The organism is Pseudomonas sp. PSB18 (genome assembly GCF_014596565.1).
In the GTDB taxonomy this organism is placed as follows: Bacteria; Pseudomonadota; Gammaproteobacteria; order Pseudomonadales; family Pseudomonadaceae; genus Aquipseudomonas.
On record NZ_NOIN01000017.1, the window covers coordinates 1 to 95,758 of the forward strand.

General features: G+C 62.9%; 71 protein-coding genes and 2 pseudogenes. 44 read left to right on the plus strand and 29 right to left on the minus strand.

What is annotated here, in order from left to right; all coding sequences use genetic code 11:
- A partial coding sequence (locus CGA22_RS25975; RefSeq protein WP_188258749.1) for a hypothetical protein occupies positions 1-205 on the minus strand: 205 nt, incomplete at its 3' end.
- 531 nt (positions 206-736) lie between these two features.
- On the opposite strand from CGA22_RS25975, the gene CGA22_RS25980 reads away from it, so the two are divergent.
- Positions 737-2,347: an inorganic phosphate transporter gene (locus CGA22_RS25980; protein ID WP_041020018.1), complete on the plus strand. Its 1,611-nt coding sequence runs from the start codon at positions 737-739 to the stop codon at positions 2,345-2,347.
- A gap of 130 nt (positions 2,348-2,477) precedes the next feature.
- Here CGA22_RS25980 and CGA22_RS25985 read toward each other — a convergent pair whose 3' ends face one another.
- Positions 2,478-3,416 carry a LysR family transcriptional regulator gene (locus CGA22_RS25985; protein ID WP_041020015.1) on the minus strand — a complete coding sequence of 313 codons (939 nt, stop codon included), beginning with the start codon at positions 3,414-3,416 and terminating at the stop codon, positions 2,478-2,480.
- Between the two features lie 112 nt (positions 3,417-3,528).
- On the opposite strand from CGA22_RS25985, the gene CGA22_RS25990 reads away from it, so the two are divergent.
- Complete coding sequence (locus CGA22_RS25990; RefSeq protein ID WP_041020014.1) at positions 3,529-5,046, plus strand: CoA-acylating methylmalonate-semialdehyde dehydrogenase; 1,518 nt, start codon at positions 3,529-3,531, stop codon at positions 5,044-5,046.
- Between the two features lie 76 nt (positions 5,047-5,122).
- Here CGA22_RS25990 and CGA22_RS25995 read toward each other — a convergent pair whose 3' ends face one another.
- The gene (locus CGA22_RS25995) at positions 5,123-6,046 is read right to left on the minus strand and encodes a LysR family transcriptional regulator (protein ID WP_041020013.1); all 924 of its coding nucleotides are present in this window, start codon (positions 6,044-6,046) and stop codon (positions 5,123-5,125) included.
- Positions 6,047-6,158: 112 nt separating this feature from the next.
- Between CGA22_RS25995 and CGA22_RS26000 the strand changes: the two genes are divergently transcribed.
- From CGA22_RS26000 to CGA22_RS26080, 17 genes are all read left to right on the plus strand, one after another.
- Complete coding sequence (locus tag CGA22_RS26000) at positions 6,159-7,154, plus strand: aldo/keto reductase (RefSeq protein ID WP_041020012.1); 996 nt, start codon at positions 6,159-6,161, stop codon at positions 7,152-7,154.
- Between the two features lie 80 nt (positions 7,155-7,234).
- Entirely contained in the window at positions 7,235-7,402 is a 168-nt protein-coding gene (locus CGA22_RS26005) for a hypothetical protein (RefSeq protein ID WP_156996812.1), read from the plus strand.
- A 97-nt stretch (positions 7,403-7,499) separates the two neighbouring features.
- Positions 7,500-9,374, plus strand: coding sequence for a 3-dehydroquinate synthase (locus CGA22_RS26010; protein ID WP_188258750.1), 1,875 nt, complete (start codon positions 7,500-7,502; stop codon positions 9,372-9,374).
- Positions 9,371-10,261: a UbiA family prenyltransferase gene (locus CGA22_RS26015; RefSeq protein ID WP_041020010.1), complete on the plus strand. Its 891-nt coding sequence runs from the start codon at positions 9,371-9,373 to the stop codon at positions 10,259-10,261. The genes CGA22_RS26010 and CGA22_RS26015 overlap by 4 nt, the downstream gene beginning before the upstream one ends.
- Positions 10,258-11,031: an EboA domain-containing protein gene (locus tag CGA22_RS26020; RefSeq protein WP_041020009.1), complete on the plus strand. Its 774-nt coding sequence runs from the start codon at positions 10,258-10,260 to the stop codon at positions 11,029-11,031. The genes CGA22_RS26015 and CGA22_RS26020 overlap by 4 nt, the downstream gene beginning before the upstream one ends.
- Before the next feature lie 37 nt (positions 11,032-11,068).
- Positions 11,069-11,953, plus strand: a complete 885-nt coding sequence (locus CGA22_RS26025; RefSeq protein ID WP_041020008.1) for a TatD family hydrolase — start codon at positions 11,069-11,071, stop codon at positions 11,951-11,953.
- Positions 11,950-13,179, plus strand: a complete 1,230-nt coding sequence (gene eboE / locus CGA22_RS26030) for a metabolite traffic protein EboE (RefSeq protein ID WP_041020007.1) — start codon at positions 11,950-11,952, stop codon at positions 13,177-13,179. Before CGA22_RS26025 ends, eboE begins: the two co-directional genes overlap by 4 nt.
- A complete protein-coding gene (locus CGA22_RS26035; protein ID WP_041020006.1) occupies positions 13,169-14,623 on the plus strand; it encodes an alkaline phosphatase family protein in 1,455 nt (484 codons plus the stop codon). The genes eboE and CGA22_RS26035 overlap by 11 nt, the downstream gene beginning before the upstream one ends.
- The gene (locus CGA22_RS26040; RefSeq protein WP_041020005.1) at positions 14,593-15,732 is read left to right on the plus strand and encodes a hypothetical protein; all 1,140 of its coding nucleotides are present in this window, start codon (positions 14,593-14,595) and stop codon (positions 15,730-15,732) included. The genes CGA22_RS26035 and CGA22_RS26040 overlap by 31 nt, the downstream gene beginning before the upstream one ends.
- Before the next feature lie 12 nt (positions 15,733-15,744).
- The gene (locus CGA22_RS26045) at positions 15,745-18,126 is read left to right on the plus strand and encodes a hypothetical protein (RefSeq protein ID WP_041020004.1); all 2,382 of its coding nucleotides are present in this window, start codon (positions 15,745-15,747) and stop codon (positions 18,124-18,126) included.
- A gap of 62 nt (positions 18,127-18,188) precedes the next feature.
- Positions 18,189-19,109 carry a hypothetical protein gene (locus tag CGA22_RS26050; protein WP_041020003.1) on the plus strand — a complete coding sequence of 307 codons (921 nt, stop codon included), beginning with the start codon at positions 18,189-18,191 and terminating at the stop codon, positions 19,107-19,109.
- A gap of 173 nt (positions 19,110-19,282) precedes the next feature.
- Positions 19,283-20,575 carry a hypothetical protein gene (locus CGA22_RS26055; RefSeq protein ID WP_041020002.1) on the plus strand — a complete coding sequence of 431 codons (1,293 nt, stop codon included), beginning with the start codon at positions 19,283-19,285 and terminating at the stop codon, positions 20,573-20,575.
- A gap of 3 nt (positions 20,576-20,578) precedes the next feature.
- Complete coding sequence (locus CGA22_RS26060; protein ID WP_041020001.1) at positions 20,579-22,390, plus strand: hypothetical protein; 1,812 nt, start codon at positions 20,579-20,581, stop codon at positions 22,388-22,390.
- Between the two features lie 32 nt (positions 22,391-22,422).
- On the plus strand, positions 22,423-23,472 hold the full coding sequence (locus tag CGA22_RS26065; RefSeq protein ID WP_041020000.1) for a hypothetical protein: 1,050 nt from the start codon (positions 22,423-22,425) through the stop codon (positions 23,470-23,472).
- Positions 23,473-23,828: 356 nt separating this feature from the next.
- On the plus strand, positions 23,829-24,206 hold the full coding sequence (locus CGA22_RS26070; protein ID WP_041020017.1) for a sigma factor: 378 nt from the start codon (positions 23,829-23,831) through the stop codon (positions 24,204-24,206).
- 39 nt (positions 24,207-24,245) lie between these two features.
- The gene (locus tag CGA22_RS26075; protein ID WP_041019999.1) at positions 24,246-24,662 is read left to right on the plus strand and encodes an organic hydroperoxide resistance protein; all 417 of its coding nucleotides are present in this window, start codon (positions 24,246-24,248) and stop codon (positions 24,660-24,662) included.
- Between the two features lie 145 nt (positions 24,663-24,807).
- The gene (locus tag CGA22_RS26080; RefSeq protein WP_188258751.1) at positions 24,808-27,717 is read left to right on the plus strand and encodes an ATP-binding protein; all 2,910 of its coding nucleotides are present in this window, start codon (positions 24,808-24,810) and stop codon (positions 27,715-27,717) included.
- On the opposite strand, the gene CGA22_RS26085 is transcribed toward CGA22_RS26080, so the two are convergent.
- From CGA22_RS26085 to CGA22_RS26095, 3 genes are all read right to left on the minus strand, one after another.
- Positions 27,710-28,327: a response regulator transcription factor gene (locus CGA22_RS26085; protein ID WP_041019997.1), complete on the minus strand. Its 618-nt coding sequence runs from the start codon at positions 28,325-28,327 to the stop codon at positions 27,710-27,712. The genes CGA22_RS26080 and CGA22_RS26085 overlap by 8 nt on opposite strands.
- A 78-nt stretch (positions 28,328-28,405) precedes the next feature.
- Positions 28,406-28,777, minus strand: coding sequence for a response regulator transcription factor (locus tag CGA22_RS26090; protein WP_041019996.1), 372 nt, complete (start codon positions 28,775-28,777; stop codon positions 28,406-28,408).
- Positions 28,770-31,595, minus strand: coding sequence for a PAS domain-containing protein (locus tag CGA22_RS26095; RefSeq protein ID WP_084213675.1), 2,826 nt, complete (start codon positions 31,593-31,595; stop codon positions 28,770-28,772). Before CGA22_RS26095 ends, CGA22_RS26090 begins: the two co-directional genes overlap by 8 nt.
- Before the next feature lie 198 nt (positions 31,596-31,793).
- Here CGA22_RS26095 and CGA22_RS26100 point away from each other — a divergent pair, with 198 nt between their 5' ends.
- Positions 31,794-33,062, plus strand: coding sequence for an MFS transporter (locus CGA22_RS26100; RefSeq protein ID WP_041019995.1), 1,269 nt, complete (start codon positions 31,794-31,796; stop codon positions 33,060-33,062).
- A 78-nt stretch (positions 33,063-33,140) separates the two neighbouring features.
- Entirely contained in the window at positions 33,141-33,566 is a 426-nt protein-coding gene (locus tag CGA22_RS26105) for an organic hydroperoxide resistance protein (protein ID WP_041019994.1), read from the plus strand.
- Positions 33,567-33,879: 313 nt separating this feature from the next.
- Here CGA22_RS26105 and CGA22_RS26110 read toward each other — a convergent pair whose 3' ends face one another.
- The 5 genes from CGA22_RS26110 to CGA22_RS26130 all read right to left on the minus strand — a co-directional run bounded on the left by CGA22_RS26110 (position 33,880) and on the right by CGA22_RS26130 (position 41,310).
- Complete coding sequence (locus tag CGA22_RS26110; protein ID WP_041019993.1) at positions 33,880-34,656, minus strand: alpha/beta fold hydrolase; 777 nt, start codon at positions 34,654-34,656, stop codon at positions 33,880-33,882.
- Between the two features lie 23 nt (positions 34,657-34,679).
- Positions 34,680-35,186 carry a cytochrome P460 family protein gene (locus CGA22_RS26115; protein ID WP_041019992.1) on the minus strand — a complete coding sequence of 169 codons (507 nt, stop codon included), beginning with the start codon at positions 35,184-35,186 and terminating at the stop codon, positions 34,680-34,682.
- A 22-nt stretch (positions 35,187-35,208) separates the two neighbouring features.
- Complete coding sequence (locus tag CGA22_RS26120) at positions 35,209-36,282, minus strand: alpha/beta fold hydrolase (RefSeq protein WP_041019991.1); 1,074 nt, start codon at positions 36,280-36,282, stop codon at positions 35,209-35,211.
- An 83-nt stretch (positions 36,283-36,365) separates the two neighbouring features.
- The gene (locus CGA22_RS26125; RefSeq protein ID WP_041019990.1) at positions 36,366-37,703 is read right to left on the minus strand and encodes an epoxide hydrolase family protein; all 1,338 of its coding nucleotides are present in this window, start codon (positions 37,701-37,703) and stop codon (positions 36,366-36,368) included.
- Between the two features lie 574 nt (positions 37,704-38,277).
- Positions 38,278-41,310: an FAD-binding and (Fe-S)-binding domain-containing protein gene (locus CGA22_RS26130; RefSeq protein WP_041020139.1), complete on the minus strand. Its 3,033-nt coding sequence runs from the start codon at positions 41,308-41,310 to the stop codon at positions 38,278-38,280.
- 144 nt (positions 41,311-41,454) lie between these two features.
- Between CGA22_RS26130 and CGA22_RS26135 the strand changes: the two genes are divergently transcribed.
- Positions 41,455-42,339, plus strand: a complete 885-nt coding sequence (locus tag CGA22_RS26135) for a LysR substrate-binding domain-containing protein (protein WP_041020138.1) — start codon at positions 41,455-41,457, stop codon at positions 42,337-42,339.
- Positions 42,340-42,458: 119 nt separating this feature from the next.
- Here CGA22_RS26135 and CGA22_RS26140 read toward each other — a convergent pair whose 3' ends face one another.
- From CGA22_RS26140 to CGA22_RS26150, 3 genes are all read right to left on the minus strand, one after another.
- A complete protein-coding gene (locus CGA22_RS26140) occupies positions 42,459-42,800 on the minus strand; it encodes a hypothetical protein (RefSeq protein ID WP_041020142.1) in 342 nt (113 codons plus the stop codon).
- Positions 42,801-43,051: 251 nt separating this feature from the next.
- Complete coding sequence (locus CGA22_RS26145) at positions 43,052-43,351, minus strand: chorismate mutase (RefSeq protein ID WP_041020137.1); 300 nt, start codon at positions 43,349-43,351, stop codon at positions 43,052-43,054.
- Positions 43,352-43,482: 131 nt separating this feature from the next.
- Entirely contained in the window at positions 43,483-43,728 is a 246-nt protein-coding gene (locus CGA22_RS26150) for a hypothetical protein (protein WP_317451665.1), read from the minus strand.
- A gap of 207 nt (positions 43,729-43,935) precedes the next feature.
- Between CGA22_RS26150 and CGA22_RS26155 the strand changes: the two genes are divergently transcribed.
- Positions 43,936-45,702: a S8/S53 family peptidase gene (locus CGA22_RS26155; protein ID WP_041020136.1), complete on the plus strand. Its 1,767-nt coding sequence runs from the start codon at positions 43,936-43,938 to the stop codon at positions 45,700-45,702.
- A 27-nt stretch (positions 45,703-45,729) separates the two neighbouring features.
- Here CGA22_RS26155 and CGA22_RS26160 read toward each other — a convergent pair.
- The 3 genes and pseudogenes from CGA22_RS26160 to hpaA all read right to left on the minus strand — a co-directional run bounded on the left by CGA22_RS26160 (position 45,730) and on the right by hpaA (position 49,102).
- Positions 45,730-47,471, minus strand: a pseudogene (locus tag CGA22_RS26160) (OPT family oligopeptide transporter).
- A gap of 152 nt (positions 47,472-47,623) precedes the next feature.
- Positions 47,624-48,046, minus strand: coding sequence for a homoprotocatechuate degradation operon regulator HpaR (hpaR, locus tag CGA22_RS26165; RefSeq protein ID WP_041020135.1), 423 nt, complete (start codon positions 48,044-48,046; stop codon positions 47,624-47,626).
- A gap of 150 nt (positions 48,047-48,196) precedes the next feature.
- Positions 48,197-49,102 carry a 4-hydroxyphenylacetate catabolism regulatory protein HpaA gene (gene hpaA / locus CGA22_RS26170; protein ID WP_041020140.1) on the minus strand — a complete coding sequence of 302 codons (906 nt, stop codon included), beginning with the start codon at positions 49,100-49,102 and terminating at the stop codon, positions 48,197-48,199.
- A gap of 184 nt (positions 49,103-49,286) precedes the next feature.
- Between hpaA and CGA22_RS26175 the strand changes: the two genes are divergently transcribed.
- The 8 genes from CGA22_RS26175 to hpaI all read left to right on the plus strand — a co-directional run bounded on the left by CGA22_RS26175 (position 49,287) and on the right by hpaI (position 56,704).
- A complete protein-coding gene (locus CGA22_RS26175; protein WP_041020134.1) occupies positions 49,287-49,964 on the plus strand; it encodes a fumarylacetoacetate hydrolase family protein in 678 nt (225 codons plus the stop codon).
- Positions 49,961-50,731 carry a fumarylacetoacetate hydrolase family protein gene (locus CGA22_RS26180; protein ID WP_041020133.1) on the plus strand — a complete coding sequence of 257 codons (771 nt, stop codon included), beginning with the start codon at positions 49,961-49,963 and terminating at the stop codon, positions 50,729-50,731. Before CGA22_RS26175 ends, CGA22_RS26180 begins: the two co-directional genes overlap by 4 nt.
- A 5-nt stretch (positions 50,732-50,736) precedes the next feature.
- Complete coding sequence (hpaE, locus tag CGA22_RS26185; protein ID WP_041020132.1) at positions 50,737-52,197, plus strand: 5-carboxymethyl-2-hydroxymuconate semialdehyde dehydrogenase; 1,461 nt, start codon at positions 50,737-50,739, stop codon at positions 52,195-52,197.
- 249 nt (positions 52,198-52,446) lie between these two features.
- Positions 52,447-53,304: a 3,4-dihydroxyphenylacetate 2,3-dioxygenase gene (gene hpaD / locus CGA22_RS26190; RefSeq protein WP_041020131.1), complete on the plus strand. Its 858-nt coding sequence runs from the start codon at positions 52,447-52,449 to the stop codon at positions 53,302-53,304.
- A gap of 24 nt (positions 53,305-53,328) precedes the next feature.
- Positions 53,329-53,721, plus strand: coding sequence for a 5-carboxymethyl-2-hydroxymuconate Delta-isomerase (locus CGA22_RS26195; RefSeq protein ID WP_041020130.1), 393 nt, complete (start codon positions 53,329-53,331; stop codon positions 53,719-53,721).
- Positions 53,722-53,769: 48 nt separating this feature from the next.
- Positions 53,770-55,074: an MFS transporter gene (locus tag CGA22_RS26200; protein ID WP_041020129.1), complete on the plus strand. Its 1,305-nt coding sequence runs from the start codon at positions 53,770-53,772 to the stop codon at positions 55,072-55,074.
- A gap of 10 nt (positions 55,075-55,084) precedes the next feature.
- On the plus strand, positions 55,085-55,888 hold the full coding sequence (hpaH, locus tag CGA22_RS26205) for a 2-oxo-hept-4-ene-1,7-dioate hydratase (RefSeq protein ID WP_041020128.1): 804 nt from the start codon (positions 55,085-55,087) through the stop codon (positions 55,886-55,888).
- Between the two features lie 18 nt (positions 55,889-55,906).
- A complete protein-coding gene (hpaI, locus tag CGA22_RS26210) occupies positions 55,907-56,704 on the plus strand; it encodes a 4-hydroxy-2-oxoheptanedioate aldolase (protein ID WP_041020127.1) in 798 nt (265 codons plus the stop codon).
- Between the two features lie 141 nt (positions 56,705-56,845).
- Here hpaI and hpaR (CGA22_RS26215) read toward each other — a convergent pair whose 3' ends face one another.
- The 3 genes from hpaR (CGA22_RS26215) to CGA22_RS26225 all read right to left on the minus strand — a co-directional run bounded on the left by hpaR (CGA22_RS26215) (position 56,846) and on the right by CGA22_RS26225 (position 59,666).
- Positions 56,846-57,268 carry a homoprotocatechuate degradation operon regulator HpaR gene (gene hpaR, locus CGA22_RS26215; protein ID WP_041020126.1) on the minus strand — a complete coding sequence of 141 codons (423 nt, stop codon included), beginning with the start codon at positions 57,266-57,268 and terminating at the stop codon, positions 56,846-56,848.
- Between the two features lie 214 nt (positions 57,269-57,482).
- Complete coding sequence (locus CGA22_RS26220) at positions 57,483-58,424, minus strand: p-hydroxyphenylacetate 3-hydroxylase reductase component (RefSeq protein WP_041020125.1); 942 nt, start codon at positions 58,422-58,424, stop codon at positions 57,483-57,485.
- 72 nt (positions 58,425-58,496) lie between these two features.
- Positions 58,497-59,666 carry a p-hydroxyphenylacetate 3-hydroxylase oxygenase component gene (locus tag CGA22_RS26225; RefSeq protein ID WP_041020124.1) on the minus strand — a complete coding sequence of 390 codons (1,170 nt, stop codon included), beginning with the start codon at positions 59,664-59,666 and terminating at the stop codon, positions 58,497-58,499.
- 299 nt (positions 59,667-59,965) lie between these two features.
- On the opposite strand from CGA22_RS26225, the gene CGA22_RS26230 reads away from it, so the two are divergent.
- The 6 genes from CGA22_RS26230 to CGA22_RS26255 all read left to right on the plus strand — a co-directional run bounded on the left by CGA22_RS26230 (position 59,966) and on the right by CGA22_RS26255 (position 64,847).
- Positions 59,966-61,264, plus strand: coding sequence for an NAD(P)/FAD-dependent oxidoreductase (locus CGA22_RS26230; protein WP_024779817.1), 1,299 nt, complete (start codon positions 59,966-59,968; stop codon positions 61,262-61,264).
- Positions 61,265-61,308: 44 nt separating this feature from the next.
- Positions 61,309-61,674, plus strand: a complete 366-nt coding sequence (locus CGA22_RS26235) for a cupin domain-containing protein (RefSeq protein WP_041020123.1) — start codon at positions 61,309-61,311, stop codon at positions 61,672-61,674.
- A 53-nt stretch (positions 61,675-61,727) separates the two neighbouring features.
- On the plus strand, positions 61,728-62,387 hold the full coding sequence (locus tag CGA22_RS26240; RefSeq protein WP_041020122.1) for a helix-turn-helix transcriptional regulator: 660 nt from the start codon (positions 61,728-61,730) through the stop codon (positions 62,385-62,387).
- An 85-nt stretch (positions 62,388-62,472) separates the two neighbouring features.
- Positions 62,473-63,294 (plus strand): molybdenum cofactor biosynthesis F family protein, encoded by an 822-nt coding sequence (locus CGA22_RS26245; protein ID WP_041020121.1) that lies wholly within the window; start codon positions 62,473-62,475, stop codon positions 63,292-63,294.
- Entirely contained in the window at positions 63,287-64,090 is an 804-nt protein-coding gene (locus CGA22_RS26250) for an SDR family NAD(P)-dependent oxidoreductase (protein ID WP_188258752.1), read from the plus strand. The genes CGA22_RS26245 and CGA22_RS26250 overlap by 8 nt, the downstream gene beginning before the upstream one ends.
- Complete coding sequence (locus tag CGA22_RS26255) at positions 64,080-64,847, plus strand: SDR family oxidoreductase (RefSeq protein WP_041023518.1); 768 nt, start codon at positions 64,080-64,082, stop codon at positions 64,845-64,847. The genes CGA22_RS26250 and CGA22_RS26255 overlap by 11 nt, the downstream gene beginning before the upstream one ends.
- A 163-nt stretch (positions 64,848-65,010) precedes the next feature.
- On the opposite strand, the gene feaR is transcribed toward CGA22_RS26255, so the two are convergent.
- The 3 genes from feaR to CGA22_RS26270 form a co-directional block, all read right to left on the minus strand.
- Positions 65,011-65,973, minus strand: coding sequence for a transcriptional regulator FeaR (gene feaR / locus CGA22_RS26260; RefSeq protein ID WP_041022854.1), 963 nt, complete (start codon positions 65,971-65,973; stop codon positions 65,011-65,013).
- A 123-nt stretch (positions 65,974-66,096) separates the two neighbouring features.
- On the minus strand, positions 66,097-66,717 hold the full coding sequence (locus CGA22_RS26265; protein WP_052435141.1) for a DUF3156 family protein: 621 nt from the start codon (positions 66,715-66,717) through the stop codon (positions 66,097-66,099).
- Positions 66,662-68,161 carry an APC family permease gene (locus CGA22_RS26270; protein WP_041022853.1) on the minus strand — a complete coding sequence of 500 codons (1,500 nt, stop codon included), beginning with the start codon at positions 68,159-68,161 and terminating at the stop codon, positions 66,662-66,664. The genes CGA22_RS26265 and CGA22_RS26270 overlap by 56 nt, the downstream gene beginning before the upstream one ends.
- A 289-nt stretch (positions 68,162-68,450) precedes the next feature.
- Here CGA22_RS26270 and CGA22_RS26275 point away from each other — a divergent pair, with 289 nt between their 5' ends.
- On the plus strand, positions 68,451-69,779 hold the full coding sequence (locus tag CGA22_RS26275; protein ID WP_041022852.1) for a hypothetical protein: 1,329 nt from the start codon (positions 68,451-68,453) through the stop codon (positions 69,777-69,779).
- Positions 69,780-69,818: 39 nt separating this feature from the next.
- Here CGA22_RS26275 and CGA22_RS27340 read toward each other — a convergent pair whose 3' ends face one another.
- Entirely contained in the window at positions 69,819-70,790 is a 972-nt protein-coding gene (locus tag CGA22_RS27340; protein WP_041022851.1) for a methyl-accepting chemotaxis protein, read from the minus strand.
- 207 nt (positions 70,791-70,997) lie between these two features.
- On the opposite strand from CGA22_RS27340, the gene CGA22_RS26285 reads away from it, so the two are divergent.
- Complete coding sequence (locus CGA22_RS26285; RefSeq protein WP_041022850.1) at positions 70,998-72,485, plus strand: aldehyde dehydrogenase family protein; 1,488 nt, start codon at positions 70,998-71,000, stop codon at positions 72,483-72,485.
- A gap of 37 nt (positions 72,486-72,522) precedes the next feature.
- Here CGA22_RS26285 and CGA22_RS27620 read toward each other — a convergent pair whose 3' ends face one another.
- The 5 genes and pseudogenes from CGA22_RS27620 to CGA22_RS26305 all read right to left on the minus strand — a co-directional run bounded on the left by CGA22_RS27620 (position 72,523) and on the right by CGA22_RS26305 (position 78,080).
- Positions 72,523-73,107: a methyl-accepting chemotaxis protein gene (locus CGA22_RS27620; RefSeq protein WP_411157124.1), complete on the minus strand. Its 585-nt coding sequence runs from the start codon at positions 73,105-73,107 to the stop codon at positions 72,523-72,525.
- 3 nt (positions 73,108-73,110) lie between these two features.
- Positions 73,111-73,878, minus strand: a pseudogene (locus CGA22_RS27625) (PAS domain-containing protein); the annotation flags it as partial.
- A 140-nt stretch (positions 73,879-74,018) separates the two neighbouring features.
- The gene (locus tag CGA22_RS26295; protein ID WP_041022848.1) at positions 74,019-74,387 is read right to left on the minus strand and encodes a hypothetical protein; all 369 of its coding nucleotides are present in this window, start codon (positions 74,385-74,387) and stop codon (positions 74,019-74,021) included.
- Between the two features lie 101 nt (positions 74,388-74,488).
- The gene (locus tag CGA22_RS26300; protein ID WP_084213771.1) at positions 74,489-75,910 is read right to left on the minus strand and encodes a diaminobutyrate--2-oxoglutarate transaminase; all 1,422 of its coding nucleotides are present in this window, start codon (positions 75,908-75,910) and stop codon (positions 74,489-74,491) included.
- Positions 75,911-76,016: 106 nt separating this feature from the next.
- Positions 76,017-78,080, minus strand: a complete 2,064-nt coding sequence (locus tag CGA22_RS26305) for a TonB-dependent receptor (protein WP_041022847.1) — start codon at positions 78,078-78,080, stop codon at positions 76,017-76,019.
- A 247-nt stretch (positions 78,081-78,327) separates the two neighbouring features.
- On the opposite strand from CGA22_RS26305, the gene CGA22_RS26310 reads away from it, so the two are divergent.
- The 5 genes from CGA22_RS26310 to CGA22_RS26330 form a co-directional block, all read left to right on the plus strand.
- The gene (locus CGA22_RS26310) at positions 78,328-79,305 is read left to right on the plus strand and encodes a TauD/TfdA family dioxygenase (RefSeq protein ID WP_052435140.1); all 978 of its coding nucleotides are present in this window, start codon (positions 78,328-78,330) and stop codon (positions 79,303-79,305) included.
- 8 nt (positions 79,306-79,313) lie between these two features.
- Positions 79,314-82,724 carry a condensation domain-containing protein gene (locus CGA22_RS26315; protein WP_188258753.1) on the plus strand — a complete coding sequence of 1,137 codons (3,411 nt, stop codon included), beginning with the start codon at positions 79,314-79,316 and terminating at the stop codon, positions 82,722-82,724.
- 17 nt (positions 82,725-82,741) lie between these two features.
- On the plus strand, positions 82,742-83,788 hold the full coding sequence (locus tag CGA22_RS26320) for a TauD/TfdA family dioxygenase (protein WP_041022845.1): 1,047 nt from the start codon (positions 82,742-82,744) through the stop codon (positions 83,786-83,788).
- 111 nt (positions 83,789-83,899) lie between these two features.
- Positions 83,900-86,962, plus strand: a complete 3,063-nt coding sequence (locus CGA22_RS26325; protein ID WP_041022844.1) for a non-ribosomal peptide synthetase — start codon at positions 83,900-83,902, stop codon at positions 86,960-86,962.
- Positions 86,963-87,020: 58 nt separating this feature from the next.
- The coding region (locus CGA22_RS26330) for an amino acid adenylation domain-containing protein (protein ID WP_188258754.1) at positions 87,021-95,758 on the plus strand (8,738 nt) is incomplete at its 3' end.

Consider the following 95,758-nt stretch of genomic DNA (forward strand, 5'->3'; position numbering starts at 1 on the left):
TCGGCACACCGTTGCCTGCCTGACCGAGGCTGGTGCCCGGCGCACTGACGACGATGCCGTCGGCCTGAGCCCACATCGGTTGCCAGAACATGACGTTGGCCAACAGGAACGCCAGGCCGCGCTTGGGTATGCCGCAGAACAGGTCGCGGGTTTTCAGGGCCGCAGAAGGTTGGCGGGCCAGCAAGGCGTATTGGCGGTCGTCCATGATCAGGTCTCGTTGCAGCAATTTTAAAAGGAGTACGCCCGGCACTTCGCGCTCGGTCAGGGCGTCCGAGCCTTCCAGATTTGGGGGGGCGAAGGGGGGGGTGGCCATCAAAATAGTGGCGCAATGGTAAAGAGCCATCATTTTGGCGTCAACTTTGTTTAGTCAGAAGAGAGGGACTTCGTCGAAAAGCCTGCTTTCGCAAGCCAGCCAGTCCCCCCTGTGGGAGCGAGCCTGCTCGCGATGACGACGGCTGCACATTCGACATCAATGCAAGCTGATCCAGCGCTATCGCGAGCGGGCTCGCTCCCACAAGGGATAGGGGTGTACTCGGGCTTTTTGAATACCCTCGCCTGAATCAGTTACCTCGCTAACGCCGGTCACCATCCCGTAACAAATTGTGAATAGCATTTTCATTGGTACTCACAACCCGACCCTTCCGCCATGCCGGCAGCAGTACATCCACCACGAGCAGCTTGATTGCAGTGGCAAAGAGAGCCGGAACTGCGTTTCTTCCATGAACCGGATGTCATCATGACCACCCCGACCCTCGTCTCAGATTCGATAAGCTCCATCTCAAGGCCGCAGCTCAACCGCAAACCGAGCATGCTGACCCTGATCGTATTTTTCGCGGTGTTGGCCACCGGACTGTTGTTCACCGCCTACAGCCTGGTGCGTGACATGGGCGAATTCGGCACCGTGGTCACCACCTGGACGCCGTTCCTGCTGCTGGGCGTGGCGCTGTTGATTGCGCTGGGTTTCGAGTTCGTCAACGGTTTCCACGACACCGCCAACGCCGTGGCGACGGTGATCTACACCAACTCCATGGCGCCGAACGTCGCGGTGGCGTGGTCGGGGTTCTTCAATTTTCTCGGGGTGCTGTTGTCCAGCGGTGCGGTGGCCTTCGGCATCATCGCCTTGCTGCCGGTGGAGTTGATTCTGCAAGTCGGTTCATCGGCCGGTTTCGCGATGATCTTCGCCCTGCTGATCGCCGCGATCCTGTGGAACCTCGGCACCTGGTGGCTGGGCCTGCCGGCGTCGTCCTCGCACACCTTGATCGGCTCGATCATCGGCGTCGGCGTGGCCAATGCCCTGATGCACGGCCGTGACGGCACCAGCGGGGTGGACTGGGCCCAGGCGGCCAAAGTCGGCTACGCCTTGCTGCTCTCGCCCCTGGTGGGTTTCGGCTGTGCCGCGCTGCTGTTGCTGGCGCTGCGAGCCTTCGTCAAGAACCGCGCCCTGTACAAGGCACCGGAAGGCAACACCCCGCCACCGTGGTGGATTCGCGGCATGCTGATCGCCACCTGCACCGGCGTGTCGTTTGCCCATGGCTCCAACGACGGCCAGAAAGGCATGGGGCTGATCATGTTGATCCTGGTGGGAACATTGCCGATGGCCTATGCGTTGAACCGCACCATGCCTGCCGATCAAGCCTTGCAGTTCGCCGCCGTGGCCGAAGTCACTCAGCAAGCCCTGGTCAAAAGCGCACCGCAACCGGCACCGGCAGATCCCCGGGCGATCCTCTCCGATTTCGTTCGCAGCAAGGAAGCCACGCCGCAACTGGTGCCAGCCCTCGCCGCCCTCACCGGCGCCATCGGGGCCGAGGTCAAGGGCTACGGCTCATTGGCCAAAGTGCCCGCCGAAGCCGTGGGGAACGTGCGTAACGACATGTACCTGACCAGCGAAACCATCCGCCTGATGGACAAGAACAAAGTCGGCCACTTCGACGCCGATACCAGCGGCAAGCTGCAATTGTTCAAGCAGCAGATCGACAACTCCACGCGGTTCATTCCGCTGTGGGTGAAGATCGCGGTAGCCATCGCCCTTGGCCTCGGCACCATGGTCGGCTGGAAGCGGATCGTGGTGACGGTGGGCGAAAAGATCGGCAAGACCCACCTCACCTACGCCCAGGGCGCCTCGGCGGAAACCGTCGCGATGCTGACCATCGGCGCTGCCGACATGTTCGGCTTGCCGGTGTCCACCACCCATGTTCTGTCTTCGGGGGTGGCCGGGACTATGGTCGCCAATGGCTCGGGCTTGCAGATGCGCACGATCCGCAACCTGCTGATGGCCTGGGTATTGACGTTGCCGGCGGCGATTCTGTTGTCGGGCAGTCTTTATTGGTTGTTGACCCAATTGTTCTGACGTACCCGACCTGATCTGTGGGAGCCGAGCTTGCTCGCGATAGCGGTGTGTCAGTCAACGACCTTGGCGGCTGATCCACCGCTATCGCGAGCAAGCTCGGCTCCCACAAGTGTTTTGCATCGACACATAATCAATCCGCCACAAATCCCTGCGCAAACGTCTCCCGCAGCCAGGCCGTAAACACACTCACCGCTCGTGGCACATGGGCGGAGTAAGGGCGAATGGCAAACAAGTGGGAAGCGAAAGCTCCGGTCGACTCCCATTCGGGCATCACCTCGACGAGCTTGCCGTCACGCAGCGCGGCTTGCGCGCTGAAGTCCGGCAGCAAGGCGATCCCCAATCCGCAGAGTGCCGCCTCGCGCAACGCTTCGCTGTTGTTGGCGGAAAATACGCCGGTCACCGGCACCGTTATACGAGGATGATCGGACGCCGCATGCCTTGGCACGAAGTGCCAGGCCGGCTGATCCTGGCGGGGATAGTAGAGACAATCCTGATCCACCAGCATGTGGGGCTCCGTTGGAGTCCCGCGACGTTCCAAGTACTCACGAGTCGCCACCAGAACGGTGCGGGTGCGGCAAAGCGGCCAGGCAACATGGGTATCCGGTGGGGTCTGTGTGTGGCGAATGGCGAGGTCGAACCCTTCCATCGCCAGGGCGCTGATGTTGTCCGACATGGACAGTTCCACGCGGATCTCCGGGTAGGCCTGAAAGAACGTCGCCAACCGGGGGACCAATTGCTGCCGGGCCAATGCGACAGGCGCCGTGATCCGAAGCAATCCCCGCGGCGTTTGTGCAAGGTCCTGGACGCCGGCAAAGCTATGGGCGATTGCACCGAACGCGGCGCGGGTTTCCTCGACCAGGCCACGACCGGCATCCGTGAGGCGCACGCTGCGCGTGGTTCGCTGTACCAGGGCAATCCCTGCCTGCCGTTCCAGCTCGGCAATGTGCTGACTCATCGCCGCCTTACTGACCCCCAGGCGGCGTGCCGCCGCGGTAAAACTGCCCTGCTCCGACAATACGGTGAGCCAATGGAGCTGGTTCCAGGGAATGTCGAGGAGTGACTTTTTCATAAGGTGATTGTTTGCCGATGTGAACAATGAGTTCAATCTTAGACGGCTAGGCGCGCTAACGCACCCTTCCTACACTCCCGAGGGTTCCCACCCCCCTCATCGGAGAAACTGCATGACGGATCCAATTGCCCCAATCGATCACTACATCCACGGTCGTCACGTCCCGAATACCTCCGGGCGCTCTCAAGACGTCTTCAACCCAGCCACCGGCAAGGCCACCGGCCGTGCGGGCCTGGCCGGTGTCGATCAGGTCAATGCCGCCGTGCAGTCCGCCGCCGAGGCATTTCCCAAGTGGGCCGACACGCCGCCGATACGCCGCGCCCGCGTCATGTTCAAGTTTCTCGAGCTGCTGAACCAACACCGCGACGAACTCGCCCGGTTGATCACGGCGGAGCACGGCAAAGTGTTCACCGATGCCCAGGGCGAAGTATCCCGGGGAATCGATATCGTGGAGTTCGCCTGCGGCATGCCCCAGCTGCTGAAAGGCGATTTCACCGAGCAGGTGTCGACCGGAATGGACAACTGGACCGTTCGCCAACCGCTGGGTGTGGTGGCCGGCATCACGCCGTTCAACTTCCCGGTGATGGTGCCCATGTGGATGTTCCCGGTGGCTATCGCGGCGGGCAACACCTTCGTGCTCAAGCCCAGCCCGACCGATCCGTCACCGTCGCTGTTCATTGCCGACCTGTTCAAGGAAGCCGGCTTGCCGGACGGCGTGTTCAACGTCGTGCAAGGCGACAAGGAAGCGGTCGATGCACTGCTCGATCACCCTGAAGTCAAGGCCGTGAGTTTTGTCGGCTCGACACCGATTGCCAACTACATCTACGAAACCGGTGCCCGCCAGGGCAAGCGCGTACAAGCGCTGGGCGGCGCGAAGAACCACATGGTGGTGATGCCTGACGCCGACATCGACCAGGTGGTCGATGCGCTGATCGGCGCGGCCTTCGGTTCTGCCGGCGAGCGTTGCATGGCGATCTCGGTGGCGGTGTTCGTCGGGGATGTCGCCGACAAAGTCATGCCGAAACTGGTGGAACGCACCCAGGCGCTGAAGATCCTCAACGGCATGAACCTGACGGCCGAAATGGGCCCGATCGTGTCGAAAGCGGCTCATCAACGCATCACCGGTTATATCGAACAGGGCATCGCCGAAGGTGCGCAAATGCTGGTGGACGGTCGCGACTTCCGAGGAAACGAGGCCGGCGAAGGTTGCGAAGAGGGCTTCTGGTTGGGCGGCACGCTCTTCGACCACGTCACGCCGCAGATGAGCATCTACAAGAACGAGATCTTCGGTCCCGTATTGGGATGCCTGCGGGTCAACGACTTGAAGGAAGCCGTCGACCTGATCAACGCCCACGAATTCGGCAACGGCGTTGCCTGCTTCACCCGCGACGGCAACGTAGCCCGGGAGTTCAGCCGGCGCATCCAGGTCGGAATGGTGGGTATCAACGTCCCGATCCCGGTGCCCATGGCATGGCACGGCTTCGGCGGCTGGAAACGCAGCCTGTTCGGCGACATGCATGCCTATGGCGAAGAAGGCGTGCGTTTCTACACCAAGCAGAAGTCGATCATGCAGCGCTGGCCCGAAAGCATCGGCAAGGGTGCCGAGTTCGTGATGCCGACGGCGAAATAACAAATCCGCCGTGACCGTGAGCCCTGGCGCGACTACTCCGGTAGTCGGCGCCGGGAGCCGCCTGCGGTCACGACCATTAGATCCTTACCATCCACTCCCCGTGCAACTCCGCTTCCCCGTGCAACACCTCGATCACCCAGTCGATGAATACCCGCACCCGTGGCGACAGCTGTCGGTGAGGTGGGTACACGGCCGAAATCGGCCACAACGGCACCGCGTATTCACTCAGGACCTGCACCAGGCGTCCCTCGGCCAACTGCCGCTGGACGTGGTAACGCGGCACCTGGATCAGGCCGAATCCCGCCTCGCAGGCGCTGACGTAGGCATCGGCATTGTTGACGGTCAGCTCGCCCGGCATCTGCAACTCACGCACCTGCCCTGCCACCTCGAATTCGAAGGGGAAGTATCGCCCATTGCCGGACGCGAAGCTGATGGCGCGGTGCGCCGCCAGGTCCTCCAGTAGCCGAGGCGTGCCCGAACGAGCCAGGTAGTCAGGGCTGGCGCAGGTCAACTGATGCAATCGCACGATGGGCCGTGCCACCAACGCCTGGTCGGTGATATTGCCGGCGCGGATCGCGCAATCCACGCCTTCGCGCTGCAGATGCACTTGCCGGTCGTGAAAGCCGATGTCCAGTTGCAACGCCGGGTAGCGCCGATAGAAGTCCGGCAGGCGCGGCAGGATCCAGTTGCAACCGAAAGCGATGGGCATGTCCACCCGCAAGGTGCCGCGAGGCTGGCTCCGTTGTGTCGACAGTGAACCTTCGAGGTCATCCAGATCATCGAGCAGTTGGCCGCAGCGCTGGTAATAGGCTTCACCATCGAGCGTGGCGCGCACCTGTCGCGTGGTGCGCTGCAACAGTTGCACGCCCAGGTGCGCTTCGAGCTGTTGAATCAGCAGGCTGACGGTGGCCCGGGGCAGTTCAAGGTCATCGGCGGCCTTGCCGAAACCGCCCAGCTCGACAATGCGCCGAAACACTTGCATGGCCTGTAAACGGTCCATTGGTCGCTCTCACTATTCAGAAATCACGAATAGTTAAACCAATATTCGTGGATTTATCCATGCAATCGTTTACCGGAAACTGAGCGTGTCATTCATCTGCAGGAGCAACATCATGAAAACCCGCCAACTGGGCCACCAAGGTCCCCACGTTTCCGCCATCGGCCTGGGCTGCATGGGCATGTCGGATTTCTACACCACCGGCGTTGACGAACGGGAGTCGATTGCCACGCTGCATCGTGCGCTGGAGCTGGGGGTGACGATGTTTGACACCGCCGATATGTACGGCCCCCACACCAATGAAGAGCTCCTCGGCCGGGCCTTGAAAGGCAAGCGCGACAGCCTCTATCTGGCGACGAAGTTCGGACTGGTGCGCAGCAGCGATCCTCATGCCCGTGGCGTCAATGGTCGTCCCGAATACGTCAGGCAATCCGTCGACGGCAGCCTCAAGCGTCTGGGTACCGATTACATCGACCTCTACTACCAACACCGCATCGACCCCCAGGTGCCCATTGAAGAAACCGTCGGGACCATGGCCGAGCTGGTCAAGGCCGGCAAGGTCCGTCAGATTGGTATTTCCGAGGCCAGCGCCGAAACCATCCAACGGGCGCACGCGGTGCATCCATTGGCGGCGGTGCAAAGCGAATATTCGTTGTGGTCCCGCGAGCCCGAACACAATGACGTGCTCGATACCTGCCGTCGCCTGGGCATCGCGTTTGTCGCCTACAGTCCGTTGGGCCGGGGCTTTCTGACCGGCGAGCTGAAGACACCGGAAGACTTCGCCGCCGACGACTATCGCCGCTTCAACCCGCGCTTCCAGGCAGACAACTTCAATCGCAACCTGCTGCTGGTAGAACGGGTCAAGGCGCTGGCCGCGGACAAACACATCAGTGCTTCACAACTGGCCCTGGCGTGGGTGTTGGCCCAGGGCGACCATGTCATCCCGATCCCGGGGACCAAACAGCGCAAATACCTGGAAAGTAATGTGGCGGCTGCCGATGTGGTCTTGAGTGCCGATGAACTTGGCCTGCTGGATGAGATTTTCGGCGCCAACGAGGCGGTGGCAGGCGAACGATACGATGCCCAGACGATGACGTTGCTGAATGGTTGAATGGCGAGGCACGGCTGACATCACCGTTGGCTGATCCACCGCTATCGCGAGCAGGCTCGCTCCCACAGGGTCCTTGGCGTATGCAAATGCTGCATTCACCAGCAACCACTGTGGGAGCGAGCCTGCTCGCGATGGCGGCGGCACATGTGGCGAAAAAATCACTTTGCCATCAAATCGCCTTGCAAAAAGACGATGCCCGACTAGATTCAAAACTGTCTTCACCAGCGCAGCCCAACGCCCCTGGGTGAGCCCCTCAAGCGAGAGCCTCTATCGACCTGAAAACCACCAGACGCTTTTAGATTACTGACACGGAATGAGTCAAAAATATAAAAGAGGGATGCTTTGATGAAGCGTAGCCGGTGGTTTCGTGCACTCTCGCAAAAAGGTCCAGCCACGCCTTTCTGGCTGTCGCTGATCTGCTTCGCAGGCCTGGTGATCGCCAGCTTCGTGCTGTTCGAACAGCAAATCCAGGACGTCCTGACCCATCTCAACCTGTACCTGCCTACGACGCCGTCCCAGAAACTCAACCTGGCGTTGTTGCTGATCGCCCTGCTGACGCTGGACGTAGTGTTGCCGGTGCCGTCGAGCATGGTTGCGCTGCTGGCCGTGGCGATGCTTGGCAGCGTCGGTGGTTACCTGGTGATTTTCCTCGGGCTGTGCCTGGGGGCCGGGCTGGGTTATGCCTTGGGGGCCGGTTATTTCCGACTGCTGTCCGGCCGATTGGGTCTGCATCAGCGTCAACCGGGGCAACTGGGATATCGGTTGGGCACGCTGTCATTGATCTGCCTGCGGGGTGTGCCGGTGCTGGCGGAAACCTCGGTGGTGGCGGCCGGGATGCAACGCTACCCGTTGCGTGCGTTCGTGCCGGTGATTGTCCTGGCCAATGCCGGCCTGGCGCTGGCCTACAGTGCAATCGGCACCTTCCTCGTCGAGCAGAATGCGTTGCTGGTGACCCTGCTCGCCAGCATGGTCTTGCCCGGGTTGTTCATCGCCGGGTACAGCCTGTTCAAAAACCTGCGCAAGCACGACACCGAGCAACCCCTGCGCGGACGTTTCGAGGTCAGTTACGACTACCCGGTGATATTCACCGATCATCTGTTCGACCCGCTCAATCCGTGCCTTCACCGCCAGCTTACCGCTCGACAACGAGGCCCGGTGACGGCCCTGGTGTTCGCCGACGAACAATTGCTGCACAGCGTCCCCTCGTTGCGGCAGCAGATCGACGCCTACTTCGCCGCCCACCCCGCAGACCTGAATCTGCAGGCACCGCCGATTGCGGTACCGGCCGGCGAACTGAGCAAGGATTCACAAGTGCTGCAGCAACTCTACAGCGACATGCTGCAGCATGGCCTGGACCGGCATTGTTATGTGCTGGCCCTGGGCGGTGGTGCGGTGCTGGATGCGGTGGGCTATGCCTGCGCCACTTTTCACCGCGGCATGCGCCTGATCCGTATCCCGAGCACGGTGCTGGCCCAGAACGACGCGGGCATCGGCGTGAAAAACGGCATCAATGCCTTCGGCCAGAAGAACCTGCTCGGTGCGTTCTACCCCGCCACGGCGGTGATCAACGATTTCCAACTGCTGATCAGCCTCAGCCATCGCGATCAGATCGCCGGGTTGGCCGAAGCGGTGAAAGTCGCGCTGATCAAGGACCAGGCTTTCTTCCAATGGATGGAGCAACAGGCCGACGCCCTCGCCCGCTTCGATCACGCCGCCAGCCGCTATGCCATTCGCCGCTGCGCCGAGCTGCATCTGGCGCACATCACCGGGGCCGGCGACCCGTTCGAACGCGGTAACGGTCGCCCGTTGGACTACGGCCACTGGGCGGCGCACAAGCTGGAAAATCTCAGTCATCACCGGCTGCGCCATGGCGAAGCGGTGGCAGTGGGCATCGCCTTGGACAGCCTTTACGCCAACGCCCTGGGCTTGTTGGGCGATGCCGACAGCGAGCGCATTCTGCGCCTGCTGCTCAAACTCGGCTTCAGCCTCAACCCAGCGGAATTGAACCTCAAGGATGCACAGGGTCGCTCGCAGGTGTTGCTCGGGCTGGAAGAGTTCCGCCAGCATCTGGGCGGGGAGCTCTCCATCCCCATGCTCAACCGGATCGGCGAATCGCTGGACCTGCATGAGATCGATGCCGCTCGAATGGAACAGGCATTGCAGCGGCTGTCCGCCCTCGGCGATCCGGCGCTCACCCTGAACGAAGGCTGCGCGCAATGAGCCAGGCACCGCTGAATATCAAGACCTGGATGACCCTGGGCCGGGTCTCCAACCTGCCCACGGTGTGGACCAACACCCTGGCCGCCGCCCTGCTCGCCAGCAGCGCCGGAGCGTTGGCGCCGCCGTCGTCCCTGGTGTGGCTCCTGCTGCTGGCCGCCCTGTCGCTGCTGTACCTGGCCGGCATGTTGTTGAATGACCTGCTGGACGCCGACTGGGACCAACAACACCACAATCCCCGCCCCATCACCCTCGGCCTGGTCAGCCGCCAGCAGGTACGGTTGGCCACGGCGTTGTTGCTGATGCTCGCTGCTGCGGCACTGCTGGGCCTGAGCCGGCTGATCGATCAACCACACTGGATGCTGGGCAGCGCGACCCTGCTGGTGGGCTGCATCCTCGGCTACAACGTGCTGCACAAGAAATACGCCCACAGCGTCTGGCTGATGGGCGCCTGTCGCTCGGCACTCTACCTCACGGCGGCGGCCAGCCTGGCGATTCCGCCGGGGCCGATCTGGCTGTGCGCGATGCTGCTCGGCGTCTACATCAGCGGCCTGACCTATCTGGCCCGCCAGGAACACCGCAATCAGTTGCTCAGCCGCTTGCCCCTGCTGCTGATGCTGAGCCCGTTGGTGCTGGCGTTCTACTCCAATAGCCTCTGGTTCTGGCCGGTCATGCTGCTCTGGCTGGGATGGCTGGGCCGCAATTACTGGCGTCATCTGGCGCAACCACGGCAACGGCAGGTTCGGGCGTTCATCGGCGCCGGCCTGGCGGCCTTGCCGCTGTTCGATGCCCTGGTGCTGGCTGTGGCTGACCAGCCACTGGGCAGCCTGGCCTGTGTCCTGGTGTTTTTCCTGCTCCCACACTTCCAACGCTGGATCAAACCGACATGAACACGGACGTTACCGCGCCGTCATCGACGGCCTTTGAAATGCGTCACGATTGCCTCGCTGAACATCGCCAGTTGCTCACGCAGCAGCTCGACGACGCCGAACGGCAGTGGTGGATTCAGGCCCAGGAACAGCTTGCCCAACGCCCGGACGCGACGACCACGGCGCTGCTGAGCAGCCAGTGCAAGCGTCATCTCAAGAAACATGCGCTGCCCGGCAAGACCGACTGGAGCACTGTGCAGCTCACACGGGCATTGTTGCTGGCCCAGGTGCTGGGGCAACAGCCCGCCGCCGAGCAGTTACCCTTGCTCCGCCAGCTGTTCCTGTGGGGCGACGACCAGGAAAAGATCGCGCTCTTGAAGGCCCTCGACTGGCTCGACAGCCAGGGAGCGTGCGTGGAGTTGGCGCTGCAAGCCGGACGCACCAGCAACAGCCAGGTGTTTGCCGCTGTCGCCCTGGACACCCTTTATCCGTCACGTCACTACGACGACCGGGCCTTCCATCAATTGGTGTTGAAGGCCCTGGGCATGGGACTCGATGTGCGGCGCCTGCTCGGTCTGACACAACGGCGCAGCGTCAGTCTCAACCAATTGGCCCTCGACCTGCTGGCCGAACAGCTCGCCGCCGAACGGACGGTGTCCGCCGGGTTGCCGCGGGTCATCGACTTCGACCTGCTCAGCCCGGCGCAACGCCAGCGCCTGGTCGGCCTGGGCCGGCAGCAACGCCTGCCACCGGAGTGGCACGACGACCTGGCCCACATCTCACTGAACTGATGCTCAACGGTTCCCTGCTTCTTGATGAGGACTCACCATGCCCAAGTACTTCGATCCGCATATTCATATGGTCAGCCGCACCACCGATGACTACCAGAACATGGCGGCCGCCGGCATCACCGGGGTCATCGAGCCGGCCTTCTGGCAGGGCCAGGCCAGGACCAGTGTCGGCAGTTTCATCGACTACTTCGATACTCTGCTGGGCTGGGAGCGCTTTCGCGCCAGCATGTTCGGCATCCATCATTTCTGCACCATCGGCCTCAATCCCAAGGAAGCCAACGACCTGTCGATCGCCAACGAGGTACTGGAGATCCTGCCGCGCTACCTGGTGAAAGACGGCGTGGTCGCGGTCGGCGAAATCGGCTACGACGACATTACCCCGGAGGAGGATCGCTTCCTCGCCGCGCAACTGGAACTGGCCCGGCAGTTCAATCTGCCGGTACTGGTGCACACCCCACACCGCGACAAGATCGGCGGCACCAAGCGGACCCTGGCGGTCATTCGCGAAGTCGGGATTGACGAACACCTGGTGATCATCGACCACCTCAACGAATTGACCCTGCCCCTGGTGTTGGAAACCGACTGCTGGCGCGGCCATTCCATCTACCCCAATACCAAGATGTCGGAACAGCGCATGGTCGCCCTGTTGCAGGAATACGGCACCGAGAAAATGGTGGTCAATAGCGCCGCCGACTGGGGCATCAGCGACCCGCTCAAGGTGCCGAAAACCGGCCAGGCCATGCTGGCGGCCGGCTTCAGTGAAGCACAGGTCGAGCAGGTGCTGTTCCACAACCCGGTGGACTTCTTTGCTCAGAGTGGCCAATTGGACAAGACCCTGGTCAGTACCCCGTTGCCCATCGACCAGCGTCGGCAGTGGCAGGAAAACTCCGCCCTGCGTGGTCAGGAACCGGTGATCAAATGAACGTCGGCATGGGCTGGCAGGCCGCGCAGGTCGGCTATTGCAGCAACGTGCACCCGACCCGTGACCTGGCCGGGCTGCGGTCTTCCATCGAGCAGCATTTCAAGGGCGTGCGCATGCTGCGCAGGCTCGACGAACAGGACAGCGGCCTGTGGATCAGCGCCCTCGCCGCCGCCGAACTACAACAAACCTCGGCGCGCACGGCCTTCCTCGACCTGCTGCGATGCAGCGGGTTGCGCCTGACCTCGCTCAACGGCTTTCCCTACGGCCAGTTTCATCAGGGCGCGGTGAAGGCCGAGGTCTACCTGCCCAGTTGGGCCGATCCGAAGCGGCTGGTGTACAGCCTGAACCTGGCGAGGATCCTTGCCGAAGCCTTACCGGTGGACTGCCACCAAGGGGTCATTTCCACCGTGCCGCTGGGGTACGCCGCCCACTGGAATGCAATCTTGCACCGGCGCGCCGAACATCAGTTGCGCCAACTCACCGCCTCGCTGCACAGGCTGCATCAGGAGACTGGCAAGAAGATCGTGTTCTGCCTGGAGATGGAGCCGGACTGCGTGCTGGAGCACACCGAGCAGGCCATCGCCTTCTTCCACCGCCTGCAAGCCAGCGATCCGCACCATGACCATCTGGCGCTGTGTTTTGACGTGTGCCATCAGGCCGTGGTCTTCGAGGACTGTTATCAGTCGCTGGACAAGCTGCGCCAGGCCCGGGTACCGGTGGGCAAGATTCAACTGTCCAACGCCTTGATCTGCCAGCTGCCCCAGGATCTCGAGCGCCGCGAACAGGTCCTCAAGACCCTGGGCGATTTTGCCGAAGCCACCTACCTGCATCAGGTGAAAGCTCGTGACGGGCAGGATCGCCTGGCGGCCTGGGCGGACCTCCCCGCCGCCCTCGAAGAATGCGCAAAAAACCCGGAGCAACACCCCGAGTTGCGGATTCATTTCCACATTCCGCTGTTCAGCGAACACTTGCTGTTGCCCGAACTCAGCGGCAGCCAGATCGCCCTGGCACAGACCTTCAATTTCCTCGCCGGCCACGAAGACTTTCGCCCGGTATTGGAAGTGGAAACCTATAGCTGGGGCGTCCTACCCGAGCAACTGCGCCCCGCCACCGCACATGCCCAGCTCCAGGGCATCGCCAGGGAGCTGCGCTGGGTCGAAGAGCAACTGCGCCAACGGCAACTGCTGCTGCCTCAAGCGCGGGAGGCGTATGCCAATGCCCTCTGAGCGCCCGCGCCAGCCGCTGCTGCTGATCAACGTGGTGGGGCTGACCCCGGCGTTGCTGGGCGCGTCGACGCCACACATCAATGCGCTGCTGAAGACGGCCAGGATGGCCACCCTGCAACCGGTGTTCCCGGCCGTCACCTCGTCGGTACAAGCCTCGATCCTCACCGGGCTGACACCCTCGGAACACGGCATCGTCGGCAACGGCTGGTATTTTCGCGACCAGGCCGAAGTACGTTTCTGGCTGCAACCCAACGCACTGATCCAGGGTGAGAAGGTCTGGCATGCGCTCAAGCGCCAGCTTCCCGGATTTCGCTGCAGCCAGTTGTTCTGGTGGTACAACATGTACGCGGACGTGGATGCCGCCATCACCCCTCGCCCGCACTACCCCGCCGATGGCCGCAAGCAGTTCGGCCTGTATTCGGCACCGCCCACGTTGCACGAACGTATCGAACAGCAGAACGGCGAGTTCCCCTTCCCTGCCTTCTGGGGGCCGGCCGCCGGCATCGCGTCGAGCCGCTGGATCGTCGACTGCGCCATCGCCGAATTCGCCATCAACCGTCCCGACCTGCAACTGATCTACCTGCCTCACCTGGACTACAGCCTGCAACGCCTGGGCCCTGATCATCCGTCGATTGCCGGTGAAGTGCGTGCCATCGACAGTGAGGTGGGCCGTCTGCTGGATCTTGCCCAGGCGCAAGGCGCAGCGGTGATGTTGCTCTCCGAGTACGGCATCGAGGCCGTCCGCCAATCGGTGTCCATCAACCGGTTGTTGCGTTCGGAAGGTTTGTTGCAAGTGCGTCAATCGCTGAGCTGGGAATTGCTCGACCCCGGCGCCAGTGCCGCGTTCGCCGTCGCCGATCATCAGATCGCCCATGTCTATGTGAAACAGGCGCAGGACATTCCTCGGGTCAAGGCGCTGTTGCTGCGCCAACCCGGCATCGAGCAAGTGCTGGATAAAGCCGAACAACGGGCCTGGCACCTGGACCATCCGCGCAGCGGCGAGCTGGTGGCCGTGGCCGAGCCGGGGCACTGGTTCGATTATTACTACTGGTTCGACGACCGCAAGGCCCCCGACTTTGCCCGCACCGTGGACATCCACCGCAAGCCGGGCTACGACCCGCTGGAGCTGTTCATCGACCCGGCCATTCGTTTCCCAAAACTGAAAGTGGCGCGGCGCCTGCTGCAGAAGAAGCTCGGTTTTCGCTACTACATGGACCTGATTCCCCTGGACACCGGACTGGTTCGCGGCAGCCATGGACGCCTGCCCGAGAGCGAGCTGACCGGCCCGCTGCTCATCACCAATTGTGATCTGCCATTGCCCCAGCAGCTTGCGGCCACGGCGGTGAAACAACTGCTCCTGGAACACTTCCTGGGGCGCTCTCACACCGACACGGCCAATGCCAAGGAGCTTCCATGCGGCGAGCCATTACCATCACAGTTCTGAGTGCCCTGGCCGGATTGGCCCAGGCCGAGAACACCGGCCCCTTCAACTGCGACAAATTCCTGCAGTTCGGAACGAACGTCGACCAGACCCGATCCGCGTTCAACACCAGTCCCGAAACCATGGCCTGGAACTGGTTCGTCTGTTTGAACCGGGCCGACGTCAACGGCTACAACCGACAGTGGGAGTTGTTCAAACCTTCTGATCAGGTCTATCTGGCCAATGGCGCCAACCCCGGTTCTTATGACAGCCGCATAACCCCTCCGGCTGAGGTGACCAGGCAAGCCCGAGCCCTGGGGCTGAATTCGAATCGTCTGCTGCATAACCTCAACGCCGTGCAGCAGGTCGACGGTCTGAGCCTGGAAATGGGCGGCAAAGCCGTGCCTGAGGCACAAAAAGGTCACGTCGTGCGCTTTCAACTGCTGATGGGCCAGGACACCTACGACTACATCGTCAAAAACAACGTCTACAACGTGAATGGTCAAGCGGCCCTGACGAGCAACCTGAACTTTCCGGCCACGGCCTGGGAGTTGAAAGCCTCCTGGCTGTGGATCGGCACGGACACGAACTACAAGACGCAACTGGAAAAAGACGGCTACTACGTGGCCCAGGCCTACTACGCCGTGGGCTCCAGTTATCAGGTCGGTTATGCGGCGTTGAGTGGTTTGCATGTCGTCAACAAGCTGGACGCCAGCTGGGTCTGGACCACCTTCGAAAACATCAATAACCACAAGTACACCGTGACCAAGGGCCATCCACCCAAGCCGATGACAAACCTCACCGGGCCGACACCGGATGCCATACCGGTCAATACGCGGTTCCAGGCCAGTAACCCGGCGCTGTCGAAGTACGAGCTGATCGGCGTGGAGTTCCAGCCCATTACCCAGGTCCTGGCGAACTCGCAGCTGGAATCGGCATTCCAGGACTCGTCGTCCTGCCTGGCCTGTCACAGTACCGCCGCCTACTCGAAGAAAGACGGCTACTTCAATTTCGCCATCCCGAGTTCAGGGGGTCTCACCTACCCCACTGCACCGCTGCCGGACAAAGCCTTCAACGGCTACAACAAACTGGACTTTGTCTGGTCGCTGAAACGCGCCCAGTGGAAACGCTAAGGAGAGCACGACATGAGCGTATTGAATTTCCCCCGCATCTACCTCAACGGCGAGATGTTCTGGAATCCGCCGACGGCCAATAACAATGATGTGTACCCACTGTATGACGCGGTGAAGATGGACATCAACTGGCCGTTCGTGAAGCACTTCGGCATCGACCCCCTCAACGCCCCCGACACACTGATGCCATGGACCCTCTCGACGCAGTACATGGCTAACATGCCGACCTATGTGCAGCAGGTGCCCGGCAATATCAATCCAAACCATGACCCCTACATGCCCGCCGAATGGGACCTGTTCGGCGACAACGGTTGCGGCCTGGTGAACTACGGGAAAACCACCTCGACCGTCATCGGCGGCGAATTGCAGGCCAATACCTACATCGACCAGGATCCGCTGGTCGGCAAGCCATACCAACTGCTCGGCAGCCCCCTGGGCAGCTCTGCCCCGACGCCGGCGCGCTTCGTGGACATCAGCCCATGGCAGAACACGTTCACCGCGTTGTATTTCGACAAACTGGTGCTGGGGGACGGGTCCTGCGGCCTGACGCTGAAGCGCAAGTACCGGATGATGGACCGTTTCCTGAACTTCAGTTGGGGCGCCCTGGGTGGGCTGGTGAATGTCAGTACCACCTGGCAGACCTGCTTCCCCAAAGAGAATCTGGAATGGCTGATCGGCAACTCCTCCCTGCTGAGCAACCTCCAGCAGCAGATGGAGCAGCAAGGGGCGCAGGGCCTGATGTTCCGGTTTTCCGCCTACCTGACCTGCTACGACAAGAACGGGATATTCAACGATTACCCCCAGCGCCTCAACACCCGTTCCAACGAACCGGCCGTCATGGAGCATGTGCGCGAGCTGTACAAGAAGGGCTTGAACAACGTCAACCAGATTTTCTTCAACCCCGCCTACAGCCGCACCTCGGCGGTGCTGGGCCTGTGGTTCGCCAACGAATACCCCACCGCCCCCGCCGGGCTGCGCCTGGTGCCCAACCAGCCAGTGACGATGATTCAACCGGGGCAGGATGATCGAAGTGCGAGCGTGGGGGTGATCTCGGCGCAGTTCACCGGCAACGTCCTGTCACTGGACCTGAGCAACACGTTTCCATGCTATCCGGTGAATCCCGACGCCGACATCCTCGTTCCGGAGAAATTCAACTCCGGAGACTACCTGTTGGGCGTCCGTCAGAAGGGACGATTCACCGCAGCGGCCGGCTTCGGTTTCGAGCAATACCAGCAATCGGCCTTCGACAAACGTTCGGGCATCCTCGACCTCGTCCTCAGCTCCAATGCCAAGGGAGTACTGCAATCCGGCCCCCTGCTCCTGCAACAGCGCAACGCGGCCCCAACCCCTTCGATAATGGCCGCCCAGCAGCAACTGTGGACCGCCGAAGTGATCGAGAGCGGCAGCTTCATCGACGTCGGTGAGCGCAAGATAATGAGCATCATGGTGCAGAAAAATGGTCAGCCAGCCGCCAACACCACATTGTATGTGGCGGAGTATGGCAATCCCTTCATGGTCACCAGCAGTAACTACTACCTGGCATTCAGCAACGCAGCCGACTTCACCCTGTTCTACGACAACCCGTCGGACCGTAGCAAGAACACGGCCAATCTGCCGCAGTTCACCGATGCGGCTACGGTCGACCTCTATCGCAGCACCGGCAGCGGTCGTCGACTGACCGACCTGCAGGACGTGTCCCAACCGGTGAGCGGCCCGGTCGGTTATCAAGACTTCCTCCATCATTCCGGCACACCGGTCGCCGTCAACCTGCGCCCCTGCCTGGTTTTCGAGAAGGGCATCAATGCCACCGGCACACTGCAGGAAAAAAAGGCCAGCAGCATCAGTTACTCCTACGCCGTCATCACCACCAACGCCCAAGGCATCGCCCAGGTAGCCTACCGAGCGGTGGCGCCGGGCTTCCCCACCTTGCGCTTCTTCGTGCAGGAGAACGACAAGAAACCGGCCATTCCCTTCAGCTTCCCGATCACCCAGACTTTCGTCGACTTCCTTGCGCCAATACGGGTCCTGCCCGTGGACATGAAGTTGCAAGAGGACTTCATCAGCACCTGGAATGGCATGTGCACTGCCACGGACGCCCCGGAAAAGATATGGAACACGTTCATCTTCCCAAAAGTCCTGCAGACCTTCTATTACCTGTACCCCATCATGAACAAGTACATGCCGCTCGACTCCCGCACACGCGTAGAGGGCGCCGTCGATCAGTTGATCATATTGATCAGCAAGCAGAACCAGGAGGAAAGCACCCTGGCGATGCCCATCACCCGCGACCTGTCGCAAAGCCGCCGCGCCGTACTGGAGCTGTGGGCCAAGCGCCTGGTGAAGCTCAACTTTCCGCCCAGCACGCTCAGCATGAGTGACTACAACGGTCTTTGACGATTTCACCCAGGATCACCGGGTGGCGAGCCCGCCGCCCGGCACTTCACAGGAGTGTCGATATGAAAGCCAGCATCTTGAGCCGACTGTTGCTACTGATCCTGTTGTTCAGTCCGGGGCTTTTCGCCCAGGACAGCGGCGCGGTGTACTTCACCATGGGGGTACACAACACCGAAGGCTGTAACGAACAGAACGGCAACTGCATCGCCAAACGCGCACCGGGCGACCCTTCCGATCCGTTCTTCCCGGCGTTCTGGATCAGCGACTGGACCATGTACCGGGTGATGCACAACTACGAGAAGAACCCGCCGCCCTACAGCAACCCGCCCACCACCCTCGCCCCGGCGGACTACACCGTGTCCCGGGGCACCAGCTACTACGACACCACCTACATCCCGCCGGATGGCGACGGCTTCGGCGCGATGATGGAGCACTACGAGAAATACTGCCTGCCGATCTTCCCGATCAAGAACAACAACTACACCTGCTCCTTCGTGTCCCTGGGTAACAAGGCGTACTTCCTGACCTATCCGCAGGATCGCCCCAAGGACATGCCGGCCTGCTGCATGTTCTCGCCGATGAACCATCCGCCGCGGCAGGATTTCATCCAGCACCTGCCCTACAGTGCGGCGCGCAGCCAGAACCTCAATGGCAGCGTGCAGGCCTATGCCCTGGACCTCGACTCACCGCAGGGGCCGATCCTGTTCGGCTACGCCTTCTACAAACAGATGTCGGGGCAACCGCCCTACCGGCATCCGCAGTCGTTCTATTTTTCCGGTGACGCCAGCGTCGCCAATGCGCCCATCGTCAGCCAGAACTACACCAACTTCCGCATCGCCAAGCCCGACCCGGCCCAGACCTGGGCACAGGTGGCTGCCATGTGCCCGTCGAATCCGCCGCCCTGCCAGTTGTTCGAGCCTCCGGCTTCGCAGAGCAACGGCCAGAAGGCCCAGTGGAACAAGCTGATGCAGCGCAAGCCCTGAAAACTCACAGGGATTTATGTGACAAGGAGATTGTGGCGAGGGAGCTTGCTCCCGCTGGGCTACGAAGTAGACCCATGAATGTTGAGAGTGCTGCGCACTCTAGCGGGAGCAAGCTCCCTCGCCACAACAAGCTTCCTCGCCGCAAGTGAATCGACTCAAGACGAAGGATTGCCATGAAAACGTTCATCCTGATATTGCTGGGGCTCGCCAGTCTGTCGGCCCTGGCCTTGAATCAAACCCGCGACCAAAACAAACCGACACAGGCCAGCACCCTGAACTGTCAGCCCCCCACCACCGCGCCTGCCGCCAACGCCAGCCAGGACCTGTTCGATCAGTACAGCTGGCAGATGTTCATCGCCATGAACTGGCCCGCCCAGAACGGGCAGCGCGGTGATCCCGACTGCAGCAAACAACCAGGGGACGCCGGCTACACCGTCTGGCAAACCTACAAGACCGTGGAGGAAATCTTCCTGCCGCAGGGGGCAAATCCGGGCCCCTGGAACACCCCGCAAAAAGCCAAGAGCCTGGGCATCATCAACATCGCCGCGCTGAAAAACAGCACCCAGGTGAACGCCGTCGACCAGGCCGTCGGTGGTTGGCTGATCGACCAGGCCGGCAACCCGACCTACTACGATATCTCGGCCAACGAAGACTCCTACGACTACATCGTCAACAACCAGTACTACAACGCCGATATCGTGTCCAAGGCCAACAACATCAGCTTTCCCAACGGCGTCATCGAGATCAAGTCGAGCTGGCGCATCCTGAGCACCAGCGACAATGCCAGCCGCTACCTGACCCAGCTCGCCCGTGTCGCCACGTTCGATGACCAGGGCAAGCGCACTGGCGTCACCGAGGCCTACCTGGGCCTGGTGGGCCTGCACATCATCACCAAGGTGAACGGCTATCCGCAGTGGATCTGGTCGACCTTCGAGCAGATCGACAACGTACCGCCCAAGGCACTGGTGCATGGTCAGTGGGTCGACCAGCCGGCATCGGGCATGGCCTACTCCTACTTCAACGCCAACGCACCCGCCGCCAGCCTCAACCAGTCGCCCTGTGACTGGCAGACCCAAGGCGCGCACCTGGTCTGCGTGCCCAAGTCCGGCACCACGTTCCAGACCCCGAACCCATTGAACCGGGTCACGCCGATTGCCGAGGTCACCAACAAGGTGAACGCCGACTACCGCAGCAACCCGGACCTGCAGAAAAGCGTGTTGAAGTACTACCAGCTCATCACTACCCAACGCCCATTGATGCCGGACAACCCCAGTAATCCCCTGGGCCAACCGACCCCGTCGCTCTCGGCCAACGTGACCATGGAGAGCTACATCCAGCCCAACAGCAGTTGCATGAACTGCCACTCCATGGCGACGCCGGTCAAGAGCCCCTACAAGTCCGATTTCTCCTACCTGTTCAAATTCGCCAATTCGCCGGTCATCAAATCCATCAAGGACGAGGAATAAATCATGAGCATCCTGAACGGACCTCGACTGAATTTCTGGGGCGGCATCCGCACCGACGTCAGCCTGCCGAACAACTCTCCCACCATTCCTTACAACGGCAACGCCAACTGGCCGCTCTTCGACCTGACCACCTCGACCCTGGCACCGGGCGCGCAGTCCTACACCGACGACCAGTTGAATGACATGATCAACGCCCCCAACGGCGACTACTACACCGCCGGCGGCTGGAATCACTACGGGCAGCACGTCGTCGACATGCAGAACGCCTTGATCAGTTCCCAGGGCATACCGGGCAGTGTCAGCACCACCGGCGACCTGGTGGGCCAGCCGGTCTACCTGCTTGGCTCAGTGGATCCGGTAACGGGCCAGGCGCCCGTCTCCGGCCCGATGATGGTGGACCTGGACCCCACCGGCACCACGACCACACAGATCTTCGTCGGTGGTCTGCAAATCGGCGGCAACAGCGACATCCAACTGTTGATTCACAGCAATACCGTGTGCAGCAGTTTTGACGTGGCCGGGCGTGTATTACTGCCGAAAACGATGGACTCACCGGGCTCGTTTCACGCCAGCGGCACGTTCCAACTGACCTTTCCCCTGAGCAGCATCGTCAGCTGGAACACGAACAGCGCCGGCCTGCGCGCGATCATCCAGGCGCCGGGGGCAACGGGGATTGTCCTGCGTTTCGTCATGTTCGAAATGTGCCCGACGATGACCACCGAGCAACTGGACGCCGACTACGCGGCCGGCCGATACACTCCCAACCCGAGCATCGGCCGGGTCATCGGCACGCTGGCCCCAGCCTTCGCCGACGAACCGCTGAGCTGCCAGCCGGGCCGGCAACTGGTCAACCAGAGCACGGGGAATGCCGGCTATGCCGACCTGGGCAGCGGCAACGGTTACCTGAGCATCGACATGGTGAACGTCATTCCGAAGGAAACCTTCCGCGCCGTCAGGGACGACATCACCAGCCCCATCGGCCCCAACGCCAATTACGGCCCCGTCACCATCAGTGCCGGCACCACCACCCTGGCCACCCTGGACCCGACCAGCAGCCCGTTATTGAACTACTACGTGTACGGCGGCATCGTCGACCTACCCATGACCGCCAGCCAGATACAAGCGGTGCAGACCAGCGCCCTGGCGATCAACGCCCCCGGCACAGTCGCCGACACCACCTTGCAGGCCACTGAATCGACCTATCGTCTGTATGCCGACCAGCGCAACGTCTACCTGGAGGACTACCCCAATGGCCTGTCGATTACCCTGCAGGTCCGGTACCTGGGCGGGCCGGTGCCCAGCGCCACGGAAATCGGCGTGAAGGCGTCGGCGACCGCGGCCTATGTTCTGCCAGAATACTGGGATTTCCTCGACTTCCCCGACTCGCTGACCGTCAACGCCGGCCAGCTTGCCGTCAGCTTCCCCGTCACCGTCAAGCAGGCCAGTGCCGCCCAGGCGGGTTTCGTCACGCTGACCTGCACCGTCAATGGCGTGGACAGCAGCGCCTACTTCAGCAACTTCCGCAAATACGCCCAGACCGATTTCGGCATCCCCAAGGGCACCACCATCACCTGGCCGCTGATGTATCCCAACGTCCTGCGTTTTCACTACCTGGCCTTCCCCGCCATGTCGCGCTACATCCCGTTGAACCAGCCCGACGCGATCATGGGCGCCAAGAATCCCATCCTGGCGCGGACATCGGACGCTTACAAAGGCACCACCTTGTTCATGCCCGTGGTGCGCTCGATGTCGCCCTGCCAACGGGCACTGCTGCGGGCCTATCTCACCGGTGAGCCGTGGCAACGGCCGCAGTGATCGCGTCCCCCTTCATGACGGAGAGCCGCTTCATGTCTATCCATATTCCTGAGCAACCCAGCCAAAGCCTGCGCCCGGGCACCCTCATCGCCGAGGGCCTGCTGAACCCTCGTGGCGTCTGCGTGCGGGCCGATGGCAGCCTGTTGCTCGTCGAGGCCGGCTCCGGCCTGCCGGAACAGACCTTCAGCGGGCGCATCAGTCGCCTGCGACCCGATCCTAATCGACCCGGCGCCTACCTGCCCCGTGAAACGCTGGCGGACGGGTTTCGCGCCATGAACATGCAGGCTCGCATGCTGCGTGATGAAATCATGGGGCTGTCGGACGTGGCCTGCGGAGATGGGCGTTATCTGGTGAGTCAGACCGATTACGTCGAGGGCTCCAAACTGCTGGACCTGCAATTCACACCACCCGAGCCGGTGTTTCGCAGCCGCGGCAATCTCAATGCCCTGTGCTACCACCCTTCTCGCCGCAGTTGGCTGGCGGTCAAGCCTGATACCAATCAGTTGGTGGAGTTCGTCGCCGGCCAGGACGAACGGGTGCTGGTCCAGTTACCCGAGCTGGACCAGGGCCAGGAAGCCGTCCCCGTGACGTTGGTGTACGAACCGGCGACGGACGCTGTGCTGATCAGCCTGTTCTCCGGCGAACGACAAGGCGACCCCGGACGCAAGGGCATCGACTTCATCGACAAGGCGGGTCAGGTGATCCGGATCCATCCCGGCAGCGGGCAGATCGAACGGCTGATCGATGGCCTGCAATTGCCCACTGGCCTGGCCCTGTGCCCGGCCGGAAACGTGCTGGTGCTGGAACTCTGCGACCGCCTGCAACAACCCCTGCTGCCGGACTGGAACGGCGAGCCGTTGCATGGTGGCTTCACCCGGTTCACTGGTCGATTGCTGAGCTGCAACCTGCAGACCGCCCAGGTCACCGTGCTCGCCCAAGGCCTGGATACCCCATCCAACCTGTGTGTGGTGGAGGGTGCGGTGCTGGTGAGCGAAGGCATGGGCCTGACCGGACGGCGACTGCCCACACCCGACGGCCATGTCGTCCCACTCAGCGGCAGGCTTCGGCGGGTACCGCTTTAACGGCTCGGGAACGTTGTGGGAGCGAGCCTGTTCGCGATGACGGCGACACAGCCGACATTCCCGCAAGCTGACCCACCGCTATCGCGAGCAGGCTCGCTCCCACATTGGATTCGCGGTATACGCAGCATCTGCATACACCGCCCAACCCGGTGGGAGCCGGGCTTGGCCGCTCTCACAGAGGGATTTGTGGTGAGTAGAGGCCTCTGTTAGCGCTTCAGCTAACAAGCGCTAACACCGAATAACTGGTGATCGCCCCCGCAAGGCATCACGCTTGGGTCTCAGCACTGAACAGAGGCAGCAGGTCCATTCAACTGTTGCTCATGAGCAGTGAGCCAATGACTCAAGAGGGTTCGATCATGACCGAAGGCTGCCGCGATAGCTGGCTGTGCAGAACCGACCGTCTGGGGAACGATGAACTGTGCGCCTTGATGGCCAAGGTCGACAGACACGGCCCTCAAGCTTTACAACAGCTCCTGGCGAAAGTGAAGCCGCTGCTCAAGGCGTTCTACGAAGGCCAGGTACAAGCCGGGCGTGCCAGGCGCGAAGAAGTCGAAGGTCTGATCCAGGAGGCCTTCATGGTGCTCCAGCAACGACGGGCTGATTATGACCCCAGCGTTCCGTTTCGCGCGTGGCTGATCGCGATTGCACGGGACACCTTGCTCTATCACTGGCACAACCAAGGCAACGACGCCAGCGTTGCAGCCCCCCTCAACGCAGTCCTGAGAGCGGTCTGACCCGCGCCTCAACGCCGTCCTCCTGATCGGGAAATGCCGATGATCAATATCGAAAAAGTGCTTTACACCAGCCATACGTACACAACAGGCGGTCGAGAGGGCGTTGGGCGCAGTGACGATGGCCGACTGGATCTGCTGTTGTCTCCCCCAGGCGCGCCTGGGACCGGCACCAACCCCGAACAACTGTTTGCAGTCTGCTGGTCAGCCTGCTTCCTGGGCTCCTTGCGTCACGCCTGCAACGCTCGCAAGATCCACTTTCCGGCCCGCGCGGCCGTTAACGCGCAAGTTGATCTGGTCCATGGCGAACAAGGGTTTTTCCTGCAAGCCCGGCTGGCCGTTTCGCTGCCAGACATCGAGCCGGATACCGCCCAGGAGCTTGTCGAGGCCGCCCACCAGAACTGCCCGTACTCCAAAGCCACCCGCAAGAACATCGACGTCTGCCTCACCATCGTCTGATTCCTTTCAGCGGACGCCCAGCCCTGTCACGCCCGGTTGACGGGACGCCCGTACTTGAACGTTTAATCAAAACACCTATCATGCAGACTCGCCTGTAGGGACAGTCGTACAGCGAAACACCATCTTATTTCTAGAGAGCCTTCTTGTGGAGTCAGCCCCGGACGACCTGCACGAATCGTTGACCCTGCAACTCGCCTTCGGTCCTTTTTGCGTGACGCCGGGCAAGCGATTGCTCACGAAAAGCGGCTCCCCTGTGGAAATCGGCGGGCGAGCGCTGGACCTGCTTATCGCGTTGCTCGAACGTCCCGGACGGGTACTGTCCAAGCGCGAATTGATCAAACGGGTCTGGCCCGACATCGTCGTCGCGGAAGGCAGCCTTCGTTTTCACATGACAGGACTACGTCGAATCCTCGGGGATGGAGAAGACGGGGCGCGCTATATCTCCACCCAGGTGGGTGTCGGCTACGCCTTTGTTGCGCCCATCGAACGGCTCCAGTCCGGCGACTCGACCAGCTCCCCTGTCCCATCCGCCCAGGCCGCCGGCAAACGATTCATCAGCACAGTAGGCAACTTACCGGCCCGCGCCAGGCTGATTGGCCGGGACAACGATGTGCAAAGGGTCATCGACCGCCTGCAAGAACCCAAGCTGCTCACCATCGTGGGGCCCGGCGGAGTCGGCAAGACCAGCCTAGCCGTAGAGGTGGGACACAGGCTCGCTGCCGACAGCGATGAGCCGGTACGTTTTGTCGATCTCGCTCAAGTCGAGGACGCCGCGCTGGTGCCCTCTTCGCTCGCCGGTTCCCTGGGCATTCCGGTGCAGGCTGACGATCCGCTGTTTGTGCTGCTCGCGCACCTTCGAACCCGCAGGCTGGTGCTGATCATCGACAACTGCGAACACCTCATCGATGCCGTTTCGGCCGTTGTCGAACAGATCAGGGCAACGGCGCCCGGCGTAAGCCTGTTGGCCACCAGCCGCGAACCGCTGCGCACCCTGGGCGAACACGTGCATTGGCTCAACCCCTTGGACTTTCCGGGCGAGACACAGGCGCTGAGCGTCGATGAGCTGTTGGGATTCGCGGCAGTGAAGTTGTTTGTCGAACGCGCCTCTTCAGGCAATCCTTCGCTGTTCCTGGAAGCCGGCAACGCACAGATGATTGTCGACATGTGCAGACGCCTCGAAGGCATGGCCTTGCCCATCGAGCTGGCCGCCGTGCGTGTAGCCAGGCACGGGGTGCACGCCACACATGCCTTGCTGGGCGAGCGCTTTTCCCTGGGCTGGTCTGGACGGAGAACGGCGCTGCCGCGTCATCAGACGCTGCGCGCCATGCTCGATTGGAGCTACGCCCTCCTCTCCGAGCAAGAACAACAGGTGTTCGATCGCCTCGCGATTTTCGTCGGACCGTTTTCCCTGGAGGCGGCCTCGCAGATTCTCGCCGACACGCAGATCGATTCCCTCACTGCGGTCACGACGCTGGATGAACTGGCCTCCAAGGGCCTGGTCAGCGTTGATCACAGTGACGCGATGGCAACCTATCGCCTGCTGGAAATGACCCGCGCCTATGCACGCGAAAAGCTCGTGTCCCGAGGTGATACTGAAGTGCATGCGCTGTCGTTCAGGCACGCGGCCTATTTCATGGATCTGCTCGGCCGTCTCGGCAGCACACCCGATGAAGTCTTCGAGCAGTCCTCTCGACTCGCCAGCCAGCTGGGCAATATCAGGAATGCGCTGGAATGGAGCTTTGGCCCACAGGGCGACCCGGGGCTGGCATTGCCGCTGGCCGCCGCGAGTGCACCGTTGTTCTTGCATTTTTCGTTGATGGTCGAGTGTCGGACCTGGTGCTCCCGGGCCACCGAACTGCTTGAGTTGGGTTACTTCGGAACACCGACCGAAATGGAGTTGCAGGCCGCCCTGGGCCTGGTGTTGATGTTCACCCGGGGTAACAGCGAGGCCGCACGGAAAGCCCTGCTCAGGGCCTTGGACATTGCCGAGGGGCTGGGCGATCACGAATCCAGGCTGAGGCTGCTCGGGCGCCTGCAAATCTTCTCGGAGCGCATTGGCGACTTCCCGTCGTCGCTGGCCTGGGCCGAACAAGCCGTCGAAGTGGGCAACCTCATCGGCACACCCGAGGCCATCGCCGTGGCTGCCTCGCTGGCCGGTATTTCCCATCACCTGCTCGGCAACCAGACGCTGGCGCGGCGGGAGCTGGAAAAGTCCTTGCGCAACAGCCTGCCGTCAGAACGCAGCAGTACGGTTCATTATGGCTTTGATCATCGCAACCGCACCGGGCTGGCCCTGGCGCGGACACTGTGGTTGATGGGCTTTCCCGATCAGGCCAGGCGCTGGGCCGAGCAGGTCGAAGCGGAGGCCGCCGCATTGGACCACCCGGTGACCTATTGCATCGCATGGGTCTGGACGCTTTGCATCCATATCTGGACAGGCGATCTGGAGAAGGCCGCCACAGGTCTTGAGACTTTCAGGAAGACCGCCGAGGCCAATGCACTGGCCCCCTATGTAGCGGCGGCAATGGGCGTGCAAGGGGCTATCGCGATACGTGCCGGGCAACCCGGCAACGCGGTTGCCTTGCTGGAGGAAAGCCTGGCGCGGCTGCGTGGCATGCGTTACGAATTGCTGACCACTTCGTTCGAAACGTCCCTGGTCGAAGGTCTGATCCTGAACGGTCAGTACGAGAAGGCCTCGATGCAGGTCGAAGCCACCATCCGCCACTGCCGCCATAGCGGCGACGCCTATGCCCTGCCGGAACTGCTTCGGATCAAGGCCGCTATCCTCAAGACACTGGCCCCAAGCAATCCCGTTGCGGTCGAAGACACGCTCAATGAATCGATTGCCCTGAGCCAGCAGCAAGGCGCCTTGTCGTGGGAACTGCGGTCCTCGATGGATCTGGCCACCCTGTGGCTGGAGCAGGCTCGGGTCAATGAGGCCAGGGAGTTGCTGAGGTCGTGCAGCGAGCAGATGTCCGAAGGACATGACACCCTGGACCTACGCCAGCTGCAAACCTTGTGGCAAAGGACGCTGGCGCCACCGGGGCTCAGCTGAGCGCCAGGGACAACTGGGCGTCCATCTTTACCAGGTCAGCCAGGGAGCGCGCTTTCATCTTGCGCATGACCTTGCCTCGATGGGCCTTGACGGTGATCTCGCTGATTCCCAACTCCGCCGCGATGACCTTGTTCATGCGCCCCGCAACGACCATGGTCAGGACCTCCTGCTCACGGGGGGTCAACGTTGCGTAGGCTTCTCGCAACGCACGCAGGTCTCCCTCGCGGCTCAAGGCGCTACGGCTGCATTCCAGCGCATCGGCGATGGCGCTGAGCAGCACTTCGTCATCGAACGGCTTGGTCAGGAACTCCACGGCGCCGGCCTTCATGGCCCGCACCGAACGCGGCACATCGCCGTAGCCGGTAATGAAGATGATCGGGATCATGGGCCGGTCAGCGGCAATCGCATTCTGCAAGTCCAGCCCGCTCAGGTCCGGCAGGTTGATGTCGAGCACCAGGCAACTGGGAACCGCAGGCCGGGGCTGGGCGAGAAAGGCCTGGGCGGACTCGAACAGTTGCGGTCGCCACTGTGCGTGGCCAATCAGCAATTCCAGCGACTCGCGCACGGAAATATCATCGTCGACCACAAATACGATGGGCGTATTGTTCATCGCCGAGCCACGACGTTCGGTACCAGCTCTATTGTTCGCGCTCAACACGCTACCTCCTCCCGTAGTCGTCATTACCCGTCAACTGACCGGCAGCGCAGCGCTGAGCGCCTTGAGCAGCGCCGCCTCGCTGAAGGGTTTCATCAGGCAGTCCACGGCGCCCTGGCTCATCAGGTGTGAACATTGGGCCGCATCGCCCAGCGCCGTGATGAAGATGATCGGGATGTTGAAATGGCGCAAGGCGAGTTCCTTTTGCAGCTCCGGACCCGACATGCCCGGCATGGCGACGTCCAGTATCAGGCAGTGGGTCTGGCTGGGGTATCCGGACGAAAGAAACGCTTGGGCCGACGAAAAGGCCTGGACCGCAAAACCGAACTCCTTGAGCAGATCCGGCAACGCTTCCCGCACGGACTCGTCGTCGTCAACCACCGATACGAGCAAAGGCTTATCCATTGAAAACCTCTCTGGTGGGCTCGCGGATACCCTCTATGACGTCGGCTGGATCGCGCAGGCCTTTGCAGGGAATCGCAAAGCGAAACGTTGCGCCAGGTCCGATATCGTTCACGCAGGCCCAGATCCGTCCGTCATGCTTTTCGATGATCGAATGGCTGACCGACAAACCGATCCCCATGCCCGAACTCTTGGTCGTGTAGAAAGCACTGAACAGGCGCTCCGCGTCCTGGGGATCGAAGCCGACGCCGTTGTCCCTGACGTCGAGATAGACATGACCGTCCTGTAGTCCGGTACTGACCTGCATGCGCCGGGGCCGATCGTTCATCTTGCTCATCGCCTCCTTCGCATTCAGGATCAGGTTGAGGATCACCTGCTGCAACTGTACGCGATCACCCCTGACCGGCGGCAGGCCGTCAGCGAATTCGGGATGCAGTATCACCGCGCCCCGCTGCAGCTCTCCCAGCAACAGGGCGATCACCTCCCGGGCCGCTTCGTTGATGTCGACGTCTTCAATCGTGATGCTTTTCTTCGAGAACAGCACCCGCAACCGATTGATCACGTCGGAGGCGCGGTTGCCATCTCGGATGGTGCGCCGCGCGGTTTCCAGGGCGCCCTCGACATTCGGTGGATTGGCGCCGAGCATGCGCAAGCAGGTGCTGGCATTGGTGATGATACCGGCCAGCGGCTGGTTGACCTCATGGGCAATCGACGCGGTCAGCGCGCCCAGGCTGGCAACCCGGGCCAGATGAGCCAGCTCCGAGCGGACCTTGCCGAGCGCGGCTTCGGAAAGACGCCGCTGGGTCACGTCCTGCAACGCAGCGATGTACTCTAGCTGGCCTTCCCCGTCTTTCATCGCGTGTGCAACCAAGTGGACATGCTTGATGGTGCCGTCAGGCAATTGCAGCCGATGTTCATGCTCGAAGTCCTGACCTTTCTTGCGCTGGTGCCTGATCATCTCCTTGTAGGCCGAGATATCGTCCGGGTGGACGCGGGTGTAAATGAAATCCAGGGTGGGCGTCACACCTGGTTCCAGGTCGAGTATCCGATAGATCTCTTCGGACCAGGTGAGCTCGTCCGAGCCGACGCTCCACAAGAAGGTGCCTGTGGAGCTGAGCCGTTGCGCCTTAGCCAGGAACGCCTCGCTCTGGCGCAGTGCCGCCTCGCCCCGTGCTCTATCAATGGCGATGCTCGCCAGGTGAGTGATCTGGGCGATCAGGGTCTGCTGCAGGGGTCCAGGGGCGGTTGATTCGGGATGCAGGATCGACAGAACCCCTGTCACCTCACCGTTGACGGAGGTGATCGGTGTCGACCAGTTCGCCCGCAAACCGTGGGCCAGGGCAGTCGTGCACCAATCTTTCCAGCGCGTCTCACTGGCCAGGTCGCAGCAAATCACCTGTTCGTTACGGATCGCAACCAAGGCGGCTGGACATGCGTCCGCATCCGCCACGCGCCCCTCCAGGCCTGCCACCAGGCTCGCCGGCACGTTCGGGGCAGCCCCTGGCAATATCCGTGGGATGGCTTCCTGCGTCGGATACGGGTGCTTGCGGTCGACTTGCACGATGCTGCACACGCAGCCATCGAAACTCGCCTCGGCCAAGGTGCAAAGCGCCTCGAGAACCCGTTTGAGGGCGGAACCTCCGGCGATCATGCCCAGCAGACGCTTCTCCCCGGCCAGCAGCATTTCGGCGCGTTTGCGATCTTCAATATCGGTGTTTTCCCCGTACCAGCGCACCACCTGGCCCGACTCATCGCGCTCCGGTACCGCCCGGATCAGAAACCAGCGGAACGTGCCGTCGAAGCGACGCAACCTGGCCTCGAATTCACCCGGTTCGCCCGTCGCCAACGCTTTCCAGTAAGCAGCCAGTGCACCGCCGTCATCCGGATGAATCGCGGCCATCCAGCCGGTACCGCAGGCGTCCTCCAGCGCGATACCGGTGTAATCGCACCAACGCTGGTTGAGAAAACTGACATTGCCATCGGGCGTGGCGCTCCAGACAAAACCGGGCACCGCGTTGATGATGCTGCGCAACCGGGCTTCAGACGCGCTGATCTCGGCCAGCGCCTTGGCGATCAAGGCCTTGTCGCGCTTCTGTTCGTCGATGTCGATGGTGATGACCCACCAGCGGGTGATGCGACCGGTCTCATCCCGCATCGGCATACCGTTGGCAATGAACCAGTGGTAGGCGCCATCCGCGCGGCGAATGCGCAACTCGGCGCGAAAAGGCTCACCGGTGGACATCGCCTGCGCCCAGCTGTCGATGATCCTGGGACGATCCTCGACGTGGACGATCTCACTCACGGCCCACTCCTTGAGCTCCTCAAGGGTGGTCCCCATGTATTCAAGGTTGTGGATGTTCACGCACTCCAGGTCTCCGCTGGGGCTCATCAGCGAAACCAGGGCCGGAATGCTGTCGATCATCGTGCGCAGACCGGGCTCGGTCATGTTGACGGGCTGGGCAACCGCACAGTAATCCTCGATGTCGGTGCAGACTCCGCACCATTTGCGGACGGCTCCGGCCGTGTCGGTCAGCGGGCTCACGCGCACGACGAATCGGCGATAGACCCCGTCGGCCCGCCGCAAGCGGGCCTGTATGCCTCGTGGCTCGTCGCCCTTCAGCACGGCGCGCCAGCACTCGAACACCTGCGCACGGTCGTCAGGATGGATGGAAGCATGCCAGCCCTCTCCCATTGCCTCCTCACGACTGCGACCGGTGTACCGGCTCCAGTACTGATTGACATAGTCGACGCCGCCATCGACACGGGCCGTCCAGGCCATGCCTGGCAGTCCGTCGATGATGCTGTCGGGTTCGTTATCCATGCCGGTCCCGCTCTGTAATGGCCCTTCAGAGAGCATGCCCCCGGTGATGGGGCGCGCCTATCATACCTTGGTGTCACACGCGCCGATCAGTGTAGCGCCGGGGATGGAAAACCGACCAATACCAACGTGTAATCGCCCTTTCGGCAACACCCTGTTCTGATTCATCCTGGCAACAGACACCGTCAAAAGGAACGGCATTTGCGAGACAGAACGCTGGAAACAGGCACTACCTCAAGGCAACAACATTCGGCCGCCAGCTCGAAGGCGACGGGGCAATGGACGGTCGTCGGCCTGTGCATGCTGTTCAATGTGATCAACGGCCTGGCGACCCTGGCCACGGCCTTCGTGCTCCCCAGCCTCTCGGTAGAATGGAGGTTGAGCGGTTTCCAGCAGGGCTTGTTGCTCAGTGCAAGCCTCATAGGGATGGCCAGCGGATCGACATTCGCCGCCCCCATGGCGGACCGTCATGGCCGTCGTCCCTTGCTGCTGGCGAGCCTGTTGCTCAGCGGCACGACCATGCTGCTGTCATTCTGGTCCCAGGACTTCTGGTTTCTTTGGCTGTTGCGCACCCTGACGGGGATGGGTGTAGGGGCGACGCTCGTCGGTGCCAATGTGCTGACCCATGAGTGCACCCACCTGCACCGGCGAGACCTGGCCATCGCGCTTCAGTCCGTGGCCTTCGCTTTGGGCGTGTCCCTGGGCGGCCTGCTGGCGCATGCATTGAACGACGCCGTCGGATGGCGCTACGTGTTCCTCGCCGGAGGTGCCTTCACCCTCGCGGCTGGCTTGAGCGGTGCACTGTGGCTGCGTGAGTCCTTCGAATTCCTCGCCGTGAAAGCTTCCCCCGCCCAACCGCCCGGCCATCGGCCTGCCTCGAATGCCGGGCGCGGGCTTCGACGAGACTTCTGGTCGAGGCAGTGGCGCGCAACCGTTTCGCTGGCAACTGCATGCTTCCTCGTCATGTTCTGCTTCTACTTCGTGGTGAGCTGGACACCGGCACTGCTGGTTCAGACAGGGGCATCCGCAACCCATGGCATCAAGGGCGGCATGCTGCTCAATCTGGGCGGCATGCTGGGCGCCCTGCTCCTGGGACTTGCCGCGAATCGTTTTGGCAGCCGCCGCTTGCTACTGGGTTGCCTGCTGCTGAACGCCTTGCTGATGACCTTGATGATGCCCGCCACCCAGGTGTTGAGCCTGTCCATCGGCATGGGATTTTCCATCGGCCTGCTGCTCAACGCGGCCATCGCCGGCCTGTATATCCTCGCGCCGCAGACCTATGGCACCGAGGAAAGGGCCAGAGGCGTCGGCCTGGTGCTGGGATTGGGTCGCCTGGGTGCGATCCTGTCACCGATTGTCGCCGGCACGCTGCTGGATGCGCACTGGAGTGCACAGGCCTTGTTCATGTTTTATGCCGGCAGCCTGCTGTTGGCGATGCTGGCCCTCGCTTGGGGACGCGGTCGAAGTTGAGGCCGACACCTTGGTGCAATGGCCCGTCCGGAAGGCTTTTGGTGAGATGGTTTTTCCGATTTCAACCAGGAGAATCCCATGCTTGCTTCGACCCGTTCCGACAATGTGCTCTATACCGCCAATGTCCACACTACAGGTGGCCGCGACGGTCATTCGCACAGCGACGACGGACGCCTGGACGTCCAGCTTTCAAGCCCGGGCTCGTCACGGGCCGGCACCAACCCGGAACAATTGTTCGCGGCTGGTTGGTCCGCTTGCTTTGAAGGCGCGATGCAGTTGGCCGCTCGGCGCCTGAAAATCAAGCTACCGGAAAATCCGGCGATCGACGCACAAGTGGATCTGTGCCTGGCGGACGGCAGCTACTTTCTTCAAGCGCGCCTTAAGGTCAGTGTCCCTGGAGTCGACCGGGAGTCTGCCCAGGCCTTGCTCGACGCCGCGCACGAGACCTGCCCCTACTCGAAGTTGTCACGCAACAACATCCACGTCGAAATCACCCTGGCCTGAGTGATCCTGGACAGAGCGACTGAAACACCGCCATCGCGAGCAGGCTCGCTCCCACCCTGATTGCGGGTTGATCACAACATCCGGTATGACGCCAATCCCTGTGGGAGCGAGCCTGCTCGCGATGACGGCAGCACAGTCAACATCAATGCAAGCTGATCCGCCGCCATCGCGAGCAAGCTCGCTCCCACATTGGATTAGGGCGTGCGCAGCATTTGCATACGCCATCGGCCCTATGGGCAATGGATGGCTTGATCGAAAGCCCCCCACGCATCGGGAGTCGATGCGTGAGCGGAACCCTCTCAAGGCGCAGGAATCACTTCGCCGCAGCTGCTTCCTCGATCAACCGGGCCACCGGCTCCGGATGGGACACCATCACCACGTGGGAAGCCCCCTTGACCACCTTCACATCCCTGGCATCGGCACGCTTGGCCATGAACGCCATGGCTTGCGGTGGAATGTTCTTGTCCTTGTCGCCGTAGATGTACCAGGACGGAATGTGTTTCCAGGCCGGCGTACCCGCCTGCTCGTTCAGCGCCGCTTCGGTCACCGGACGCTGGTTTGCCGCCATCAAGGCCGCCTGCGCGGCGGGGACGTCGGCGGCGAACTGGTCATGGAACTTGCCCTGCTGGATATACAGATCCTTGCCGCCATCGGCCAATACGACAGGCGGCGCCAGGGTCGGGCCGAGGGTGCTGCCGGGGAACTTCCCAGCCAGCCCGGCGACGGTTTCCCCCGCCTCGGGGGCGAAGGCGCTGACGTAGACCAGAGCCTTTACGTTGGCGTGGTCATTGGCCGCTTCACTGATGACGTTGCCGCCGTAGGAGTGGCCCACCAGCACCACCGGCGACTCGATGCTGCCCAGCAGCGCCGAAACCGCAGCACCATCACCTTTCACGCTGCGCAAGGGGTTGGCGGCGGACACCACCGTGTAGCCATCTTTCTCGAGGATTTTCACCACGCCATTCCAGCTCGACGCATCGGCAAAGGCGCCGTGCACGAGAACGACGGTGGGTTTCACAGTCTGCGCCGAGGCGTTGGCGCCGATGATCAGGCCGGCCGTGCAGGCCAATGCGGCAATGACTTTTTTCATGGAAAACTCCTTGGATACCTGGGTTATGGAGCGAGACGTGTAAAGACAAAATCATGGTTCTGCACCCGCGCCTGGTGGCAGGCGAAACAGGTTTGGTGTTGGGCCTCGTCGGCGGGCTTGCCGTTGATAAAACGACCGAACCCCCAACCGCCGGTTGACGCATATTTCTTCGAGTCCTTGACCATGACCTGGACGGTGGTGGCCGCTCCAGGAATCGAGGCCGGCTCGAACTCCGGTGACTGCACGTGCTTCCAGGCCAGCTTCACCAGGACCGTGCCGTCGGGAAACGGCAGCGTCGCGTCCTGGTAAGCCTTGATGGCGCGGTCATTGCCCAGTACCGCGCGAAGCTCGTTCAGCGGCTCGGCTTCTTGCGCCGGTGCGATCAGCGCCCACTGGCGATAGCCATCGGGCAACTTCACACCGTAGATCGGTGATGCTTCACCGCTGCCGGCATCGCCCAAGGCAACGCCGGCAGTGATCAACGCCGCCGATGCAACCGCGGCGGAGGCCGCCAGATGCTTGAGTTTCATCGTTGCTATCCCTCGTGCCGGATCAAAGATGATCGGCATCGATCACGGCCTGGGCGAAGGCTTGCGGGGCCTCCTGCGGCAGGTTGTGACCGACACCGCCGCTGATCAGCCGATACTCGTACTTGCCGGTGAAGCGCTTGGCATAGGCCTCGGCCGGTGGGTGCGGCGCACCGTTGGCATCGCCTTCAAGGGTGATGGTCGGCACCCCGATGGAAGGGAACGCCGCGAGTTTCTTCTCCAGCGCGTCGTACTTGGCCTCGCCCTTGATCAGGCCCAGGCGCCATCGGTAGTTGAAGATCGATACCGGGACGTGATCGGGGTTCTGCAACGCCGCGGCGCTGCGATCATAGGTCGCGTCGTCGAAGTTCCACTTCGGCGAGGCCAGTTTCCAGATCAGCTTGGCGAAGTCGTGGGTGTTCTTTTCATACCCCAGGCGACCACGCTCGGTCGCAAAGTAGAACTGGTACCACCACTGCAACTCGGCGGCCGGCGGCAACGGCGCCTTGCCGGCTTCCTGGCTGCCGATCAGGTAGCCACTCACCGCCACCAATGCCTTCACCCGCTCCGGCCACAGCGCCGCGACGATGTCGGCGGTGCGCGCGCCCCAGTCATAACCACCGAGCACGGCCTGCTTGATGTGCAGTGCGTCCATGAAATCGATCAGATCACTGGCAAGCGCCGCAGGCTGGCCGTTACGCACGGTCTTGGCCGACAGGAAACGTGTATCGCCATACCCCCGGGCATAGGGAATCAATACGCGATAGCCCTTCTGGGCCAGCGCCGGCGCCACATCAGTGTAGCTGTGGATGTCGTACGGCCAGCCGTGCAGCAGGATGACCACCGGCCCATCGGCGGGGCCGACCTCGGCATAGGAAACGTCCAGCAGACCCGCCTTGACGTGCTTCAACGGGCCGAACGAAGTATTGGTTCCCGGCGTGATGGCGCCGATGGTACCGGCCGGCACCTCGGCAGCGTTCGCCTCTGACGAGGTCGCAGCCAGGGCGCCCAACTGCATCATGGCGACCGCCAGGACAGCCGGCGCGAGCAGACGCCGGCGCCGCGGTGTGGAGGTGTGGTTCAACAGGTTCGTAGTCATGGTGAGTCTCCCTTGCGAACCGCCGCCCGGCGGTCGCGAGTTGTGAAATCGAAGGTGTCTGCCGGACGCGCCGCGGTGCCGGATTATTTCGCCGCGGCACGCAATGGCCGGAATGCTTCACGCAGTTCTTCGCTGAACAGTTGCGGCTGCTCCCAGGCCGCGAAGTGACCGCCCTTGCTGACTTCGTTGAAGTAGGACAGCGACGGATAGGCGCGCTGTGCCCAGGTCTTCGGCGCCTGATAGATTTCGTGGGGGAATACCGTGATCGCCACCGGCACCTTGATGTCCGTGGTCTTCTGCGCGGCCGCGCTGAAGTTATTGTTGTTGTTCTCCCAGTAGAAACGGGAGGACGACGCCCCGGTGTCGGTCAGCCAATAGAGGCTGATGTCATCGAGCATTTCATCGCGGCTGAGCACGCGCTCAGGCTTGCCGTCGCTATCGGTCCAGGCCGCGAATTTCTCGTACATCCACGCCGCCGTCCCGGTGGGCGAGTCGGCCAGCAGGTAACCGATGGTCTGCGGTCGGGTCACCATCATCGCGCCGTAGGCCGCGTTACGACCGAAGAACGTACTCAGGGAGGTGTAGGCCCGGCGTTCCGGATCGGTCAGCCCCGACGGTGCCGGATCGCCGCTGTTGATCGGCTTTACCAGCTCCGGCGGCACGGTGGCCGGCATGTTCAGGTGGATGCCCAGCAATCCGGGCGGCGCCAGGCGGCCCAGCGCATCGGAAATCACCGAACCATGATCGCCGCCCTGAGACACGTAATGGCTGTAGCCCAGGCGCTTCATCAGCACGTCCCAGGCCTTCGCCACCCGGTCGGGGCCCCAACCCAATTCGGTCGGTTTGCCGGAAAAACCATGGCCGGGAATCGACGGGATGATCACATCGAAGGCATCTTCCGCGCGGCCACCGTAAGCGGTCGGATCGGTCAGCGGGCCGATGGTCTTGAGGAACTCGAACTGCGATCCCGGCCAACCATGGGTGAGGATCAGCGGCATGGCGTTGGGGTGGCGCGAACGCACGTGGATGAACTGAATGTCGACGCCATCGATGGTGGTGATGAACTCCGGCAAGGCATTGAGCTTGGCCTCAGCCTTGCGCCAGTCATAACCGTCGCCCCAGTATTTCACCAGCGCCTGGACCTGGGCCAATTGCACGCCCTGGGAAACGTCATTGACGGTTTCCTTGTCGGGCCAACGGGTGGCCGCAATGCGTTTGCGCAGTTCGGTCAACTGCGCTTCATCAACGTGAATACGGTACGGGCGAATGGCCTCCGACCCGGCCGGAGCGGCGCTGGCGGACGGGTTGTCAGCGGCCAGGGTGACGCCACTGCCGGCAAACAGGGCAAGACCGAACACGCTGACGAGAGCGGATGACGCCAGACAACGTTGCCAGGTAAAAGCGGAAGAAGCTGCTTGCATGGTGGTTCTCCTTTTGACTAATCGGCTCAAGCAGCTCGATCAAACCATCGCGATGTCCCATGGAGGATTGCACCATGGTGTCGGTCGATACCTAGGTATGACGCGCGCGGTTTCGTGTGCTGTCTCGATGCGGGTCATTTAAGGACGGACAGGTATCGCAGATGTGTCAGCAACAGCCCGTAAAGAAACAGTCCGTATCGACAAAGGGGCTGGATACATAGAGATACATTGGAGGCAGGGAGCTGATGTCAGCTCAGCCACGGAACTGTGGGAGCGAGCCTGCTCGCGATGACGGCAGCACATTCAACATGGATGCAAGCTGACCCACTGCTATCGCGAGCAGGCTCGCTCCCACAGAGGATTTGGGGGTGGGCATGAGTTCTGTGGGCAACTCGGACAACCCATGTGGGAGCGAGCCTGCTCGCGAAGGCGGCAGCACATTCAACATGGATGCAAGCTGACCCACTGCTATCGCGAGCAGGCTCGCTCCCACAGAGGATTTGGGGGGGGCATGGGTTCTGTGGGCAACCCTGAAAACTTCAGGGACCGGCATCAGTCGGTCCCTTTCTTTTCGTCAGCCGCGCCGCCCAGCCAACACCTGCTCCAACACCACCTCCAACGGATGCCGTAGCTGCTTGTCCGCCAACCGTTTCACCTGGCTGCGGCACGAGTACCCCGTTGCCAGCGCCTCCCCTTCCTTGTCCAGCTTGCCGGCCCAGGACTGTTCGAAAATAGTCCGCGAGGTGTCCTGGTTGCGCAGTTCATGGCCGTAGGTGCCGGACATGCCGCAGCAGCCCGTCGCCTCGGTCATCAGCTTGAGCCCCAACTTGGCGAACACGCTTTGCCATTGCGAGGTACTGGCGGGCACATTGGTCTTTTCGGTGCAGTGCGCCAGCAGGCGGAACGTCCGGGCAACAGGATTCGCTGTCTGCGGAACCGCATCGACCAGCCATTCCTGAGGCAGCAGGACTTTCGGGCAGGCATCGAGCCCTGGCACCTTCTGATATTCCTGGCGGTAGACCAGGGTCATGGCCGGATCCAGGCCCACCAGGGGCACCGAGCAGTCGGCGAGCGCCTGGAGCTGGGTAGCGTTGCGGATCGCCGCCTTGTTGAAGGCACCGAGAAAGCCCTGCACATGCAAGGGCTTGCCGTTGGCGCTGTAGGGCGCCAGGAACACCCGATAGCCCAGTTGATGCGCCAGTTCGATAAAGGAAGCCAGCAACGGCGTTTCGAAGTAGCGGGTGAAGGCGTCCTGCACCAGCACCACACTGCGCTCCCTTTGCGCCGGCGTGAGTTCACGCAGGGCCGGTACGCTGGCGACCGCGACTTTGCAACGGCTCAAGGTGGCCTGGAAGTTGAAGCGACTGATCAGCGGGCTGTCGACCATGCCCACTTGGTTCGCCAACAGCCGGCTCAGCCAGGTCGAACCCATGACCGCGTTGTAGAGGCCCGGCGCGTAAGCCATGTAGGGAATGGTGAATTCCAGCGAGCCGATCAGGTAGTCACGCAGCGGCCGTTGATAGCGGCCATGGTAGAGCTGCAGGAAACGCGAACGGAACTCCGGCACGTTGACCTTGATCGGGCATTGTCCCGCGCAGGATTTGCAGGCCAGACAGCCGGCCATGGCGTCATAGACTTCGTGGGAGAAATCCGCCTCGCCCCGTGAGCGCGCCAGGTTGTTGCACAGCCGCGCCGGCAAGTCCTTCAACCACGACGCACCGCCCCGCGCCGCTTCCAGCACATCGACATTGGCCGCGCCCTGCAGGCGCAACCATTCACGCATCAGCGATGCCCGCCCCTTGGGGGAGTGCTGGCGTTCGCGGGTGGCTTTCCACGACGGGCACATGGCGTCGTCGGGGTCGAAGTTGTAGCAGGCGCCATTGCCGTTGCAGTGCACGGCTGTGCCGTAGCTCTGCCAGACGCGCTCGTCGATCTGCCGATCCAAGTCACCGCGTAGCGTGACCTCGTTGACCTTGAGCAAGCCTTCGGCGGCATCCGGCGGTGTACAGATCTTGCCGGGGTTGAGCTGGTTATAGGGGTCGAACGCGCCCTTGAGGGATTGCAGTGCCGGGTACAAATCGCCAAAGAACGCCGGCACGTATTCCGAGCGCAAACCCTTGCCGTGCTCGCCCCAGAGCAGGCCGCCATAACGCTGGGTGAGTTCAGCCACCGCATCGGAAATCGGCTTGACCAGTGCAGCCTGGGCCGGGTCTTTCATGTCCAGCGCCGGACGTACATGCAACACGCCGGCATCGACATGACCGAACATGCCATAGCTCAAGCCGTGGCCGTCCAGCAATGCGCGAAACTCGGCGATGTAGTCGGCCAGCCGTTCCGGCGGCACGGCGGTGTCTTCCACGAACGGCTGCGGCCGCACCTCGCCTTCGACGTTGCCCAACAGCCCGACCGAACGCTTGCGCATGGCATAGACACGGTTCACCGCCTCGGCCCCTTCCGCCAGCGTATGGCCCAGGCGCTCGATGGTGGTGTCGCGCTGCAGATGCGTCACGAAGGCCGCCACCTCGGCGTTCACCTGCGCAGCGTCGTCACCGCTGAATTCCACCAGATTGATGCCCAGGGTCGGGCGTTCGGCGTCGGCCGGGAAATACTCGGCGACGCTGTGCCAGACGATGTCTTTCATCGCCAGCAGCAACACCCTGGAGTCCACCGTTTCGATGGACAGCGGCTTGTGGGCCAGCAATGCGTTCGCATCGCGCAGGGCGTCCATGAAGCTGCCGTAGCGCACGTTCACCAGCACCGAATACTTGGGAATTGGCAGCACGTTGAGCTTGGCCTCGACCACGAACCCCAGCGAACCCTCGGCGCCGCAGAGCACGCTGTTCAGGTTGAAGCGACCGTGGTCATCGCGCAGGTGCGCCAGGTCGTAACCGGTCAGGCAACGGTTGAGCTTGGGGAACACCGACTCGATCAGCTCGGCCTGGGTCTCCTGGATCTGCCGGGCGGTGCGGTACACCTCGCCAATCCGACCCGGTTCAGCACACGCTGTTTCCAGCTCGGCGTCGGACAGCGGCTGGGTGTGCAGGCGCTCACCGCCGAGCAACACGCTGTGCAGCTCCAGTACATGGTCGCGAGTCTTGCCGTAGGTGCAACTGCCCTGGCCGCTGGCATCGGTGTTGATCATGCCGCCCACGGTGGCGCGGTTGGAGGTCGACAGTTCCGGCGCGAAGAACAACCCGTGAGGCTTGAGCGCGGCATTGAGCTGGTCCTTGACCACACCGGCCTGCACCCGGACCCAACGCTCGGCCACGTTGATTTCAAGGATGGTGTTCATGTGCCGCGACAAATCGACCACGATGCCGTCGGTCAGCGACTGGCCGTTGGTCCCGGTACCCCCGCCCCGTGGCGTCAGCTTGATCTGGCGAAACCGTGGTTCGGCCATCAGCGTGGCGATGCGAGCGACGTCCTCGGCGTCCCGGGGAAAGACCGCGGCTTGCGGCAGGCGCTGGTAAATCGAGTTGTCGGTCGCCAACACGGTACGGGTGCCGTAGTCGGCGCTCAGGTGACCACGAAAGCCGCTGGCGCGCAGGGCCTCGATGAATTCCGGGTAGTGGGCCGCGGGGGCAACCACGGGCAGTTGGGCAATCATTAACGGCCTCTTGGTGGGCTAATCACGTAAATACTTGTCGCCGGCGCATGAATAGGTCAGGCTCGGAACGACCTGCGTCAATGTTCCTTCAGGTTCCCGGCGCAGACAACCGGATAATCCTGCCGCTATCGATGACTTTTCCGAATGAATTACCGCCACCTCACGCCATCCATGTCACTGCTGCTGGCATTTGAAGCCGCCGCCCGGCATGAAAGCTACACCCGGGCCGCGATTGAACTCTCGCTGACGCAAAGCGCCGTCAGCCGGCAGGTCCAGGCGCTGGAAGAGCAATTGGGGCTGACGCTGTTTCGTCGCGAAGGCCGGCAGGTCCGGCTGACCGATGTCGGTCGCCTCTACCAACGGGAGATGAGCGAGGCCCTCGGACGCATCCGCAGCGCGACGCTGCAGGCCATGGCTTATCAGTCCGGCAGCGGCACCCTGCGCCTGGCGACGTTGCCGACCTTTGGTTCGAAGTGGCTGCTGCCGCGCCTGCATGAGTTCTACAAAACCCACCCCGGCATACTGGTGCACATCAGTTCCCGGATCGACGCCATCGACTTCGACACCAGCGGCATCGACGCCGCCATCGTTGTCGGCACGGCCGACCTGCCGGGTCTGATCAGCCACCGCCTGCACGCCGAAGAACTGATCGTAATCATCTCGGCGCAGGCGGCCAAGGCCCATGAGACGTGGACGCCGGAGCGCATCAGCGAACAGATGCTGCTCAATGTGGCGAACAACCCCAACGTCTGGGGCGACTGGTTCAGTCACTACACCCTGCCCCACGCCAGGATGCGCCTGGGCCCCAGCTTCGAACTCACCTCGCACTTGATCCAGGCGGTGCGTGCGGATATCGGCATTGGCCTGGTGCCACGCATCCTGGTGGCCGACGAATTGGCCAATGGCGAACTGATCGGCCTTGACCTGCCGTTCGCCAGCCGGCGCAGTTACTACCTCACCTATCCACCGCGCAACGAAATGCTGCCGTCGTTACGGGCGTTTCGTGGCTGGTTGTTGGAGCAGATCTAACTGTCCCGCAGTTATCGCAGACATAAAAAAGCCCCGCAAACCAAATGGGTCGGCGGGGCAAGGAATTGGTTGGTTGCGGCCAACCAAAGGAGCTCTGTGAAAAGTGTCTATCCGTCGAATCAGATGCAGTCTTCTGCGGCGCGCTCGAAACTCGACGGCAGCAGGTTCGAGGCCAGCAGGTGCCGCTCATAGATGAACACCTTGCCGCCGTTCCCGGCCTTGTAGGCCTCCAGCACGTTGTCCGCGGAGACTTTGCTCGGCACGACGATCCGGTAGCTGCGCTGGGTCTGTGAGACCATCGGGTTCAACTGACTGTCCTGCAATTTCGGTATGACGCACTCGGCATACTCGGCCGGGGTCTTCTGGGTCTGCAGGGTCAGCGTCGGATCGTTTGGCGCGGAGGCACAACCGGCGAGCAGCAAAGAGGCAAACGCCATGACAGGCACGAATAAAAAGCGCATCAGTTTCATCCCGAAAATAAAAAGGGTCAGACTCGTATGACGACGGAAGGCTGTTGCGTCATGTCTGGAGCCACCTGTTCGATGGGTGCAATTGTCCAATGACTGGCGACAAAGCAGAACATGCGTTTAGTGATGGTCACTATTACTTCTAACGATAGTTGCGTGCCTTACGGGGTCAGGCACGCGTGCCTCGGTGTCGCGAAGCCGGGATTCCAGCCTCGCTGAACATGGTCATGATGAAGCGGATGGCGTCAGGACTGGGCTGTCAGGGCCGAGTGGGTCTTCAATTCTTCGTCAATGAACGCAGCGATCATGGCCCGATAGACCCGCTCCACGACATCAGGCGAGGCACCGGCTTCGTTCGCAAGCCCGCGCACTTTGGTGATGACCTGCTCGACCCGCGCCGGTGCGCGCACATCGTCGGTGGTTTTCTTGAAGGCTGCCGCCTGCGTGACGAAGTTGCCGCGCCGGGCCAGGAGCGCAACGACCTGGCGGTCGATCTGGTCGATCTGCTGGCGGACTTCTTCGATTGATGTACAGCGTAATTCCATTTTGAGTATCTCCTTTCAAGTAACGGCAATGTGTATGGGCGGTTGCGATATGGCGGCATATTCGAGATAGATGCAAGCAGAGCCGCCGCCATCGCGAGCAGGCTCGCTCCCACAGGGTGTTCCGGGGAACATCAGAGCTTTGGGATAATACCGGTGGCCTCGGCAATCGTTGCCAGCACCTCTTCCATCCCCGCGATGTGATTCTGAAGGTCGACAAAAGACTGATGGACCGCTTCGTCGACGTCTACGGTTTGCTGTCCACGAAGCGCTATCACCCTGCGCAGTTCCTTTTCCTGAAGTTCGTTCACGCTTTCGCGCAACGTCAGGAGCTGGTCGAATATCTGTGCGACTTTGGCTTTGCTATCGACGTCCATCATCTCCAACCCAATCTCTCGATGAATGCGCCCCAGGGACACGCGACCAGGATGCCGGGGCACTGAGATGTTGGCGCACAGGCTGTGGGGTGATCAATGGACACCTGAACACGCCGAGGAGTTTCGGTCCGGCCAGGGCCGGTCTTCCTTGGAACGTAACGATGGCAAAGACAGTCGGAGCAATCAGGCCCTTGGCAAAGAAATCGTCCCATGCCCTTACGATCAGCCGTCCTCGCTGCGCTATTCACCCTGGCGACTGGCACAACCGCCGATGCACAGGAACCGCTACGCCTGGAAAACCTGAAGCGCTGCGGCAATCTTCTGGAAAACCAGCGCCAGGACTGGTGCCTGACGGTGCGCGGGTTGGACGATGGCGTGCCGCAATTGAAGCTGGGTAACCGAGCGATCCCCCCGGACGCTGTCCAGCGCGAGGGACAGCACCTGCGCTTGCAACTGGACAGCGCCGACTACCAGAGCGGCCCTCTCTGGCTGGAGGATGGCCCACGCACCAGCAACGCCGCCTGGCTGACCTTGCGCAACAGCCACGTACTGGCCGCCGGACCGGACGAAGTGGCGAAGAACATGGACGGGCTGACCACTTACGTCAATCTGGTCAGCCTGCTGATCGAGGAAGATCGCGACGGCCCTCAGGAAGCCGAGCGCCTTGCCGGCAAGTACGGCGCGACTGTGGTCGGCAGCATTGCCCCTTTGAACCTTTATCAGCTTCGCCTGCCGGCCACGGACCTGATGCAGCGTGACGCACTGGTGCTGCGGCTGGGCAGTGAAACCAGTGTGGATGCGGTGGTGATCGAGGAGTCCGCGGCGGAAGAAACCGAGCAATCCGCCGCTCGGCCTGAAGAACCGAAGAAACCGGCGCAGGACTCCGACGAATGGGCCGCGAACCGCTTTCTCGATGCGGTGCACTACTACCAGCGGCGCATCCCCGGACAGCAGGCGCCCATCCGGCCGCAACCCGTGCGTATCGGCCTGATCGAGCGCGACGTGGATTTCGACACCGCGGATTTTGCCGACTACCTCGGTGCCTGCTCGGTACCGCGCACCTGTGTCTACGCCCGCGATGCCGGCGCCCCGGACGATCATGGCACCACCGTCGCGGGCATCCTCGCCGCGCGCTGGAACGACGGTGGCAACACGGGTTTTCTGCGCGGCCTGGATAAGGCCAGCGGTGGCTTCGAGGTCATCGTCGAACGTAATTCCGATGCCGGGATTACCGCCAATATCGCCGCCTCGGTCAACCTCGTGGAGGATGGCGTACGCGTACTCAACTGGAGCTGGGGTATCCACCGGGTGGGCGCCAAGGACGTCAAGGGGGACGATGTGGATTCCCTGCTGCGCTCGGGCATCGCCATGAGCGGCTACGAGGAACTGCTGGAGGAATTCTTTCTCTGGCTGCGCAAGGAGCACCCCGACGTGATCGTGGTGAACTCCGCCGGCAACGGCTCCTCGTTCTCGGGCAGCGATGAATACCGCCTGCCCTCCTCCTTCATCACCGAGCAGTTGCTGGTGGTCGGTGGTCACCAACGCAGCGAGCGTGCCGGAGTCGCGGTCGACGATCCGGCCTATGCGGTCAAGCGCAGCTCTTCGAACATCGACATGCGCGTCGACATCACCGCCGCCGCTTGCACTCACGCCTCGACGCCCGGTGCAGGCCAGGACGGTGCGGTGCATTGCGGCACCTCCTACGCCACGCCCATGGTCGCAGGCCTGCTGGCGGCAATGCTGTCCATCAACCCGCAACTTCAGCCCGAGCAATTGCGCACGCTGCTGCGCCGCAGCGCCCTGACCATCGGCGACAACCACGACTTCGAACGGATGGACGCGGAAGACCTCACCGCCCCCATCCTGCCGTCGGAGCGCCGCTACCAGCTCAATGACAAGGACGTGGGGCGCTCGGCGCGGTTGGACATGCAGAAGGCATTGGACCTGGCGGTGGAAAGTCGCGAGCGGGTACGTTGACTATCCGCGTATGCCATGCTCGGTGAATCACCCACTCCCTAGCATCTGCCACAACGACGCGCCCACCCCGGTCATGCTCTCCCCGGCAATCAACCCCGCCGCCGCGGTGATTGCGAAGCGCTCCGTGAGGCTCGACCAGCGACAGCTCACCGCCCAGGTGAGTACCGCGCCGAGGGCCATCATCCATGACACCGAGGCCGGCAGCACGAACGCCAGGCCCAGGGCTGCGGTGCTCGGCAGGTACCGGGCCCGATGCTCGGGCAGCAAGCTGTCGAGCACGCCCAACAGCACGCCGGCCAGGCCACCGATGAAGATCGCCCAGCGGATGCTCGGCGATAATGACTCCAGCCCTTGGGTCAGGGTTTGCGCCACGGCTTTCCAGGTGGCCACCGCCGGGGCCGGCCATTCTTCGGAGAGCAGCATGGCTTGAGGGTCCGGGATCAGGGCCAGATAGGCCAATACGCCGACGATGCTGCCGACGAAAATACCCAGGGTCTGGGCGACCAACTGCTTGCGCGGCGTCACACCAATGGCCCGGCCGACCTTGAAATCGTTCATCAAGTCCGTGCACTGCCCGCCGAGCCACCGGCGGTGTTGGCACTCATCAGGTTGATCGGCACCTGCCCCGGCGCAACGATGCCGAAGCTCAACTGGGACAACTGTCCGATAGCGCCGATGGGCGGAATACCCGTGGCGCCGACGACCCGGGCGGCCACCGCCGCCAGGCAGATCGCCAGGGGTATGGTCAACAGCGCCATCCACGGGTTGATGCCGAACAACAGCGCCTGCAAGCTCACCACCAGTACGATGGACACCAAGAAGCCAACGGCAGGTCCGGCCTTGGGAACCACCCAGATCGCCCCACCGCCAGCCCGGGTAGTCTTGTGCAGAGCCCACAAGCGAATCCCCAGGGAAGCCAACGTCGAACAGACCATCAGGCTCACGCCTGGCCACAGCAACCACTCCACCAGCGCCGCGAACTGCGGACCCGTGCTGCCTTGCGACAATTGCACCAGACCCTGCTCCAGCAACCACGGCGCCAGCCCGCCCCACGCCAGCAAGGCGCCGAGCAGCAGGGTCAAACCAACGCGAATACCGATGATTCCGCCAAACCCCACCAGCAGCAGCGAAGGATCCGCGGTGAATGTCAGGCGCTCCAGTTGCGCGGTTGGCGACCAGCGCGGAAAAGCCCACATGAAGGTGTCCACCCACTTGACCACGCCGGACAACAACGCGGCGCCAAGCAATACCCTCAAGCGCGTCGCCGCTTCATGGCCTTGGTTGTAGATGTGCAACAGGGTTTCCAGGGTTGCCATGCCTTCGGGAAACTTCAGCGCCTTGTCGTTGAGCAGCGACGGTCGCAGATACCAGGCGATCCAGATGCCCAGGAAGCTTACCGAAAAGACCCAGGCGACCATGGGAATGGCATCCAGTTGTTGGCCGGTCAACAAGGTGTAGGCCGGAATCGGCGCGACCAGCCCGCCGGAAATGATCGAGGCCGCCGCGGAGGCCACCGTCTGGTTGATGTTGCTTTCGTGCAACGTCCAGGGCAGTCGCGCGGCTGAACGCCTGGCCAGGCCTTGCCAGATGCCATAGCCGATCAGTAAGGCAATGATCGACATGTTGAACGACCAGCCGATCTTCAACCCGGCGTAGACATTGGAGGGCGTCAACAGGATACCGATCACGATGCCGGTAACGACCGCGCGCACGCTGAGTTCCCGTTCGACCGGGGCATGGAGGGGCAGCGATGACGAGGTTTGAAGCATGCGAAATCCTTATCGGCAAGGAGACAGCGCGATCACTCGCCTAACAAGTGAGCGCTGCATTGGCGGAAGGTTCACAGTGTCGAGGGGCAGCTGTTCGCTGTTACCAGGAATGCGGGACGTCGCTCAGGGGCCGATAACGGCACCTCGCGGCGTCAAGGCTTGATGTTCTTCAGCTCATTGAGCAATGCCAGCAGTTGCTGCATCTTTTCCTCACCGAACTGCTCTTCGATCCGTCGATAGTTGCCTTCCATCCCCTCGCTCATGGACACGAAGCATTGCTGGCCGCGTTCGGTCAGGCCGACGAATACCCGACGCTGGTCCTGGCTGGACTTCTGCCGGCGCACCAGGCCGTCGCGCTCCAGGCGGCTGAGCACGCCGGTCATGCTCGGTTTGAGGATGCAGGCCTGCTGGGCGAGCTGGTGGCTTTCCAGTTCACCTTGCTGATGCAGGATGCGGATCACCCGCCATTGCTGCTCGGTGAGGTCGTGCTGGTTCAACGCCGGGCGGAAAAATGCCATGGCCGCTTCGCGGGCCTGCAGCAGGGTCAGCGTCAATGAAGGTCTGGGGTTGGCCATGTTCGGACTGCTTGGAATGGACGAGTGGGCAGCTTAGTGGCGCAGATAATTAGCTGCAAGAGCAAGCCGCTTGCTCAAATTTGCCACGGGTTTGTGGCGAGGGGATTTATCCCCTCGCCACAAAAGCTAGTGTTCCATCGAGGATAAATTTCAGCGCAACCCCGACTGCCGCTGGCGATACTCCCCAGGGGTGAGCTGAGCATAGCGCTGGAAAAACCGGCTGAAATAGGCCGGGTCCTTGAACCCGAGCTGGTAGCAGATTTCATTGGCCGAGCTACCAGTGAACAGCAACAGACGCTTGGCCTCTTGCATCAACCGCTCCATGATCAGCCGCTTGGAAGGCAGGTCCGCAATGCGCCGGCACACGTCGTTGAGGCGCGCCTCGGTCACCCCGATGCCCTCGGCATAGCGCGACAACGGCCAGTGTTGCAGGTAGTGCGCTTCGATCAGCTCGTTGAAGCGGTGAAAGATCTTCAAGTCCTCATGTCGCGCCGGCCGCGCTTCCAGAGAGTTGGAGCACAACCGCAACAGGCTGATCATGATCAGCCGCGTCAAGCCGTCCAGCGCCACGCTGCGCCCCGGCCGAGCGGCCGCCACCTCCGCGCTCAGTTCCTCGAACAAGTATTCCAACCGGCACACTTCCCCGGCCTGCTCCGGCCCCAACTGCGTCAGCGCCACACAGGCTGCCGGTAGCTGCACACCGGCCGGGGCGAGCCCGGGGTCGGCGTCGATCAACTGCCAGACCAACTGCTGGCGCACCGTCAGCACATGCCCGTCACTGTCGGCCTCGGTCACGAAGGAATGGGGAATGGTCGGCGGCGTGAGAAAGAACATCGGCCCGGATTCGACGTACTGCTGATCGTCCAGATACACCCGCACAGTACCGCTCTTGACGTAGTGCACCTGAAAGAACCGGTCATGGCGATGCACCGGCATGTTCCGGCCGAAAAAGCCGGCCAGGTTGGCGAGCCGGTCGTAGTGCACTTCGGCGTCGCTGTAGCGCTGGTCGTACACCTGGCCAATGTTGATGTTCGGGATCGGCTGACGATCGGTCATCACGCAGTACTCGTTTTTATGCTGATTCAGGCAGCGCCCGAGGCTCATCCTGCACCGAATCCGGGAAGGCAACCAGTGCCGGTCATTCTGTCACGCTTGACGATAGTTAACATCTTAATTATAACTGTTAACACATTAACAATATCGCAGAGCCCTCCTCCCTCTGCACCGCCAGGAGACAAGCATGAGCCGTGCCCTGCATGACGTCGCAACCGGCACCCTGTTCGGGGTCGCGCTGAACTACCAGGGGCTGCTGAAGCAGCGCCTCGCCGAGTTCGAGCAACCGCCCTACCAGAAGCCGCCGGTCAAGCCGGTGCTGTTCATCAAGACCCCCAACACCCGCAACCGGCACGACGCCGATGTGGTTCATCCCGGCCACGGCGAACGCCTGCAACCGGGCCCGGCCCTGGGTGTGGTGATGGGCAAATCGGCCAGCCGCGTCAGCGCCGCCGAAGCCTTGGACTATGTGGCCGGTTACACCGTCGTCAATGAATTCAGCCTGCCGGAAGACAGCTACTACCGCCCTGCCGTCAAGGCCAAGTGCCGGGACGGCTTCTGCGCCATCGGGCCGGAACTGGTGCCGAGCGCCAACGTGGCCGATCCCCACAGCCTGGCAATCACGCTGTACGTCAACGGCGAAGTACGGCAGCAGAACAGCACGGCCAATTTCGTTCGCGACATCCCCCAACTGATCGCCGAAATCAGCGAGTTCATGACCCTGCACGCCGGCGACGTGTTGATCACCGGCACCCCTGAAGGCCGGGTCGATGTGGTGCCCGGCGATCGCGTCGAAGTGGACATCGACGGCCTGGGTCGTCTCATCAACACCGTCGTGGCCGAGCAACCAGGAGCACGTTCATGAAGCATGCGCGCATTCGTTTCGAAGACCAGGTCCACGCCGTCATTGTCGAGGCCGGCAACGCCGTGCGCCTGGCCGACGGTCGCCTGCTGGCCGAAGATCAGGTCGAGTGGCTGCCCCCGGCCACCGGCAGCATGTTCGCCCTGGGCCTGAACTACGCCGACCACGCCGCCGAGCTGGCCTTCAAGCCGCCGACCGAGCCCCTGGCGTTCATCAAGTCCCCCGGCACCTACACCGGCCACAACCAGCAGACCTGGCGCCCCGACAATGTCGCCTACATGCACTACGAGTGCGAACTCGTGGCCGTCATCGGCAAAGCCGCCCGCAACGTCAAGCGCGAGGACGCCCTCGACTACCTGGCCGGCTACACGGTGTGCAACGACTACGCGGTCCGCGACTACCTGGAAAACTACTACCGCCCCAACCTGCGGGTGAAGAACCGCGATGCCACGACCCCCGTCGGGCCGTGGATCGTCGATGTCGCCGATGTGCCGGATCCGGCCAACCTGAAGCTGCGTACCTGGATCAACGGTGAACTGCGCCAGGAAGGCAGCACGAAGGACATGATTTTCGACATCCCCTACCTGATCGAATACCTGTCCAGCTTCATGACCCTGCAACCCGGCGACATGATCGCCACTGGCACGCCGGAAGGCCTGGCGGACGTGGTGCCCGGTGATGAAGTGGTGGTGGAAGTGGAAGGCGTCGGCCGCCTGGTCAATCGAATTGTCAGCGAAGCCGCGTTCTTCGCATCCCGTAAAGAGGCTTGAGCAACATGATCAAACACTGGATCAACGGCCGTGAGGTCGAAAGCAAAGACGTCTTCGTCAACTACAACCCGGCCACCGGCGAAGCCATTGGCGAAGTCGCCAGCGGCGGTGCCGAGGAAGTGGCCCAGGCCGTGGCCGCGGCCAAGGAGGCCTTTCCGAAGTGGGCCAGTACCCCCGCCAAGGAACGCGCCCGGCTGATGCGCAAACTGGGTGAACTGATCGATCGGGACGTGCCGAAACTGGCCGAACTGGAAACCCTCGACACCGGTCTGCCGATCCACCAGACCCGGAATGTGCTGATCCCGCGGGCCTCCCACAACTTCGATTTCTTTGCCGAAGTCTGCACCCGCATGGACGGTCACACCTACCCGGTCGACGACCAGATGCTCAACTACACCCTGTACCAGCCGGTGGGCGTCTGCGGCCTGGTGTCGCCGTGGAACGTGCCGTTCATGACCGCGACCTGGAAGACCGCCCCGTGCCTGGCCCTGGGCAACACCGCCGTGCTGAAGATGTCGGAGCTGTCGCCCCTCACCGCCAACGAACTGGGACGCCTGGCCGTGGAAGCGGGAATTCCCGACGGCGTGTTGAACGTGATCCAGGGCTACGGCGCGACGGCAGGCGATGCGTTGGTGCGGCACCCGGATGTGCGGGCGATTTCCTTTACCGGCGGCACCGCCACCGGCAAGAAAATCATGCAGACCGCCGGGTTGAAGAAGTATTCCATGGAGCTCGGCGGCAAGTCGCCGGTGCTGATTTTCGAAGACGCGGACCTGGAACGGGCCCTCGACGCGGCGCTGTTCACGATCTTCTCGCTGAACGGTGAACGTTGCACCGCCGGTAGCCGGATCTTCATCCAGGAAAGCGTCTACCCGCAGTTCGTCGCCGAATTCGCCGCCCGCGCCAAGCGCCTGATCGTGGGCGACCCACAGGATCCGAAGACCCAGGTCGGCTCGATGATCACCCAGGCCCACTACGACAAAGTCACCGGCTACATCAGGATCGGCCTCGAAGAAGGCGCCACCCTGCTGGCCGGCGGCCTGGAACGCCCGGCCAACCTGCCGGCGCACCTGAGTCGCGGCCAATTCATCCAGCCGACGGTGTTCGCCGACGTGAACAACCAGATGCGCATCGCCCAGGAGGAAATCTTCGGCCCGGTGGTCTGCCTGATCCCGTTCAAGGACGAAGCCGAAGCCTTGCAACTGGCCAACGACACCGAATACGGCCTGGCGTCGTACATCTGGACCCAGGACATCGGCAAGGCCCATCGCCTGGCCCACGGCATCGAGGCCGGCATGGTATTCATCAACAGCCAGAACGTCCGCGACCTGCGCCAGCCTTTCGGCGGCGTAAAGGGTTCCGGAACCGGGCGCGAAGGTGGACAGTACAGCTTCGAGGTGTTTGCCGAGATCAAGAACGTTTGCATCTCCATGGGTGGTCATCACATTCCAAGGTGGGGCATCTAAAACCAGCGATGCCCCCTGTGATGACCACACCCCCTGTGGCGAGGGGATTTATCGAAACGTCGCACCGCCCCGCTGGGCTGCGAAGCAGACCTCAAACCAGACACCTCGGTGTGTCAGGTTGATCGGGGTTGACTGATTCAGGGCCGCTTCGCGCCCCAGCGGGGATAAATCCCCTCGCCACAAAGGCTGTAGTTCATCAACCTAATGTGACCCTAGCCTCAACAAGAACAATTTTTCAGGAGAATCATCATGGGCGAAGTCGTCCTGGCTGCGAAGATCTGCCACGTTCCCTCGATGTACCTGTCGGAGCTGCCCGGCAAGCACCACGGTTGCCGCGCGGCGGCGATTGCCGGGCACAAGGAAATCGGCCGCCGCGCCCGTGAGCTGGGTGCCGACACCGCCGTGGTGTTCGATGTGCACTGGCTGGTCAACAGCGCCTATCACATCAACAGTGGCGAACATTTCAAGGGCATCTACACCAGCAACGAGCTGCCGCATTTCATCAAGAACATGGAGTACGAGTACTCGGGCGCGCCGGAACTGGGCGAGTTGATTGCCGCCGAAGCCAACGCCGTCGATGTCCGTACCCTGGCCCACAACATCCCCAGCCTGGAACTGGAATACGGCACGCTGGTGCCTATGCGCTACATGCACATGGATGTCCCGCCGGAGCAAAAACTCAACGTCGTCTCGATTGCCGCCTGGTGTGCCTGGCATCGCCTGCAAGACAGCTTCACTTTCGGCGCCGCCGTGCGCCGGGCCATCGAAAAAAGCGACCGCAAGGTGCTGGTGCTGGCGTCCGGTTCGCTGTCCCACCGCTTCTCCGATGATCGCAACGCCGAAGCCAACATCCATAACTGGACTCGGGAATTCGACAAACAGGTCGACCTGCATGTCGTCCAGATGTGGCGCGAGGGTCGCTGGAAGGAATTCTGCGCCATGCTCCCGGACTACGCCGAACACTGCTTCGGCGAAGGCAAGATGCACGACACCGCCATGCTCCTGGGGCTGCTGGGTGGGCCGGATTACGACAAGCCGGCGGAAATCATCACCGAGCCGTTCGGCAGTTCCGGCACCGGCCAGATCAACGCCATTTTTCCGGTTTGAACAGCCTGCGCAGGAGATCCGACGATGCCGCACTTCATTGCTGAGTACACCGACAACATCGAACAACAGGCCGACTTGCCCGGCCTGTTTGAAAAGGTCCACGCCTTGCTCGGCGACAGCGGCGTGTTTCCCCTCGGCGGCATCCGCAGCCGGGGGATGCGCCTGGACACCTGGCGCATGGCCGACGGCAAGCACGACTACGCCTTCGTGCACATGACGCTGAAAGTCGGCCACGGCCGCGACCTCGCAACCCGCCAGAAAGTCGCGCAGAACCTCTTCGAAGCGATCACCGCGCACTTCGCCGAACTCCAGGCCCAGCGCCTGCTGGCGTTGTCGTTCGAGATGATCGAACTGCACGAGCACCTCAACTTCAAGGCCAACAACGTCCACGCCTTCCTCAAGGCCCAGACGAGCTAAGCGCGCCTGACGGTTACCCATCGGCCCTCTGACAAAAAGTACAAGATCATGAGCACAGCCAATCCCGCTGGCACTGCCGGCGCCATCGCGCACGACCGCACCCACGCCACGATCACCTGGCGGCTGATGCCGTTGCTGCTGGTCTGCTATCTGTTTGCCCATCTGGACCGTATCAACATCGGCTTCGCCAAGATGCAGATGAGCGCCGACCTGCAGTTCAGCGACACGATCTACGGCTTCGGCGCCGGCCTGTTCTTCATCGCTTATGCGCTGTTTGGCGTGCCGAGCAACATGGCCCTGGACCGGGTCGGGCCACGCCGCTGGATCGCCACGCTGATGGTGGTCTGGGGCGCCTTGTCCACGGGCATGTTCCTGATTGACAGCGCCGCCGGTTTCTACGTGCTGCGCTTTCTGTTGGGGGTGGCCGAAGCCGGGTTCTTCCCGGGCATCCTGGTCTTCCTCAATCGCTGGTACCCGGCGCGCCGTCGGGCCCAAGTGACCGCTCTGTTCGCCATCGCCGTGCCGATGGCCGGGGTAATCGGCGGGCCGTTGTCCGGTGGAATCCTCGAACACTTCCACGATGTCGGCGGCCTGCGCGGCTGGCAGTGGATGTTCGTCCTCGAAGGGTTGCCAGTGATCCTGCTGGGCCTGGTAGTGCTCAAGTGCCTGCCGGACAATTTCGAGACGGTCGGCTGGCTCACGCCCGACGCCAAGCAGCAACTGCGCGAACAACTGAGTGTCGAGGAGCAGCGAAAATCCATCACCTCGTTCTCGGCGATCCTCAATAACCCGCAGGTCTGGTTGCTGGTGGCGGTGTACTTCGCTGTGATGCTGGCGGTAAACACCCTGGCGTTCTGGATGCCCACCCTGATCCACGGCGCCGGTATCGGCAGCGATGGCAAGGTCGGCTTGCTCAGTGCGGTGCCGTACCTGGCGGGTTGTTTCTTCATGATCGGCTGTGGCCGGTCTTCCGACCGTCACCGTGAACGCCGCTGGCACCTCTGCGTGCCGCTGCTGATGGCGGCGGCCGGCATCGCCATCGCCGGGCTCTCCCCCGGCAACCCGACGCTGGTGCTCGGTGGCCTGATCGTCGCCGGCATGGGCGCCAGCGCCGCGTTGCCGATGTTCTGGCAATTGCCGCCCGCCTTTCTCTCCAACAGTACCCAGGCCGCCGGGATTGCCCTGATCAGTTCCTTCGGCAGCATCGCCTCATTCTTCGCGCCCTACCTCATCGGCTGGATGCGGGACACCACCCAGAGCGCCAGCCTGGCTCTTTATGTCCTGGCGCTGTTCATCACCCTGGGTGGCCTGCTGGTGCTGCGCACCCGGGCCGCCATCGTCAATCCTCAGTAGGGACCTTGTCATGCTCGACCAAAGCCTCATCCAGCAAGCCGCCGCCCGCCTCGACCACGCCGAGCGCTCACGGGAACAGGTGCGGCAGTTTTCCCTCGATCACCCAGGCATTACCCTCGACGACGCCTACGCCATCCAGCGCGCCTGGGTGGCGCAAAAGATCAAGGACGGCCGCAAGCTGGTGGGCCACAAGATCGGCCTGACCTCCCGGGCCATGCAGGTCTCTTCGAACATCACCGAGCCGGATTACGGTGCGCTGCTGGACGACATGTTCTTCGACGAAGGCACCGACATTCCCTTCGAACGCTTCATCGTCCCGCGGGTAGAAGTGGAGCTGGCGTTCATCCTCGGCAAACCGTTGAAAGGCCCGAACGTGACGGTGTTCGACGTGCTGGACGCGACCGAATGGGTGATCCCGGCGCTGGAAATCATTGATGCACGGATCCAGCAAGTCGACCCGCAGACCCAGACCACCCGCAAGGTCTTCGACACCATCTCGGACAACGCGGCCAACGCCGGCGTGGTCATGGGCGGTCGTGCAGTGCGACCCACCGAGATCGACCTGCGCAAAGTGCCGGCGGTGCTCTACCGCAACGGCGTGATCGAGGAGTCCGGCGTTTCGGCGGCGGTGCTCAATCACCCGGCAAAAGGCGTGGCCTGGCTGGCGAACAAGCTGGCGACCTACGACGTCACCCTGCAACCGGGGCAGATCATCCTCGGCGGCTCCTTCACCCGCCCGGTGGCGGCCAACCCGGGCGATACCTTCCATGTCGACTACGACATGCTCGGTTCCATCGCCTGCCGTTTCGTCTGACTGCCTGAGGACTGCCCAATGGACATGCCGATCAACACCTTTAAACAACGGCTGAAAAGTGGCGAGGCGCAGATTGGCCTGTGGCTCGGACTGGCCGACCCCTACTGCGCCGAACTGGCGGCCAATGCCGGTTTCGACTGGCTGCTGATCGACGGCGAGCACGCCCCCAACGACGTGCGCAGCCTTCTGGGTCAGCTCCAGGCCGTGGCGCCCTACCCCGGGCAGCCGGTGATTCGCCCGGTGATCGGCGACACCGCGCTGATCAAGCAGGTACTCGACCTCGGCGCACAAACCCTGCTGGTGCCGATGGTGGAAAGCGCCGGCCAGGCGCGGGAACTGGTGCGCGCCATGCATTATCCGCCCAGCGGCATCCGTGGCGTGGGCAGCGCGCTGGCCCGGGCGTCGCGCTGGAACAGCATCCCCGGCTACCTCGACAAGGCCGATGAACAGATGTGCCTGCTGGTGCAGATCGAAAGCCTCGAGGGAGTGGCCAACCTCGACGCCATTGCCGCCGTGGAAGGTGTCGACGGTGTGTTCATCGGGCCGGCGGACCTGAGCGCGTCCATGGGTTTTCGCGGCAATCCGGGCCATCCGGACGTGCAAGCGGCCATCGAGGACGCCATCGCCCGCATTCGCCAGGCCGGCAAGGCCGCTGGGATCCTCAGCGCCGATGAGAAACTGGCCCGGCGCTACATCGCGCTGGGCGCGGCGTTCGTGGCGGTGGGGGTGGATACGACCGTGCTGATGCGCGGCCTTCAGACTCTGGCGGCGACGTTCAAGGATGCGCCAAAGCCCGCGACGGGCGGGGTTTACTGACCCAAGTCGAGTACCCTGTGGGAGCAAGGCTTGCCCGCGATGAAGCTGATGCGGTTCACCATGAGACCGAGATGGCTTCATCGCGGGCAAGCCTTGCTCCCACAGCTATTCTTTCTCTCCTTAGAAGTCGCAACAGGAAGCTCAGCGCCTGACCGCCTTCAACTCATTCAGCAACCCCAACAACGTCTGCAGCTTCTCCTCCCCCAACTTCTCCTGCAATCGCTGGTAATTGGCCTCCATGCTCTGGCTCATCGAGTCGAAGCACGCCTGTCCCTGGGGCGCCAGGCGCACCAGGACCCGTCGCTGGTCCTGCTCGGCCTTGCGCCGCACCACCATGCCCGCCGCTTCCATGCGCACCAGCACGCCGGTCATGCTGGGCTTGAGAATGCAGGCCAGTTCGGCCAGGCGATTGATCTCCAGTTCGTCGTGCTGGCTGAGGATACGGATGACCCGCCATTGCTGCTCGGTCAGGCCATGTTGATTGAGGGAAGGACGGAAAAACCCCATGGCCGCTTCACGGGCCTGTAGCAGGGTCAGGGTCAAGGATTGGCGCGGTTTGGGCATGGAGAGTGTTCGCCAAGGGATTAGTTAATGAGTTAACTAATCTTAGCATCATCGGAGTGCAGATGGACTGTGGCGAGGGATTTACCCGTGGAGCGTTAAACCTGTGGGACCAGCCTGTGGGAGCAAAGCTTGCTCGCGACAGCGGCGGCCCAGTCAACATCGTTGTCGACCGAATCCCCCATTCGCGAGCAAGCTTTGCTCCCACAGATCTGCTCTATGCGCCCTTGATCACCCCTTTGAGCACCGTCTTGAAATGCTCCACCTGAGCCTCGCCAAACTGGCCGAACACCTTGTCCTGCTGCTCCTTGGCAATGGCCCAGAGCCCTTCGGTTTTATCGATGCCCTTGATGGTAAGGCGCACCCGGTCGCCCTCATCGCTGACCAGGCCCTTGCGCTTGAGGTTGGCCACGGCCTCTTCGATCTCACGCACCGGCATCGCCACTTCCCGTTGCAGGTCAGTCAGGTTCAGCCCGGCGTCGTTCTCCAGCACCATCAACATCCGCGCTTCGCTGGTCCGCAATCCGGTGGACAGTTGCCGTGGTTGGTAGCTGGCCTGGTACGCCCGTAATGCCTGGGTCATCAGGTAGTAGAGGTTGTGACTCAAGCGCCCCTGGAAGTGACTGCTGGGCGCTTGCCCTTCTTCACGTCGCGTCATGCGTGTGTGGGGCAGGACCATCGAGTAGGCACCCTGGTGATAGAGCAGCGGCGAGCGTCCGAAGTCGTCGAAGGCCACGACCTTGCCGATCATGATCCAGTGATCGCCGCCGTCGACCTGCTGGAATTTTTCACAGTGAAAACGCGCCGCGCAGTCGGCAAACACCGGCGCGCCACCGACGCCGCTGTCGAATTCGATGTCAGCGAAGCGATCTTCCTTGGGCCGGGCGAAGTTGTTCGACAGGTCGATCTGGTCGGCAGCCAATACGTTCACGGCAAAATGACTGGCGGCTTCGAACACGCCGTGGCTGCTGGAGCGCTTGTCGATGCTCCAGAGAATCAGCGGCGGATCCAGGGACACCGAGTTGAAACTGTTGGCCGTCACGCCGACCTTGCGGCCATCTTCAGCCGCAGCGGTGACCACGGTCACACCGGTGGCAAAGTTACCCAGGGCGCGGCGGAATGCGCGGGTATCGAAGGGGCTATCGGAAATACTGGACATGCAAGACTCCCGGCCGCCTCAGACGACGGCCTCGATTTATTGTTTTATGGGCGGGACTCGGCGAGCCGACGGTCACACCATGGTGGGATCGGGCTCCAGGCCCATCAGTTCGCGCCCGAGGATCTGCGCGCAGACGTCGTAGTCGGTGTAGGCATGGGCGCCCGTGAGGTGCGCATCGCGGAACAGCCGTTGCAGTTCGTTGGTTTCGAACCACGCACCGCCGCCGGCCGCCTCCATCAGCCGGTCCACCGCCTGGATGCACATCTTGGTGGCATAGCCCTGGTTGGTTCGCCAGAACGCCAGGGTTTCCCGGCTCGGGTATTCGTGACGCTCGCTGTGCTCGGCGTGCTCCTGCCAGGTTTTCTCCAGGAAGGCCCGCGCCGCCGCCACCTGGTGGGTGGACTCGGCCAGGCGCATCAGGGCCGGGGTCGCCGCCCCCACTGCCGCACCGGTGTAGGCGCGCACGCGGTTGCGGGTTTTCTCGCGAAACACTTCGAGCATGCGTTCGGCCACGCCCAGGCTGACGGTTGAGAAGCCGCTGGCAAAATACGGCCGATACGGCGAGTAGAAGATCTTGCTGTCGGGGTACAGGCCGAAGCCGCCAGACTTGCCTTCCATCATGTCCTTGGCTTTCTGGATCCGGTGTTCCGGCACGAACGCGTTGTCGATGATCAACGTCTTGCTGCCGCTGCCGCGCATACCCACCGCGAACCAGTCATCGCGAATGGCATAGTCGCTTCGAGGCAGTACCGCGAAGCAATAGTCCTGGGTGCCTTCGGCGTTCTTGCGGCGAAACCCGACAATCGCCCACTCGGCGTGGTCGCAACCGCTGCTCCAGCCCATTTCGCCGCTGAACATCACGCCGCCCTCGACCTCTTCGGTTCGACCGAACGGTGCGATGCTGCTGCTGGCGGTGGCATCGGGATCGTCGCCCCAGACTTCTTCCTGGGTCTTGGCCGGGAACATCGCCAACTGATGGCTGTGGGTGCATAGCAGGCTCATGGCCCAGGCCGTACTGGCACAGGCACCGGCCAGCAGCGCAATGCAATCGGCGAACTGCGGCAGGGAAATCTCCATGCCGCCGTACTTCTTCGGCAGGAACGCCCGGTGCATACCGATGCCCTTGAGCAAGGCGATATTCTCGGCCGGAACGCTACGGTCCTGTTCCGCCTGGAAAGCATTGGCGGCAATCACCGGGAGGATGGGCTTGAGGTCTTCGAGCAGCGGATTTGGCTTTTTCATGGACGGGCTCTTTTATTATTGGCGTCTGCCGATCCCACCTGGACTTGCAGGTTCGTGCCGCAGAAACGGTAGGATCAAATGATTAAGGCCGGTCCAGTATGGGCATTCAAGGGCAGCCGAAAAATGCACCTTCCAGATCCAAGATTGTACTTTTCATGGTGGCAGAACCGAGCGATGGCGCGCTCGATCAAGTCCCGCGGCACGGATGATCAAGACAAGCGCCCCGTTCCGGGCCCTTAATAGAGCCATCGCGTGCAGCGCTCTGCACGGAGTTTCCTTTCACTTTGTCAGGTTGCGTCATGATCAATATCGAAACGCCCACCTATTACACCGCTACCAAGAAGTACAACCTCAGCTTCCCCACCCTGGAGCAAGACGTGGAAGCCGATGTCGTGGTGATTGGCGGTGGCTTCTCCGGCATCAACACCGCGCTGGAGCTCGCAGAAAAAGGCATCACCAATATCGTGGTGCTCGAAGCGCGTTACCTGGGCTTCGGCGGTACCGGGCGCAACGGCGGGCAGATCATGGCCGGGATCGGGCATGACCTGGAAAAGATCAAGAAGGACGTGGGCGAAGACGGCCTGCGCCAGGTCTTCGAGATCAGCGACCTGGGCGCGGATATCATCAAGGACCGCATCGCCAAATACGCCATCGATGCCGACTTCTGCCATGGCTATGGCTACATGGGCTTCAACGCTCGCCAGGAGAAAACCCTGCGGGCCTGGGAAAAAGACTTCAAGTCGATCAACAGCAAGCATGAGATCCGCTTCCTCGGCGGTTCCGACGTTCAGCAGATCATCGGCTCCAAAGCCTACGGCAGCGCCTTGCTGCACATGGGTGGCGGCCACGTGCATTCGCTGAACCTGCTGCTGGGCGAAGCCAAGGCCCTGGCCGGCCATGGCGTGCGGATCTTCGAAAACAGCCCGGCCCTGGAAGTCAGCTATGGCGAGCGCATCACCGTGCGCACCGGACGCGGCTCGGTCAAGGCCAGCAAGCTGCTGTGGGCCTGCGACAGTTTCCTCAACAAGCTGGAGCCGGAGCTGCATCGTTCGACCATCAACACCTACGCCTTCCAGATGATGACCGAGCCGTTGTCGGACGAACTGATCCAGCGCATCAGCCCGATCCGCGGTGCCTACAGCGACATTCGCCCGGTGATCGACTACTACCGCGTCACCAATGAAAACCGCTTGCTGTTCGGTGCCGCCACGCCGCTGGTGGAACACATTCCCCAGGACCTCAAGGCCTGGAACCGGCACCTGATGCTGAAGATCTTCCCGTACCTCAAGGACGTGAAAATCGACCTGGCCTGGGGCGGTCCGATGGCGTGCAGCCCGAACCTGTTCCCGCAGATCGGCACCCTGCCCGGCCGCCGCAACGCTTTTTTCGTCCAGGGTTATTCCGGCTTTGGTGTCACGCCGAGCCACATCATCTGCAAGGTGCTGGCCGAAGGCATGAGCGAAGGCTCGGCGCGCTACGACCTGGTCAGCTCCATCAAGCGCCCGACCATCATCGGCAAAGACGCCATCCGCCCGCTGCTGCTGACCGCCGGCAAGTCCTGGCATCAGTTGTCGGGTTACTGGAATGGGCGTCGCTGACAGCCACACCGCTTTTTTTTCCTCAATCATCAGGAGTCACTGCCATGTCCCTTACCACCGTTAAAAAAGACATCCAGCTGTCCGAACTCGACGCCTGGGGCACCGTTGCCGACCTGGGTTCGCAAATTCTCGAAGGCGAAGTCAAAGCCTTCGGCAAGATGACCTTCGGTGCCCCGACCGACGCCATCAGCAGCGCTTACTTCGGCACCACCCAGGGCAAGTTCCGGATGGTGTATCCCTTCGCCGAACAAGCCACCGTGGTCACCGGCGAAGTGGTGCTCACCGACGAAGCCACCGGCCAGAGCACCCGCTACAAGGCCGGCGACAGCTGGTTCGTGACCAAGGGCACGCCGGTGCTGTGGGAAGTGGTCAGCGAGAGTTTCGTCAAGCACTACTTCGCGGTAGCCTGACCGGAACAGGGCCGCCGGAATCACCGGCGGCCCGTATGACGAAGGTTACGCCCATGAACCTGATCGCCACCCAGGACATCGCCGGTCACTGTCTGCAAGCGTTCACCCAGCTGATTCCCGCCAGCCGGGCGGCCTTCTACTGCGTCGACCGGCACTTGCAGGCCCATGATTTCAGCCTGCAGGGCATGAGCGGCGAAATGCACCGCGATTACCTGGACAATTACCGCCAGTTCGATCCGCTGCAACCGCGCAACTGCGTGTCCAGCGAGCAGACGGTGGTGCCACTGGGCCTGGCGATGACTCGCCAACCGGTACGGGACAACCAACGCTACCGCAGCTTCCTGCAGCGCCACGGCATCGTCGATGTGGTGGAAGTCTTCGCCCGTCGGGAAGGTCAGCCGCACGCCGCCATCTCGCTGCTGCGCACCGCCGAACAAGGCGTCTTCACCCGCCAGCAGTTGACCCAACTCAACGCTTTGCAGGCCCTGCTGCAACTGGCCGTCGCCCACCTGCCCGCCCACGGGGATGCCTTGAGCAACCTGACGCCCAAGGAGCGCCAGATCGCCTTGCTGCTGCGCCAAGGTGTCAGCAACAAACACCTGGCCCGGGAGCTGGATGTGGGCTTGCCGACCATCAAGACTCACCTGATCAACCTGTTCCGCAAGGTCGGCGTGAGCAGCCGCACCGAGTTGGTCAGTACGTTGTTTCTCTGACGCGGCTCAACCATTCGGTTGATAGTCCGCGGTTGCGCAGGCGCCCATGATCCGGGTGGACACTTCATCCAACCGGAGCCTTGCAATGAGCACATCTACAGACTGGATCACCGTCGGCGCCCTGGCCGATGGCTTTGCCCCAGAAGCCTTCATCCTGCCAAACCTGGCGGACCTGAGCGGCAAGACCTTCACCCTGAATTTCGCCAATGGTTGGCAGATTGAGCATCGATTCGAGCAGGACAGGTTGTCCTGGCACGCGGCCGACGGACACTCCAGCGGCACGGCGGCGTATCGGGCCACGTCGGTGCGCCCCGGGTTGTACCTGGTGGACTTCCTCAAGGGCGAAGGCGCGCAGACCCTGTCGGTCAGCCTGGTGCTCGACACCGCCAACGCGGCGTTCACCGCCGTGATCGGCCGCATGCCCGAGCAGGCGCAAACCCGCGAAGGGCTCTACGGGCGTGCGTTGGCGGGTCAGCCGCTGACTTCGGTAGGCGTCGAGTTCTTCCACGGCAGCCTTGATCGCCCTTGGCAGCCAGGCCTCTGCCCGCATGCCCCGAGCACTGAACTGGTGGGCCTGCGCAACCTGTATCGCTATAGCCCGAGTGAAGTCTACGAACACATCTACCTCAACGACCGGTTCTATGCTTGGCAATGCCTCAAAGGCGTGGAGCAAGGCCTGTGCGACACCGATCGTTGCGACACCTACAAGGTCGCCGATGAGTTGTACCTGTTCGTCTGGCGGGAAAAGATCATCCCGACCCTCGGCCTAGTGCTGATCGACCTGCAACAGCATCGCAGCGACGGCAAGATCTTCGGCTACGCCGGCGCGTCCTTCGATGAGTTCTCCAACTTCCCGGTCAGTTCCTATTGCCAGGTCCTCAACCGCACGGAGTATCCCGATGCCTGAATCACGCACCGTGGTGATTACCGGCGCAGGCACCGGCATCGGCGCTGCCTGTGCCCGGTTGCAGGCCGCCGAAGGCGCCAATCTGGTGTTGATTGGCCGACGCCGCGAGCCCCTGGAGCAACTGGCCGCGGAGATCGGCGGTCTGGTGCTGGTGGGCGATGCGGCTTGCCCGGCGACCTGGGACGGTTTCGTCGCACAGATTCGCCAGCGCTTCGGCCGCCTCGATGTGTTGCTGGCCTGTGCCGGTGGCATGGGTCAGGGCAGCGCCACCGAGACCAGCCCGCAGGCCTGGGACGCGGCCATGCGCAGCAACCTCGACAGCGCGTTCTACAGCGCACGGGCTTGCTTGCCGCTGCTTCAGGAAAGCGCCGGCAGCATTGTGCTGGTGGCCTCCATTGCGTCATTGGCGGCGGGACCGGAGGTTTGCGGCTACACCACCGCCAAGCACGCGCTGCTGGGCCTGAACCGCTCCCTGGCGCGGGATTACGGCCCCAAGGGCGTGCGGGTCAACGCCGTCTGCCCAGGCTGGGTCCGCACACCGATGGCCGATGAGGAAATGCAGATGCTGATGCAGTTCCATGGCGAAACGCTGCAACAGGCCTATGACCGGGTCTGCGCCGACGTGCCATTGCGTCGGCCAGCCAGCGCCGAGGAAATCGCCCATGTCTGTCGCTTCCTGGCTTCCCTGGACGCGTCGATCATCACCGGCGCGGCGCTGGTGGCCGATGGTGGTTCCAGCATCGTCGACGTGCCGACACTGGCCTTCAGCCGAATGGAGACACCCCATGCCGGATGATCTGGATTTCAGCGGTAAAACGGTGTTGGTGACGGGCGGCGCCCAAGGCATTGGCCGGGCCATTGTCGAAGCCTTCGCCTGGCGCGGGGCCCGCGTGGTGATCGCCGACCTGGGCCTGGCGCGGGCCGAAGCGCTCGCCGATGAACTGACCGCCGAGGGCTGCGAAGTGGAAGCCGTCGGCGTTGATCTGGCCGACGCCACGGCGATTGCTGCCATGATGGCCGGGCTGGAGCAGCGCCTGGGCCGCCTGGATGTGTTGGTGCACAACGCCGGGTACTTTCCGCTGACGGCTTTCGAGCAGATTACGCCGGCAGTACTGGAACGGACGCTGGCGGTGAACCTGTCGGCGCTGTTCTGGCTGACCCAGGCGGCGCTGCCGCTGTTCCGGCGCCAGGGCCAGGGCTGCGTGCTGGTGACTTCATCGGTCACCGGCCCACGGGTGGCGTATCCGGGGCTCAGCCATTACGCCGCGTCCAAGGCCGGGGTCAATGGTTTCATTCGCAACGCGGCACTGGAGCTGGCGGCTGAGAATGTCCGGGTCAACGGCGTTGAACCCGGCATGATTGCGACACCGGCCATGGCCAACCTCGGTGACGATGACCTCAACCAGGACATCGCCCGACGGGTTCCCCTGGGGCGTCTGGGCAAACCGGCCGACATTGCCGGAGCCATGCTGTTCCTGGCGTCGGACCTGGCCAGCTATGTGACTGGCCAGACCCTGGTGGTCGACGGCGGCTCGACCTTGCCAGAGGTTTGAAGCGGGGTCGGCTTGCGGTGGTGGTGACAGATCCGCCGCCATCGCGAGCAGGCTCGCTCCCACATTTGCTCGAGGCATTCATAGCAATCGCGTACACCACAACTCCCCCTGTGGGAGCGAGCCTGCTCGCGATGGCGGTAGTTCGGTCAACAACCATCCCGGCTCAAACCATCCCCAACGCCTGCTGCAGGTGGCTGGAGCGAAAATCCTTGGGCGACTGCTCGAACTGCTTCTTGAACGAACGGCTGAAGTGGGCCGAGTCGGTGAAGCCCCATTTGTAGGCGATCGAGGTAATGGATTCGTCCCGCAGGAACGGGTTGCTCAGGTCATCGGCACTGCGCTTGAGCCGTGCCCGCTGGATGTAGCGGCAGACGCTGTCATCCTGCTCTTCGAACAAACGGTACAGATGCCGCACCGAGATGTTCAGGCGATTGGCCAACCCGACCGGGCTCAGGCCGGGCTGGGTCAAGGATTCGTCGATGACCTTCTGCACATAGCTGCGCAGATGGCTGCCCTGCAGCGACGCAGCGTCATCGCGGGCATCGGTGGTGTGTTCCAGCGCCGACCCCAGCAGCGAGACAAAGGCATTCTGCAGGGCTTCCCCCTCGCCCGCCACGCCCTCGCCGTCCGGGGTGTCCTTGCACAACTGGTCCATCAGCACATGCAACATCCGTCCACAGGCTTTGCTCGAAGAGACCTTGCCGAAGGTCTTGGTCTCTGCGCCCAGTTGCCTCGACACATCCTGGCGAGACAAGGACAGCACGGCGTGCTCGATCAAGCCGAACGGGCTGATCTCAAGCGAGCCGGCCGAGTCCATCAACAGCAGCTCACCGGGGGCCAACTGGATGCTCAGGCCGTTCTGGGTGATACGGCAATGGCCACTGCGCTGGCTGACCAGCAAGCAATCCTGATCATCGTCGTGATCCGGATTGGGTGAATGCCGCTTGATGGAGCCGGCGTTGGTGCGCAGGTTGGAAAGGGATAGGCCGCCACGGCAGAAATTCGATACCTGGCCGATAAACAACGCACGATTAAACGCCAGCTCCGTCTCGAAGTGACCGCAAGTGGCGCGCAGATCCCGGTTCCAGGATTCCAGCCCGTCTTGCCCAACCTGTTGCATGCTCATGGCGCTCTCCGCAGTGGCTTATTGTTTTTGTACGGCAATAGTTAACATGTTATCTATATGCACGCAACAAGTACCTGATCGCCAGAGCAGTAGCAGGATTGATGCCAGGGCATCACAACAGAATCAAAGGTTCCTCAAGACCCGTTGCAAGCCGCTCAAGACCGTCAGCAACGCCATGCGCTGCTCGCGTCCGATAGGAATGTAACGACGAAAGGCCGGCATGCGGTTGACCACCTCGCTGCCGCCCATGTGCTCCAGGCATACGCACCACTGACGCCCTTGCAGCTCGATGCGCAAGCGCTTGAAGTCCAGCGGCATGAGCGCCTGATACAGCGCAGGATCCTGCTCCAGGGCCGCCTGTAGCCGGGCCGCCAACGCCGTGTCCCCGCCCCGCTGCCGGCAGCGAATGCCATTGCGGCGAATGGCCCCGCCATGGTGCAGTTCCAGGCGGGCCGTGCCCTCTATCGACGCCGGCACGCGCAGCACGAACTCGGTCATCACCAGGTGCATCAGCAGCTGCGATTCGGTGCGTTCGACAACCTCCAGATGGAGGCTACCATCGTCGCTGACCAGCGTCGCCGTCACCGGCCCCGACAGCTCGAATCGCGCCAGCCCGAGGTTGCGCCGCAGATGCTCCAGGGTCACCCCAGGCCGATAACCGGCCGGGGCACGCCTGGTGCTGAACAGCTCAGACAGTTTTTGCAGCACGCTCGTCAAACGCGTCGACAGGTTGCCCTGGCTCATGGGAAAACTCCTTGGCCAGCACGTCTTCCACCGACGCCGGCGTGAATGGATTGACCTTCTGCACCACCAGGGTCCAGAACAACGCATAGGCTGCGGTGCCGCCGAGCATCACCGCGAACGGGATGTAGATGTCCGCCGGGTTCATGCCCGGTGGCGTGATGAACCACATGCCCAACACGATGCCGACGCTGGACAGGATCTGTGGCAACGGGAACCACGGCGAGCGATAGGCCCGTGGCAGGTCGGGACGACGGATCCGCAGGCTGATCACCGACACGGTCACCAGCAGGTAGGCGAAACTCCAGGCACACACCGCCGCCAGCACCAGGTGCATGATGTTGTCGGTGTTGCCGCCGAGCCACAGCGCGTGCAGGCAAGGAATCAGCGCCGCCACCAGGATGCACAGCAGCGGCGTCTTGAAGCGCGGGTGCAGGTAGGTAAAGACCTTCGGCAGGGCGCCATCCACCGCCATTCCGTAAAGGATCCGAGGCACGCCGGCCATCAGGGTGTTGATGGTCGCCGCACCGGCAAACAGAAAGCCGATCCCCAGCCACAGCGGGCCAATATCGCCCATGACCTGTTCGGCGAAGCGCGGAATCGCCATGGGCGTGTCCAGCAGATGCACACCGCTGGCGGCATCCAGCAGCACATTTTCCACCTGGCGCTTCATCGCCGCGCCGTAGATGAACATGCACGAGGCGACACTCAACAAGCCCAGGATCATCGCCCTGGGCATGACCTTGGCCGAGTTGCGCAAGTCCGGCGCCAACGGCGTCACGAACTCGCAACCGACAAACATGAACATCGCCATGCCCACCAGCGACAAGATGGTGATCAGGTCAGTGCCCACCAGCGACACGCCGAACCAGCCCTCCAGTTGCACCGCAGGCGCGGCGATCAGGCCCAGCACGCCGAACACCATCAACGTGGTCCACATGCCGAAGGTCAGGATGATTTCGGCCCTGCCGAACGCGCTGACACCGAAGGCGTTGAGGATCCCGAAGACGATGACGAAGCCGACCCCAAGCAGCCAGGAGCCCCCCGCGGACTCGGCCAGGGTGTTCAGGTGTTCGAAGTTCACCAGAGCCATGACTCCGGAAAGAATGGTCTCGGCGGTGCCGGCGAATACATGCACGATCAGGTAGGCCGACAGCGTGCCGGTGATCGCAAAGAAGCGCCCCATGCCACAGTTGATGTAGTCATAGACCGAACCGGTGGTGGGCAGGATCGACGCGGCCTCGGCGAACGTGGTCGCCTGGGCCAGCATCATCACCACGGCGATCAGCATAGCCACGGCAAACGCGCTGCCGCCAATACCGAAACCCATGGTCGCGGTGAGAATCACCGGGCTGGCCATGATCAGGCCGATGGTGCTGGCCAGGGCGGTGGGAAAGCCCACCGTGCCCCGGTTCAGATGGGCGGTGAGCCGGTCATTGATCGACATGGTGCAGATCCTCGAAAAGCGGATTTTTAGTAGGAATGCCACAGCCGTCCAGGAGCCGGCATTCAAGCCCCCCAGCCAGTCCCTGATCGAAACGGCGTTGCGTGCAGCCTCACTTTGCGCCGCCCCGTCCCGGGCGTCTTGCCCATGTCTGCCGCCGGTTTTGTTGCTGCCTGCCAGCGTCCGCCACCTGGCGGGCTGGGTCAATTCCCTGGCAGCCAGGTGAAAGACTTCCCTGCCCCCTGCTCTCCTTAATGCGTGCTCTGCCATCCAACCACACGGGGGAAACACCATGGAGCACACACGCCACACACCACCGCTGCGCCACGCCATCGGCCTGGGCATCGCCTTGCTGGTCGCCGAACCTTCGGCCCAGGCCTATGAGCTTTATACCGACGAAGACACCACTGTCACCGGCAACTTCCTGGCGGTCTACGGGATGTTCAATAGCCGCAAGAACTACGATGGCACCGCCGGCGGTTCGAGTTGGCGGGAAGGTTTCATCAAGTATGGCCTGAGTATCGAGCAGACACTCGCAGGTAGCGGCAGTGTCTACGGCACGGCCAATCTGGTCAGCTCCGGCACTTGGGGCGATGGCGATCCGGCCGGCCTGAGCGACGGTTCCGAACGCACTACCAAATTCGATGAAGCCTTCGCCGGCTGGCGTTCGGGGGAACTGTTTCCGGTGCTGGGCAAGGACGGCGTCGACCTGTCCTATGGTCGCCAGGTGATCACCCTGGGTGACGGCTTCATCATCAACGACGACGGTTTGAACCTGGGCAAAGGTCCGGCGGATGGCGAGTTCAATCGCGGCGGCGCCTATTACCTGGCGGCCCGTCACGCCTTCGACAAGACCGCCGTACTGCGCCTGGGCGGCAAGGAAGGCGTGCATGGCAGCCTGATGTGGATCAAGTCCGATAACCGCGCCCAGGCCAACACCGAAATGGCCGCCGGCACCCTGGAATACACCCGCGCCCCCGGTACCCTGGGCTTGACTTACATCCATGGCATCGACGTCGACGACCACTACGCCAGCGACTTCCAGAAGCAGCGCGAAGGCATGGACATCTACAGCCTGCGCGGCAGCGGCAACGCCGGCCTCGAAAACGCTCACTTCGCCTTCGAATACGCCTGGCAGGACAAGGACGCCGGCCCGGAAAAAGCCTGGTACACCGAGGCCGGTTACACCTTCGCCGACCTGCCCTGGACGCCGGACCTGACCTATCGCTACAGCCGCTACTCGCAGAACTGGGACTCGATGTTCAACGGCCTGAGCCGTGGCTACGGGACCTGGTTCCAGGGTGAGGTGACCGGCAACTATTCCGGCCCGTTCAACAGCAATACCGCCATCCAGCACGTCGGCCTCAAGCTCAAGCCGGCGGAAACCGTGACCCTCGGCGCGCTGCTCTTCGACTACAAGACCCTGCATACCCGCCAGGCATTGAACCTCGACGGCCGTGAGCTGGACTTGTATGTGGAATGGGCGCTGAACGAGCACCTGATCGTCACGCCGCTGGTGGGCCTGTACAAGCCGGAAAAGGATGAGAGCAACGGTGGTAATCAGGTGGGCGGCAACGGCACCAACGTCTACAGCCAACTGGTGGTGGCAGTGCCGTTCTGAACGTATCGGGAGCGGCCAGGACGGCAGCTCCCGACCCGCTCATTGTTTGTGCTGATGCAGCATCGTCTGGATCTGGTGCGTCGCCTGGCGGGTACTCTCCGCCAGCTTGCGCACCTCATCGGCCACCACAGAGAAACCGCGTCCCACCTCACCCGCCCTGGCGGCTTCGATCGCCGCGTTCAACGCCAGCAGGTTGGTCTGGTCGGCAATCCCCTTGATCACCCCCACCACCGTGGCGATCTGGGCGTAGGTCACCTGGTTCTGCTCCAGCATGCGCTGGTGGGTGGACTGGGCCGAGCGCTCATCGCTGATGTCTCGCACCGCGCCAATGACCCGGACCAGCCGCCCATGGGCATCCCGTACCGCGCGCCCGCGCTCACGGCACCAGATGTAGTCGCGGCTGTTGTGGCGCATGCGGTACTCGAAAACGTATTCGCCGCTGCCGTGGGAGTCGAGGATCTCCCGGTCGAAAATCGCCATGATCTTCGGCAGGTCGTCCGGGTGGGTGATCCCCACCTGGGCATCCCAGCCATCGGGCAGCTCGTCTGGCCCGTAGCCCAGCAGCGAGCGGAACTGGCTGGAAAAACGCATGCCGCTGGCCGGGTGCTGAAGATCGCCATTGACCACCGTGATGTCCCAGCAACCTTCGGTCAGGGTCGATTGCAGCAACTCCCAGATCTGCGCCTCCTGGCGTTGCTGCTGCAACAGCTGACGGTATTCATCCAACTGCATCTGCAGTTCGCGTTCGCGCAACTCCGCCCGGGTCAGTTGTTGGTGCACCGTTTCCAGCTCACGCTCACCTTGCTGACATCGCGCCACTTGCTCGTCCAACTGTTCTTCGACCTTACGACAGCGCTCGGTGGTTTCCGCCATCTGTCGAACGTGCCGGGCCAGGCAGGACCGTAGTTGTGGATAGACGTCGAGCACAGCTGTGTCGTCGGTTTCACCGGCCAGCGCCCGTTGCACTTGGGCGCTCAACGCCAGCTTCTGTCTGTTGGTCTGGAGAAACATCGCCCGCCCCTTTGCCCATCAAGTCGAAACGCTGATCTGACCGCAAACCGGCGAAGCTGGCTTGTTCCTGGCTGCAATGGGTTTTGCTCCTGGCTGCCAACTCACCCCTGGCAGGCACAGACATACGCCACGGCAGGCACAGTCAAGCCGGGCCGTCCGCCAGCGATTAACCTCGGGCTTTCCCTTGTTCGCGATCAGGAAACTCCCATGAGCGATATTGCCCTGCTGCCTCAGGTCGAGGCCTTTCTCGGTCGGCGTCACGCGCTGTTCATCGACGGCCGCTACGTCGAAAGCCAAGGCGGTCAGACCCTGGACGTCCTCAACCCCGCCACCGGCCAAGTCATCACCCAGGTCAGCGACGCCATTGCCGCCGACATCGAAGCGGCAGTGGAATCGTCCCGGCGCGGCTTCAAGGAATGGTCCCGGACGGCACCGGCGGTGCGGGGCCATGTATTGCTCAAGCTGGCTGACCTGATGGAGCAGAACCGCGAGGAACTGGCGCAGATCGAAACCTGCCAGTCGGGCAAGATCATTCACATTTCCCGCGCGTTCGAAGTCGACCAGGCCGCTCACTTCCTGCGCTATTACGCCGGCTGGGCCACCAAGATCGGCGGCCAAACCATCACCCCGTCGCTGCCCTCCTTCGCCGGTGAACGCTACACCGCGTTCACCCTGCGCGAACCGGTAGGCGTGGTGGTGGGCATCGTGCCGTGGAATTTCTCCACCATGATCGCCATCTGGAAACTCGCCTCGGCGCTGGTGACGGGTTGCAGCATCATTATCAAACCCAGCGAATTCACCCCGCTGACCATCCTGCGCATCGCCGAACTGGCCATGCAGGCCGGCCTGCCGGCGGGCGCCCTGAACGTGCTCACCGGTGGAGGTCAGGTGGGGAAAGGCTTGATCGAGCACCCCGGCACCGACAAGGTTTCGTTCACCGGCTCCGTGCCGACCGGTATCGCGGTGGGCCAGGCGGCCATGGGCGCCGGACTGACCCGTGCCACCCTGGAGCTGGGCGGCAAGAACGCGGCGGGGTTCCTGGCGGATGTGGATCCGGACGTGGCGGTCAACGGGATTATCGAAGCCGGTTTCCTGCACTCGGGACAAATCTGCGCCGCCGCGGAACGCTTCTTCGTCCACCGCTCGCAGATCGAGCCGATCATGGACAAGCTGGCACAGCGCCTGGGCCAGCTCAGCATCGGCTCACCCCTGGACGAAGGCACCCAGTTCGGCCCGGTCAGCAACCGCCCGCACCAACGCAAACTCGGCGAATTCTTCGCCAAGGCACGGGCGCAGAACAACACCATCGTCCACGGCGGCAAACTGATCGAGGGGCCGGGCTGCTATGTCGAACCGACCATCATCCTCGCCAACCGTCGTGACGACACGTTGCTCCATGAAGAGACCTTCGGCCCCATCGCGACGTTCTTCCCCTACGACAGCGAAGAAGAACTGCTGGACCTGATGAACGACAGCCCCTACGGCCTGAGCGCCAGCCTCTGGACCCAGGATTTGAGCAAGGCCCTGCGCATGGTGCCGGCCATCGAAGCCGGCACCGTCTGGGTGAACATGCACACCCTGCTCGACCCGGCCGTGCCGTTCGGTGGCAGCAAGGCTTCGGGGATCGGCCGGGAGTTCGGCGGCGCCTTCATCGACGACTACACCGAACTCAAATCGGTGATGATTCGCTACTGAGGACCGCGGCGCGTTCGCCCTGGAGATCCGGCCCGTTTCAACCCACCCAGCCGACAGCCGTCTTGGGAATGACCTCGGATTCATCGAGTTTGGAGGCAAACATGCTCACCGCTTCGAGGGCATCCGTGGTGCCGGCCCTGATCTGCACGATGACCGATCCGGCCTGGTCGGCCAGGGTGACCCCGCGCAACGCGCCCTCATGGGTCACGCTCATGCTGGCGACCGCTTCGCGGGTTTCAGACAGGATCATATTGATCATTTCCGCGATCTCCGACGTCGAGCGACTGGTACGCCCGGCCAGCTGCCTGACCTCGTCGGCCACCACCGCGAATCCCCTTCCCTGGTCACCGGCCCGCGCCGCCTCGATGGCGGCGTTCAGGGCCAACAGGTTGGTCTGTTCGGCAATGCCGCGAATGGTATTGACGATTGCCGTGATCTCTTCCGAACGAGCCCCCAACTGCCCGACCAGACGCGAGGAGGCACCAATGTTGTCGGCAATCTCGCGCATTTCCTTGGCCGTCTGGTGGATCACCTGGGCCCCCTGCTCGGCGACTCTCTCGGTCTCGGCGGAGATGTGGTAGGCACGGGACGCCCCTCGGGAATCTTCCTCGAACTTCTCCACCCGTTCGGTGATGTCGGTGGCGAACTTGACGATCTTGCTCAACTTGCCTTCAGCGTCGTAGACCGGGTTGTAGCTCGCCTCCAGCCAGACCACCTTGCCGTGCTTGCCGATACGCTTGAACTGGCCGCTGAAAAACTCGCCGGCGTTGAGACGGCGCCAGAAATCGCTGTACTCGGAACGGCTGACCAGCTCCGGCTCGCAAAACATCCGGTGATGCTTGCCTTTGAGCTCAGCCAGCGAATAGTTCATGACGTGCAGGAAATTATCGTTTGCGGTCAGGATGTTGCCGCCCAGGTCAAACTCGATCACCGCCATGGCCCGGTCGAGCGCCGCCAGCTTGCCGCGGGTTTCGGCCTCGCTCGCGACTTTGGCCGTGACATCCAGTGCGTACTTGACCACCTTCACTACACGGCCATTTTCATCCTTCACAGGGTTATAGCTGGCTTCCAGCCAGATATGCTGGCCTTGTCCGCCAACGCGTTGAAAAGTGCCAGAGACGAACTGACCGGCACGCAGCTGGTTCCAGAATTCGCGATACTCGGGGCTGCCTGACAGCTTGGGGGTACAGAAATCACGATGGGACAGACCGGCCAACTGGTCCGCACGGTACCCCATCGTACTGAGAAAATTCTCATTGGCTCGAAGCACCTTGCCATCGGGGCTGAACTCGACAACGGCCATCGACCGTTCCAGGGCGCCGACCAATCCCTTGTAGGTTGCCAATTCGGCTGTCCTGGTCACCAGTTCACTTTTCAACGCTGTATTAAACATGACGCACCCCTCGACGAAACGACACGATCAGTCGGACCTTATAGGGCTATCGACTCATAAGTCGGGGGCTTGATACCGGCTAACAAAATTATGTATTGACGTCAAGAAAGAATCGCAAGGACCCTAACGACCTGGTCCGGTCAGCGGTTCGAGCACTGTTCCAGTATTGCGCTGGCCTCTTGGGTAAAACGGTAGCTCTTGTCAGGCTGAAAAAGAATGACGCCCTCGTCACACAAGCGCCTGAGCACCTCACGGACACTGACAAGCGACAGCTCGGCCGCAAACAGCCCCAGGTAGCGGTGCACCCCGCGCACGTTGATGGAACGCCCATTCCTGGCGGCAACAAGCAGGGCATCGATGACCTTGAGGCGGATCAGGCTGGTGCGCAGGCCGTAATGTCGCAGCAGCTCACGGATGTTGTGACGGTCGTCTTCGGGCGGTTGTCGAGTGGCCGCTGTCTCGCCTTGTTTTTGCGCCGCGGGAGAAGTGGATGCGGAATGTCTGTACATGCGAATAGTCCTTTTCAGAATGTACGGGTATCAAAAGTCTGGTGACCTCTTCCCACCCGACAGGCTTGCCGTCCCTGTCGGCAAGCCTGAAGGGGGATCCATTAGCGAACGGGACGCTCGTTGATCGTGCTGGCCGCTTGGAACAGGATTTGTGCGACGAAATCGATTTCCTGTTCGGTGATGATCAGCGGTGGCAAGAAGCGCACGGTTGCGCCATGGCGCCCGCCCAGTTCGACGATCAAGCCATGCTTCAGGCAGGCCTGCTGGAAAGCCTTGGCCCGGGTGGTATCCGCCGGCGCATGTCCCTGCACGTCGAGGGTGCCCTGTGGGTCGACGATTTCCATGCCCAGCATCAGGCCGCGACCGCGTACATCGCCAATCCAGGCGAACTCGCTTTGCAGCGCCTGGAGTTGTTTGCGCAGGTGAGCACCCACCGTTTCGGCATGCTTGACCAGGCCTTCATCGCGAATGAAGCGCAAGGTCGCGGTGCCGGCCGCCATGGCCAACTGATTGCCGCGGAACGTGCCGGCGTGGGCGCCCGGTTGCCAGGTGTCCAGCGAATCGTTGTAAACCATCACCGCCAGCGGCAGACCACCGCCGATGGCCTTGGACAAGGTGATGACATCCGGGGTGATACCCGACTCCTCGAAGCCGAACATCCGGCCGCTGCGGCCGATGCCGCACTGGATCTCGTCGACGATCAGCGGAATGCCGTGGACCTGGGTCAAGCGGCGCAGTTCCTGGAGCCAGCGGTCCGGCGCGGCAATCACCCCGCCCTCCCCCTGGATCGGCTCCAGGATCATGGCCGCCGGAGCGGTCACGCCACTTTCCGGGTCATTGAGCAGATGCTCCAGATACCGCACGTTCAACGTCACGCCCTGCTCCCCGGCCACCCCGAACGGGCAACGGAAATCATGGGGGTACGGCAAGCGTTGCACCCCCGGCGTCAGTGCGCCGAGGGCATTTTTCGGCGACAGGTTGCCGCTGATCGCCAGCGTGCCCAGGGTCATCCCGTGATAAGCGCCTTCGAACGCCAGCACCGAGTGGCGGCCGGTGGCGGTGCGGGTGAGCTTGAGCGCGGCTTCCACCGCATCGGCGCCGCTTGGTCCGCAGAACTGGATGCGGGCGTTACGGGCGAACTCGCTGGGCAGGCACGCGAAGATTTCCTGGACGAAGGCGTCCTTGACCGGGGTCATGAGGTCGAGGGTGTGCATGGGTACGCCAGCCGCCATGACCTGGGTGATGGCTTCGATGATCACCGGGTGGTTGTGACCCAGGGCCAGGGTGCCGGCGCCCGCCAGGCAGTCGACGAACACTTGCCCCCGGCTGTCTTGCACATAAATGCCATGGGCCCGTTCGAGCACCAGGGGAATGCGTCGCGGGTAGCTGCGGGCATTGGATTCCTGTTGTTGCTGGCGCTCCAGCAGCGGCGTCGGATCCAGGCAGTAAGGGCTCGACAGACCGGTGTGCAACAGGCGTAGCTGTGGCGCGCCACCTGTCGTGGCATTTGAAAAAGCGTTCATGATTTCCTCCATGGAGGCTGGGTTTGAAGGGAACAACAGCCTGAAAACAAACTTCCGTGACGCTGCAAGCCGGGCGCGGGAAGATTGCCTTCCCGCGCCCCTGGGCTTACATGTCGTAACGCAGGATCATGCCCAACGTGCGCGGTGCGCCGACGTCGATGATGTCGTCGTCGCGGTTGTTGGTGATGTATTCCTTGTCGAACGCATTCTTGACGTAGGCGGACACGGCAACGTTCTTGGTGATTTTGTACTCGGTGTTGAAGTTCACCAGTACATAGGCATCGCTCTTGCGCTCGCCGCTGACCTTGCCATTCGAGTCGAACTCGTATTCCGACGGTGCGGTACTCTGATAGACGATATCGGTGCCGAACATCAGGCGATCGTCGAAGCGATAGACACCACCCACCGAGGCCTTGTATTTAGGCGAGTAAAGGAACGACTCGCCGCTCCTGTCCTGGCCGTTGTCAGAGACAAAGTCCTTGTACTTGCTATCGGTGATAGCGCCACCGAAGTTCAGGGTCAGTTGATCGGTGACGTCTTTTTCGACGAAGACCTCAAGGCCCTTGATGTCACTGCGACCGGCATTGTAGATATCAATGACGTTACTACCGGGCTGCCGCACGCTGACCTGCTGGTCTTTCCAGTCGGTGTAGTACAGGTTGGCGCGGGTACGCAGGGTCTTGTCGAAGAACGAACCGCGATAGGACAGCTCGTAGTTGGTGGTGTATTCCGGATCGTAGGCCTGGTGACCGCTGCCGGAACGCAGGTTGACGCCACCACCGCGATAGCCCTTCTGCACCATGAAGCCGAGGTACTGGTCCGTTGCCAGTTCGTAGTCGATGCCGAGTTTCGGCAGCACGGCGTCAAACGATTTCTTGATTTTCTCGGGAACGAAGCGGCCGTCTGCCTCGATGTCGGTATCATTCGTTTCGTGGTCGTACCGCAGGCCGGTGATCAATGTCCAGCGCGGCACGAACGTCCAGTTGACTTCACCGAAGACCGCCTGGTTATCAATCTTGGTATCACCTTTGACGGTGCGAGCCAGGACGTTATCGAACAACAGCCGATCATGGAATTTGTTGGTGTTGTGACCGTAGTAGGCACCGACGAAACTCTTCACGGTGTCCGACGCGTAGTTCAGGCGCAGCTCCTGGCTGAACAGGTTACCGTCCTGCTTGCGCAGAACGACCTCGTTGTCCACGGCGGTCTGGTCAAAGTCCAGGCGGTTGCTGTAGTCCGAGCTGGTATTGGCGGTCATGCTCGTCAGCGACCAGGCATCGTTCAGACGATAATCCACCTTGGCGCTGAGGGTGTCCTGCTTGAGGTTGTCGTAGGCCTCGGTGTTGGACGCGATATCGTAATAGCTGGGCTTTCCATCGGCGCCGCGCATTGTCGAACGGTCACCCTGGCGGTGTTCGCTATGGGCGTAGGTCAACAGGACGTCAGTGTCGTCATTGGGCAGGATCAGCAATTTGCCGCGGCTGTTGCTGGTGCGATGCGGGTTGGCATCCTTATCCAGCGTGGTATTGCGGATGTAGCCGTCGCCGTCGGTATAGTCCACGGCAATCCGGCCGGCGATCTTGTCATCGACGATAGCGCCACCACCTGCGACGGCCGCCCCATGCTCACCATAGTTCCCCATGCTGGTCTGCGCCGAGAAGCTGGGCTCGAACGTCGGTTTCTTCGTCTCGATCACCACCGCACCGGCCAGGGAGTTACGGCCTTGTGTGGTGGATTGCGGACCGAGGAACACTTCGACCTGCTCCGCGTCCCAGAGCGGAACCGGGCTCAAGGTCAACGCACGGTTCGGCTGTACGGCACCGTCGACATACACGGAGACCGCACCGTTGAGGGCTGCCGGCCCCTGGTCGTCAAAGCCGGACACCGGCACGCCACGAATACCCCAGTTTTCGTTGCCGGCCTGACTATAGACACCCGGCGTGCGCGCAAACACATCCACCAGGTCCTTGTCGGCATGCTCACGCAGCTTCTCTTCGGTGACCACCACCACACTGGACTGGGTCTGCTCCAGGGTACGGTTGATTTTCTCACCCGTCACAGTGATCGGAGCGATCTCCACCGCGGTGGACTCTTCGGCCGCCCATGCACAGTTGCCAAGGCCGATTGCCGACCCCACAGCCAACGCAATTGTATTCTTTTTGAAGTTCAAGCCCCGCACCCCTGCGACAGATATTTTTGGTTTTTTTGAGCTGGCCGAACGCTGTTTGGCGCCAGCGGAGCGGAGTCTAATCCAAAAAAAAAATTAAATAAATAGTATTGATAATCTCTCTCATTTGTACCTAGTATGTCGTCCTGTATTAGATCCAAAACACTACAGACGAGTCCTACAGAGGCGCCTGCCGCGCCATCTCCAGGCCTTGTAACGGGTCGAAAAAGATAGAAGAGGATGTGCAAGGATGACCTCAATCGAACACCTGGACAGGCGTTCAGAGCCTTTTTCAATGACTTCCATGGACGGCGGTGAGCACTCATTGCCCGTGCTGGTGCAGGCGGCGCCTGGGCAGTCGATTCATGATCTGGACGCATCGTTGCGCGACAGCCTGCCCCACCTGCTCAACACCGTGGGCGGGGTCTTGTTTCGCGGTTTCAACGTAGCGACTCCTATCGATTTCAAGCGCTTCGCCGCCAGCTTCGGTGCTCCGCTGGCCAGCTATGAATTCGGCTCCACGCCGCGCAGCAAAGTCTTCGCCGGGGTGTACAGCTCCACGGAATATCCGGCCCACCAGTTCATCCCCCTGCACAACGAGCAGGCCTATACCCGGCCCTGGCCTTCGCGCATCTGGTTCCACTGCATCAAGGCCAGTGAAACCGGCGGCGAGACGCCGATTGCCGACAGTCGCCTGATCTACCAACGCATGCCCACCGAGATCCGCGAGCTGTTCGCCAGCCGCGAACTGCTTTACGTGCGCAACTACAGCGGCGCCCTGGACCTGCCCTGGCAGAAAGTCTTCAACACCGAAGACCGGGCCCAGGTCGAGCGCTACTGCCAGGACAACGACATCGAGTGGGAATGGAAAGCCGACGGTGACCTGCGCACCCGTCAGCGTTGCGCGGCGGTGCAGCAGCATCCCGAGACCGGCGAGTGGGTCTGGTTCAACCAGGCTCACTTGTTCCATGTGTCGGCCATCGAACCGAGCGTACGCGCCAGCCTCCTGGCCGCCGTGGGTGAAGAGAACCTGCCGCGCCATGTGTATTTCGGCGACGGCTCGGCCATCCCCGACGAGATGCTCGACCGCGTGCGCGAGGTCTACCGCCAGACCGCCATCAGTTTCCCCTGGCAGCCTGGCGACGTGCTGATGCTCGATAACCGACTGGTCGCACACGGTCGCAATCCTTACACCGGTGACCGCAAAGTCATCGTGGCCATGGCGTGAATTGCACAATGTCTTCATTCGAACAGTGGATCGAAGTGCTGGAAACCAATGCCCGGCGCTTTCCAGAACGTGCCGCCCTGCACTTTTTGCCGGACGGCGTCACGATCGGCGAAACCCTGACCTTCTCTCAATTGCACGAGCAGTCCCAGTCCCTGGCGGCAGCGTTGCAGTCGCGCTATGCGCCGGGTGATCGCGTGCTGTTGATGCTGCCCAGCAGCCTCGACTACGCCCGGGCGTTCTGCGCCTGCCTGTATGCCGGCATGATCGCCGTGCCATTGTTTCCGCCGCCGTCGCGCAAACCACGGCACCTCGAGCGCGTGCGCAATGTGGTGGTGGACGCCGAGCCGGCATTGATTCTTGCCCCGGCGGATCATTGCGAAGGTTTGCTGGAACTGGTGGAGGGCCGTGTCGACGTGCTCACCGTCCAGCACCTGGGCACGCCACCGGCCAGCCAATGGCAGCGCCCGGCCATCGACGGCTCGACCGTGGCCTTCCTGCAATACACCTCGGGCTCCACCGGTTCGCCCAAAGGCGTCGAGGTGCGTCAGCGCAACCTGATCGCCAACGTCGAGCTGATGCGCCAGGCCTACGGTTTCGATGAACACGGCGCCATGGTCAACTGGCTGCCGCTGTACCACGACATGGGCCTGATCGGTGGCCTGCTGGCGCCGATCTACAGCGGCATGCCCTGCTACCTGATGGCTTCGCAGACCTTCGTCAACGCGCCGTCGACCTGGCTGCAGGCGCTGAGCCGCTACCGTGGCACCGTCAGTTTCGCGCCGAATTTCGCCTATGCCCTGTGTAACCGGGTGGTCAGCGACAACCTGATCGCACAGTTGGACCTGAGCGCCTGGAAACACGCCATCAACGGCGCCGAGCCGATTCACCCCGGCACCCTGGAAACCTTCGCCCAGCGCTTTGCCGCCTGCGGCCTCAATCCGTTGGCGATCAGCCCGGGTTACGGCCAGGCCGAAGCGACTCTGTGTGTCAGCGCTACCCCGGAAGATGCCTTGCCGGTGACGCTGCGCCTGGACAAAGCAGTGCTGGAAACCGGTCGCGTGGCCCTGGCGGCCGCCGATGCCGCCGCGGTCGAGTTCGTTGCCTGTGGCTTCCCCCAGGCCTTGCACAGCATCGCCATCGTCGATCCGCAAACCCATGAACGCTGCGCCGCCGATCGTATCGGTGAAGTCTGGTTGAAGGGTCCGAGCAACGCCGAGTCCTATTGGAAAAACCCCGAGGCCAGCCGCGAAGCCTTTGAAGCACGCATTGTCGGTTCGACCGAACATTACCTGCGCTCCGGCGACCTGGGTTTCATGCACGAAGGCCAAGTAGTGATCTGCGGGCGACTCAAGGATCTGCTGATCCTCAACGGGCGCAACCTGTACCCCCACGACATCGAATTCGCCATCACCGATGCCGAACCGGGCATCCGCACCGGGCGCATCGCCGCGTTCTCGGAAATGGACCCGGCCCTGGGCCGGGAGAAACTGGTGATCGTCGCCGAGCCGCAGCGCAAATTCGTCGACCCGGCGCGCCACCCGGCGCTGTTTGCCTCGATGCAGAACGCCGTGCGCGAAGCCGCCGACTGTGGCATCGACCAGATTGTGCTGGTGGAAGCCGGCACCATCCCGATGACCACCAGCGGCAAGATCGCCCGCCAAGGTGCGCGCAAGCAACTCGCGGCGGGGACGCTGAGCATCATCGCCCAGAGCGGCGGAGAGCTCGTTTCCAGCGGCGAAGCCCTTGACCTCGGCCAGCTCAAGAATCTTGTGCAGGCTTCGGCGCAAGACGCCCAGGCTGCTTGCCGGCAATGGCTCCGGCAGACCTTGCACGGGGTGAACCCGTACCTGATCCCAGACTTCGAACGGAGTCTGATCGGCCAAGGCCTGGACTCCATCGGCGTCGCCGATTTTGCCGCTCGCCTGCACAGGGACCTGGGCTGGAATCTCGACACTCAGAGCCTGTTCGGTGAGCAAACCCTGGCGCAATGGGCGCAAGACCTGCTGGCGTTCCTCAGTGCGCCGTCTACCGCGGTCAGCCCTTCTGCCGAACGTACGGAGGTCAGCGAAACCCGCCAGTCCTTCGCCCAGCGCCGGCTGTGGTTCCTGCGCCAGTTGAACCCGGACGACACCCGCCACAATCTGGTGCTGCACCTGCGCCTGCAAGGTCCATTGGACGTCGAGGGGTTGGCCGAGCGCTTGAACAGCCTCGTCAACCGTCACAGCGTGCTGCGCACGGTCTATCGCGACGGTGTGGACGGCCCGCAGCAACAGGTTCTCCCCGCCACGCCGGTGCCGTTGAACTGGCACGGACAGACCGAACAGCAAGCGCTGCGGGACTGCCTGGCCAGCGAACACGCGACGCCGGTGGATCTGGTCAACGGCCCCCTGCTGCGGGCGCAGTTGCTGAGTCAAACGGACCAGGAACACGATCTGTTGCTGACCGTGCACCATATCGCTTTTGACGGGCGCTCGGCGCAGATGTTGCTGGCGGAACTGGCCGGCTCGGCAAGCGCTGAATGGCCGGTGCAGTACCTCGACTTCGCCCAGTGGGAAGCGGCGCACTGGAGCGAACAGCGGATCGCCACCGAGCAGGGCTTCTGGCGTGAGCATCTGGCCGGCCTGCCACAGACCCTCGAACTGGGCGGCAGTGGCCAGCTTCCGGGTGAACACAGCCTGGACTTCAAGGTGCCCCAGGCCCTCTGCGAGCCACTTTCGACGCTGGCCCGCGAACGCGGCATGACCTTGTTCATGCTGTTGCTGGCCAGCTATCAACTGGTGCTCAAGCAACTGGGCGGCCAACAACGCTTCCTGTTGGGCACTGACGTCAGCGGCCGTCCACTGGCGGAGCATAACGACGTCATCGGTTTCTTCGTCAACCAGCTGACGTTGCGCTGCGACCTGCAGGGCGAACCGACCCTGGAGACCTTCCTTGAGCGTGTTCGCGATGAGGCGCGCCTGGCCTATGCCCACCAAGGCTTGCCTTTCGACCTGGTGGTGTCGGCCCTGGCGCCGCAGCGCCTGCCCGGTCATTCGCCATTGTTCCAGGTAAAGCTCAACTATCAGCCGTCCCGAGTCACGCCGACCGCCATTGCCGGCGCACACCTGCAGGCCCTGGAAGTGGCACAGGCGCCGGGAGATTTCCACTTGGTGCTCGACCTGGTGCATGGCAGCGAAGGGCTCGACGCGACCCTCAAGTACCGCGGCGAATACTTCGATCAGGACCGCGCCTTGCGCCTGCAACACCTGTGGACGCGCCTGTTGGAAGAAACGCGCCACTTGCTGGACGAACCGCTGCCGGCCCTGGCCGAGCGCATCGATGCCTGGGACCAGGCTTTCCAGCGCGAGCGGCAACAGGCCCGGGCGCTGGCCGGTCGCAGCCAGATGCTGCAAGCCAAACGTCGCTCAATGTCCCTTTAACCGAGTCGGATGCCGTTATGTCTATCATGCCCCCATCGCCCCGCGCCCTTGGCGCCGTGCGCCGCAAAGCCATGAACGTCTCGGAACAGCAACTGGTCACCGAACGCCTGCTCAGCCCCGACCACGCCCTGCCGCTGGTGATCGAGCCGGCGGTCAGCGGCGTCGATCTGGTGGCCTGGGCCGCCGGCGAGCGCGAGTCCCTCGAGAGAAAACTGCTGCAATACGGTGCCCTGCTGTTTCGCGGGTTCAACGTGGCGTCCGTCGAACAGTTCGACCAGGTGATCGCCACCCTCTCCCCTGGCGCCCTGGAATACATGTTCCGTGCATCGCCCCGGACCCGGGTCGGCGGCAACATCTACACCTCGACCGACTACCCGGCCGACCAGATGATTTTCCCCCACAACGAACACTCCTATTCGCCGCGTTTCCCGCTGCGACTGTTCTTCTATTGCCAGCTTCCCTCCGAGACCGGTGGCGAAACCCCAATTGGCTCGACCCGTGCGGTCAAGGCCGCCATCAGCCCGGAGATCGAAGCGCGCTTCCGGGAAAAAGGTGTGTTGTACGTGCGCAACTACGGCGACGGTTTCGGCCTGCCGTGGCAGAGCGTGTTCCAATCCGAAGACCGTAGCGAAGTCGAAAGCTACTGCGCCAGCGTCGGCATCGAAGTGGAATGGAAAGACAACAATCGCCTGCGCACCCGCCAACGTGGCCCCGCCGTGGTACGCCATCCGCGCACCGGTGAAGAGGTCTGGTTCAACCATGCCACCTTCTTCCACATCAGCACCCTGCCGCCGCACATCCGCGATTCGCTGCAGAGCAACTTCACTGACCTCGACCTGCCCACCAACACCTTTTATGGCGATGGCGAACCCATCGAGCCGCAGGTCCTGGAGGCGCTGCGAGCGGCCTACCTCGACTCGCTGGTGCGTTTCAGTTGGCAGCAGGGCGATGTGTTGTTCATCGACAACATGCTCGCGGTCCACGGTCGCGAACCCTTTACCGGCAGGCGCGCAATCATGACCGGCATGGCCGAAGCCCTGCTGTCGAGCGACGTCGCTATTTGACTTTCAACGGCGGCATCCGTCGCTCGCCAGCGGCTCGCGTGATGTTCAGTCAGTGAGCCCCGGTGCCGGCGCTGCCGCAGGTCCACCCCCCCATTTCCAGTCGAGTTGAACATGAGCGGACTTCAAGGTTTTCGTATTTCGCCGCAACAGGCAGCGCTGTATCCCCACATCAAGGGCGCTGCCGAGCACCCGTTCGGTTGTCACTTGCAGTGGTCGCTGTCCGGCCCGACCGATGTCGAAGCGCTGAACCGCCGCCTGCAAGCGTTGCTGGCCGCCAGTGAAATCCTGCGGACTCGCCTGGTGCCGGTACCGGGCCTGCGTCATCCGGTGCAGGTCATCGACGAGACCGGCACACTGACGGTGGCCCAGTTGGACCTGCGCCAGCACAACAGCGCCGACCAGGATGCCGAACTGGCGCGTCTCGTTTCGCAAACCCGGGACTGGACCGCGTCACTGGCCGTCACCCTGGTGCGCCTGGCGGATGACGCATCGGTGCTGGACCTGGCCGGCGCGGGCAGCCACTTCGACCTCGCCAGCCTCAGGCTGTTGGCCAACGCCCTGCTGCAAGCTACCCCGGCGGATCTGTCCGAAGCCCTGCAATACGCCGACTACGCCGAATGGCGCTGGAACCTGGTGGAAGACGAACCCGACCATCCAGGCGTGAGCTTCTGGAAAGCCATGGACGAGGCCGAGCAGCCCACCTTGCAACTGCCCCTTGAAACGCCCAGCGGAGCCGGTTTCGCCCCTGCCCGACAGGCACTGGCCCTCCCCGCCGACCTTGCCCGTCACCCGGCCATGACCTCGGCCTTGATGCTGGCCGCCTGGACGGCGGTACTCGGCCGCCTGGCCGGCCAGCAGCAGGTCCCGCTCACCTTGACCCACGAAAGCCGCGGGCCGGAACTGGACAACGTCCTGGGCGTGTTCGAGCAATGCCTGCCTCTGAACATCGACCTGGATACTCAGGCCACCCTGCTCCAGCAGAGCCAACAATTGGCCGCCTCGGTGGAACGCAGCACCGGCTGGCAAGACTATTACACCCGGAACCTCACCACGGGCTACGCCTTCGCCTGGCGTTCCGGTGATGCCCGGGAACGCTACGCCGACGCGCTGATGGGCCCGGTGAAAGCCTGCCTGAATGTCCGCCAGTTGCCGGACAGCCTGCACGCCAGCCTGAGCTACGATTGCCATACCCTGAGCGCCGAAGCCGCACGCAGCCTTGGCGAACAATGGCTGCAACTGCTGCAAGGCGCCCTGGCCGAACCGCAACAGGCCTGGTCCCGCCTGCCCCTCGGCGGACCGTTGCAATCGGCGATTATCGCTAACACACCGAGCTCACCATCCATCGAGCCGCTGACCCTGGTGGACCTGATTGCCCGTCAGGTTCGTCAGCAACCGGACGCCATTGCCCTCAGCGACCAGCACGGCGACCTGACCTATGCCCGCCTCGACGCCTGCGCCACCCGTCTGGCCCATCAACTGGTGGCCGCCGGCATCGGCCGAGACGTGCCCGTCGGCATTCTCTTCCCGCGCAGCAACGCCGCCATCGTCGCCATGCTCGCGGTATTGAAAGCCGGTGGTGCCTATGTACCGATCGACCCGACCTACCCGGCTGATCGGCGCGCCTACATGCTGGCCGACAGCGGCATCGCCCACATCGTGGTCAGCGCCGATTTGGCCGACAGCCTGCCGGCCGCCCTGCAACGTTTCGTGCTGGATGACCTGAGCGAGCACGACACGAGCGACCTGCCGCCGCTGCCCCTGCCGGACGCGAACGCCCTCGCTTACCTGATCTACACCTCGGGCTCCACCGGTGCACCGAAAGCCGTGGAAATCAGCCATGGCGCCCTGAGCTTTTCGACCCAGGTGCGGATGGCTGCCTATGAAACGCCGGTACGCGCCTACCTGTTGTTGTCGTCGTTCGCTTTCGACAGCTCGGTCGCCGGGATCTTCTGGACCCTGGCCCAAGGGGGCCGGCTGGTACTGCCGGCGCCTGGAGAAGAGCTGGAGATGGCGCGCCTGGCGCAGCTGGTTGCCCAGCACAAGGTCAGCCACGGCCTGTCGCTGCCGTCGCTGTATCAGGCCTTGCTCGATCAATTGCAACGCAGCGCCAGCGCCGACAGCCTCGAATGCTGGATCGTCGCCGGTGAAGCTTGCCCGCCGGCCCTGGTCGCCCAACACAGCAAGACCCTGCCACAGGCCCGCCTGGTGAACGAATACGGCCCTACCGAGGCCACGGTCTGGGCCAGTCACGAGGTACTGGAGCCGAGCCGCAGCGTCAGCATCGGCCGCCCGATTGCGGGCATGGACCTGCGTCTGCTGAACGAATTCGACCAGGCCTGCGGCATCGGTGAACCGGGCGAGATCGTCCTCGCCGGCCCGACCCTGGCGCGGGGCTACCGCAACAAACCGGAGGAAACCGCCAAGGCCTTCGTCACCCTGGCCGACGGCACTCGCGCCTACCGCACCGGTGACCTTGCATGCTGGCTGGCCGACGGGCGCCTGGCGTTCCTCGGACGCAAGGACCACCAGGTCAAAGTGCGCGGCTACCGCATCGAACTCGGCGAAATCGAACGGCAACTGTGCAGCCACAGCGACGTGCGCGAAGCCGCGGTGATCGTGCAGGAGCACGCCGCCGGTAAACGCCTGCTCGCCTATGTCCTCGCTGCGCATGGCTATGCACCGGACTCGGAAGCGATCAAGCGTTTCCTCGGTGAGCGCCTGCCGTCGTACATGGTCCCGGCCCGGGTACTGACCCTGGCGACCTTCCCGCGCACCCCCAACGGCAAACTCGACACCCGTCAGTTGCCCGACCCGGACCAGTTCGACGAAAGCACCCACGTCGCGCCGCGCAACGCCATGGAAACCACCTTGCAAGCCATCGTCGCCAAGGTCCTGAAGCTGGCGAACGTGAGCGTCACCGACAACTTCTTCGCCATCGGCGGTGACTCGATCCTGAGCCTGCAAGTGGTTGCCCAGGCCCATGAGCAAGGAATCGCGCTCTCGGCCAAACAAGTCTTCGAACGCCAGACCATCGCCGCCATGGCCGAGGTCGCGCAACCACTGGCCGAATCCGCCGCCGAGCCGCTGGCAGACAGTGCCGAGTTCAGCGCCTCGGGCCTGTCCGACGACGAAATGCAAGCGCTGATGGCCGAACTGGACGAGGCCGACCTGTGAGTCGCGCCTCCCGCTGCCAGGCCATCACCGCTGCCCCCTTTTACGCAGGACGCTTTCAATGACCACCGAAAAAACCACCGGCAATCCAATCGAAGACGTTTACCCGCTGTCGCCGTTGCAGCAAGGGATGCTCTTCCACTCCCTGCTCCACGAAGACTCCGGTGTCTATCTGATGCAGGACCGCTACCGCATCGGCGGCGCCATCGATGAAGTGGCCTTCCTGGAGTCATGGCGCCAGGTGGTGGCGCTGCACCCGTCCCTGCGCGCCAGCTTCCAATGGAAAAGCCAGAAGCAACCGGTGCAGGTGATCCACCGCGAGGTCAAGGTCCCGCTGGACACCCTCGACCTGCGCGGGCTCGCCGCCCACGAGCAGGAAGCGCGCATCCGCAGCCTGCTGGAAGACGAACAGAAAGTCGGCTTCAACCTGTCGAAGCCACCGCTGATCCGCTTTCGGCTGGTGCGCCTGGCCGATGAGTCCTACGAGTTCATTCGCAGCTTCCATCACATCCTGATGGATGCCTGGTGCATTTCCCTGGTGACGGTGGACTTCCTCAAGGTCTACGAAGCGCTGTGCAACGACCGGACTCCGGAGCTGAAAAGCCCACGGCCGTTTCGCGACTACATCCAATGGCTGCAACGCCAGGACGCGGGCAAGGCCGAGCAATTCTGGCGCGGCCAACTGCAAGGCCTCAATGCGCCGACGCCGCTGACCGTGGACAACGGCGTGGCCCATGATCGCTACACCGACGCGGTGCTGGTGGACGATCAACTGATCCACCTGAGCGAACAGCAAACCCAGGCGCTGGCCGCGTTCTGCCGTAGCCGTCGGATCACCCCGAACACCTTTTTCCAGGGCGTCTGGTCATTGTTGCTGTCGCGCTACAGCGGCCAACGGGACGTGGTCTTCGGCGTCACCGTGGCCGGTCGTCCGGCGGACCTGACCGGCGTCGCGGAAATGATCGGGCTGTTCATCAATACCTTGCCGCTGCGGGTGTCGGTGGATCCGGAGGCCTCCCTCGGCAGTTGGCTGGGTGACCTGCAAGGGCTCAACGTCGACATGCGCGACTTTGAACACATGCCCCTGACGGATATCCAGGGCTGGAGCGACTTTCCCCGGGGCGAAACCCTGTTCGACAGCATCCTGGTGTTCGAGAACGCCCCTATCGATGAGCAAATCCTCGAAGGCGGTTTCCAGTTCAGCCTCGAAGGCATGGACCACAGCGTGCACACCCACTACGGCCTGACCGTGGTGATCCTGCCCGGCGAGCAGCTGGGCATCCGCGTGTCCTATGACCGCGAACGCTTCGAAGCTACCACCGTGGAACGCCTGCTGGGCCATATCGCCAGTCTCGTGGCGGGCATGCTGGCGGCGCCGGATGCGCCGTTGGGCAGTTTTGAACTGCTGGCCGCCGAGGAACGTCAACAACTGTTGGGTGATTGGGCGGTCAATCCCCACGATTTCCCACTGGATCAAAGCTACGCGCAGTTGTTTGCCAGCCAGGTCGCCCAACGCGGCGGGCAGGTCGCGGCCCTCTGTGACGGCGAGTCCCTGACCTACGCCGAGCTGGACCAGCGCTCCACACGCCTGGCCCACGCCTTGCGCGAGGCCGGTGCCGGCGAAGATCAACTGGTCGCCCTAGCCGCCCCCCGTGGCCTGGCGCTGTTGACCATGATGATTGCCGTGTTCAAGACCGGCGCGGCGATGCTGCCCCTGGAAGTCAATCACCCGCCCGAGCGCCTGCGGGAGATCCTCAGCCTGTCCCGCGCGCCGTTGCTGGTCGCCAGTGAAGGTTGCAGCGCCCTGCTCGATCCGTTGCTCAGCGGTCTGGAACAGACCCCCGTGGCGCTGTTCGCCGAAGCTTGCTGGAGGACTGGCAACGACTCGCCGCTGCCTGCTCTCGGCCGCCCGGACAGCCTCGCCTACGTGCTCTTCACCTCGGGTTCGACCGGTACGCCGAAGGGCGTGATGATCGAACAACGGGGCATGCTCAATAACATCTTCGGCAAGGTCCCGGCCCTGGGGCTCGGCGCCGAGGACCGGATCCCGCAGACCGCTTCGGTGGCGTTCGACATTTCCGTGTGGCAGTTCCTCGCCGCGCCGGTGCTCGGCGCCACCGTGCACATCCTCCCGGACGAAGTCGCCCACGACCCGCAGCGCCTGCTGCAAGTGCTCGCCAGCGAACGCCTGAGCGTGCTGGAAATAGTCCCGAGCCTGATGCGCACCCTGCTCGCCCTGTGCCCATGCAACCTGCAACTGCCGGACCTGCGCTGGGTGCTGCCCACCGGTGAAGCCCTGCCGCCGACCGTGGCCCGGGACTGGTTCGCGCGCTTCCCCGACATCGCCTTGATGAATGCCTACGGGCCGGCCGAATGCGCCGACGACGTGGCCTTCCAGCCGATCTTCGAAGCCCCGGCCGCGCACATCAGCCACATGCCCATCGGCCAGCCGACCGCCAACAACCGCCTGTATGTGCTGGACGAAGCCCTGCGTCCAGTGCCCGTGGGTGTCGCAGGGGAAATCTGTGTCGGTGGCGTCGGCGTCGGCCGTGGCTACCTGCACGATCCGCAGCGCACCGCCGAAGCGTTCATCGAGCACCCGCAACTTGAAGGTCGTGTGTATCGCACCGGCGACCTGGGACGCTGGCGCGCAGACGGGGTGATCGAATACCTCGGCCGCCGCGACCAGCAGGTAAAACTGCGCGGCCACCGGATCGAACTGACCGAAATCGAACACCGTCTCGCGCAGCACCCGAACGTGCGCGAAGCCGCCGTCCTGCTGCGGGAAAACAGCGTGGGTGAAGCCTGGCTGGTGGCGTACTGGTCGGCCCATGACGACACCCTGGGCAGCGACGGGCTGAGCGAGCACCTGCGGGCGCAACTGCCGCCGTACATGGTCCCGGCCGCCTTCGTCTGCCTGGACAGCCTGCCGCTGAACAACAACGGCAAGGTCGATCGCAAGACCCTGGCCGCCCGGGAACTGGACTGGCAGGCCGACGCCCAGCAAAGCATTGCCCCGCGCAACCCCCTGGAAACCGCCGTGGCGGCGATCTGGGCCGAGGTCCTGGGGCGCGACACCGTGGGCGTGGAAGACAACTTCTTCACCCTCGGCGGCCATTCGTTGCTGGCGACCCAGATCGTTGCGCGACTGCGCAGCCATTTCAAACTCGACCTGCCGCTGCGCACGCTGTTCGAACAGCCCACCGTGGCCTTGCTGGCCGTGAGCATCGCCGCCCGCCAGGCCGACGCCGCCGCGCCACAAGCCGTCGCCCTCAAGGCACCGAAAGCCCAGCCGCGCCCGCCCCTGTTGCCGCTGTCGTTCTCGCAACAACGTCTGTGGTTCATCGAGCAGCTGACCCCGGGCACGACGCTGTTCAACATCCCGTTCGCCCTGCACCTCAAGGGTGAACTCAATGTCCAGGCACTGCACGCCAGCCTGAATGACCTGCTGGCGCGCCATGAAATCCTGCGCACCGGCATCCACAGCACCGACGGCGTGCCTTGCCAACGCATCAGCGAGTCGCTGGACATCGCCCTGCCCTTCGAGGATCTGTCCGGCCTGACCGCCACCGCCCGCGAAGGCGCACAGTTCAACGCCCTGCAAGACACCTTCGAGCAGCCGTTCGACCTGGCCTCCCCGCCGTTGCTGCGTGCCCGCCTGCTGCGCCTGGCACCGGGAGAGCACGTGCTGGGCATCGCCCTGCATCACCTGGTGTCGGACGCCTGGTCGGCCACCATCGCGCTGCGGGAACTGGCCCTGGGGTATGAAGCCCGTTGCAACGGCGCCGCCGCCGAACTGCCGGCCTTGCCGGTGCAATACGCCGACTTCGCCCTCTGGCAGCGCGAACACCTGCAAGGCGCCGAACTCAAGCGCCAGTTGGATTACTGGACCACCACCCTGGACCGCCGCGACAGCGAAGGCAGCCCGTTGCTGGCGCTGCCCACCGACCATCCACGGCCGTCGATGCAGAGCTACCGCGCCGGGATCGTCCAGCGCGAACTCAGTGCCGACCTCAGTGGCCGAGTGCAAGCCTTCGCCAGTCGCCTCGGCACCACGCCGTTCACGGTGCTGTTCGCCGGTTTCGCCGTGTTGATGCACCGCCTGAGCGGCGATGCCACCGTGCTGGTCGGCACCCCGGTCACCCATCGCGAGCAACCGGGCACCGAAGGCCTGCTCGGCATTTTGCTGAACAACCTGGCGATCCGGGCGGACTTCGAGCCCCAGGCCGACTTCACCGCCCTGGTGAAGCAGGTGGCCGAGCGTCTGCGCAGCGGCCTGCTGCACCAGGACCTGCCTTTCGAGCAACTGGTGGACAGCCTGCAACTGCCCCGCAGCCTCAGCCACGCACCGCTGTACCAAGTGATGGTGGCCCAGCAACTGGCCATGGAATCGCGGTTGCGCTTCCCCGGGTTGGAATTCGAAGCCCTGGACACCCCTCTGCGGCATTCGGAATGCGACCTGGATCTGCACGTGCTGTGCCCGGCCAATGCACCGATCCAACTGGAGCTGATGTTCGCCTTGGACCTGTTCGTCGCCGACAGTGCCCGCCAGACCCTGGCCCGTCTGGAATACTTACTCGAGCAGATGCTCGCCGAACCGCAACGCCCGGTAGCGGCCCTGCCGTTGCTGATGGACGCGGAATGGCAGCGCACGGTGGTGGAATGGAACCGTACCGAGATGGCGGTGCCCACGCACCTGACCTTTGCCCAACTGTTCGAACAGCAGGCCGAGCGCACCCCCGAGCGTGACGCGTTGTGCTTCGAGGGCCGTCGCCTGAGCTACGGCGAATTGAACCGGCGGGCCAACCAGGTGGCGCATTACCTGCGCAGCCGTGGCGTGGTCGCCAATCGTCCGGTGGCGCTGTGTGTCGAGCGCTCGCTGGAACTGTTGGTCGGCCTGCTGGGGATCCTCAAGGCCGGCGGCGCCTATGTGCCGCTGGACCCGACCTACCCGGTGGATCGCCTCGCCTACATGCTCGAAGATGCACAACCGGCGCTGTTCCTCGGCCAACAGGGCCTGTTGGAACAGTTGGGCGCCGACCTGCCACGCCTGCGCCTGGACAGCGACGCGGCGCTGTTCGCCGATCAGCCGGACGACAACCTACCTCCGCTCGCCGGGCCGCACGACCTGGCCTACATCATGTACACCTCCGGCTCGACCGGTAAGCCCAAGGGCACCCTGGTCACCAACGGCTCGGTGGTCAACCTGGCCTGGGCGCGGATCCATGGCCTGTACCGTCGCTACACCGACCAGCCGATGCGCACCAGCTTCAACTACTCGTTCGCCTTCGACAGCTCGGTGGCCGAACTCATCCTGCTGCTCGACGGCCACAGCCTGTACCTGACCCCGGAAGACGTGCGCTACGACCCACAAGCGTTGGCGCAGTTCTTCGAGGAAACCCGCCTGGACGCCTTCGAGTGCACCCCGGCGCAACTCAAGGCGCTGCTCGAAAGCGACGGCGTGCGCCGTGGCGAGGTGTACCTGCCGCGCTTCGTGCTGTTCGGTGGCGATGCCGTGGATGCACAGTTGTGGCAGCGCCTGCCGTCAATTGCTGGCAGCCGCTTCTTCAACACCTACGGCCCGACCGAGTGCACGGTGGATGCCACCGGTTGCGCGGTCGATGACTTCCCGGCCCGCCCCATCATCGGACGGCCGATTGCCAACGTGCGCACCTACGTTCTCGACGGGTTCCTCAACCCGCTGCCGGTGGGCGTTCCGGGCGAACTGCACATCGGTGGTGCCGGGGTGACCCTGGGCTATCTCAACCGTGCCGAGCAGACCGCGAAGGTGTTCATCGAGGACCCCTTCTCGCCGCTGGAAGGCGCGCGGATGTACAAATCCGGCGACCTGGTGCGCTGGCTGCCCGACGGCCAGCTCGAATACCTCGGGCGCATGGACCATCAGGTGAAGATCCGTGGCTTCCGCGTCGAACTGGGGGAAATCGAAAGCCTGATCGGCGCCCAACCCGGCGTACGCCAGGCCGTGGTGCTGGCCCGAGAGGACGTGCCCGGCGAGAAGCGCCTGGTGGCCTACGTGACCTGTGACGAGCAGGCCGATGTCAACGCCTGGCGCAAGACCATCGGCGCCGCTCTGCCCGACTACATGGTGCCTTCGGCGTTTGTGCTGCTCGATGAACTGCCGCTGACCGACAACGGCAAACTCAATCGCAAGGCCCTGCCGGCCCCGGACATTCAAGCCGCGCCGGACACCCTGGACCCACCACGCAGTGCCGCCGAGCAGCAACTCGCTGCGCTGTGGTCGGAGTTGCTGAAGGTGCCGTCGACGCAGATCGGCCGCGACAGCCATTTCTTCTACCTCGGCGGTCATTCGCTGCTGGCGGCGGCGTTGTTTGCCCGTCTGCGCCAACAGTTCGCCACAGTGCCGCCGCTGCGGGCCGTGTTCGAACACCCGACCCTGGAGGCCCTGGCCGCGCTGCTGGGCGATCCACTGCAAGCGTCCGCCGCGACCTTCATCCCGGCGCCACGCCCGGAGCGCCTGCCGTTGTCGTTCGAGCAACAACGCCTGTGGTTCCTCGAACAACTGAGCGCCGGCGGTGGCGAATACAACGTGGTCAGTGCTGTGCAATTGGACGGAGAGCTCGACACCCGGGCCCTGCAAGCGGCCCTGAACGATGTGGTCCAACGTCACGAAATCCTGCGCAGCCACATCGTGCGCGAGAGCGACGGCGAGTTGGCGCTGGTCATCGAGCCGCAAGTCGACCTCACTTTGCAGCTGACAGCCCTGGAAGCCACCAGCGACGCGCACTGGCTGCAACTGACCGACGAGGCCATCCACGCAGAAACCGGACGCCGTTTCGACCTCGCCAGCCAAGTGCCGATCCGCGCCACCCTGCTGCAACGCTGCGGTCACGCCCAGGCCTTGCTGCTGCTCACCGTGCACCACTGCGCCACCGACGATGCCTCCAGCCAGAACCTGCTGGATGAACTGGGCCACTGCTACAGCGCCCATTGCCAGGGCACGGCGGCCACACTGCCGGAACTGCTCTTGCAATACCCCGACTACGCCCTCTGGCAGCGCGAGCCGGGTCAACAGACCGCGTTCAGCAGCCAGTTGGAATACTGGCGTGGGCAACTGGAGGACGGCGACTACCTGCTGGACCTGCCCACCGAACAGGGCCGCCCCAACCAACTCGCCCCGGCGGCCGGTGCGGTGCACTTGCAGTTGCCGCCAGCGCTGGTGGGACGCCTGCGACAATTCGCCCAGCAACGCGGCGCCACCCTGTACATGCTGATGCTCAGCGCCGCGCAATTGCTGCTGGGTCGCTACGCCAACCAGCGCGACGTGCGGGTCGGCAGCCCGGTGGCCCAACGTCCGTTCGCCGAGCTGCAGCCGCTGATCGGTTGCTTCGTCAATACCGTGGTCATGCGCGCCGATCTCGATCCAGGCCTGGATTTCGAAGGCTTGCTGAATCAGGTCCGCAACCGTGTACTGGACGCCCAGCAGCATCAGGACGTGCCGTTCGATCAGGTGGTCGAACACCTCAAGCCGGCCCGCAGTCTCGGCCAGACGCCGTTGTTCCAAGTGCTGTTCGCCATGCAGAACGCCGATGCGGCCTGCCAGCACTGGCCGTCGTTGCAGGTCAGCGAACGCGCCGTGAGCGCCCAGGCCACCAAGTACGACCTGAGCTGGGAGGTGTATGACGGCGAGGTGCTGTCGGTGTTGCTGGAGTACCGCGCCGCGCTGTTCAGCGAAACCACCGCCCGGCGTTGGCTGGTGCAATGGCAGCAACTGCTGGAAGCCATGCTCGACGCACCGCAGACCCGCCTTGCGGACTGGTCGCCGTTGGCAGCGACAGAGCGCCAGCTTCAATTGGTCGAATGGAACGCCACCGAGCGTCACTACAGCGGCCCTGCCGACCTGCACACTGCCCTCAGCCAACAAGCGGCCCTCAGCCCCAACGCCCCGGCGCTGGTGTTCGAAGGCCAACGCCTGAGCTACGCCGAGCTGGATCACCGGGCGCAAACCGTCGCCCGGGCCCTGCGCGCGGCCGGTATCGGCTCCGATGACATCGTGCCGGTGTGCATGGAACGCTCGGTGGACATGGTCGTCGCCCTGCTCGGCATCGTCCACGCCGGCGCCGCGTGGCTGCCGCTGGATCCGGAACTGCCCGCCGGGCGCCTGGCCTTCCTGATCGAAGACGCCGATGCCAAGGTCAGCCTGACCCAGGCCCAGTGGCTGTCGCGCCTGCCGACCGGCCATCAGGCCTGGACCCTCGACACCCTGCCCCCGGCACCGGCGTTCGACCCGATCAGCGTCGCGGCCAGCGACCTGGCCTACGTGCTCTACACCTCCGGCTCCACCGGCCAACCGAAAGGCGTGATGAACGAACACGGCGCCTTGATGAACCGCCTGTACTGGATGCAGGACGCGTTCCCGATCGGTCCGAACGACCGCGTGCTGCAGAAAACCCCGTACAGCTTCGACGTCTCGGTGTGGGAGTTCTTCTGGCCGCTGATCACCGGCGCCACCCTGGTGGTCGCGCGTCCGGACGGTCATCGCGATCCGGCGTACCTCAGCCAGCTGATCCAGCAGGAACAGGTCACGACGTTGCACTTCGTGCCGTCGATGCTGCGCGCCTTTGTCGAGGAGCCGAGCCTGGTCGACTGCCGCAGCCTGCGCCAGGTGTTTGCCAGCGGCGAGGCGCTGCCGATGGATCTGGTGCGGCGCTTCATGGGCCAACACCCGGCGGCACTGGTCAACCTGTACGGCCCGACCGAAGCGGCCATCGACGTGTCGGTCTGGCGCTGCTCGGTGGACGATGTGATCGTGCCCATCGG

Coding starts and splice junctions, on each gene's coding strand:
- CGA22_RS25980 (WP_041020018.1), top strand. CDS start 737: ATGACCACCCCGACCCTCGTCTCAGATTCGATAAGCTCCATCTCAAGG.
- CGA22_RS25985 (WP_041020015.1), bottom strand. CDS start 3,416: ATGAAAAAGTCACTCCTCGACATTCCCTGGAACCAGCTCCATTGGCTC.
- CGA22_RS25990 (WP_041020014.1), top strand. CDS start 3,529: ATGACGGATCCAATTGCCCCAATCGATCACTACATCCACGGTCGTCAC.
- CGA22_RS25995 (WP_041020013.1), bottom strand. CDS start 6,046: ATGGACCGTTTACAGGCCATGCAAGTGTTTCGGCGCATTGTCGAGCTG.
- CGA22_RS26000 (WP_041020012.1), top strand. CDS start 6,159: ATGAAAACCCGCCAACTGGGCCACCAAGGTCCCCACGTTTCCGCCATC.
- CGA22_RS26005 (WP_156996812.1), top strand. CDS start 7,235: ATGCAAATGCTGCATTCACCAGCAACCACTGTGGGAGCGAGCCTGCTC.
- CGA22_RS26010 (WP_188258750.1), top strand. CDS start 7,500: ATGAAGCGTAGCCGGTGGTTTCGTGCACTCTCGCAAAAAGGTCCAGCC.
- CGA22_RS26015 (WP_041020010.1), top strand. CDS start 9,371: ATGAGCCAGGCACCGCTGAATATCAAGACCTGGATGACCCTGGGCCGG.
- CGA22_RS26020 (WP_041020009.1), top strand. CDS start 10,258: ATGAACACGGACGTTACCGCGCCGTCATCGACGGCCTTTGAAATGCGT.
- CGA22_RS26025 (WP_041020008.1), top strand. CDS start 11,069: ATGCCCAAGTACTTCGATCCGCATATTCATATGGTCAGCCGCACCACC.
- eboE (WP_041020007.1), top strand. CDS start 11,950: ATGAACGTCGGCATGGGCTGGCAGGCCGCGCAGGTCGGCTATTGCAGC.
- CGA22_RS26035 (WP_041020006.1), top strand. CDS start 13,169: ATGCCCTCTGAGCGCCCGCGCCAGCCGCTGCTGCTGATCAACGTGGTG.
- CGA22_RS26040 (WP_041020005.1), top strand. CDS start 14,593: ATGCGGCGAGCCATTACCATCACAGTTCTGAGTGCCCTGGCCGGATTG.
- CGA22_RS26045 (WP_041020004.1), top strand. CDS start 15,745: ATGAGCGTATTGAATTTCCCCCGCATCTACCTCAACGGCGAGATGTTC.
- CGA22_RS26050 (WP_041020003.1), top strand. CDS start 18,189: ATGAAAGCCAGCATCTTGAGCCGACTGTTGCTACTGATCCTGTTGTTC.
- CGA22_RS26055 (WP_041020002.1), top strand. CDS start 19,283: ATGAAAACGTTCATCCTGATATTGCTGGGGCTCGCCAGTCTGTCGGCC.
- CGA22_RS26060 (WP_041020001.1), top strand. CDS start 20,579: ATGAGCATCCTGAACGGACCTCGACTGAATTTCTGGGGCGGCATCCGC.
- CGA22_RS26065 (WP_041020000.1), top strand. CDS start 22,423: ATGTCTATCCATATTCCTGAGCAACCCAGCCAAAGCCTGCGCCCGGGC.
- CGA22_RS26070 (WP_041020017.1), top strand. CDS start 23,829: ATGACCGAAGGCTGCCGCGATAGCTGGCTGTGCAGAACCGACCGTCTG.
- CGA22_RS26075 (WP_041019999.1), top strand. CDS start 24,246: ATGATCAATATCGAAAAAGTGCTTTACACCAGCCATACGTACACAACA.
- CGA22_RS26085 (WP_041019997.1), bottom strand. CDS start 28,327: ATGAACAATACGCCCATCGTATTTGTGGTCGACGATGATATTTCCGTG.
- CGA22_RS26090 (WP_041019996.1), bottom strand. CDS start 28,777: ATGGATAAGCCTTTGCTCGTATCGGTGGTTGACGACGACGAGTCCGTG.
- CGA22_RS26095 (WP_084213675.1), bottom strand. CDS start 31,595: ATGGATAACGAACCCGACAGCATCATCGACGGACTGCCAGGCATGGCC.
- CGA22_RS26105 (WP_041019994.1), top strand. CDS start 33,141: ATGCTTGCTTCGACCCGTTCCGACAATGTGCTCTATACCGCCAATGTC.
- CGA22_RS26110 (WP_041019993.1), bottom strand. CDS start 34,656: ATGAAAAAAGTCATTGCCGCATTGGCCTGCACGGCCGGCCTGATCATC.
- CGA22_RS26115 (WP_041019992.1), bottom strand. CDS start 35,186: ATGAAACTCAAGCATCTGGCGGCCTCCGCCGCGGTTGCATCGGCGGCG.
- CGA22_RS26120 (WP_041019991.1), bottom strand. CDS start 36,282: ATGACTACGAACCTGTTGAACCACACCTCCACACCGCGGCGCCGGCGT.
- CGA22_RS26125 (WP_041019990.1), bottom strand. CDS start 37,703: ATGCAAGCAGCTTCTTCCGCTTTTACCTGGCAACGTTGTCTGGCGTCA.
- CGA22_RS26130 (WP_041020139.1), bottom strand. CDS start 41,310: ATGATTGCCCAACTGCCCGTGGTTGCCCCCGCGGCCCACTACCCGGAA.
- CGA22_RS26135 (WP_041020138.1), top strand. CDS start 41,455: ATGAATTACCGCCACCTCACGCCATCCATGTCACTGCTGCTGGCATTT.
- CGA22_RS26140 (WP_041020142.1), bottom strand. CDS start 42,800: ATGCGCTTTTTATTCGTGCCTGTCATGGCGTTTGCCTCTTTGCTGCTC.
- CGA22_RS26145 (WP_041020137.1), bottom strand. CDS start 43,351: ATGGAATTACGCTGTACATCAATCGAAGAAGTCCGCCAGCAGATCGAC.
- CGA22_RS26150 (WP_317451665.1), bottom strand. CDS start 43,728: ATGATGGACGTCGATAGCAAAGCCAAAGTCGCACAGATATTCGACCAG.
- CGA22_RS26155 (WP_041020136.1), top strand. CDS start 43,936: ATGCCCTTACGATCAGCCGTCCTCGCTGCGCTATTCACCCTGGCGACT.
- hpaR (WP_041020135.1), bottom strand. CDS start 48,046: ATGGCCAACCCCAGACCTTCATTGACGCTGACCCTGCTGCAGGCCCGC.
- hpaA (WP_041020140.1), bottom strand. CDS start 49,102: ATGACCGATCGTCAGCCGATCCCGAACATCAACATTGGCCAGGTGTAC.
- CGA22_RS26175 (WP_041020134.1), top strand. CDS start 49,287: ATGAGCCGTGCCCTGCATGACGTCGCAACCGGCACCCTGTTCGGGGTC.
- CGA22_RS26180 (WP_041020133.1), top strand. CDS start 49,961: ATGAAGCATGCGCGCATTCGTTTCGAAGACCAGGTCCACGCCGTCATT.
- hpaE (WP_041020132.1), top strand. CDS start 50,737: ATGATCAAACACTGGATCAACGGCCGTGAGGTCGAAAGCAAAGACGTC.
- hpaD (WP_041020131.1), top strand. CDS start 52,447: ATGGGCGAAGTCGTCCTGGCTGCGAAGATCTGCCACGTTCCCTCGATG.
- CGA22_RS26195 (WP_041020130.1), top strand. CDS start 53,329: ATGCCGCACTTCATTGCTGAGTACACCGACAACATCGAACAACAGGCC.
- CGA22_RS26200 (WP_041020129.1), top strand. CDS start 53,770: ATGAGCACAGCCAATCCCGCTGGCACTGCCGGCGCCATCGCGCACGAC.
- hpaH (WP_041020128.1), top strand. CDS start 55,085: ATGCTCGACCAAAGCCTCATCCAGCAAGCCGCCGCCCGCCTCGACCAC.
- hpaI (WP_041020127.1), top strand. CDS start 55,907: ATGGACATGCCGATCAACACCTTTAAACAACGGCTGAAAAGTGGCGAG.
- hpaR (WP_041020126.1), bottom strand. CDS start 57,268: ATGCCCAAACCGCGCCAATCCTTGACCCTGACCCTGCTACAGGCCCGT.
- CGA22_RS26220 (WP_041020125.1), bottom strand. CDS start 58,424: ATGTCCAGTATTTCCGATAGCCCCTTCGATACCCGCGCATTCCGCCGC.
- CGA22_RS26225 (WP_041020124.1), bottom strand. CDS start 59,666: ATGAAAAAGCCAAATCCGCTGCTCGAAGACCTCAAGCCCATCCTCCCG.
- CGA22_RS26230 (WP_024779817.1), top strand. CDS start 59,966: ATGATCAATATCGAAACGCCCACCTATTACACCGCTACCAAGAAGTAC.
- CGA22_RS26235 (WP_041020123.1), top strand. CDS start 61,309: ATGTCCCTTACCACCGTTAAAAAAGACATCCAGCTGTCCGAACTCGAC.
- CGA22_RS26240 (WP_041020122.1), top strand. CDS start 61,728: ATGAACCTGATCGCCACCCAGGACATCGCCGGTCACTGTCTGCAAGCG.
- CGA22_RS26245 (WP_041020121.1), top strand. CDS start 62,473: ATGAGCACATCTACAGACTGGATCACCGTCGGCGCCCTGGCCGATGGC.
- CGA22_RS26250 (WP_188258752.1), top strand. CDS start 63,287: ATGCCTGAATCACGCACCGTGGTGATTACCGGCGCAGGCACCGGCATC.
- CGA22_RS26255 (WP_041023518.1), top strand. CDS start 64,080: ATGCCGGATGATCTGGATTTCAGCGGTAAAACGGTGTTGGTGACGGGC.
- feaR (WP_041022854.1), bottom strand. CDS start 65,973: ATGAGCATGCAACAGGTTGGGCAAGACGGGCTGGAATCCTGGAACCGG.
- CGA22_RS26265 (WP_052435141.1), bottom strand. CDS start 66,717: ATGAGCCAGGGCAACCTGTCGACGCGTTTGACGAGCGTGCTGCAAAAA.
- CGA22_RS26270 (WP_041022853.1), bottom strand. CDS start 68,161: ATGTCGATCAATGACCGGCTCACCGCCCATCTGAACCGGGGCACGGTG.
- CGA22_RS26275 (WP_041022852.1), top strand. CDS start 68,451: ATGGAGCACACACGCCACACACCACCGCTGCGCCACGCCATCGGCCTG.
- CGA22_RS27340 (WP_041022851.1), bottom strand. CDS start 70,790: ATGTTTCTCCAGACCAACAGACAGAAGCTGGCGTTGAGCGCCCAAGTG.
- CGA22_RS26285 (WP_041022850.1), top strand. CDS start 70,998: ATGAGCGATATTGCCCTGCTGCCTCAGGTCGAGGCCTTTCTCGGTCGG.
- CGA22_RS26295 (WP_041022848.1), bottom strand. CDS start 74,387: ATGTACAGACATTCCGCATCCACTTCTCCCGCGGCGCAAAAACAAGGC.
- CGA22_RS26300 (WP_084213771.1), bottom strand. CDS start 75,910: ATGAACGCTTTTTCAAATGCCACGACAGGTGGCGCGCCACAGCTACGC.
- CGA22_RS26310 (WP_052435140.1), top strand. CDS start 78,328: ATGACCTCAATCGAACACCTGGACAGGCGTTCAGAGCCTTTTTCAATG.
- CGA22_RS26315 (WP_188258753.1), top strand. CDS start 79,314: ATGTCTTCATTCGAACAGTGGATCGAAGTGCTGGAAACCAATGCCCGG.
- CGA22_RS26320 (WP_041022845.1), top strand. CDS start 82,742: ATGTCTATCATGCCCCCATCGCCCCGCGCCCTTGGCGCCGTGCGCCGC.
- CGA22_RS26325 (WP_041022844.1), top strand. CDS start 83,900: ATGAGCGGACTTCAAGGTTTTCGTATTTCGCCGCAACAGGCAGCGCTG.